General features: G+C 59.6%; 108 protein-coding genes, 2 tRNA genes and 1 pseudogene (2 of these 111 only partly in view). 76 read left to right on the forward strand and 35 right to left on the reverse strand.

Features of this window, described 5'->3' with window-relative positions:
• Together xth and erpA are read right to left on the reverse strand one after the other, a co-directional pair.
• A protein-coding gene (gene xth / locus RGCCGE502_RS08520; protein ID WP_016553749.1) for an exodeoxyribonuclease III crosses the window boundary here: on the reverse strand, positions 1-237 show its 5' end (the start). It extends 555 nt beyond the left edge of the window; 237 of the gene's 792 nt are visible here — the first part of the coding sequence; its start codon is at positions 235-237; its stop codon lies off the left edge, out of view.
• A gap of 123 nt (positions 238-360) precedes the next feature.
• Positions 361-693 (reverse strand): iron-sulfur cluster insertion protein ErpA, encoded by a 333-nt coding sequence (erpA, locus tag RGCCGE502_RS08525; protein ID WP_016553750.1) that lies wholly within the window; start codon positions 691-693, stop codon positions 361-363.
• Positions 694-909: 216 nt separating this feature from the next.
• On the opposite strand from erpA, the gene RGCCGE502_RS08530 reads away from it, so the two are divergent.
• From RGCCGE502_RS08530 to RGCCGE502_RS08590, 13 genes are all read left to right on the forward strand, one after another.
• Entirely contained in the window at positions 910-2127 is a 1218-nt protein-coding gene (locus RGCCGE502_RS08530) for a deoxyguanosinetriphosphate triphosphohydrolase (protein WP_016553751.1), read from the forward strand.
• Between the two features lie 65 nt (positions 2128-2192).
• A complete protein-coding gene (argS, locus tag RGCCGE502_RS08535) occupies positions 2193-3950 on the forward strand; it encodes an arginine--tRNA ligase (RefSeq protein ID WP_016553752.1) in 1758 nt (585 codons plus the stop codon).
• Between the two features lie 59 nt (positions 3951-4009).
• Positions 4010-7015 (forward strand): SPOR domain-containing protein, encoded by a 3006-nt coding sequence (locus RGCCGE502_RS08540; protein WP_016553753.1) that lies wholly within the window; start codon positions 4010-4012, stop codon positions 7013-7015.
• 57 nt (positions 7016-7072) lie between these two features.
• Complete coding sequence (gene nagZ / locus RGCCGE502_RS08545) at positions 7073-8137, forward strand: beta-N-acetylhexosaminidase (protein WP_019279791.1); 1065 nt, start codon at positions 7073-7075, stop codon at positions 8135-8137.
• 21 nt (positions 8138-8158) lie between these two features.
• Positions 8159-9019 carry a segregation and condensation protein A gene (locus tag RGCCGE502_RS08550; protein ID WP_016553755.1) on the forward strand — a complete coding sequence of 287 codons (861 nt, stop codon included), beginning with the start codon at positions 8159-8161 and terminating at the stop codon, positions 9017-9019.
• Between the two features lie 32 nt (positions 9020-9051).
• On the forward strand, positions 9052-9732 hold the full coding sequence (gene scpB, locus RGCCGE502_RS08555) for an SMC-Scp complex subunit ScpB (protein ID WP_051158671.1): 681 nt from the start codon (positions 9052-9054) through the stop codon (positions 9730-9732).
• A gap of 185 nt (positions 9733-9917) precedes the next feature.
• Positions 9918-10118, forward strand: a complete 201-nt coding sequence (locus RGCCGE502_RS08560) for a twin-arginine translocase TatA/TatE family subunit (RefSeq protein WP_016553757.1) — start codon at positions 9918-9920, stop codon at positions 10116-10118.
• 49 nt (positions 10119-10167) lie between these two features.
• Complete coding sequence (tatB, locus tag RGCCGE502_RS08565) at positions 10168-10770, forward strand: Sec-independent protein translocase protein TatB (RefSeq protein WP_016553758.1); 603 nt, start codon at positions 10168-10170, stop codon at positions 10768-10770.
• The gene (gene tatC / locus RGCCGE502_RS08570) at positions 10767-11594 is read left to right on the forward strand and encodes a twin-arginine translocase subunit TatC (protein WP_016553759.1); all 828 of its coding nucleotides are present in this window, start codon (positions 10767-10769) and stop codon (positions 11592-11594) included. The genes tatB and tatC overlap by 4 nt, the downstream gene beginning before the upstream one ends.
• A gap of 90 nt (positions 11595-11684) precedes the next feature.
• A complete protein-coding gene (gene serS, locus RGCCGE502_RS08575; RefSeq protein ID WP_016553760.1) occupies positions 11685-12968 on the forward strand; it encodes a serine--tRNA ligase in 1284 nt (427 codons plus the stop codon).
• Positions 12969-12972: 4 nt separating this feature from the next.
• Positions 12973-13740, forward strand: a complete 768-nt coding sequence (gene surE / locus RGCCGE502_RS08580) for a 5'/3'-nucleotidase SurE (RefSeq protein WP_016553761.1) — start codon at positions 12973-12975, stop codon at positions 13738-13740.
• A gap of 6 nt (positions 13741-13746) precedes the next feature.
• Complete coding sequence (locus tag RGCCGE502_RS08585) at positions 13747-14400, forward strand: protein-L-isoaspartate(D-aspartate) O-methyltransferase (protein WP_016553762.1); 654 nt, start codon at positions 13747-13749, stop codon at positions 14398-14400.
• Between the two features lie 137 nt (positions 14401-14537).
• On the forward strand, positions 14538-16106 hold the full coding sequence (locus RGCCGE502_RS08590) for a peptidoglycan DD-metalloendopeptidase family protein (RefSeq protein ID WP_040674242.1): 1569 nt from the start codon (positions 14538-14540) through the stop codon (positions 16104-16106).
• 50 nt (positions 16107-16156) lie between these two features.
• Here RGCCGE502_RS08590 and RGCCGE502_RS08595 read toward each other — a convergent pair whose 3' ends face one another.
• Positions 16157-17032 carry an ATP-binding protein gene (locus RGCCGE502_RS08595; RefSeq protein WP_016553764.1) on the reverse strand — a complete coding sequence of 292 codons (876 nt, stop codon included), beginning with the start codon at positions 17030-17032 and terminating at the stop codon, positions 16157-16159.
• Positions 17033-17241: 209 nt separating this feature from the next.
• On the opposite strand from RGCCGE502_RS08595, the gene yajC reads away from it, so the two are divergent.
• The 8 genes from yajC to RGCCGE502_RS39175 all read left to right on the forward strand — a co-directional run bounded on the left by yajC (position 17242) and on the right by RGCCGE502_RS39175 (position 24213).
• Positions 17242-17589, forward strand: coding sequence for a preprotein translocase subunit YajC (gene yajC, locus RGCCGE502_RS08600; protein WP_016553765.1), 348 nt, complete (start codon positions 17242-17244; stop codon positions 17587-17589).
• Between the two features lie 57 nt (positions 17590-17646).
• Positions 17647-20208 (forward strand): protein translocase subunit SecDF, encoded by a 2562-nt coding sequence (gene secDF / locus RGCCGE502_RS08605; protein WP_016553766.1) that lies wholly within the window; start codon positions 17647-17649, stop codon positions 20206-20208.
• A 4-nt stretch (positions 20209-20212) separates the two neighbouring features.
• Complete coding sequence (locus RGCCGE502_RS08610; protein WP_016553767.1) at positions 20213-20599, forward strand: Mth938-like domain-containing protein; 387 nt, start codon at positions 20213-20215, stop codon at positions 20597-20599.
• A 2-nt stretch (positions 20600-20601) separates the two neighbouring features.
• Positions 20602-21453: a phytoene/squalene synthase family protein gene (locus tag RGCCGE502_RS08615; RefSeq protein ID WP_016553768.1), complete on the forward strand. Its 852-nt coding sequence runs from the start codon at positions 20602-20604 to the stop codon at positions 21451-21453.
• Between the two features lie 69 nt (positions 21454-21522).
• Entirely contained in the window at positions 21523-21990 is a 468-nt protein-coding gene (locus RGCCGE502_RS08620; RefSeq protein ID WP_016553769.1) for a hypothetical protein, read from the forward strand.
• Positions 21991-22148: 158 nt separating this feature from the next.
• On the forward strand, positions 22149-22808 hold the full coding sequence (locus RGCCGE502_RS08625; RefSeq protein WP_016553770.1) for a peroxiredoxin: 660 nt from the start codon (positions 22149-22151) through the stop codon (positions 22806-22808).
• A 36-nt stretch (positions 22809-22844) separates the two neighbouring features.
• Positions 22845-23882 (forward strand): MBL fold metallo-hydrolase, encoded by a 1038-nt coding sequence (locus tag RGCCGE502_RS08630; RefSeq protein WP_016553771.1) that lies wholly within the window; start codon positions 22845-22847, stop codon positions 23880-23882.
• 22 nt (positions 23883-23904) lie between these two features.
• Positions 23905-24213 (forward strand): GDCCVxC domain-containing (seleno)protein, encoded by a 309-nt coding sequence (locus RGCCGE502_RS39175; protein ID WP_439332337.1) that lies wholly within the window; start codon positions 23905-23907, stop codon positions 24211-24213.
• Here RGCCGE502_RS39175 and RGCCGE502_RS08635 read toward each other — a convergent pair.
• From RGCCGE502_RS08635 to RGCCGE502_RS08650, 4 genes are all read right to left on the reverse strand, one after another.
• A complete protein-coding gene (locus RGCCGE502_RS08635) occupies positions 24109-24771 on the reverse strand; it encodes a class I SAM-dependent methyltransferase (RefSeq protein ID WP_016553772.1) in 663 nt (220 codons plus the stop codon). The two genes, RGCCGE502_RS39175 and RGCCGE502_RS08635, sit on opposite strands and share 105 nt — an antisense overlap.
• Positions 24772-24811: 40 nt before the next feature.
• Positions 24812-26245, reverse strand: a complete 1434-nt coding sequence (gene trmFO, locus RGCCGE502_RS08640) for a methylenetetrahydrofolate--tRNA-(uracil(54)-C(5))-methyltransferase (FADH(2)-oxidizing) TrmFO (protein ID WP_016553773.1) — start codon at positions 26243-26245, stop codon at positions 24812-24814.
• Between the two features lie 76 nt (positions 26246-26321).
• The gene (locus tag RGCCGE502_RS08645) at positions 26322-28388 is read right to left on the reverse strand and encodes a 2Fe-2S iron-sulfur cluster-binding protein (protein ID WP_016553774.1); all 2067 of its coding nucleotides are present in this window, start codon (positions 28386-28388) and stop codon (positions 26322-26324) included.
• A 29-nt stretch (positions 28389-28417) separates the two neighbouring features.
• Positions 28418-29035: a glutathione S-transferase family protein gene (locus tag RGCCGE502_RS08650; RefSeq protein WP_016553775.1), complete on the reverse strand. Its 618-nt coding sequence runs from the start codon at positions 29033-29035 to the stop codon at positions 28418-28420.
• Between the two features lie 127 nt (positions 29036-29162).
• On the opposite strand from RGCCGE502_RS08650, the gene RGCCGE502_RS08655 reads away from it, so the two are divergent.
• A complete protein-coding gene (locus RGCCGE502_RS08655; protein WP_141652306.1) occupies positions 29163-30032 on the forward strand; it encodes a LysR family transcriptional regulator in 870 nt (289 codons plus the stop codon).
• 58 nt (positions 30033-30090) lie between these two features.
• Here the strand turns inward: RGCCGE502_RS08655 and RGCCGE502_RS08660 are convergent, their stop codons facing one another.
• The 3 genes from RGCCGE502_RS08660 to RGCCGE502_RS34915 all read right to left on the reverse strand — a co-directional run bounded on the left by RGCCGE502_RS08660 (position 30091) and on the right by RGCCGE502_RS34915 (position 31078).
• Entirely contained in the window at positions 30091-30294 is a 204-nt protein-coding gene (locus RGCCGE502_RS08660; protein ID WP_016553777.1) for a hypothetical protein, read from the reverse strand.
• Positions 30295-30489: 195 nt separating this feature from the next.
• Entirely contained in the window at positions 30490-30633 is a 144-nt protein-coding gene (locus RGCCGE502_RS34910) for a DUF1127 domain-containing protein (RefSeq protein ID WP_016553778.1), read from the reverse strand.
• Between the two features lie 298 nt (positions 30634-30931).
• Positions 30932-31078, reverse strand: a complete 147-nt coding sequence (locus tag RGCCGE502_RS34915; RefSeq protein WP_016553779.1) for a DUF1127 domain-containing protein — start codon at positions 31076-31078, stop codon at positions 30932-30934.
• An 852-nt stretch (positions 31079-31930) separates the two neighbouring features.
• Between RGCCGE502_RS34915 and RGCCGE502_RS08670 the strand changes: the two genes are divergently transcribed.
• The 5 genes from RGCCGE502_RS08670 to RGCCGE502_RS08690 all read left to right on the forward strand — a co-directional run bounded on the left by RGCCGE502_RS08670 (position 31931) and on the right by RGCCGE502_RS08690 (position 36129).
• Positions 31931-33034 (forward strand): DUF2157 domain-containing protein, encoded by a 1104-nt coding sequence (locus tag RGCCGE502_RS08670; protein WP_040674248.1) that lies wholly within the window; start codon positions 31931-31933, stop codon positions 33032-33034.
• Positions 33031-33618, forward strand: coding sequence for a GDYXXLXY domain-containing protein (locus RGCCGE502_RS08675; RefSeq protein ID WP_016553781.1), 588 nt, complete (start codon positions 33031-33033; stop codon positions 33616-33618). Before RGCCGE502_RS08670 ends, RGCCGE502_RS08675 begins: the two co-directional genes overlap by 4 nt.
• A gap of 155 nt (positions 33619-33773) precedes the next feature.
• A tRNA-Leu gene (locus tag RGCCGE502_RS08680) sits at positions 33774-33858 on the forward strand.
• A 186-nt stretch (positions 33859-34044) separates the two neighbouring features.
• Positions 34045-35526, forward strand: coding sequence for a trigger factor (gene tig, locus RGCCGE502_RS08685; protein ID WP_016553782.1), 1482 nt, complete (start codon positions 34045-34047; stop codon positions 35524-35526).
• Between the two features lie 177 nt (positions 35527-35703).
• Positions 35704-36129 (forward strand): nuclear transport factor 2 family protein, encoded by a 426-nt coding sequence (locus tag RGCCGE502_RS08690; RefSeq protein ID WP_016553783.1) that lies wholly within the window; start codon positions 35704-35706, stop codon positions 36127-36129.
• A 39-nt stretch (positions 36130-36168) separates the two neighbouring features.
• Here the strand turns inward: RGCCGE502_RS08690 and RGCCGE502_RS08695 are convergent, their stop codons facing one another.
• The 6 genes from RGCCGE502_RS08695 to RGCCGE502_RS08725 all read right to left on the reverse strand — a co-directional run bounded on the left by RGCCGE502_RS08695 (position 36169) and on the right by RGCCGE502_RS08725 (position 43861).
• Positions 36169-37965, reverse strand: coding sequence for a B12-binding domain-containing radical SAM protein (locus RGCCGE502_RS08695; RefSeq protein ID WP_016553784.1), 1797 nt, complete (start codon positions 37963-37965; stop codon positions 36169-36171).
• 169 nt (positions 37966-38134) lie between these two features.
• On the reverse strand, positions 38135-39541 hold the full coding sequence (sthA, locus tag RGCCGE502_RS08700; protein ID WP_016553785.1) for a Si-specific NAD(P)(+) transhydrogenase: 1407 nt from the start codon (positions 39539-39541) through the stop codon (positions 38135-38137).
• Positions 39542-39643: 102 nt separating this feature from the next.
• A complete protein-coding gene (locus RGCCGE502_RS08705) occupies positions 39644-40258 on the reverse strand; it encodes a phosphatase domain-containing protein (RefSeq protein ID WP_016553786.1) in 615 nt (204 codons plus the stop codon).
• A gap of 48 nt (positions 40259-40306) precedes the next feature.
• Positions 40307-41128, reverse strand: a complete 822-nt coding sequence (gene radC / locus RGCCGE502_RS08710; RefSeq protein WP_016553787.1) for a RadC family protein — start codon at positions 41126-41128, stop codon at positions 40307-40309.
• A gap of 7 nt (positions 41129-41135) precedes the next feature.
• Positions 41136-41972 (reverse strand): type I methionyl aminopeptidase, encoded by an 837-nt coding sequence (map, locus tag RGCCGE502_RS08715; RefSeq protein ID WP_016553788.1) that lies wholly within the window; start codon positions 41970-41972, stop codon positions 41136-41138.
• Between the two features lie 572 nt (positions 41973-42544).
• A complete protein-coding gene (locus RGCCGE502_RS08725; protein WP_016553790.1) occupies positions 42545-43861 on the reverse strand; it encodes a tlde1 domain-containing protein in 1317 nt (438 codons plus the stop codon).
• Between the two features lie 310 nt (positions 43862-44171).
• Between RGCCGE502_RS08725 and RGCCGE502_RS08730 the strand changes: the two genes are divergently transcribed.
• Positions 44172-45191 (forward strand): class I SAM-dependent methyltransferase, encoded by a 1020-nt coding sequence (locus RGCCGE502_RS08730; protein ID WP_016553791.1) that lies wholly within the window; start codon positions 44172-44174, stop codon positions 45189-45191.
• Between the two features lie 18 nt (positions 45192-45209).
• Here the strand turns inward: RGCCGE502_RS08730 and phaC are convergent, their stop codons facing one another.
• Positions 45210-47048 (reverse strand): class I poly(R)-hydroxyalkanoic acid synthase, encoded by a 1839-nt coding sequence (gene phaC / locus RGCCGE502_RS08735; protein WP_016553792.1) that lies wholly within the window; start codon positions 47046-47048, stop codon positions 45210-45212.
• A gap of 156 nt (positions 47049-47204) precedes the next feature.
• Between phaC and RGCCGE502_RS08740 the strand changes: the two genes are divergently transcribed.
• The 4 genes from RGCCGE502_RS08740 to recJ all read left to right on the forward strand — a co-directional run bounded on the left by RGCCGE502_RS08740 (position 47205) and on the right by recJ (position 52426).
• Positions 47205-47621, forward strand: coding sequence for a hypothetical protein (locus RGCCGE502_RS08740; protein ID WP_016553793.1), 417 nt, complete (start codon positions 47205-47207; stop codon positions 47619-47621).
• Between the two features lie 224 nt (positions 47622-47845).
• Complete coding sequence (locus RGCCGE502_RS08745; RefSeq protein ID WP_016553794.1) at positions 47846-49063, forward strand: LL-diaminopimelate aminotransferase; 1218 nt, start codon at positions 47846-47848, stop codon at positions 49061-49063.
• Between the two features lie 64 nt (positions 49064-49127).
• The gene (locus RGCCGE502_RS08750; RefSeq protein WP_016553795.1) at positions 49128-50450 is read left to right on the forward strand and encodes a homoserine dehydrogenase; all 1323 of its coding nucleotides are present in this window, start codon (positions 49128-49130) and stop codon (positions 50448-50450) included.
• 173 nt (positions 50451-50623) lie between these two features.
• The gene (gene recJ / locus RGCCGE502_RS08755; protein WP_016553796.1) at positions 50624-52426 is read left to right on the forward strand and encodes a single-stranded-DNA-specific exonuclease RecJ; all 1803 of its coding nucleotides are present in this window, start codon (positions 50624-50626) and stop codon (positions 52424-52426) included.
• Positions 52427-52482: 56 nt separating this feature from the next.
• On the opposite strand, the gene RGCCGE502_RS08760 is transcribed toward recJ, so the two are convergent.
• Positions 52483-53727: a glycosyltransferase family 2 protein gene (locus tag RGCCGE502_RS08760; RefSeq protein ID WP_016553797.1), complete on the reverse strand. Its 1245-nt coding sequence runs from the start codon at positions 53725-53727 to the stop codon at positions 52483-52485.
• Positions 53728-53989: 262 nt separating this feature from the next.
• On the opposite strand from RGCCGE502_RS08760, the gene RGCCGE502_RS08765 reads away from it, so the two are divergent.
• On the forward strand, positions 53990-54253 hold the full coding sequence (locus tag RGCCGE502_RS08765; protein ID WP_016553798.1) for a hypothetical protein: 264 nt from the start codon (positions 53990-53992) through the stop codon (positions 54251-54253).
• 159 nt (positions 54254-54412) lie between these two features.
• On the opposite strand, the gene RGCCGE502_RS08770 is transcribed toward RGCCGE502_RS08765, so the two are convergent.
• From RGCCGE502_RS08770 to RGCCGE502_RS08780, 3 genes are all read right to left on the reverse strand, one after another.
• Positions 54413-55180 (reverse strand): phosphotransferase family protein, encoded by a 768-nt coding sequence (locus RGCCGE502_RS08770; RefSeq protein WP_016553799.1) that lies wholly within the window; start codon positions 55178-55180, stop codon positions 54413-54415.
• A 122-nt stretch (positions 55181-55302) separates the two neighbouring features.
• Positions 55303-55377 (reverse strand) — tRNA-Glu (locus RGCCGE502_RS08775).
• Positions 55378-55611: 234 nt separating this feature from the next.
• Positions 55612-56673, reverse strand: coding sequence for a class I SAM-dependent methyltransferase (locus RGCCGE502_RS08780; RefSeq protein WP_016553800.1), 1062 nt, complete (start codon positions 56671-56673; stop codon positions 55612-55614).
• A 230-nt stretch (positions 56674-56903) separates the two neighbouring features.
• Here RGCCGE502_RS08780 and RGCCGE502_RS08785 point away from each other — a divergent pair, with 230 nt between their 5' ends.
• Positions 56904-57338, forward strand: a complete 435-nt coding sequence (locus RGCCGE502_RS08785) for a hypothetical protein (RefSeq protein WP_016553801.1) — start codon at positions 56904-56906, stop codon at positions 57336-57338.
• Between the two features lie 107 nt (positions 57339-57445).
• On the opposite strand, the gene RGCCGE502_RS08790 is transcribed toward RGCCGE502_RS08785, so the two are convergent.
• The 4 genes from RGCCGE502_RS08790 to RGCCGE502_RS08805 all read right to left on the reverse strand — a co-directional run bounded on the left by RGCCGE502_RS08790 (position 57446) and on the right by RGCCGE502_RS08805 (position 61715).
• Positions 57446-58219, reverse strand: a complete 774-nt coding sequence (locus tag RGCCGE502_RS08790) for an amino acid ABC transporter ATP-binding protein (protein WP_016553802.1) — start codon at positions 58217-58219, stop codon at positions 57446-57448.
• Between the two features lie 20 nt (positions 58220-58239).
• Complete coding sequence (locus RGCCGE502_RS08795) at positions 58240-59394, reverse strand: amino acid ABC transporter permease (protein WP_016553803.1); 1155 nt, start codon at positions 59392-59394, stop codon at positions 58240-58242.
• 1 nt (position 59395) lies between these two features.
• Entirely contained in the window at positions 59396-60598 is a 1203-nt protein-coding gene (locus RGCCGE502_RS08800; RefSeq protein WP_016553804.1) for an amino acid ABC transporter permease, read from the reverse strand.
• 91 nt (positions 60599-60689) lie between these two features.
• Positions 60690-61715 (reverse strand): amino acid ABC transporter substrate-binding protein, encoded by a 1026-nt coding sequence (locus RGCCGE502_RS08805; protein WP_016553805.1) that lies wholly within the window; start codon positions 61713-61715, stop codon positions 60690-60692.
• Positions 61716-62085: 370 nt separating this feature from the next.
• Here RGCCGE502_RS08805 and RGCCGE502_RS08810 point away from each other — a divergent pair, with 370 nt between their 5' ends.
• On the forward strand, positions 62086-63276 hold the full coding sequence (locus RGCCGE502_RS08810) for a cystathionine beta-lyase (RefSeq protein WP_016553806.1): 1191 nt from the start codon (positions 62086-62088) through the stop codon (positions 63274-63276).
• Here the strand turns inward: RGCCGE502_RS08810 and RGCCGE502_RS08815 are convergent, their stop codons facing one another.
• On the reverse strand, positions 63277-64428 hold the full coding sequence (locus tag RGCCGE502_RS08815) for an FAD-dependent monooxygenase (protein ID WP_016553807.1): 1152 nt from the start codon (positions 64426-64428) through the stop codon (positions 63277-63279).
• A 27-nt stretch (positions 64429-64455) separates the two neighbouring features.
• Positions 64456-64701, reverse strand: a complete 246-nt coding sequence (locus RGCCGE502_RS08820; protein ID WP_016553808.1) for a zinc-finger domain-containing protein — start codon at positions 64699-64701, stop codon at positions 64456-64458.
• A gap of 156 nt (positions 64702-64857) precedes the next feature.
• Between RGCCGE502_RS08820 and RGCCGE502_RS08825 the strand changes: the two genes are divergently transcribed.
• The 7 genes from RGCCGE502_RS08825 (at position 64858) to clpA (ending at position 71269) form a co-directional block, all read left to right on the forward strand.
• Complete coding sequence (locus RGCCGE502_RS08825; RefSeq protein ID WP_016553809.1) at positions 64858-65640, forward strand: alpha/beta fold hydrolase; 783 nt, start codon at positions 64858-64860, stop codon at positions 65638-65640.
• A 115-nt stretch (positions 65641-65755) separates the two neighbouring features.
• Positions 65756-66589: a serine O-acetyltransferase gene (cysE, locus tag RGCCGE502_RS08830; protein ID WP_016553810.1), complete on the forward strand. Its 834-nt coding sequence runs from the start codon at positions 65756-65758 to the stop codon at positions 66587-66589.
• A gap of 126 nt (positions 66590-66715) precedes the next feature.
• Entirely contained in the window at positions 66716-66919 is a 204-nt protein-coding gene (locus RGCCGE502_RS08835) for a DUF3126 family protein (RefSeq protein ID WP_016553811.1), read from the forward strand.
• Positions 66920-67128: 209 nt separating this feature from the next.
• Positions 67129-67551 (forward strand): DUF3597 domain-containing protein, encoded by a 423-nt coding sequence (locus RGCCGE502_RS08840; RefSeq protein WP_016553812.1) that lies wholly within the window; start codon positions 67129-67131, stop codon positions 67549-67551.
• Between the two features lie 217 nt (positions 67552-67768).
• Positions 67769-68140 (forward strand): phasin family protein, encoded by a 372-nt coding sequence (locus RGCCGE502_RS08845; protein ID WP_040674331.1) that lies wholly within the window; start codon positions 67769-67771, stop codon positions 68138-68140.
• A gap of 263 nt (positions 68141-68403) precedes the next feature.
• Positions 68404-68757 carry an ATP-dependent Clp protease adapter ClpS gene (gene clpS, locus RGCCGE502_RS08850; RefSeq protein WP_016553814.1) on the forward strand — a complete coding sequence of 118 codons (354 nt, stop codon included), beginning with the start codon at positions 68404-68406 and terminating at the stop codon, positions 68755-68757.
• Between the two features lie 10 nt (positions 68758-68767).
• On the forward strand, positions 68768-71269 hold the full coding sequence (gene clpA, locus RGCCGE502_RS08855) for an ATP-dependent Clp protease ATP-binding subunit ClpA (protein ID WP_016553815.1): 2502 nt from the start codon (positions 68768-68770) through the stop codon (positions 71267-71269).
• A 79-nt stretch (positions 71270-71348) separates the two neighbouring features.
• Here the strand turns inward: clpA and RGCCGE502_RS08860 are convergent, their stop codons facing one another.
• From RGCCGE502_RS08860 to RGCCGE502_RS08875, 4 genes are all read right to left on the reverse strand, one after another.
• A complete protein-coding gene (locus RGCCGE502_RS08860; RefSeq protein WP_016553816.1) occupies positions 71349-71774 on the reverse strand; it encodes an HIT family protein in 426 nt (141 codons plus the stop codon).
• 53 nt (positions 71775-71827) lie between these two features.
• Complete coding sequence (locus tag RGCCGE502_RS08865; RefSeq protein ID WP_016553817.1) at positions 71828-73018, reverse strand: GNAT family N-acetyltransferase; 1191 nt, start codon at positions 73016-73018, stop codon at positions 71828-71830.
• Positions 73019-73096: 78 nt separating this feature from the next.
• Entirely contained in the window at positions 73097-73816 is a 720-nt protein-coding gene (locus tag RGCCGE502_RS08870; protein ID WP_016553818.1) for a glycerophosphodiester phosphodiesterase, read from the reverse strand.
• A complete protein-coding gene (locus RGCCGE502_RS08875) occupies positions 73816-74280 on the reverse strand; it encodes a RidA family protein (protein WP_016553819.1) in 465 nt (154 codons plus the stop codon). Before RGCCGE502_RS08875 ends, RGCCGE502_RS08870 begins: the two co-directional genes overlap by 1 nt.
• Positions 74281-74417: 137 nt before the next feature.
• Here RGCCGE502_RS08875 and RGCCGE502_RS08880 point away from each other — a divergent pair, with 137 nt between their 5' ends.
• The 15 genes from RGCCGE502_RS08880 to lpxB all read left to right on the forward strand — a co-directional run bounded on the left by RGCCGE502_RS08880 (position 74418) and on the right by lpxB (position 89440).
• On the forward strand, positions 74418-75254 hold the full coding sequence (locus RGCCGE502_RS08880) for a cell envelope integrity EipB family protein (RefSeq protein ID WP_016553820.1): 837 nt from the start codon (positions 74418-74420) through the stop codon (positions 75252-75254).
• A 178-nt stretch (positions 75255-75432) separates the two neighbouring features.
• A complete protein-coding gene (locus RGCCGE502_RS08885) occupies positions 75433-76083 on the forward strand; it encodes a pentapeptide repeat-containing protein (protein ID WP_244441683.1) in 651 nt (216 codons plus the stop codon).
• Positions 76084-76308: 225 nt separating this feature from the next.
• Positions 76309-77076 (forward strand): 30S ribosomal protein S2, encoded by a 768-nt coding sequence (rpsB, locus tag RGCCGE502_RS08890; RefSeq protein WP_016553822.1) that lies wholly within the window; start codon positions 76309-76311, stop codon positions 77074-77076.
• Between the two features lie 243 nt (positions 77077-77319).
• On the forward strand, positions 77320-78246 hold the full coding sequence (tsf, locus tag RGCCGE502_RS08895; RefSeq protein ID WP_016553823.1) for a translation elongation factor Ts: 927 nt from the start codon (positions 77320-77322) through the stop codon (positions 78244-78246).
• 93 nt (positions 78247-78339) lie between these two features.
• On the forward strand, positions 78340-79062 hold the full coding sequence (pyrH, locus tag RGCCGE502_RS08900) for a UMP kinase (RefSeq protein ID WP_016553824.1): 723 nt from the start codon (positions 78340-78342) through the stop codon (positions 79060-79062).
• A 51-nt stretch (positions 79063-79113) separates the two neighbouring features.
• Positions 79114-79674 carry a ribosome recycling factor gene (frr, locus tag RGCCGE502_RS08905; RefSeq protein ID WP_016553825.1) on the forward strand — a complete coding sequence of 187 codons (561 nt, stop codon included), beginning with the start codon at positions 79114-79116 and terminating at the stop codon, positions 79672-79674.
• A gap of 42 nt (positions 79675-79716) precedes the next feature.
• Positions 79717-80463, forward strand: a complete 747-nt coding sequence (locus RGCCGE502_RS08910; RefSeq protein ID WP_016553826.1) for an isoprenyl transferase — start codon at positions 79717-79719, stop codon at positions 80461-80463.
• Positions 80463-81296, forward strand: coding sequence for a phosphatidate cytidylyltransferase (locus tag RGCCGE502_RS08915; protein WP_016553827.1), 834 nt, complete (start codon positions 80463-80465; stop codon positions 81294-81296). Before RGCCGE502_RS08910 ends, RGCCGE502_RS08915 begins: the two co-directional genes overlap by 1 nt.
• Positions 81297-81324: 28 nt before the next feature.
• Positions 81325-82458, forward strand: a complete 1134-nt coding sequence (gene rseP, locus RGCCGE502_RS08920; protein WP_016553828.1) for an RIP metalloprotease RseP — start codon at positions 81325-81327, stop codon at positions 82456-82458.
• Positions 82459-82653: 195 nt separating this feature from the next.
• The gene (gene bamA, locus RGCCGE502_RS08925; RefSeq protein WP_016553829.1) at positions 82654-84990 is read left to right on the forward strand and encodes an outer membrane protein assembly factor BamA; all 2337 of its coding nucleotides are present in this window, start codon (positions 82654-82656) and stop codon (positions 84988-84990) included.
• Positions 84991-85040: 50 nt separating this feature from the next.
• On the forward strand, positions 85041-86102 hold the full coding sequence (lpxD, locus tag RGCCGE502_RS08930) for a UDP-3-O-(3-hydroxymyristoyl)glucosamine N-acyltransferase (protein ID WP_016553830.1): 1062 nt from the start codon (positions 85041-85043) through the stop codon (positions 86100-86102).
• Positions 86095-86562, forward strand: a complete 468-nt coding sequence (gene fabZ / locus RGCCGE502_RS08935) for a 3-hydroxyacyl-ACP dehydratase FabZ (protein WP_016553831.1) — start codon at positions 86095-86097, stop codon at positions 86560-86562. Before lpxD ends, fabZ begins: the two co-directional genes overlap by 8 nt.
• Positions 86559-87377 carry an acyl-ACP--UDP-N-acetylglucosamine O-acyltransferase gene (lpxA, locus tag RGCCGE502_RS08940; protein WP_016553832.1) on the forward strand — a complete coding sequence of 273 codons (819 nt, stop codon included), beginning with the start codon at positions 86559-86561 and terminating at the stop codon, positions 87375-87377. The genes fabZ and lpxA overlap by 4 nt, the downstream gene beginning before the upstream one ends.
• Positions 87378-87380: 3 nt before the next feature.
• Entirely contained in the window at positions 87381-88262 is an 882-nt protein-coding gene (locus RGCCGE502_RS08945) for an LpxI family protein (protein ID WP_016553833.1), read from the forward strand.
• Complete coding sequence (gene lpxB, locus RGCCGE502_RS08950; protein ID WP_016553834.1) at positions 88259-89440, forward strand: lipid-A-disaccharide synthase; 1182 nt, start codon at positions 88259-88261, stop codon at positions 89438-89440. The genes RGCCGE502_RS08945 and lpxB overlap by 4 nt, the downstream gene beginning before the upstream one ends.
• 30 nt (positions 89441-89470) lie before the next feature.
• On the opposite strand, the gene gltA is transcribed toward lpxB, so the two are convergent.
• Positions 89471-90760: a citrate synthase gene (gene gltA, locus RGCCGE502_RS08955; protein WP_016553835.1), complete on the reverse strand. Its 1290-nt coding sequence runs from the start codon at positions 90758-90760 to the stop codon at positions 89471-89473.
• Between the two features lie 230 nt (positions 90761-90990).
• Between gltA and RGCCGE502_RS08960 the strand changes: the two are divergent.
• Positions 90991-93506: pseudogene (locus tag RGCCGE502_RS08960) on the forward strand (ComEC/Rec2 family competence protein).
• On the opposite strand, the gene lexA reads toward RGCCGE502_RS08960, so the two are convergent.
• Entirely contained in the window at positions 93487-94203 is a 717-nt protein-coding gene (lexA, locus tag RGCCGE502_RS08965; RefSeq protein WP_016553836.1) for a transcriptional repressor LexA, read from the reverse strand. The pseudogene RGCCGE502_RS08960 and the gene lexA overlap by 20 nt on opposite strands.
• Positions 94204-94403: 200 nt before the next feature.
• Between lexA and RGCCGE502_RS08970 the strand changes: the two genes are divergently transcribed.
• From RGCCGE502_RS08970 to RGCCGE502_RS09040, 15 genes are all read left to right on the forward strand, one after another.
• The gene (locus tag RGCCGE502_RS08970; RefSeq protein WP_016553837.1) at positions 94404-95288 is read left to right on the forward strand and encodes a VOC family protein; all 885 of its coding nucleotides are present in this window, start codon (positions 94404-94406) and stop codon (positions 95286-95288) included.
• Entirely contained in the window at positions 95285-96127 is an 843-nt protein-coding gene (gene kdsA / locus RGCCGE502_RS08975; RefSeq protein ID WP_016553838.1) for a 3-deoxy-8-phosphooctulonate synthase, read from the forward strand. Before RGCCGE502_RS08970 ends, kdsA begins: the two co-directional genes overlap by 4 nt.
• 141 nt (positions 96128-96268) lie before the next feature.
• Entirely contained in the window at positions 96269-97543 is a 1275-nt protein-coding gene (gene eno, locus RGCCGE502_RS08980) for a phosphopyruvate hydratase (protein ID WP_016553839.1), read from the forward strand.
• A 141-nt stretch (positions 97544-97684) separates the two neighbouring features.
• Positions 97685-98005, forward strand: coding sequence for an FtsB family cell division protein (locus RGCCGE502_RS08985; protein ID WP_007532419.1), 321 nt, complete (start codon positions 97685-97687; stop codon positions 98003-98005).
• Between the two features lie 146 nt (positions 98006-98151).
• On the forward strand, positions 98152-99198 hold the full coding sequence (pdhA, locus tag RGCCGE502_RS08990) for a pyruvate dehydrogenase (acetyl-transferring) E1 component subunit alpha (RefSeq protein ID WP_016553840.1): 1047 nt from the start codon (positions 98152-98154) through the stop codon (positions 99196-99198).
• A 17-nt stretch (positions 99199-99215) separates the two neighbouring features.
• Entirely contained in the window at positions 99216-100598 is a 1383-nt protein-coding gene (locus RGCCGE502_RS08995) for a pyruvate dehydrogenase complex E1 component subunit beta (protein WP_016553841.1), read from the forward strand.
• An 18-nt stretch (positions 100599-100616) separates the two neighbouring features.
• Positions 100617-101957 (forward strand): pyruvate dehydrogenase complex dihydrolipoamide acetyltransferase, encoded by a 1341-nt coding sequence (locus RGCCGE502_RS09000; protein ID WP_016553842.1) that lies wholly within the window; start codon positions 100617-100619, stop codon positions 101955-101957.
• A gap of 19 nt (positions 101958-101976) precedes the next feature.
• On the forward strand, positions 101977-102618 hold the full coding sequence (locus RGCCGE502_RS09005) for an SGNH/GDSL hydrolase family protein (RefSeq protein ID WP_016553843.1): 642 nt from the start codon (positions 101977-101979) through the stop codon (positions 102616-102618).
• A gap of 2 nt (positions 102619-102620) precedes the next feature.
• Positions 102621-103202, forward strand: coding sequence for a GNAT family N-acetyltransferase (locus RGCCGE502_RS09010; RefSeq protein WP_016553844.1), 582 nt, complete (start codon positions 102621-102623; stop codon positions 103200-103202).
• A 15-nt stretch (positions 103203-103217) separates the two neighbouring features.
• Entirely contained in the window at positions 103218-104663 is a 1446-nt protein-coding gene (lpdA, locus tag RGCCGE502_RS09015; RefSeq protein ID WP_016553845.1) for a dihydrolipoyl dehydrogenase, read from the forward strand.
• Between the two features lie 76 nt (positions 104664-104739).
• On the forward strand, positions 104740-104994 hold the full coding sequence (locus RGCCGE502_RS09020) for a GlsB/YeaQ/YmgE family stress response membrane protein (RefSeq protein WP_016553846.1): 255 nt from the start codon (positions 104740-104742) through the stop codon (positions 104992-104994).
• Positions 104995-105008: 14 nt separating this feature from the next.
• Complete coding sequence (locus tag RGCCGE502_RS09025) at positions 105009-105257, forward strand: GlsB/YeaQ/YmgE family stress response membrane protein (protein ID WP_016553847.1); 249 nt, start codon at positions 105009-105011, stop codon at positions 105255-105257.
• Between the two features lie 40 nt (positions 105258-105297).
• Positions 105298-106272, forward strand: coding sequence for a lipoyl synthase (gene lipA / locus RGCCGE502_RS09030; protein WP_016553848.1), 975 nt, complete (start codon positions 105298-105300; stop codon positions 106270-106272).
• Between the two features lie 74 nt (positions 106273-106346).
• Positions 106347-106919, forward strand: a complete 573-nt coding sequence (locus RGCCGE502_RS09035) for a P-loop NTPase family protein (protein ID WP_016553849.1) — start codon at positions 106347-106349, stop codon at positions 106917-106919.
• Positions 106920-106928: 9 nt separating this feature from the next.
• Positions 106929-107372 carry a type II toxin-antitoxin system RatA family toxin gene (locus RGCCGE502_RS09040; protein WP_016553850.1) on the forward strand — a complete coding sequence of 148 codons (444 nt, stop codon included), beginning with the start codon at positions 106929-106931 and terminating at the stop codon, positions 107370-107372.
• Here RGCCGE502_RS09040 and RGCCGE502_RS09045 read toward each other — a convergent pair.
• Complete coding sequence (locus RGCCGE502_RS09045; RefSeq protein ID WP_016553851.1) at positions 107363-107863, reverse strand: CinA family protein; 501 nt, start codon at positions 107861-107863, stop codon at positions 107363-107365. The genes RGCCGE502_RS09040 and RGCCGE502_RS09045 overlap by 10 nt on opposite strands.
• 1 nt (position 107864) lies before the next feature.
• Positions 107865-109076, reverse strand: a complete 1212-nt coding sequence (locus tag RGCCGE502_RS09050; RefSeq protein WP_019279802.1) for a bifunctional 2-C-methyl-D-erythritol 4-phosphate cytidylyltransferase/2-C-methyl-D-erythritol 2,4-cyclodiphosphate synthase — start codon at positions 109074-109076, stop codon at positions 107865-107867.
• Between the two features lie 236 nt (positions 109077-109312).
• Between RGCCGE502_RS09050 and dusB the strand changes: the two genes are divergently transcribed.
• The 3 genes in view from dusB to ntrC are tightly spaced (each overlapping or abutting the next) and all read left to right on the forward strand, a layout consistent with a single transcriptional unit that may run on beyond the window.
• Positions 109313-110239, forward strand: coding sequence for a tRNA dihydrouridine synthase DusB (gene dusB / locus RGCCGE502_RS09055; RefSeq protein ID WP_016553853.1), 927 nt, complete (start codon positions 109313-109315; stop codon positions 110237-110239).
• A complete protein-coding gene (locus tag RGCCGE502_RS09060; protein ID WP_016553854.1) occupies positions 110236-111390 on the forward strand; it encodes a two-component system sensor histidine kinase NtrB in 1155 nt (384 codons plus the stop codon). Before dusB ends, RGCCGE502_RS09060 begins: the two co-directional genes overlap by 4 nt.
• Positions 111387-112387, forward strand: partial view of a nitrogen regulation protein NR(I) gene (ntrC, locus tag RGCCGE502_RS09065; RefSeq protein ID WP_016553855.1) — the 5' portion only. 451 nt of this gene lie beyond the right edge of the window; only the first 1001 of its 1452 coding nucleotides appear in the window; its start codon is at positions 111387-111389; the stop codon falls past the right edge of the window. The genes RGCCGE502_RS09060 and ntrC overlap by 4 nt, the downstream gene beginning before the upstream one ends.

Genomic DNA, 112387 nt, shown 5'->3' on the forward strand with positions numbered 1-112387 from the left:
GCCGCGACTTACTTCATCGGGCTTGGTCTTGGAGAGGATCGCGACGCCATTGAAGCCCTTTTGGCCGTGTGTCTCGACATGATAGCCCATGGCCTCGATCTCGAGCCTGGGAAAACCTTCATCGATCGTCTTGATCTCCTGCAGGCAGACGATATCGGGATCGGAGTCCTTCAGCCACTGAGTCAGGTTGTCGATGCGCGCCTTGACGCCGTTGATGTTCCAAGTCGCGATCTTCATGGAATGTCCTGTTCCGCTTCGTCCGCTCCCTTGTATCGCGCTCTTTCGATTGCGGACAAGACGAGAAACCGGTCGAAAGGGATTCTTTCGGCCGGTTCGATGTGGATACGCGGAGATACAGTACTAGATCGAGAAGCTTGTACCGCAGCCGCAGCTGGCAACCGCGTTCGGATTCTTGATCTGGAAGGACTGGCCGAGCAGGTTATCGACGAAGTCGATCTCGGATCCCGCCATGTAGACCAGTGACAGGCTGTCGATCAGCACCTTCGCGTCATTCCTTTCGACCACCACATCGTCGTCGTGGGCGCCGTCCGCGAGGTCGAACTTGTAGGAAAAGCCTGAACAGCCGCCACCTTCCACGGAGACGCGCAAGGCGCTTTTGCCGGGTTCGGTACCGACGATTGCCGCGATTCGTTTTGCCGCGGCTTCGGAAAGGGTTACACTCACGTCCGTCATGTTTGCTCCTGCCGGGGTCAAGATCCGGAGAGAATAGTTCTTAGCCGCAGGTTTCAAGCGACTGTTTTCAAAGCTACTTACGATTCATACCACAGAAGCGCAAGTTTGGCTAAAGCGGCTGAGAAGGCATCGCTTTGCCGTTTATGTGCTCTATAGGTATGAAGAGCGCAAGGCAGCGTCAATGGGCGAGCTGCTGCATATCGATAACGGTGACGAATGACGATCGACAGGCATGCATTGGGTTACGGCAACGGTGACAGGGCGGCGTATGCGGCTGATCCCTGGACGACACGCGGCAGGCTCTACCCCGAAGACCTAAGCCCAACCCGTTCGGATTTTCAGCGCGACCGCGACCGCATCGTTCATACGACGGCATTTCGTCGGCTGAAGCACAAGACCCAGGTCTTCATCGCTCAGGACGGTGACCACTACCGTACACGGCTGACGCACACGATTGAGGTCGCGCAGGTGGCCCGCGCTCTTGCCAGGGCCCTGAAGCTGGATGAGGACCTCGCCGAGGGAGTGGCACTCGTGCATGATTTCGGCCACACGCCGTTCGGCCATACCGGCGAGGACGCGCTGCATGAGGCGCTGTTGCCCTACGGTGGCTTCGATCACAACGCCCAGTCGCTGCGTATCGTCACCAAGCTGGAGCGCCGCTATGCCGATTTCGATGGCATCAACCTCACCTGGGAAAGCCTGGAAGGTCTCGTCAAGCACAATGGCCCGCTTCTGACAAAGGACGGCGCCGGCACGCGTGGGCCGGTTCCGCAGCCGATCCTGGATTACTGCGAGATCCACGACCTGGAACTGGACACCTATGCGAGCCTCGAAGCGCAGGTGGCCGCAATCGCCGACGATATCGCCTACAACACGCACGACATCGACGACGGGCTTCGCTCCGGCTATCTGACCTTCGAGATGCTGGAGGAGATCCCGTTTTTGGCCGCCCTGATGGCCGAGGTGCGGGAACGCTATCCGAACCTCGAGCCTAGCCGCTTTACCCACGAGATCATGCGTCGCCAGATCACGCGCATGGTCGAGGATGTCATTTCCGTTGCCCAACAGGGCCTTGCGGAGATCAAGCCGAAGAGCGCAACGGATATTCGCCAGGCAGGTCGCGTCATTGCAACCTTCTCCGAAGAAATGTCCGAGACCGATCGGCAGATCAAGGCGATGCTTTTCAAGCGCATCTACCGACATCCCGAGATCATGCGTATTCGCGCCGGCGCAGCGCAGATCGTCACCGATCTCTTCGGAGCCTATATGGCCAACCCGAAGGAGATGCAGAGCCACTATTGGGTGGATCATATCGCCGGGCTTGCCGAAGCAGCGAGGGCGCGCCATGTCGGCGACTATCTGGCGGGGATGACCGACACTTACGCGATCAGTGCCCACAGGCGATTGTTTGACCACACTCCGGATTTGCGATAGGCAGCGGTCGCCCGGCTGGGACCGGACAAATGCCTTGTGGCAAAGCCTATGCATGGAAGAGTGCGATGAACCTTTTTACCGATTTCGACGCCCGGATTAAAACCGCCCTTGAACAGATCGATCTGGTCAAGGAGAAGCGATCCGAGGTGGATTTCGGCCGCATCGCGATCGAACCTCCGCGCGACCCAAGTCACGGTGACGTTGCGACCAACGCTGCCATGGTACTGGCAAAGCCGCTTGGAACCAATCCGCGCGCCCTGGCCGAGATCATCACGGAGAAGTTGAAGGAAGACGCCGATGTCGCTGATGTCTCGGTCGCGGGCCCAGGCTTCATCAACATCAGGCTTTCCGTTGGCTACTGGCAGCGCCTGCTCGCCTCGATGATTGAGGCCGGTACCGACTACGGCCGCTCGGCGATTGGCGCCGGCAAACGCGTCAACGTCGAATACGTCTCGGCCAATCCGACCGGGCCCATGCATGTCGGCCACTGCCGCGGCGCCGTTGTCGGCGACGCACTGGCCAACTTGCTTTCCTTCGCAGGCTTCGACGTCGTCAAGGAATACTACATCAATGATGCCGGCTCGCAGATCGACGTCTTGGCGCGCTCTGTATTCCTGCGTTACCGCGAAGCGCTCGGCGAGAAGATTGGAGAGATTCCTCCTGGACTTTATCCGGGTGACTATCTCATCCCGGTCGGTCAGTCCCTAGCTCGTGACTACGGCGTGAAACTGCACAACATGCCGGAAGACCAGTGGATGCCGCTCGTCAAGGATCGCACCATCGATGCGATGATGGCGATGATCCGCGAGGATCTCGATGCATTGAACGTGCATCACGACGCGTTCTTCTCGGAGCGCACACTGCATGCGAACGGTGCGGCTGCGATCCGCACGGCGATCAACGACCTGACCTTCAAGGGACATGTCTATAAGGGTACGCTGCCGCCGCCGAAGGGCCAGTTGCCCGAGGATTGGGAAGACCGCGAGCAGACACTGTTCCGCTCCACTGAAGTCGGCGACGATATGGATCGGCCTCTGATCAAGTCGGACGGTTCCTACACCTATTTTGCAGCCGACGTTGCCTACTTCAAGAACAAATTCGACCGTGGTTTCAACGAGATGATCTATGTTCTCGGCGCCGACCATGGCGGCTACGTCAAGCGCCTGGAAGCGGTTGCTCGCGGCGTTTCCGAAGGTAAGGCGAAGCTGACGGTTCTTCTTTGCCAGCTTGTAAAGCTGTTCCGCAATGGTGAGCCGGTGAAGATGTCGAAGCGCTCGGGCGACTTCGTGACGCTGCGCGAAGTTGTCGAGGAAGTCGGCCGCGATTCGGTGCGCTTCATGATGCTTTATCGCAAGAGTTCGGAGCCGTTGGACTTCGATTTCGCGAAGGTAACGGAGCAGTCGAAGGACAATCCGGTGTTCTACGTGCAGTATGCGCATGCGCGCTGCATGTCTGTTTTTCGGCAGGCAAAGGAGGCGTTTCCTGACCTCGACGTCAGCCCCGCCGACCTTGCGAAAGCGGTTGCAGGAATCTCGGATCCCGCTGAATTGCAGCTGGTTGCGAAGGCTGCCGAGTTTCCACGCTTGGTCGAGTCTGCGGCCCAGTCTCAGGAGCCTCACCGCGTCGTATTTTACCTCTACGATCTGGCAAGTTCTTTCCATGCGCACTGGAATAAAGGTAAGGATCAAGTAGACTTACGATTTATTAACGATAAGAACCGAGAATCGAGTATAGCCAGATTAGGGCTGGTGTACGCCGTTGCGTCGGTTTTGAAGTCGGGACTTGCCATTGCGGGTACCGCTGCGCCGGATGAGATGCGGTAGCGTCACCATTTACCCACAATGCTCTGGCATAAACCTTAGCAAGTGCGAGTGGGATGAGTATGGCAGACAAACAGCGGGCGTATGACACGCGTAAGAATACGGACCTCTTTGCTGACGATGATCCTTTGGCGGAACTTGCCCGCATCGTTGGTTTCGAACCACGGGTAGCGGCGAATACTGTCGAGGATGCGCCCCGACAGGAGCCAGCTTTCAATCTCGAAGATGAGTTGCTGCGCGAGTTTGATCGCTACGAGGAGCCTCAATCTGCTGCTTCGTTTGATCGTTTGCCTGAGCCCGTATTTGAGCGACCGGCTGCCCATGAAGCCCCAGTTGGCGAAGCTGAAGTCGCGCCGGCTGCCGAGGCTGAGCCCGACTTTGTCGTCGAGCCTGAAGTTGCCATTGAGCCGGTGGTTTCTCAACAGCAGGAAGTGGCGTCCAACCTTACGCCTGCCGCTTGGGTGTCGAACGCCGTCCGTGACGGTGAGCCGGTATCTGGTGGTGCCCGTGATCTGATCGAAGAACTCGAGATGTCGATCGGTACTGCGCCCGTCCCACCGACGGCGCCTGCCAAGGCTCCCCAGTGGTCTGCCGCCAGCATCCGGCTTCCGATCGCCAATTTCCATCCGGCGCGCCGCAACGAGTTCTCAGTTCCGGCGGTTGCTGCGCCGGTGGTCCAGCGGGACGTTTCCGTGCCTGAGTCGACTGCCGCTGCTTCCGAACACGCCGCCGCCTTTGAGGCGCCCGTTGCCGCAGGCTTCCCCGCTGAAATCGATCGGCATGAAGAGCCTGATGTTCTTCACGAAGAACTTGAGGTGTTTCAAGATTCGCCGGTGGTCGATCCTCTCATCGACCACAGCGCGTTCGATCTGGCCGCTGCCGCGAAGGATGGTGACGTTCAGGCCGATGCGGCGCTGACGGAAGCCCTGCCAGCGGAGATCGACGATATCAGTTTCGATATCGACGATCTCCTTGCCGATGTTTCGCACTACCCCGTTCCGGAGCGTCAGACCGCGCCTGCAGCCGATGCTGCGGAGCTATCGCGCGCTGCAGAACCGGTTCGCGTCGCCGCGCCTATCGCTGCCCCGATGACGAAGCCGGTCGAGCAGCCGGTGGCCGTTCCCTCTGCCAAAGCCGAACCGGAGGGAGATGATCCTTTCGCTGGCCACGACTTCGAACTCGATCTTGAAGGCATCGAGCTTGAGTTGGCGGACTTTGACTTTGCCGAGCCTGCAAAGGCGCAACCGCAGCCACAGGCGATTGAACCGGTGAGAGTGCAGACGCCAGAGCTAGCCACAGTGCAGACGCCGTATGTGGAGGCAGCTACACCGGTCGCGCCAATGCCCGTCTTCCAAGCGGCGCAGCCCGCTCCGGCCGTCGCTGCTCCGATTCGTCAGGCACCGGTGGAGATGGCGCCCGCGACCAACACGACCGCTACGCCCGCGTTCTCAGCAGATGCCGGAGACGACCTTCCATTCGATCCGTCGATGATTTCGGATGCCGAATATCATCCGGAAGCGGTCGAAGAAATGCATGTGCCGGTGTTGCCGCCGGTTGAGCAGCCGGAACCTGTCGTAACGACCTCCGACTTCGATTTCGACGTCGACGCCGAAATCGCTAACTTGCTTGCGCCTGCAAAGCCAGCGGAAACGCCCGCGAAGCCAGTCGTAGAGGAGTGGCGGACTCGAGCGCCGATCTCCGTTCAGCCAAGCGCGGCATCAGCCGCGCCTGTCGCCAAACAAGCTCCGTTGCAAAACTTGGACGAGTTCGAACGTGCTCTGGAAGAGGATTTCCGTCGCAGCGTCAACGAGCCGGTACAGCGCCGCGAAAATGTTTCTCAGGTTCAGATCCAGTCGGCAAGCGAAGCCGAGGACATGAGCCGGGCACGCTCCATGAAGCGGATGTTGGCTGCCGCTGCAGCGATTGTCGTCTTCGGCGGCGTTGCCTATGCAGGCTACACCTTCCTGGCCGGCAACGGCCGGCTCGGTATCGCCTCCGGCGAACCGCGCGTAATTACCGCTGACAAGGACCCCGTGAAGGTTGTTCCCGAAAATCCGGGTGGCAAGACCGTGCCGAACCAGGACAAGGCTGTTTACGACAGCGTTGGCGGCGCGGCTGCAGAAGAGCCGAAGCAGAAGGCCTTGGTATCAAGCAACGAGCAGCCGGTAGACGTTGTCCAGCGCACGTTGACGCCAGAAACGCTGCCGGAGGACAATGACAGCGACGTCGCGACACCGCCCATGGCGACACCGGTTGGTGACACTCAGGATCCGCGCCTGCTGCCGAGCCAGGATACGGCCGTTGCCGACGAGGCTGACAGCGCGAACCAGGCGCCGTCTGTTTCCGCCCGTAAGGTCCGCACGATGATCGTCCGTCCGGACGGTACTCTGGTGGCCCGCGACGAGCCGGCAGCCCAAGCTGCACCGACGCTGCCCAAGGCAACGCCGGTTCAGACGCAGAAGATCACGGCTGGCGCCAAGCCTGCCGGTGGCACAGCTGCGAATTTCCCGGCATCCGCACAGGTCGCTTCCGCTGATATACGCTCCACCCCGGTTGAAGAAACCAAGCCGACGCCGGCTCAGGCTCCTCCGGAAAGTGCTTTGGCCAAGGCCGCCGCGGCCACTCCCGCGAACGTTGAGCCGCCGGTCCGGGCGGTGAAGAGTGCTCCAGTCGACGCCGCTACCGCTCCCGCAGCGCGTCCGGTCGCGACCGAACAACCGAAGGCTGCGACCGTGGAGGCGCCTACTGCGCCGGCAGCACCTAAGCCGAAGGAAGTTGCCGCTGTTTCGCCTGCTGCGACGCAAGCCCAGCCGACTGCGGCGGCTGGCGGTTACGGGGTTCAGATCGCATCGCTTCCTTCCGAAGAAGAGGCGAAGAAATCCTACGCGAGCCTTTCGAAGAAGTTTGCGGGCGTGCTCAGCGGCCGCAGCTACGAGATCCGCAAGGCGGAGATCGCAGGCAAGGGAACTTTCTACCGCGTTCGTATTCCGGCCGGCTCGAAGGATGAAGCCGCGGCGATTTGCGAAAAGTACCGTGCTGCAGGCGGCAGCTGCCTCATCTCGAAGTAAGCTTTTCGCATGCATTCAATCGAAGCGGCGGGCCGTTGGTCCGCCGTATTTTTGTGAATGCCGGTTGACGCCGCTCGTATTTCCGCATGGCGCCTCTATGATTCGGATATGACCGAATCAAAAGCGATGATCCTCGGCTGTAGCGGCCACTCACTCACTCCCGAAGAAAAGGCGTTCTTCAGCGCCGAGCGTCCTTGGGGCTTCATTCTCTTTGGGCGCAATATATCGGAGCCGCAGCAGATCAGCGACCTCGTCGCGGAGATGCGGGAAGCGGTCGGATGGCATGCTCCGGTTCTGATTGACCAGGAAGGCGGGCGCGTTCAGCGTATCCGTCCGCCGATCTTCCAGCATTACCCCTCGGGGCAGCAGCTTGGCGATCTCTACCGCCAGGACAGGGAGAAGGGCGTCCGCGCCGCGTGGCTGATGTCGCGGTTGCACGCCTTCGATCTTTCGGGCCTCGGGATCAATGTTGATTGCCTGCCGGTTCTGGACGTTCCGGTGGAAGGCAGCAGCAACGTCATCGGAAACCGCGCATATGGCGGTGATCCGGCAACCGTCACGGCCATGGGGTGGGCCGCTGCAGAGGGTCTGAAGGCGGGCGGCCTTATGCCTGTGATGAAGCACATGCCGGGCCATGGTCGCGGCTTCGCTGATTCCCATCACGAGCTGCCGGTCGTCACGGCTTCGCGCGCCGAACTCGAGGCGCACGACTTCCCGCCGTTCGTTGCCATGAAGGACGAATTGATGGCTATGACGTGCCATGTTGTTTTTGCGGCCATCGATTCTGAGCGTCCGGCGACTACCTCCCGTGAGGTTATCGACGGCATCATCCGCGACCATATTGGCTTCAAAGGACTGTTGCTTTCCGATGATACGTCGATGAACGCGCTTGCAGGTACGATCGGAGAGCGTGCCGCCAACATCATATCAGGCGGATGTGATATCGTGCTGCATTGCAATGGCCACATGGACGAGATGCAACAGGTTGTCGAAAACGTGCCCGTCTTGCAGCACCAGTCGCTCTTGCGCGCAAAAGCGGTGCTGAACGGTTTCCCGACGGCGGATAACGCCGAGGAGGCAGCGGTCCGCGCCGAATTCGACGAGATGTTTGCGACTGTCTGATCGCGGAAGGAGCTGGGCTGGGTGAACACGATAAAGGGCACAGAACGGCTACAGGCGGTGGCAACGCCGATGGACAAGCTGTGGCAGGAGAACGACGCGGAGCGCGCGACCTCCGATCCCGCGCTACTGATCGACGTTGCCGGTTTCGAAGGGCCGCTCGACCTTTTGCTCTACCTTGCCCGCAATCAGAAGGTCGATCTCTCCCGCATCTCCGTGCTGGCGCTGGCGGAGCAATATCTGCAATTCATCGAAAGCGCACGGCGTATCCGGATCGAGCTTGCGGCCGACTATCTCGTCATGGCGGCGTGGCTCGCCTATCTGAAATCGCGCCTGCTGATCCCGCAACAGGCCAAGGATGACGGCCCCTCAGGGGAGGAAATGGCGGCAACGCTTGCCTTCCGTCTGAAGCGTCTCGAGGCGATGCGCGAGGCTGCAAGCGGTCTCGTCAACCGCAACCGTCTGGGCCGCGATATCTTTGCTCGCGGTGCGCCCGAGCATATTCCGGACAGGCAGCAGTCAGCATACACCGCCAGTCTCTACGATCTCTTGACGGCTTATGCGTCTCTCAGGCAGCGTCAGGCGGTGACACAGGTGACGATTGCACGAAGGAGTGTTTGGTCGCTGACGGATGCCCGCGAGCTTCTGACCCGCATCATCGGCGAGATTGGCGATTGGACGGCACTGGAAGCCTATCTCCTGCGCTATATGGCGTCGCCGGAAGACAGAGTGACAGCAATTGCCAGTGCGTTCGCGGCTTCCCTCGAGCTCGTTCGCGAAGGTAAGCTTGAAATCCGGCAGGACGGGGCCTTCCAGCCGCTCTATATGCGGCGTGGCCCTAAGCACGGGACGCTGCAGGTGGTCGAACAGGAGCGACCGGCGTGACCGATCTGGAAGACGAACATATCGACAATACGATGGCGGACGATTCAGAGGACGATCTCCGTGCGGAGGCAGAGGCGGAGCGCATTGCCGAAGCACTGGTCTTCGCATCCGCGCAGCCCGTCTCCGAAGGCTTCATCGCGGACCGCTTGCCGCGTGCGCTGAATGTCCGCGCGATCATGCTGCGCCTGAAGGAGCAGTATGCCCATCGCGGTGTGAACCTTGTCCAAGTGGATGACGCTTGGGCCTTTCGCACGGCCGCAGATCTCTCCTTCGTCATCAGGCGCGACGAGAACGAGGCAAAGAAGCTGTCACGAGCGGCATTGGAAGTGCTGGCGATCATTGCGTATCACCAGCCGGTGACGCGCGCCGAGATCGAAGATATCAGAGGGGTGCAGACCTCCCGTGGCACGCTTGATGTGTTGATGGAGGCCGGCTGGGTTCGCTTTCGCGGTCGCAGGCGCACGCCCGGTCGCCCCGTCACCTTAGGTACGACGCGCGATTTCCTTGACCATTTCGGCCTGGAGGAGCTGCGCGATCTGCCTGGCCTTGAAGAATTGAAGGGCGCGGGACTGCTCTCCGGTCGCATACCGGCCAATTTCAATGTACCATCGCCTACTATGAACGACGAGTTGACCGAGGACGAAGATCCAATAACGCAACTCGATCTTGAAGAACTCGGTCTGCTTGCGCCTGGTGGCGCCTCCGAAGACTAGGCGGATTGACCTTTGTTCCGTTACGCATTTCGAAAACAATGCCGATCACGGTTTTTCGAATGTGTAATCTCTTGTCACAGACGGCGATACCGTGACATTAAGCGACAATCTACCGGGAACTTTGATGTTGGAATTGGTGTGGGAAACTCTTACATCAAGAAACATCGCAACAGGGAGTTAGCGTAATGGGTTCTTTTAGCATGTGGCACTGGCTGATCGTTTTGGCCATCGTGCTGTTGTTGTTCGGTCGCGGCAAGATTCCGGAACTGATGGGCGATGTTGCCAAGGGCATCAAGAGCTTCAAGAAGGGCATGAACGACGAAGACAGCACGCCCGAGACCACGGCTGGCAAGACCGTCGATCACAAGGCCGACGAAACCAAGTAATCACCTCCGGGCAAACGTAGCCCCCACGTTTCCCGTCCAGGAGCCTTGAATGTTCGATATTGGCTGGACCGAGCTGCTTGTCATCGCGGTCGTACTGATCGTGGTGGTTGGTCCGAAGGACTTGCCGCCGATGCTGCGTGCGTTCGGCAAGATGACCCAGCGTGCGCGCAAGGTCGCAGGCGAGTTTCGCGCGCAGTTCGATGAGGCGCTCCGTGAAGCCGATCTGGACGATGTGCGCCAGACGCTCGCTGATGCGCAGAAGTTGAACCCCGTCAACAGTTTGCGAGATGCGATGAACCCGCTTCGGCAAATGGGCAACGACATCAAGGCGGACCTGCAGAAGGCGACGACTGTCGACAACAAGAGCGAGGTTCCGGCTGCTGCCGTTTCCGTGCCGGAGCCGTCGATGAGCCTGCCGGAAACGCCGCCGGTCGTAACACCGGTGCCGGCGACAGGTTCGGAGCCGGTCGCGGCGGTAGTCCCGGAAAAGCCGAAGGCAGTTCGCAAGCCACGCGCAAAGGCAGAGCCAGCGACGACCGAGAGGCCTAAGCGCGCTTCGACGAAGACGACCACCGTCAGCAAGCCAGCGGCAGTCGCCGCTACAGCCGCTCCGAAGAAGACGGCAGCAAAGAAGAAGAAGGATGATGCATGAGCGGTGAGATCGAAGATAAGCCGCAGCCATTGATCGAACATCTGATGGAACTGCGTACACGGCTGATCTGGTCGATCGGTGCGTTTTTCGTCGCGTTCATCGCCTGCTTCATATTCGCCAAGCATCTCTTCAATGTCCTGGTCTACCCCTACAAATGGGCGGTGACCTGGGCGAAGCTCGATGTGTCCAAGGCGCAGCTCATTTACACCGCGCCGCAGGAATTCTTCTTCACGCAGGTGAAGGTCGCCATGTTCGGCGGTCTGGTGATCGCGTTTCCGATCATCGCCGCGCAGATCTACAAGTTCGTGGCGCCCGGACTCTACAAGAACGAGCGCGCGGCTTTCCTTCCGTTTTTGATCGCGTCGCCGATCCTATTCCTGATGGGTGCTTCGCTCGTCTACTTCTTCTTCACGCCGATGGTCATGTGGTTCTTCCTGACTATGCAGCAGGCGCCGGGTGAGGGCGATGTCGCGATCTCTTTGCTTCCTAAGGTCTCTGAATATCTCAGCCTGATCATGACGCTGGTGTTCTCGTTTGGCCTGGTTTTCCAGCTCCCCGTGATCACCACGCTGCTCGCCCGCGTCGGCCTGTTGACGTCTCAATGGCTTGCCGAGAAACGCAAGTTTGCGATCGTGCTTGCCTTTATCGTTGCAGCGGTGCTGACGCCGCCCGATCCGATGTCCCAGATCGGCCTTGCGCTGCCGACCATCCTTCTCTACGAGATTTCCATCTACGCGGCGCGACTCGTGGAGCGCCAGCGTGCCCGCGAGGCGGTCGAAGAGGCTGAAGGAACCACGGACGTTGCCAAGACGGACAACGTCTGACGACTCCCTCAATGAGCGCTTCCAAGCATCCGGTCGAGGCCCAGCCGGGCTTTGGCCGGCTTATCTTTTTTGCAACGACCTGGAACGACGATGCTTGATATCAAATGGATCCGTGAGAATCCCGAAGCGCTCGATGCGGCACTTGCCAAGCGTGGTGCCGAGCCTTTGTCTGAAAGCCTGATCGCGGTCGATGAAAAGCGCCGCTCGTCCATTCAGAAGGTCCAGGACATGCTGTCCCGCCGCAATGCCGCCTCCAAGGAGATCGGCGCTGCGATGGCGCAGAAGAACAGCGAGCTAGCCGAAAAGCTGAAGTCCGAAGTGGCTGACCTGAAGGTACTGCTTCCGAGCGCCGAAGAGGACGAGCGGCAGGCGACAGACGAACTGAACGACGCACTGTCACGCATTCCGAACGTCCCGCACGACGACGTGCCGGTCGGCAAGGACGAGCACGATAATGTCGTTGCCCGCGTCGTCGGCGAAAAGCCGCGCTGGAATCATACCCCGAAGGAACACTTCGAGATCGGCGAAGCGCTTGGCTACATGGACTTTGAGCGGGCTGCCAAGCTATCGGGGTCGCGCTTTACCGTGCTGACCGGCCCGCTCGCTCGGCTGGAACGCGCACTCGGTCAATTCATGATCGACCTGCATACAAGCGAGCACGGCTACACGGAGGTCAGCTCGCCGCTGATGGTCCGTGACGATGCCATGTTCGGTACCGGTCAGCTGCCGAAGTTTGCAGACGATCTCTTCAAGACGACGGATGGCCGCTGGTTGATCCCGACCGCCGAGGTGACGCTCACCAATCTTGTCTCTGGCGAGATCCTCGATCAGGAGAAGCTGCCGCTTCGGTTCACCGCGTTGACCCCGTCCTTCCGTTCGGAAGCAGGCTCGGCCGGCCGCGATACGCGCGGCATGCTGCGCCAGCATCAGTTCTGGAAGTGCGAACTCGTCTCGATTACCGATGCTGAAAGCTCGCTTGCTGAACACGAACGGATGACGGCCTGCGCCGAAGAGGTGTTGAAGCGCCTCGGCCTGCATTTCCGGACGATGACGCTCTGCACCGGCGATATGGGCTTTGGTGCCCGCAAGACCTACGACCTCGAGGTCTGGCTGCCCGGACAGAACACCTATCGCGAAATCTCGTCCTGCTCGGTCTGTGGTGATTTCCAGGCGCGGCGTATGAATGCGCGTTATCGCGGCAAGGAAGACAAGGCGACGAAGTTCGTTCACACGCTGAACGGTTCCGGAACTGCCGTCGGCCGCTGCTTGATTGCGGTTCTGGAGAACTATCTGAACGAGGATGGTTCCGTGACGATTCCAGATGCGCTGCTGCCATACATGGGTGGCTTGAAGAAGATCGAAAAGGCGGCCTGAGCCGATGCGCATTCTGCTCACCAACGACGACGGCATTCACGCAGAAGGCCTCGCGGCGCTGGAGCGGATTGCGCGGACACTCTCCGATGACGTCTGGATTGTCGCGCCGGAGACGGACCAAAGCGGCCTCGCGCATTCGCTGAGCCTTTCCGAGCCGTTGCGGCTTCGCAAGATTTCCGACAGGCATTTCGCTCTGCGCGGAACGCCTACCGATTGCGTCATCATGGGCATCAAGCAGGTCATGGACATTAAGCCGGATCTGGTGCTTTCAGGCGTCAATTCTGGTTCGAACGTCGCCGACGATGTCACCTATTCGGGCACCGTCGCCGGCGCCATTGAAGGCACGCTGCAGGGTGTTCGCTCTGTTGCATTGAGCCAGGCCTACCTGCACCAAGACGGCGCAAGGACAGTCCCCTGGGAGGTCTGTGAGGCGCACGCCCCGGCGCTTCTCGATAAACTGATGGCGCTCGAATTGCCTGTCGGGACGTTCCTGAACCTGAACTTTCCGAATTGCAGGCCCGAGGAAGTCGAGGGTGTCGAAGTGACGGCACAAGGCAAGCTCGCCTTCAATTTACAGGTCGATGAACGGGCAGATGGACGGGGCTTTCCATACTACTGGCTCAGGTTCGGCGAGCGTGCCGGTGCCTTCACCGCAGGTACGGATATTCACGCTCTGAAGCATCGCAAGATTTCGGTAACTCCTTTGAAACTGGATCTGACTGATTATTCCGTACAGGACCGCGTGGCGCGGGCGCTTTCGGGTACGGAGTAAATCGTTTTGACTGCACGGTTGGTGGAGAAGGAAGGCTTTGCGGCGCTCGTGTTGAGGCTGCGAGCCGAGGGTGTATCCGATCTGGATCTGCTGACGGCCGTTGAGCAGACGCCACGGTCATTGTTCGTGCCGCCCCAGTTTGCCGAGGAAGCCTATTCCAGCCGCACGATACCGATCGAATGCGGCTCCTTCATTGAGGGCGTGGATTTCGCGGTCAGGGTTTTGCATCACTTGAAGATCAAGCCGGGGCAACGTGTCCTCGAGGTCGGCACGGGCAGCGGCTTCATGTCCGCCGTCATGGCGCGCATGGCCGAACGCGTGCTGACGATCGACCGCTACAAGACGCTGACGACAAACGCGCAGCGCCGTCTCGATTCGCTTGGGCTCAGGAATGTCATTATTCGCCAGGCCGATGGCAGCGCCGGCCTGCAAGGTGAGGGGACGTTCGACCGGATTCTGGTCACCGCTGCGTTCAGCTCGATGCCGCGGTTCTACACCGACCAGCTTGTTTCAGGCGGTTCGATGATCGCCCCTTTGATGATTTCCGAGAATGAGTGTCGCCTGGTGCGGCTTACGAAAACGGGCAGCCGCTTCGAGCGCGAGGAACTGTTCGACACGCCTTATCTCCCGATCGTGCCGCGGCTTGCTTCGCAACTTTGAGGCGATCCGCCTGTAGGTGTTGCTATGGTTAGCAATCTCTCAAAAAAATCTCGCGAATTTCGGCACCTTAACCGCGTGGTAATACTAACGCGCTTTAATAAACCCACAAATGGTTGCGTTCATCAGTGGGTCGAGTCATGCGTTTCAGTCTTTCGCCAAGAGTAGGCAAGTCTGCCGGTAATGTCCTGATAGCGGCTTTGCTGGCGAGTACAGTAGCGGGTTGCAGTTCCGATGTGACACGTTTCGGTGGTCTTTTCTCGTCGTCCGGTCAGGATCAGATAACGACCAATTCCATTCCGCGCAGAAACATGAATGGCCTACAAGCCGATCCAGTTCCACAGGCGGATCTGGCCCAGGGTGGCTATGCTGCGAACAACCAAGCGATGAACCAGCCTTATCCGGCCCAGCCAGCTTACGGCGCCTCCAGCGCCCGGATGGCCTCTGCACCTGTCTCTGTTCAGCGTTCCGAGCTTGCCGCGCCCTCCGCAGTAGCGCCGGCCGCGCCGTCCAGGGAAAAGCAGGTCGCACTCGCTCAACCGTTCCCCGCTGCCGCGGCTCCGAAGAAGTCGGCGCCAATTCTCGTTCCGCCAAAGGCGGCAACCGACTCGATCGTTACCGGCACGACACCCAAGGTTTCCGGCTGGTCAGCAAACAACGCGCCGTCCGTGACCCTTCGCCCGGGTGAAAGCATTACGACGCTCGCCAATCGCTATGGTGTGCCGGAAAAGGAAATCCTCAGGGTCAACGGCTTCAAGACTGCCGCTGCCGCCAAGCCCGGTCAGATCATCCTGATCCCGACCCTCAACGGTGGCAATGCCGCCAAGGCATCTGCCCAGACGGCAGATCTCTCCAAGGGTGGCCACCTGCCGCAGCCTGGTAAACAGCAAGAACAGAACGTTGCGGTCGTTCCGGGCGCGAACTCCGCCCGCGACAAGTCGGTCGCAAATGCGGATCCGTCCGGCAAGCTTTCGGCCGGTGCAGGCAAAGGGCCGAAGGGTGCCGGCGGCACTTACGTCGTCAAGCCGGGCGACTCGCTTGCCAAGATCGCCAAGGCGACTGGCACCAGCATCGACGATCTGAAGGCTGCCAATAATCTGTCGGCCGGTTCGATCCGCATCGGTCAGGAGCTCAACCTGCCGGGCGCTTCGCGGGATGGCATGAAGACGGCCTCCATTCCGGTGAAGGCAGAGCCGAAGCCGGTCGCACAGCCTGCCTCCGCAACGTCGACTGCTTCTGCGCAGCCGGCAACCTACAAGGCTCCTGTTGCCACCGAGACGGTGGATGAGGCGGCCAAGAAGGAAGTGGCCTCCGCAGCACCTGAGGCAACCGGCATCGGCAAATATCGCTGGCCGGTCCGTGGAGCCGTCATTGCGGCCTACGGCGCCAACGTCAACGGCAGCCGCAACGATGGTATCGACATTTCGGTGCCGCAGGGTACGCCGATCAAGGCCGCCGAAAACGGCGTGGTGATCTATGCAGGCAACGGCCTGAAGGAACTCGGCAACACGGTTCTCGTCCGCCACGACGACGGGACGGTCACTGTCTACGGCAATGCCGATACCCTGAGCGTCACCCGCGGCCAGAAGATCCAGCGCGGCCAGACGGTTGCCGTCTCCGGGATGAGCGGCAGCGTCAAGCAGCCGCAGGTCCACTTCGAAGTCCGCAAGGATGCGACTCCCGTCAACCCGATTACTTTCCTCGAATAGGTATTGCGTCCGAGGATGCTCAAAAGCCCGGCCTCAAAGCCGGGCTTTTGTCATTGGGCGCGGTCGAGCGCGATACGCATCCGGCCGGCGAGATCCTGAATGTACTGCCAGGCGACGCGGCCGGAACGCGCGCCACGGGTCGTCGCCCATTCCAGCGCCTCCGCATGCATTTTCTCGCGATCGACCGGCAGCTTGAAATGGTCAGCGTAGCCGTCAATCATCGTCAGATAGTCGTCCTGGCTGCATTTGTGGAAACCAAGCCAAAGGCCGAACCGGTCGGAAAGCGAAACCTTCTCTTCGACCGCTTCCGAAGGGTTGATCGCGGTCGACTGCTCGTTCTCCATCATGTGACGCGGGAGCAGGTGGCGGCGGTTCGAGGTCGCATAGAAGAGGACGTTGTCCGGTCGACCTTCCACGCCGCCGTCAAGGGCTGCCTTGAGCGATTTGTATGCCGTATCATCGTGATCGAACGAGAGATCGTCGCAGAAGACGATGACACGATGCGGCGTGTCCTTAAGAAGATCGAGCAGTGTGGGGAGGCTAGCAATGTCTTCGCGATGCACTTCCACCAGCTTCAGCGATACTCCACTCTCGCGCCGCACGTCCTCGTGAACAGCCTTGACGAGCGAGGACTTTCCCATGCCGCGCGCACCCCAAAGGAGAACATTGTTTGCCGCATAGCCTTCGGCAAAGCGCACCGTATTCTCGTGCAGGATGTCCCGCACGCGGTCGACGCCGCGGATCAGCTTCAGGGCCACGCGATTCGGGCGAGCAACGGGCTGGAGATGCTGGCGGGCAGGGGACCAGACAAAGCAGTCGGCCGCGTTCCAGTCGTTGATCGCCGGCGCCGGACCAGCCAACCGGTCGATGGCGTCCGTCAGCCGGCGCAGCTCTGCCAGAATGGCGTTGTTGACGTCTTCGGCCATGGGCCTTCCTCCTGAATTCTGGTTGCGACCAGCGTGCTGTGTCTTTTGCCTGCGGCGTAGCATGGCCTTTTGCGAGCGGAAAGGTTATGAGGCAGCGGAATCGGTACGGTTTCCGGCTGTTTCTGTTGCATTCGCAAAGACCATAATTATAGTCCGGCCACCCGAGAAAAGGCGGAGTTCCGCCACCGGAAAGTTTTGAGGAGTTTAGCATGTTCATCACCCCGGCATTTGCCCAGGCTGCCACCGACACCGCGGCGTCGCCGTTCGGCTCTGGCCTTGAAATGATCATCCTTTTCGTGCCGCTGATGGTCGTCTGGTACTTCCTGCTGATCCGTCCGCAGCGCGCGCAGGCCAAGAAGCGCGAAGAAACGCTGAAGGCGATCCGTCGCGGCGATCAGGTTGTCACCGCTGGCGGTCTCGTCGGCAAGGTCACCAAGGTTGTTGACGACAAGGAGCTCGAAGTGGAAATTGCAGACGGCGTTCGCGTTCGCGTCGTCCGCACCGGCATCACGGAAGTTCGCGTAAAGGGCGAGCCGGTCAAGGCGGACGCTGCATAATATTGCAAATCTAGCTGTGGAACCGGATTGGGCCGGGTCGGAAATAGTCGAGAGAAAATGCATCGTTTTTCCCGCCTGAAGGCCGTTCTGATCCTGGTTCTGGTAGTGGTGGCCGCGGTAATCGCGGCCCCAAATCTGTTATCGAATGCCCAACGCTCTATGCTCCCTGCATGGCTGGCCGGCAGCCGGGTTGTACTCGGCCCTGATGTCCAGGGCGGTTCCCATTTGCTTCTCCAGATTGAACGCGCCGATATCGTGAAGGACCGGCTGGAACGCACGGTCGCAGATGTTCGCGGCAAGTTGCGTGAAGCCAACATTCGCTACACGGGTCTGACTGGCACTGATCAGGACATCACCGTCAAGATAACTGACCCCAGCCAAGTGGATGCTGCCGTCAAAGCCTTGAGTGCGCTGACTGCAGCCACGAAGAACGGATGGTTCGGAGGCTCTGTCCAGAATGTATCCCTGCAGACGGGCAACGACGGACAACTTTCGTTGCGAATTTCAAACAACAACATCGACGAGGGCACCGTAGCCGCTCAGGCGCAGTCCCTGGCGGTCGTAGAGCGGCGCATCGCCGGCCTTGGGATAACGGATTTTTCCGTTCGTGCCGATGGTGATGACCGTATCGACGTCAAGGCCCTCGGGTCCATCGACGTGGAACGGCTGAAGAATATTCTGAATGAGCCTGCACAGCTTTCGGTTCGGATGATCGATGAAAGCATGTCCGGGCAGCAGGCTCTTGCCGGTCGCTGGCCGGCGACAGCGGAGGTGCTCTACTCGCTCGACGATCCGCCCGTTCCTTACCTCGTCGATCGAACGGATTTCGTCACCGGCAAGAATCTGGTGGATGTCCAGGCCGTCGCCGATGCGCAACCGGATACGGTCGCGATCACCTACAAGCTGGATGCTGAGGGGACCGAGCAGCTCGCGCAGAAGACGCGCCAGAACATTGGCCGGCACCTTGCCATACTCTTCGATGATCAGGTCATGGCGGCGCCGCTGATCAATGCACCAATCCTGGATGGCACCGGACGAGTGCCTGTCAGTTTCAGCGAGGATGGAGCTCACGATCTTGCGCTGATGTTGCGAAGTGGCGCCCTGCCGGCGACATTGACGACCGTGGAAGAGCGCACGGTCAGCCCCGCCCTCGGCGCGGAATCGAAGCGCGCTGGTCTGGTGGCTGGCTTCGTCGCCGCGATCCTTGTTACCGGTTTGATGTTTGCCTTCTATCGCAAGCTGGGCATCATCGCCGGTATTTCGCTGGTCCTGAACCTCCTCCTGATTCTCGCCGTGTTAAGCGTGATCGGTGCAACGCTGACGCTGCCAGGCCTCGCAGGCATTGTCTTGATCATAGGCATGGCCGTCGATGCCAACGTGCTCGTCTATGAGCGCATCCGGGAAGAGGCGAAAGCAGGCCATTCCTTCGCGGACGCGATCGATAACGGGTTTTCGCGTGCATTCCTGACGATCCTTGACGCCAATGTCACGATCGTCATTGCGGCAGTCATTCTCTACTACCTCGGCAGCGATACCGTTCGCGGTTTTGCGGTGACGCTCGCGGCGGGGATTCTGACGACTGTCTTTACCACATTCACGTTGACGCGCTGGATCGTCGTCACCTGGCTTCACCGCAAGCATCCGAGGCACCTGCCCAGGGATGTGCAGACGGGTATCTTCGATCATGCCAACATCCGCTTCATGGGCATACGGCGCTACACCTTCACCGTTTCAGCAGCGCTTTCGATCTTGGCCATGATCGGTTTTGCAACGCTTGGCGCAAATCTTGGCGTCGATTTTGCTGGCGGGTCGCTGGTGGAGGTTAAGGCGAAGCGAGGAAATGCCGATCCGGATGATATTCGCGCCCGTCTCGGTGACCTGAACATTGGGGACATCGAGGCACGCCGCCTATCCGACGCATCGACAGCGCTGGTTCGTATTCAGTCGCAGGGCGGTGGCGAGAATGCCGAACAGTCGGCGATGACGTTGCTGCGCGATGAGTTGGCGGACGACTACGAAATCCGTCGCGTCGAGGTCGTCGGCCCTGCCGTGTCCGGAGAGCTGACCAGGGCCGCGACATTCGGCCTCCTTGGTTCGCTTGCGGTCATTTTGTTTTACATCTGGCTCCGCTTCGAATGGCAGTTCGCGGTCGGTGCGATCATCGCGACGCTCCACGATATCATCCTGACGCTTGGCCTCTTCGTGTTGACCGGCATGGAATTCAATCTGACAAGCGTTGCGGCCATCCTGACGATCGTTGGCTATTCGCTCAACGATACGGTCGTGGTCTACGACCGAATGCGCGAGAACCTGAAACGCTATCGCAAGATGCCCATGCCGATCCTGATTGACGCTTCCATCAATCAGACCCTGTCGCGCACGGTTCTGACGGCGGCGACCACATTGCTCGCGCTGCTAGCGCTCTGCCTTTTCGGCGGTGAGGTGATCCGCCCCTTCGCGTTTGTAATGCTGTTCGGCGTTGCCATCGGCACCTTTTCCTCCATTTACATAGCCGCGCCCGTGCTGATCGCGTTCAAGCTCCGCCCGGACGCGATCGATAGCGACCAACATGAGAAAGTGGCCGAGCCGGGGACAAATCCCGGCAATTCGGCAGTGTGAGAATATGGCAAGAGGCATAGAAATCCGCGAGGCGCATTTTCCAGGACGTGCGCCCATCGATACTTACGGCAATGGCGGCTTCCGTTTCGCCGATATGTCCCACCGCGGGTCCATCCTGTGCCTGCCATCCGGCATTTATGGCTGGGACATGAATGTGTCGAAGCCACTGTCGATCGAGAATTTTCAAAAGGTGATCGACGAGGCTGCCGAGATCGAGGTCCTGCTGATCGGCACCGGAGATGATATGCGCCCGATTCCGGCCGATCTGAAGGCGGCCTTGAAGGCCGCGGGTATTTCATCGGATCCCATGAATACCGGTGCTGCAGTTCGGACCTTCAACATCATGCTGATGGAATCCCGCGCGGTTGCCGCGGCATTGATAGCGGTCTGACAATGGCCGATCAGTCTTTGACGAACCAGGATATTTGCCTGGCGACGCTCCGCGACAATGACCGCGACCGCTACCTTGCCTGCCTGCTGTCGCCGCAGGAGAAGCGCGGCGATCTGGCAGCGCTCTACGCCTTCAATGCCGAGCTTGCGCGTATTCGCGATCTGGTTCACGAGCCGCTTCCCGGTGAAGTGCGCATGCAGTACTGGCGAGACCTATTGGAAGGCAACGCCCACGGCTCCACCCAGGCAAATCCGATTGCCTCAGCCCTATTGACTGCCGTGGACGCCCACCGCCTGCCGAAACAGACGCTCGTGAACATGGTCGATGCGCGTGTCTTCGATCTCTACGACGATCCGATGGAGACGCGCGTTTCGCTCGAGGGATATGCCGGCGAAACGGCATCCGCTCTCGTTCAACTGGCTAGTCTGGTACTTGCGCCCACCGAGGCGGCGGCTTCCGCAGAAGCCGCTGGCCACGCAGGCGTTGCCCAAGCAATCGCCGGTCTTCTGCTTCTGATGCCGTTGCATCGCCACCGCGGGCAACTCTACATTCCGCTTGAAATCCTGTCAGCGACCGGGCTTGACCGCGAAACATTTCTCGCCGGTGAAGATAGGGCCCGGATCTCCGCAGCGATCGAAGCCTTTGCGGGGCTTGGCCGCGACCATCTCGCGAAGGCGAGAAGCGTCGCAATAGCTCCAAACGTGTTTCCGGCCTTCCTGCCAGCTGCTCTGGCGGAGCCGGTTCTCGTCAGCGCTCAGAAGGCCGGCGCAGGACTGTTCGAAAGTCAGCTTCAACGGTCGCAGTTGCGGCGCCAGACACGCATGCTGCTTGCGATGATGCGCAAGAAAATCTGATCCTGTTTAAACTCGCGCAAGGCTCGTGCGTTATAACGACGCCGTTGCCGTTTTTGATCGGAGAGGGATGTGAGCATAATCGTCTGGGGCGTTATTTTCGCGATCGTCATCTTCATCGCCTTCATCTCGACGCGGATGGCTGCGCAGAACAAGGAAGACGGTCTCCACGATACCGGGCTAGCCATCATCGAGTTCAACCGCGCTTTCCCGAATGAAGCAATCCGCCAACTGCAGGCGACTGCCAACGGGCAGGCAGTGTTCGTGCGCCTGCATGACAACAAGGCCGGCTACATGCGCAACATGCAGAGACACTATTCGTGCCACGTCATCGAACCGGGCAGGGTGCGGGTTCTGAGCTCGGAAACGGGCAGAGGTCTCAGCATCGAGTTCCTTGACGCGCCGCATCAGAGCGGCACGTTCGAATTCGCGTCCGCCAGGGAAGCGTCGGAGGTCTCTCTCTGGCTCCTTGGCAACTATGTGGCAGAGCCGGACAAGGCCCTGCCGCCCCACAATTCCACAATCGCAAACCGCCATTAAGGAAGCTTGGGACTGCTATTTCCGTGGCCGATGCGGCACCTCGCGTGAGGCGTTGCTACGGCCGTTTTGCCGTTGCCTACGGCCTGAAATAGGCGCAAGATTTAGGCCCATCCGGTAAAGTTTGAGTTTGTATTCAAAAGCGCTATGGGAGGTGCGTGATGCTTGCAATCAATGATACCGCTCCGGATTTCGAAGCCCAGACAACCGAAGGCAAGATCAGTTTTCACGAATGGATGGGTAATTCCTGGGCGGTGCTGTTTTCGCATCCGAAGGACTTTACGCCCGTATGCACGACCGAGCTCGGCTATATGGCCCGGATCAAACCTGAATTCGACCGGCGCGGCGTGAAGATCATCGGCCTTTCCGTCGATCCGCTTGAGCGCCATACCAGTTGGATGAAGGATATCGAGGAAACGCAGGGTTATCGTCCCAACTATCCGATGATCGCCGACGTCGATTACACGGTGTCGAAGCGCTACAACATGCTGCCTGCGCTGGTATCCGGTGATCCAACAGAGCGCACGCCGGCCGATAACCAGACCGTACGCAATATTTTCGTCATCGGCCCTGACAAGAAGATCAAGCTCGTTATGGTCTATCCCATGACAACCGGTCGCAATTTTGATGAGGTGCTGCGGGTCATCGATTCCTTGCAACTCACTGCAAAGCACAAGGTCGCCACGCCGGTGAACTGGAAGAACGGGGAGGACGTGATCATTGCCGGTTCTGTTTCCGACGAGGACGCGAAGAAGCAGTATCCGCAGGGTTGGCGGGCACCAAAACCCTATATCAGGATCGTGCCGCAGCCGCACGGATAGTCGCTCGCAAACCATGTCGCCACGAAGGAGGTGGGGATGATCTTCCGGCAGCTGTTCGATCCGGTATCGAGCACCTATTCCTATTTGCTGGCAAGTCGGAAGGGGGGCGAGGCACTGATCATCGATCCAGTGCTGGAAAGGGTCGAGCGCTACCTCCAGCTCATCCACGAGCTTGATCTAAAGCTGGTCAAGGCCGTGGATACCCATCTCCATGCCGACCACATCACCGGTCTTGGCGCGCTGCGCGACAAGACCCATTGCATCACCGTGATGGGAGAGCAGACGAAGGCTGATGTCGTGTCGATGCGTCTCTCCGATAACGATACGCTGACGATCGAAGGGCTCTCTCTCGACGTGATCTATACGCCGGGCCATACGGACGATTCCTACAGTTTCGTTCTGCCTGACCGCGTATTCACTGGCGACACGCTGCTGATCCGCGGTACCGGCAGGACTGATTTCCAGAATGGCGATCCCAAAGCGCAGTACGAGTCTATCTTCGGGCGGCTTCTGAAGCTTCCGGAATCGACCTTGGTTTTCCCGGCGCACGACTACAAGGGCGATACAGTTTCCACCATCGGCGAGGAGAGGGCTTTCAACCCTCGCCTGCAGGTGAAGTCAGCCGATGAATATGCTGAGCTGATGAACAATCTGAAGTTGGCGAACCCGAAGATGATGGATGTCGCTGTCCCAGCCAACATCAGGGTCGGAATGAACCAGGACAACGTCATGCGTCACGGCTGGGCGCTGACCGCACAACAAGCGCTGGGCGTCGTCGGTCTCGGCGACGTCGCGCTGATTGATCTGCGCGAGAATGCCGAGCGACAGCGAAACGGCACGATTCCCGGGTCGCTGCATGTCCCGTATCCCTCGCTCGAGGAGAGCATAGGCGCCGGTGGTACGCTGCATGAGCTGGCAACTTCAACCCGCAAAAGGTTGCTCTTCTACTGTGCGTTTGGTGAACGATCGGCAATGGCCGTGCAGGCCGCGCATGATGCCGGCCTTCCACTGGCCTTCCATATTCAAGGCGGCATCGACGCCTGGAAGAAGGCGGACGGACCGATGGCGCATTGAGGGCTGCGTGAAGAGGGATACGATGGAACAGCGGCGGTCAATTCTGACATGTCCCATCTGGGGCCACCGGGCGGTGGAGACGATGCCGGTTGACGCTTGCGTCTGTCGTTACGAGTGTCGAAGCTGCGGAACAACGCTCACACCGAAGAAAGGCGATTGCTGCGTCTTTTGCTCGTATGGATCGGTTCCGTGTCCACCGGTTCAGGTCAGCAGGACCGCTCGGTTATCACGCTGGCTGGAAGATGGCCGCGTAGTGGTATGGTGGGAGATCGACGATCTCCCGCATGCGAAAGTCTGCGGCCTCGACGACCGCACGGACAGACTCCGGTGACATGCGCATCTCGGTTCGCGGTCCGCGCGGGTTGCCGAGGACAACTGTTTCCTCCCGCGGCATCGAATGCCAGTTGACGATGCAGAATAACCCGTTTGGGCGCAGAACTGCCCTAACGGAATGTGCAAGGCCAGTTTGGTCAGGAACGCCGTGGAACGTATTGGCCATCAAGACAAAGTCGACCGGCTCGTCCAGACATTCCGTTAGGGACGCCGCGTCAGCGCAAATCCACTGGCGAACGGACGCGCCCCTTCGTTCAACCTCGGTCTTCGCCAGTGAGATCATGTCTGGATCGAGATCGAGCGCCGCAAGCCGTCCGTCGACCAACTCGGCAAGCGGGGCGGTGAAGTAGCCGTCGCCGCAACAAAGGTCGAGCACGCTCATGCCTGGCTGGACGCCGATCTGTTGAAGCAGTCCCTTGGGATCGGGCCAGAGCGCGGACCACCAATCCCGATCTGGCATCGATGTACCTTGAAACAATGCCGCCATCAGCAGGCTCTCTTCGATACTGCTACGCTGCGCAGCATCCGCGATTTCGCAGACGATCGCCGCGGCCATTTTCGGCAATCATGGCTTCGCAAATGCTGCCCAGTCGCGATCACGCACTCTCCGCGAGTTTGACGTCGAGGCCCAACCAGCTCGCACAATCGCCAAGCGCGCGCCTGGCGATCAGCTGCCGCTTCATGATCGTCTTGTCCTTGCCGCGGAACCGCTTCACGCCTTCGGGTTTGACAATCGAGCCGGGTTCCAGCTCGGGAAACAGGCCGAAATTGATGTTCATCGGCTGAAACGACCGCTTTCCCGGCTCCTCGTCATTGACGATGTGGCCGCCGGTGATATGGCCGAGCAACGAGCCGAGTGCGGTTGTTGCCGGCGGCAGGGATACGGCTTCTCCTTTGCGCTCGGCTGCGGCGAACCGACCGGCCATCAACCCGACGCTTGCACTTTCGACATAGCCTTCGCATCCGGTGATCTGACCGGCAAAGCGCAGGCCGGGGCGCGACTTGAGTGTGAGCGACGGGTCGAGCAGTGTCGGCGAATTGATGTAGGTATTGCGATGGAGGCCGCCAAGCCGGGCAAATTCGGCGTTCTGCAGCCCCGGGATCATCCGAAAGATCTCAGCCTGGGCGCCGTATTTCAGCTTCGTCTGGAAGCCGACCATGTTGTAGAGCGTACCGAGCGCATTGTCCTGCCGCAACTGGACGACCGCATAGGCCTTGACGGTCGGGTTGTGCGCATTGGTCAGGCCCATCGGCTTCATGGGGCCGTGGCGAAGCGTCTCGCGGCCGCGCTCTGCCATCACTTCGATCGGAAGACAGCCGTCGAAGTAGGGCGTTCCTTCCCATTCCTTGAAACCAACGGTGTCACCAGCGATCAGAGCGTCCACGAAAGCCTTGTACTGCTCTTCGGTCATCGGGCAGTTGATATAGTCCTTGCCTGTGCCCCCAGGGCCGACTTTGTCGTAGCGCGACTGGTACCAACAGATATCCATATCGATGCTGTCACGATGAACGATCGGCGCGATCGCATCGAAGAAGGCCAGCGCGTCGGCACCCGTCTCGGACTGGATGGCGCTTGCAAGGGAAGGGGCCGTCAGAGGGCCGGTCGCAACGATTGCAAGATCCCATTCCTTGGGCGGCAAGCCGGTCACTTCTTCACGGACGACGCTGATCAGAGGGTGCTCGTGAATCGCCTTGGTCACAGCATCGGAAAATCCATCGCGGTCGACGGCCAATGCGCCGCCGGCCGGGACCTGGTGCTTGTCGGCGCACGCCATGATCAGCGATCCCGCCATGCGCATCTCGGCATGAATGACGCCGACCGCATTGCTGGTCGCGTCGTCCGAGCGGAAGGAGTTAGAGCAGACGAGCTCGGCCAGACCGTCGGTCTTGTGAGCATCGGTGCTGCGCACGCCGCGCATCTCGTGCAGGATGACAGGCACGCCGGCACTTGCGATCTGCCAGGCCGCCTCTGAGCCGGCGAGCCCGCCGCCGACCACATGGATGGGAGAATGGGAAGAGGTCTTGTTCATGCGCGGCTGATTACCACGCTGGGCCGGCGCAGGAAACCGAAGAATTGGCGAGGGCTCGATGCCCGCGCCGATGCCCTCATATATCCAACTCCAGCCTAGGCCCTGTCTCGCTCGCTGCGGGCACGGCGCAGCAGATCAGCGCCTCGTCATCAGCGACATCAGCGGTCGGCTCCTTGGTATAGGCGACGGCGCCTGACAGGATTTTCGTCTTGCAGCTTCCGCAATTGCCGAGGCGACAACTGAACTCAGGCGCCAGGCCGTGCACTTCGGCAAGCTCCAGTAACGTGCCCGATCCCAGCTCCCAGCGCGCTTCCTTTCCGGAGCGCATGAAATAGACCGGCTGCGGTTTCTCGGCGGCGCGTGCGGACCACCGCGTAACCTCATTCCCTGACCGCTGGAGAGATGCGGGGCCAAACGCTTCCGCATGGATTCGCCCATCGGCAACATTCAATCCGCGCAGGCCATCATAGACCGACTGCATGAAGCCACTTGGACCGCACAGATAGAAGTCATAGTCGTTGAACGGCAACACGCTGCTCAGCAGCGTCATGTCAACGCGCCCCTGCTGTTCGTAGTCTTCGCCTCCGACTGTATCACTCAGATCACTGAGCAGCCGGACCAGCTTGACGACGCCACCGGACACTGTGGCGAGGGTCTGAAGCTCGGCATCAAACGCGCGGTCCTGTTTGTTGTGAGCCGAATAGATCAGCCAGGTCGGCCGTATCCGCCGCGTACGCAACCCCTCATACACGATATGCCGAAGCATCGCGAGCAGTGGTGTGATGCCAATGCCAGCCGCCAGTAGGACGGCAGGGCGTCTCTCGGCGGCATCGATCGTGAACGCGCCAGCTGGCGCGCGGACATCGATAATGTCGCCTTCTCGGACAACGTGGTGGAGATGCGTCGAAACTAGCCCCTCTCGCTTGACGCTGATGCGGTACACGCTGTCGGAGGGGGCAGAGGATATCGTGTAGGTACGAACCAGCGGCGAGTCAGCTCCCGCTATGTTGACGCGAATGGGCAAATGCTGCCCGGCGATATGGGGAACGGTCCCGCCCGCATCTGTGGGCTCCAGATAGAATGAGCGCACGTTTGCGCTTTCCTGGATGACGCGTGCAACGCGGAACGGCCGCCAGCCCTTTGCAAGGGCCGTCGCGCGAAGTCGGGCGGCGGCCTCATCCCAGCTTCCGGTCATCAGGGAGTTGGGCGACTGGCCATCAGAACGCGAACGCCAGCGGAGCGGCAGCGCGTCCGCCCTGTAGACGATCTGGCTGGGACGAAAGCACCATAGCCGTTCGGCTCCCTGGAAAGCCGCGATTTCGGGCGATTCCAGGATGACCCAGGCCTCGCCCGAGAGTTGGAGCAGATCGCCATTCTCGAAATCCGCGAAGACGAGCCCAGCCCGCGGATTGGCAACGATGTTGCCGAGCGTGTTGAAAAAGAGGTTGCCGGCAAAGTCAGGGATTGTCAGAACGCCGTCCTCGCCGATCCGCACGAACCCCGGCCTGCCGCCGCGATGCGAGACATCGATCTGCCGCCCGCCATCGTCGCGGTCGACAAAGGACGCAACAAAGAATGCATCCGCTTTCGCGATCATCTCTGCTGGACGCCCGCCGAGACTGTTGAAACGGACGGGAGCCGGCCCGCCCGACTGTACTGGGTCTCGCACGAACTCGAAGTCGCGCAACTGTATATATTGCGGGCAGTTCCCGTAGGACTGTCCGACGCGCACATCGAAGCCGTCGGAGCCGGTTCTGTGGATCGTTCCATTCAGCCGGTTTCGGCGGCGGGTATGGAGTTCGATGCCGAGCATGGCGACAGCGTTGCCGTTCTCCATCCCCTCATCGGCTGGATCGAGGTGTTCGCGCGGAAGATGGACAGTCAGGGAATGGATATCGGGGCTGTGCAGGAATCCCGGCCGATTGGCGCGCAACGTCGCCCAAGGGTTGCCTTTCGTGTCCACGCTTCCGAGGGCGATGAAGGGTAGCTGCGGATAGAATTCGCGATGCTGATCGATCAGGTGATCCCGCAGGACGCGACGGCCCACTTCATCCATTCGCTTGGCGACGCCGACCTTTTCCTGAAGCGCGACCTCCCCGGCATGCCAGGGAGAGGGCTTGGCGCCGTGTGTTTCGGCTGACATAGCTGCCTCCTTTCTCGGCAGGGTGTGCCTCAAGCCGCATCGACAATGCCGACGGGCGATTTTTGGAAGGGCTCAAAGCCGGGCAGGCTCTCGATCCGTTCGAGCCAGCCCGTCACGTTGCGATAGGCCGATCGGTCGACATTTCCTTCCGGCGCCCGGGCGATATAGCTGTAAAGGGCGACATCGGCGATGGTTGCTCGGCTCGCGGCAATCCACTCACGATCCGCCAGACGGTCGTCGATCAACTGCAGAATTCGATGAGCGCGTGCGATCACTTCAGCGCTGTCGAATGTCGCGCCGAACAACGTCACCAGCCTTGCCGCACATGGCCCGTAGGCAATCTCGCCGGCCGCAACCGAAAGCCACCGCTGGATCGCTGCCGCGGCTGCGGGCTCCTCCGGAAGCCAACCTTCAGGCGCGTACTTCTTGGCGAGGTAGACGAGGATGGCATTGGAGTCGCTGATAACGACATCGCCATCTTCGAGCACCGGCAACTGGCCGAACGGATTGAGCGCAAGGAACTTGGCGCTCTTGTGTTCCCTGGCAGCAAGGTCGATTTCCACGACCTCGGCGTCGATGCCAATCAGCGACAGGAAGAGGTGAGCGCGATGGGAATGGCCGGATAGGGGATGGGAATAGAGCTTCATCAGTTTGGTCTCCACGTTAAGGGTAGACAGACGATAATTGTTCCTAGCCGCGTATTGAATTACGATAATTGGAAAGAAACTATTTCATGTTGTGGAATAACGGTGCGTGATGGATCGACTTCAATGCATGAGAGTTTTCGTCAAGGTCGCCGAAACCGCGAGCTTTGCGCAGGCTGCGCGCCAACTCCATATGAGTGCGCCGGCGGTCACGCGCGCGGTCGCCTCTCTCGAAGAGGCCACCGGGGCGCGGCTCTTCGTGCGCTCAACACGCTCGGTGAAGCTGACGCCATCAGGCAACCGATATGCGGACGACTGCCGAAGGATACTCAGCGATATCGACGAGGCGGAAGCTTCGGCCGGTGGGGCCCACTCAAGCGCGTCCGGGATCCTCAGCATCACTGCGCCGGTATTGTTCGGTCAAATCCATGTCGTCCCGATCTTGACCGAGTTTCTCAGCATGCACCCGGCCGTCACCGGGCGCGTCCTGTTCTTCGATCGGATGGTCAACCTCGTGGAGGAGGGCATCGACGTCGCCATTCGTATAGGCCACCTGCAGGACTCGGACCAGCAGGCGACCAAAGTGGGCAGCGTGCGCCGCGTCGTCTGCGGCGCGCCGGGCTATTTCGCGCGCCATGGCGAGCCGATAACGCCGGCGGATCTCACCCGGCACGTGACCATCGTCAATACGGGATCATCGGCGCCGTTGGACTGGCACTTCGCGCCCAACCATACGCCCGTCAAGCTTCACCCGCGCATGTACTGCAACACCGTCGATGCATCGATCTCCGCGGCGCTGACGGGGTGGGGCCTGACGCGGACCTTGTCCTACCAGGTGGCGGAGCACCTTGCTGCCGGTCGGTTGAGGACGGTGCTCGACCAGTACGAGGAAGAGCCGTTGCCGATCCACGTGGTCCACGTGGAGGGGAGGCATGTCTCGGCGAAGACGCGTGCATTCGTGGATTTTGTGGCTCAGAAGATAAAAGCACTCGGCCTTTGAACCGGGAGCGGAATGCTGACGTCGGGTGGGACGCCACCGATGATGCACATCCGGACGTTCAAGCCGTTGCTCTGGTCGATGTTTCGTACCTTTTGGACATGAAGCTTATTCGGTCGAGATTGTTCAGCAGATCGACCATGTCGCATGCTTCGCGCCAGGTCATCCTGGCCATCGGAACGCCGTTCAGTTCAGCCGGGCGCTGTGTCGTGGCGTCGACGACTGTCCAAAGGCCGTCCTCCATCCGAAGATTATATCGGCACATTTACGCATGTCTCCGTTATGCAACGGCCGGATACTTTCACAATGGTTAATATTAGTCCACCCTAAAGGACGACCGATATCGCTGGTATCAACAGGCTGGCAAAGACTGTGCATTCCTTGGCTGTATTGGGCAATAAGGGCCTAGAATCAAAAACGGCGCCGTAGCGCCGTCTTGGAAGCTCAGCGCTCGCCGCTATTAGCGGAACGAGCGGGAAGCGATGGTACGGATGTCGTAACGGCTAACGCCAATGTCGGCGAGCGTCTGGTTGGAAAGGCTGCCAAGTTCGCTGAGCGTGCGGCGGTAGCTAATCCAGCTCTTTGCAATGCGGATCGGGTTCATGTTCATCTTCCTCAAAGTGACCGTCGAGAGCGGCGCCATCGCCGCCTGATCGTTGATCGCTCATATAGATGTTCTCTGTCATATTGTGCAGTGCAAAGAAAAGGCATCTGCTATGCAATTGTGCATGCGATGCTCATTTCGGATGCAGGGGCTACTATCTGGGCGCCGCCGCTTGAGAACCCGCTGCGGCCACAACCATTGCGGAAGCCAGTAGCCAGACAAAAGAAAACGCCCGTTGCCATTGGCAGCGGGCGTCTTGGGTAAGCGATCTGCTTGGGAGGATAGCGGATCGCTTGTCTTAGCGGGCAGAAGCCTCGCGAGCAACGCGCTGGATGTCAGAGCGGTCGATGCCGAGATCGTGCAACTCCCGGTTGGTCATGCGGCCGAGTTCGGTAACAGTCTGACGGTACTTGCGCCAGTTGTTGAAAGAGCGTGTGAAGTTCATTTTAGTCCCCTTTCCGTAGGGCTTGCGATTTGCCAGCTGCCGCCGATCGGCGCTGACCTCTATTTGATGAACTGGAATATATGTTGCACTGCGAAGTCTCGCCAGAGACAAGATTACAGGGCACCTATGCATCAAATGCAGATCTCGTGCCGTTAATTGCGTGATTTGGCCATCATCTGGTCAATCAATAGGCAGAATGCCCTGCTGCGGATCAGTTCGGGAGTGGTTTCCGGCGGCTGTGTGCAGGGCATAACGGGTTTCCGACAGAGTTCGCCCGGTTCGCTCGTCGCGAGCGACGATTGTTCCGATTGCTTGCGAGGGCGCGCCTGGTGGTCATATCGGTCGTGCGCCAGGTTCCGCCTGAGCGATTGTCATGGTCCTGCCGCAGATCGCTGGAAACGTTGGGGCTTAGGCGGCTGTGCTCTGAAAAACCAAACGCCCACCGGGGGAGGATCCGGTGGGCGTCATTAGGGTGACTGACAACTGGGAGGAGGAGTGTTGCCAGTCTATCGGAGGGCGCTGGGAGGAGGAGTGCGCTGCTCCGAATCTCGTTATGAAGATCATTTTCGCAGGCTTCCGGAAACCCGGGCGGGGGCGCCATTCCCTGTCTTATGACCAACCATATAGGAAGGTCGATCTCGATTTTGCAGTGCAATATTCTCATACTGCCTATGCATCAAGTGCATGGCTGCGAGTATGGGTATATATTAGCGATTTGACGTTATCGATAGGTTAAGGCGCGCGCCTAATTTTGCACAATGAGGAATTCATATGGGAATATTTCCCTCCTGCTCAATCAACGGCTATAAAGTAACGAGAAAGCGCGTCTTTGCGTGTTTGGCGGAGTAGGGCATGTACCGCGGTAGACTGGAGCGAGATCTTTCAGTTTGGGTGGAAAAAGGGCTTTTGCCGGAAGCGACCGCAGGAGCGCTGTTGGGGGAATATGATGCCCGTCCGGCGAGCTTCAGCCTCGGCAAGGTGTTGATGATCCTTGCCGCAATCCTGCTCGGCGCGGCGATCCTGCTTGTCGTGGCTTCGAACTGGGAGGCCATTCCGCGCCTCGTCCGCCTGGCAGTCATTCTTGCGGTTATCTGGACTGTGCATCTCGGCGCAGCCGCCATGCTGAGGCGTGGTGCGATCGCGGCGGCAAGCGGGCTGCTGGTGATTGGCACCTTATCCTTCGGCGGGGCGATTTCGCTGGTCGGGCAGATGTACCATCTGTCCGGCGACGAGTTGACGGTGATGTATCTCTGGTTCGCCATTGCCGTCGTTTCGGCGATTCTGTTCCGCTCGGGCGTCGTCGCTGCGGTGGCTGGCTTTTTGTCTTGGGGCAGCTTTGCAGCCTATCTCGATACCTACGATACCCGCTGGGTCGGTCTTGATCCTTGGGTCGTGCCGTTGATGGCGGTGGTTGTCATTGGCCTTGTGCGCTTCACCGGCGCAGGTCGCGTGCGGCATCTGGCATACCTGCTGGTCGTCGGCTGGCTGACCTGGATCTATGCGGTCAACGAGAATTTCTGGCTTGCCCTTGTCTATTTTGTTGCCGGCATGCTGACTTTCGTGGCCGTCAGCCTGCCGCTGCCGCGTCTCTCTGCACTCGTCAGAAGCGCCGGCTCCGCGCCCGCGTTCTACGCGTTCCTCGTCGCAGTGATTGGCTTGTTCTTCCTGCACGTCGAACTCGAGCATGGCTGGCAGTTCGTAACATTGGCGGTGGTGACGCTCGGCGCTGCGATTCTGGCGATCGCGCTCCAAGGCCGCAACAATGGCGCGGTGCGCTATCTGGGTTACACGGTGTTTGCGGTGGAGATGCTCTATCTTGCGTCGGTGACGGTCGGATCGATTCTCGGTACATCCAGCCTCTTCTTGTTCTCGGGGCTCTTCGTTGCTGCCGTGGCATGGATCGTCATTCGGCTTGAGCGGCGATTTGCAGCCAGAACGCAGGGGGCAAGCGTATGAGCGTGTTTTCAATGCAAGGCTCAGGGTGCCGCTACTTTGTCGCCGCAGTCATTGTTGCCGCTCTGCAGACGGCGGTGCTGGGGTACGTCATTGAGAGTCGTGCTTCGATTTTGCGCAGTGGCGCCGATATTCTTCTAAAGACTGCGCCGGTGGATCCGCGCGACTTTTTGCGCGGCGACTACGTGGTACTGAACTACGACATATCCTCGGTTCCGGTCGCCTCGATCATTGGCGGCGTCCCTCAGGATCAGGGCAGCAAGAGCCTCTGGGTGCGCTTGAAGCCTGGTGATGGGGGCTTCTGGGGCATTGTCGAATCATCGTTCGCGCCTTTGCCGGAGCAGGCGGGGGCTGTCTTTTTGCACACCAGACCTTTCTACAGCTACGGACCCAGTTCCGCCGATCATCTTCGCGTCGAGTACGGGATCGAACGTTACTACGTTCCCGAAGGACAGGGGACGGCTCTCGAGCGGGCTCGCCAAGATGGTGATGTATCCATTGCCGTTCGTGTGGCGTCCGACGGAACGCCGCAGATCCGCAGCCTGCTCGTCGACGGCAAGCCCGCTTACGACGAGCCTCTTTATTGAATAGAGGCCAAATGGGTGTGGAAGCCTGCGAGTGCGGGCGAAATCACTGTCATTTGCCCTTCATTTTTCCTTTGCCTCTCCCAAATCGGGTGATATAGAGACGCCGCGCTCCGGAAGGCCTCATGTGCAGGCATATGCATGCGGTTTTTGAGAACGCGGGTATGGTGAAATTGGTAGACACGCCAGATTTAGGTTCTGGTGCCGCAAGGCGTGGGAGTTCAAGTCTCTCTACCCGCACCAAAAGCTGGCTTGCAGGCGGGGGGACCGGAACCGGTATCCCTCGATTACCCGGAAGCAAGCGCCGTTCCGCCTTGGGTGGAATGAATAAGAATTGAGAACAAGCCACGCTCGGCAACTTTCCGGCGTCGTGCTCATCGAAACGAACGGCGTCTGGGCACGGCCGCCACGAAATGAAGGTAGGAAGACATGCAGGTTATCGAAACGCTCGCTGAAGGGCTGAAGCGCGAAATCAAGGTCGTAATCCCGGCCAAGGACATGGAAGTCAAGATGAACGAGCGTCTTGCCGACGTGAAGGACAAGGTCCGCATCAACGGCTTCCGTCCGGGCAAGGTTCCGGCCGCTCACCTCAAGAAGGTTTACGGCAAGTCGATCATGGCCGACCTCGTCAACGAGATCGTTCGCGAACAGCCGACTGCCATCTTGGCGGAGCGCGGCGAAAAGTCTGCTACGCAGCCTGAAATCGCGATGACGGAAGACAAGGACGAAGCAGAACTGATCCTGGCTGCTCAGAAGGATTTCGAGTTCACGCTTTCCTATGAAGTTCTGCCGCCGATCGAGCTGAAGTCCGTCAAGGGCGTCAAGATCACCCGCGAAGTCGTTGATATCTCCGACGAGGAAGTCAACGAGCAGGTTCTCAAGGTTGCCGAAAGCGCCCGTTCTTATGAAACCAAGAAGGGCAAGGCTGCCGACGGCGACCGCATCACCATGGACTACCTCGGCAAGGTCGACGGCGTTGCCTTCGAGGGCGGCACCGATCAGGGCGCCGAACTCGTTCTCGGTTCGGGCCGCTTCATCCCGGGCTTCGAAGACCAGCTGGTCGGCACGAAGGCTGGCGACGAGAAGACCATCACCGTCACGTTCCCGGCTGACTACCCGGCCAAGAACCTGGCTGGCCAGGAAGCAACCTTCGATGTCACGGTCAAGGATGTTGCAGCTCCGGCCGACGTTGAAATCAACGACGAACTGGCAAAGAAGCTCGGCCTTGAATCGGCTGACCGCCTGAAGGAGATCGTCCGCGGCCAGATCGAATCGCAGTACGGCTCGATGACCCGCCAGAAGGTCAAGCGTCAGATCCTCGACCAGCTCGACGAAATGTACAAGTTCGAGACGCCTGCCTCGCTCGTCGAAGCAGAATACAACGGCATCTGGAACCAGGTCGCCAACGATCTCGCTCAGTCCGGCAAGACCTTCGAAGACGAAGACACGACGGAAGAGAAGGCTCGCGAGGAGTACAAGAAGCTTGCTGAGCGTCGCGTTCGCCTCGGCCTCGTTCTCTCCGAAATCGGCGAAAAGGCCGGCGTTGAAGTGAGCGAAGACGAAATGCAGCGCGCCATCTACGAGCAGCTGCGTCAGTATCCGGGCCAGGAAAAGCAGATCCTCGACTTCTTCCGTAGCCAGCCGGGTGCAGCCGCCTCGATCCGCGCACCGATCTTCGAAGAAAAGGTCATCGACCACCTGCTGACCGAGATCGACGTTACGGACAAGAAGGTCACCAAGGAAGAGCTTCTCGCCGACGAAGAAGGCGAAGGCTCGGAGAAGGAAACCAAGAAGGCTGCTCCGAAGAAGAAGGCAGCTGCCAAGGCTGAGGCTTCCGAAGGCGAAGAAGCCGCCGCTCCGAAGAAGAAGGCCGCTCCGAAGAAGAAGGCTTCCGAGGAAGGCGCCGAGTAATCTTCGGCCAATTGATCTTACAGAAAGCCCCGCCTTGTGCGGGGCTTTTTTATTCTCCAGGCCGCGTGCGGCTTGCATGCCGCCGCTTATCCAGTTTGCGCTTGAGACGCACCATCTGGTTGCATTTTAGAATATTCGGATGCAAGCTGTGTGTTGCTGGCAGGGGAGGGATTGACGATGACTTCCGACGCAGACTTGAAAGACCTGACAAGGCAGATTTTCGAGGCGCGACATCAGGGGCACCTTGATGTCCTTATGTCATTTCTCGGTGACAACTGCATTTTCCGCGCGGCCGGAAGTCGATATTTAGCGCCGCTCACCGACCCGGTTGTCGGCAGTGCTGCACTTCGCGCGACGATGCGGCATTTCATCGACACTTGGGATATGACGGCGCTTGAGATCCTCGACATCCGTGTCGACGGAAATGTCGCGCTGGTTCATCGCGTTGGCCATATGCGCCATGGTACCACCAAGTTCGACACAGAGATCATGGACAAGATGACCTTCGAGAACGGCAAGGTTGTTGAGTGCGTCGAATTTCTCGACACCCTTCAAGCTGCGTCGCTACTTAATCTAGCGACGATCTCCGCGGCACAGATATAACAATCGGTTCGTTTGCATCGCCGGCGGTGGCGCGCGGTCTCAGACCGCGGGTCGCACCTTGTGGGCGTGGGTCAACTCCGCGACCTTGTGAATGTGGGAGACCGCAGCTCGCCCGCCCGCTGTCTTCGTGAAGAGTTCAAGCGTCTCATCCTCATGGTCACCGACCGGTGTCAGTGCCTGGTCCATATAGGTCTTTGACTTTTTGTCTCGTGCGATGAAGAAGGCGCTGACTGCAAGCTTGGCAATGGTTGCACCTAGCGACAGGTGCTTGGCGACCGTTTCCCAGACGAAGCGCGGCCAAAAGATCACGGCGCTTTCGCGCGGCAGGTCGGGCCGGCGTTCGGAGGGATGCTTGAGCCGTAGCAGGCCGCTCTGCAATGGATGCACGTTTTCCAATGGTACAGTCGTGGCGAACGACACAAGGACTTTCACGAGGCTCGCGAGCGGCACACCTGTGGCAACCGCGCGGCGCAGCAGCGTTTTCATGTGCTCTGGCGAATAGTAGAGCGACCAGGCTTCCTGGTAGATGCTTTCCCATTCCTGCTTGGTCATCTTCGGATGTGCCGTGCAGACGTGCTCGACGTCATAAATATTGAGGTCGGCGTCCATCTCGACGCCCTTCTTCCATAGAGTCTGGTGGTCTTCGGAGCCCGGCAGTGGCGTCAGCACGAAGAATTCGATGACATCGAGCGGCAGTTCGTGCTGGATGATCGCGATGTCGCGTCGAATCGTCTCTGGCGTGTCTGCCGGGAAGCCAAGAATGTACCCGGCTAATGTCATGATGCCTTGCGCCTTCCAGGCGAGCAACATTTTCCGGTACTCAGTGATTTTGTTCTGGTTCTTCTTGGCGGCGGTCAGGTTATCAGGGTTTACATTTTCAAGCCCGATGAAGACGCGCGTAACGCCGGCTCGCTTGGATTTTTCGATGAAGTTGGGGATCTTGTGGCAGAGGGTGTCGACCTGGATCATCAATCCAAGTGGAATGCCGTCCTTCTCCCGGAGTTCGATCAAGCGGTCGAAGATTGCTTCCCAATCCCTGTTGCGGGCGAAATTGTCGTCGGTGATGAAGAACTTGTGGATGCCTTGCGCCCAGTTCATCCGCACCAGTTTTTCGACATCGTCGGCCGAGCGGAAGCGTGATTTGCGGCCCTGCACATTGATGATGGTGCAGAAAGAGCATTGATAGGGGCAGCCGCGTCCGGCGTCGAAGCTGGTGCTGAGGCCGAGCGTCTGCGCCACATTGGTCTTCGGCAGGAATGGGACGGCCGCGCCTTCGATGCTCGGCAGGTCGTTCATGAAATTGTAGAGTGGCTCAAGCTGGCCGCTGGCCGCATCCTGGAGGACGCGGTCCAGCCGGCCCTCGGCCTCCCCGGCAAACATCGAGATGCCCATCTCGCGACAGGCGTCGAGACCAACCGCCTTGCCGTCGAGCATGGCGAGGCACCCCGACACGTGAAAGCCGCCCATCGAAACCGGAACTCCGGCCTTGCGGAAAGGGCGCGCGATGTCCAGTGCCCGTGGATACTGGTTCGACTGAACGCCAACCAGCGCAACCATCCCGAAATTGTCGTGTTGTGCGAGTCGTTTCAGCAGCGCCGGAGTGTCGACCCGCGTGTTGGTCTCGTCGATGACCGTGATCTCGATCTTGACCCCTGGCCCCAGCACCTCGCGTTCTGCGCAGTCGGAGGCGATTCCGTAAATCGCGGCCAGGGAATTGGAGGGGATCATCGCCCGCCACCACCGGATCACATAGCCGTCGTCGTCGTAGTGCGACGGCTTGATCAGGATGAGCTGGAAATTCCGTTCGGCAGTCTTTGGCAGATCTTGCACGGTCACTCGCTGGTAAGAGAAATCCCCGAAAATGGACGCTACCAGACGCGGTGGATTATACAAGGGCAGGTTTTACGGGGACTATCTGACACAAATAAGTCAGGCCGAACGGATTTTTCACAGATATTAACAGTCTGTTTTTGTTCGATAAAATGTCAATGATGCTCAATGGGGCTCAAAGTTCAGACTTGATATCGCCCATCCGGTTCCAGGCATCAAGGCCCGCAATCTTGTAGGCTTCGGCGAGAGTCGGATAGTTGAACGTGTTTTCCACGAAATACTCGACCGTGCCCTTGAGGTTCAGCACAGCCTGGCCGATATGAACCAGCTCGGTCGCTCCTTCGCCGACGATATGCACGCCAAGCAGCCGGCGCGTCTTCAGCGAAAAGATGAGCTTCAGAAGCCCCGTATCGAGGCCCATGATATGACCGCGCGACGTCTCGCGGAAGCGCGCAATGCCGCATTCATAGGGAATGCCGCGCTCCTTCATCTCTTCCTCGGTCAAGCCGCAGGTGGAAATCTCAGGCACGGCGTAGATGCCGTAAGGGAAGTATTTTGGCGGCTCCTTGGCGACTGCGCCGATCGCAACACGCGCGGCAATGCGACCCTGTTCCATCGATGTAGACGCAAGGCTCGGGAATCCGACGACATCGCCGGCGGCGTAGATGTTCGGTACCGAGGTCTGGAAGGTTTCCGGATTGACCTTAAGACGACCGCGGCTGTCGGCTTCCAGCCCGGCAGCCGGTAAATTGAGTGTGTCGGTCGCCCCCAGACGTCCGGCAGCAAACAGAACCATGTCAGTCACCAGGTGGCGACCATTGTCGAGCTTTAGTTCTACCTTGCCGTTGTCCAGGCGCGTTACCTTGTCGGCTTTGGTGCCGAGCAGGATCTTCATGTTGCGATCGCGCAGCTGATAGGTGAAGTCTTCGACGATTTCTCGGTCGATGAAGTCGAGCATCGTCGTTTTGGGATCGATGACTGTGACCGCGGTATCCAGGGCGCTGAAGATCGTGGCATACTCAATGCCGATGACGCCGGCGCCGATGACAGCCATCGATCGCGGCAGCTCTCCGATATCGAGCAGTTCGTCGCTGTCGAGTACCGTCTTGTTGTCGAACGGGATGTAGTCCGGGCGGAACGGTTTCGTGCCGACCGCAAGCAGGACACTCGCCCCGGTGACCTTGACGACCTCGCCGTCGTCCTTGACGACTTCGAGCGTCGACGCGTCGACGAAGCTTGCTTTGCCCCTGATATGCTGCACGCGGTTTCGGGCGAACTGGTGCTCCAACACCTCGACTTCGTGATCAAGAGTGATCAGCAGGCGCCGCCGAAGGTCATCGGCGCTGATTTCCTCCTTCACCCGGTAGGATCTGCCGTAGAAACCGCGCTCGCGCCAACCCGAGAGATTGAGGGCCGTTTCGCGCAGCGTCTTCGAGGGGATGGTGCCCGTGTGCACCGAAACGCCGCCAACCCGCTTGCCCTGCTCGATGACCAGTACCTTCTTGCCGAGCTTGGCGGCTTGGATAGCGCCGCGGCGGCCTGCCGGACCGCTACCAACAACAACAAGATCGTACTGGAACATTCACCTGGCCCCGATTGCTAAGCTGGAATCATTTTTGCGACGCAGTATGTCGCGCGTCCACGGGTAGCAGGTCAATGTTGCAGAATATTTTATGGGCGAATATCAGGATTCACTGAAGCCAAGTAGGGGTTCTAGCTTCTCGAAGGTGCGATCCATCGCGAAAGCGCGGCTGATCGACAGCGGAATATGGCCATAGAGAATCGACATCTGTCCTTCCGCCACGTGTTCGTTCGTCTTGCTGATTGCCGCAAGGTACAGGGCTGCTGCAAGCCCGGTGCGATCGGAACCAGACAGGCAATGGATCAACAAGGGTTTCGGAGCGTCCTTCATGACCTGGATCAATTCCTTCGCCTGCTCCGGAGTGAGCTCCCTGTAGGCGGACATCGGAAAATCGATGTGCTCGATGCCGAGCGACTTCGCTTGCGCGACTTCGGCTTGCCACACTGGGGTATTGACGCCGCCACGCAGGCTGATGATGGTCTTGATCCCGTAGCGCTTCTCGAACTCCGCGATTGCCTGCGGGGAGGGCTGCGAAGAGCGGTAGACCTCGCCGGCGACTACGCTATGAAAATTGTCGGTAGCGAACAGGTAGACGGCGTAGCCGCCGATCACGAGCGTGAGGAGGGCAAGACATTGTACTGCAAGTCTCCAGGAGCGTGGAAATTGGCGGGGGGCGATCGTCGTCATGAAGGTCTCGAAGCAGGACGGTTGCAGCATCCTCGCTTTGCCACCGAAACCTGACGGACACCTGAAGCGGCCCGGCCGCTATATCAGACGCAACCCCTTGAGGCTCGCGTGGCCATCCTTGCCGATGATGATGTGATCGTGGACCGTGATGCCGAGCGGCTTTGCCGTGTCGACTATCATTTTCGTCATGTCGATGTCGGCACGCGACGGCGTCGGATCCCCGGAAGGATGGTTGTGGACCAGGATCAAGGCGGTGGCGGAAAGCTCGAGCGCCCGCCGCACGACTTCGCGTGGATAAACCGGCGTATGATCGACGGTCCCGCGTCCCTGGACCTCGTCCGCGATCAATGCATTGCGCTTGTCGAGAAACAGGATGCGGAACTGCTCGCGTGTTTCATGTGCCATCGCCGCATGGCAGTACTGGATCACCGACGACCAGGACGAGAGCACCTGCTTGCCTCGAAGTTCGCTCTTCAGAGTTCGCTGCGCGACAGTCGACATCAGTTTCAGATCGAGTGCCACCGCTTCGCCGATACCCTTTACCTCCTGCAGCAGGGGCAGAGGCGCACCGAAAACCGCTGCGAGCGAACCAAAGCGCTCGAGCAACGCCTTGGCGATCGGTTTGGTGTCGCGCCGCGGGATCAATCTGAACAGCAGCAATTCGAGCAGCTCGTAGTCGGCAAGCGCGGTATCGCCATGCTGGCGAAAGCGGTCACGCAATCGCTCCCGGTGGCCGTGGTAGTGCTCTTCCTTGCCGATCGGCGCAGGGAGATTGGCCTGTTTTGCCAGCGAAGCCGGTTTGGCGGCCTGTTCCGCGAAGAAAGAGCGTTCATCGCTTCCGTCGCTGGTGGCGAAGGGCAGTTCGGCGTCGTTGGAGTGCGAAACAGGACCCTTCGTCATCAAGTGCTCATCGGTTCAAGGGCGGAAGGCCGGGGCGGTCGAGGCCGCCGGGAGAAAGAGTGAAGATCTCGCAGCCATCGGCGGTGACGCCGACCGTGTGTTCGTATTGCGCGGAAAGCGAGCGGTCGCGCGTGACGGCGGTCCAGCCGTCAGCCAGCACTTTCACATGCGGGCGACCGAGGTTGATCATCGGCTCGATGGTGAAGATCATGCCTTCACGCAGTTCCGGTCCCTCACTGGCGCGCCCGTAGTGCAGAATGTTCGGGGAGTCGTGGAAGAGCGCGCCTACGCCATGGCCACAGAAGTCGCGCACTACGGAACAGCGCTCGGCCTCGGCGTACATTTGAATGGCTTCCCCGATCGCACCGGTGCGAGCACCCGGGCGAACGGCTGCGATGCCGCGCAGCAGGGATTCGTAGGTCACCTCGAGAAGCCGCTCTGCGGCGCGCTTGATGGTACCGACCGGATACATCCGGCTGGAATCACCGTGCCACCCGTCAACCACATAGGTGACGTCGATGTTGACAATATCGCCCTCGCGCAGCGGCTTGGCATCCGGAATACCGTGGCAGACGACATGGTTGATCGAGGTGCAGGTCGATTTCGTGTAGCCGCGATAGTTGAGGGTCGCCGGAATCGCACCGTTGTCCATGCCGAACTCGAAGACGAAACGATCAATTGCATCGGTAGGCAGACCGGGCTTTACGACAGCGGCCAACTCATCAAGGCAGCGCGCCGTGAGGCGGCAAGCCTTGCGCATTCCCTCGAAAGCTTCGGAACCGTAGAGCCTGATTGCGCCCGTATTCTTCGACGGTGCGGAAGAGGCTTCGATATAATTCACCATTGCAGGCCCTTAGCGATTGTCATTCTGGTACATAATGCAGCTATGCCGGGTTCGTCCATCGCGATCAATGGGTGGAACATTATTTCTGACTGCGCGGTTGCTTTGAACCTGCGCTCCGGCCTTTCAACCGATCGCAGCACGAACCTACACGCGATCCTTTCGGCCCGTGGCTTGATCCTGCCCTTCACTCGGACGGGGCGCTGGAAATTGCCTCGCTGGAGTAAAAACAATATGGCGCTTCCCAGCGCCCCGCTCGGCGGTTTGTGCCCGCAACTCCGGTCCCTCTGCAGCCTTGCCGGAGGATGCTTACGCTTCTTCAGGGGGCCATGTGTGCCACACAGGCACGTCCGAGGCTCAACTTGACGCCGCATTCGCGCGGGCGCCGCCGTCCCCGGAGGGAGACCATTTTCTGCGGACCCCTGATGCGGAAGCTCACGTCCTTCTTCCACACCCGGCGCCGGTCCGGCCTCGCCGCAACGCCTTGCGGTGTATCCGCGACGGGACGAGGGGATGATGGCATAGCCGCTCAATACGGGGAAAATCGAGTATGTCGTTTATTGATAACGACCTACTCAGGAGCGCGACGAAAACAGCGAGGCGAAGGTGGAGGTCGGCTTGTTCGGCATGCTGGTGACCACAACCAGCTGACGTATCTGACCGCGCTTGAAGGCGGCGAGGAAGCGCTTGTAATCACTGAAGGATACACAACCGTTGGAGTCGCCGCGGGCGCCGAGCATATAGGTGTGCGCGAGCAGACCGACACGGTTATAGACGTAGCCTGCGCCACCGACAGGATTGAGGCGGATCGCTTCGACACCGTGGAAGAGGCTTTCACGCATCGTCAGATTGTAGGTGTGCGGTGGGGTTGGTCCGCGGTTCTTGGCATGCACGAAACGCGGGTTGTCACGCATCTTGCCGAGGCCGGAATGGGCTTCCAGGCGTTCGCCGTTCGGAAGGTAGACCACGTTGGCGGAAATGTCGTAGACCGCGACGCCGCTGCGCGCGACCGGGGCAGACAGTCCCTTCTTTACGGTCGGCATCGCGTCTTCGTCATCATCCGAGGCGCCCGCATCCGGCCGGGCATAGGCGAGTACCGGTTCTGCTGGAGCGCTGCGATCGCTAGGCGTCGCGCGCCTGCTCAGGCCGTCGGGCCGAGCCATCGGCAAAGGGATCGACGTGTCGCTGCCGCTCAACACGAGATCGAACGGCTGGCTTGTGGCCGGAGCCTGTTGCTCGTTCGGCGCGGCCGGCGCAAGGCTTGCAACCTCGACCGGGCCAGGCTTGGGGGCGGCGGGCGGGACCTGCCCCTTGATGACGGCCTCGGGTTGGGCGGCGAGCGCCAGTAGGACAGGGCCTTCGGCAGCCGCGACCTCTGCCTTCGAGGGAATGATGATCCGATCAGCCGAGGCAACGGCGACAGGCGTCGTCGTAACAGCGTCATCCTTTTCCCGTTCCGGCTGGGCAGGTGCTGTTGCTGCCGCAATCATGGCCGGCTTGTTCGGCGAGCCTTCAGAAACGGTAAGAGGCTCCGACTGCCCGACGAATGCGGCTGCGAGCGCTGCGGACGGGGTCGCCACGCGAACGCCCCTTGCCAGCGCCAGTTCACTCTCGGTGCTCATGCGCAGCCTCGAGAATTTCTTGACGTGAACGAGGCGTTGCGTCGGCTCGGCCTTGGTGACGGCTAGGGGTGCAAGCGCGGCGTTGGCAAGCGGACCCGCGCTCGGGGCGACCATATGCATGGTCGCAACGGTGGCGACGACCCAAGCTGAAGCGGCAAACCCGGCACCGACAAGAGCTGCACCTGAAAGGAAGCGGAAAGGGGAAACGAAACGAGAAATGGGGGTACCTACGGGCCTGCTACTGCTAAACACATCGACCGCCAACGCCATAACACTCGTCTTTCACAACTCGTTACTGGGCCGGCAGTACAAACTGATACTTCTTCGCCGGGGCCGGTATAGGAGCATCAGGGCTAAATTGCGGCTCGCTAATATGTCCGGTTGCCTGGTAGGATGACGAATTATGGTAACCAATTCCTTTACGGGAGCGCCCAAGCCGTTCGAAATTGAAACGGGGGCCCGTTGCGCATCGCCGCGGCCTTATTTTGCGCAATCCTCCCTCTTCTCATGACGTGCCGAGAAGTGCGGATTCTGCTATATGTTCTTCCCGTCGTAGCTCCACGCTGGGAGGGAAAAGCCGATGTCTTCGACGCAAGTGGTTCATGAAGAGGTTTCGCCGGCCTTGCTGGTCGAGGCGATGTTCGCATTTCGGAAAACGGCCGCGATGAAGGCGGCCATCGAATTCGATGTTTTCACGAGACTTGCCGGGGACCGTAAAACCGCGGCGATGCTCGCGTCGGAGTTGGGTTGCGCCGAGCGCGGAGTGCGCATTCTCTGCGACTTTCTGGCGGTTTCCGGCTTCCTGACGAAGGGCGGCGACAATTACGCACTGACGCCGTCGAGCCAGGTCTTTCTCGATCGGCGCTCGCCAGCCTATATGGGGGCTGCCATCGATTTCCTCGGCTCGCCACAAATGGTGTCGTTGCTGCTCGACGACCCGGCTGCCTATGTCCGCAATGGGGGTTCCGTCGGGCTGGCGAACGTTGCCCCTGACAATCCGGTGTGGGTCAAGTTTGCGCGGGCCATGGGCGCGTTCACCGGAGTAAGCGCAAAGGCCCTGGCATCTGATGTGGCGACATGGTCAACGCCGCCGAGCAAGGTGCTCGATATTGCCGCCGGCCCCGGGTTCTTCGGGATCGAAATCGCCAAGGTGGCGCCGTCGGCACGCGTGGTTGCACTCGATTGGAAACCGGTTCTTGCTGTAACCCAAGAGAACGCGACGAAGGCGGGGGTGGCGGACCGGTTCACCTTCCAGGCGGGAAGTGCGTTCGAAGTCGATTGGGGCGGCGGCTATGACCTCATACTACTCCCGAACTTCCTTCATCACTTCGATGTTGACGGCTGCATCGCGCTTTTGAAGAAGGCGCGAGCGAACCTGGTTCCTGGAGGGCGGGTCGGGATCGTTGAGTTCGTTCCAAACGAGGATCGCGTCTCGCCGGAGTTCCCGGCTGCTTTTGCCATGGTCATGCTGGCCACGACGCCGAGAGGCGACGCTTATACGCAACGGGAGCTTGCCGACATGGCCGAATCGGCCGGGTTCCGCGTTGTCGCTTTCAAGCCGCTGCCACCATCGCCGGCCAGCCTGATCTTCCTGGAGTGATGGGCTGAGGTCTCGACCCTAGGCTCGCTCCATCACATAGCTTCCCGGCGCCTCTTCGATGGCGTTGAGCGCGGCACCGCCCGGCTTCCGGGCGGGCACGCGCTTGCCATCCTTGGCCTCGATCCAGGCCTGCCAGTGTGGCCACCACGAGCCGGCATTTTCGGCGGCTTCGGTGAGCCACGCATCGTAATCGCCCTTTGCCGCGCCACCGGTCCAGTATTGGTATTTCTTCTTGTCCGGCGGATTGACGACGCCGGCGATATGGCCGGAGCCCGCGAGCACGAAATCCACCTTGCCACCGAAGAACTGGCTGCCGAGAAACACCGATTTTGCCGGCGCGATATGATCCTCGCGGGTTGCTAGGTTGTAGATCGGGATCTTGACGTCCTTGAGCGACAGCTTGTGGCCGTCGAGGATCATCTCGTTCGCGGTCAACGCGTTCCTGAGGTAGCAATTGCGCAGGTAGAAAGCGTGGTTGGCTGCCGCCATGCGGGTGGAATCGGCATTCCAGAAGAGCAGGTCGAAGGGCATGGGATCCTGGCCCTTCAGGTAATTGTTGACGAAGTAGGGCCAGATCAGCTCCGAGGCCCGCAGCATGTTGAAGGCGGTTGCCATCTTCGAACCGTCGAGGTAGCCGATCTCGTCCATATGGGCTTCAAGCCGTCCCAACTGTTCCTCGTCGACGAAGACCTTGAGATCGCCGGCATAGGTGAAATCCACCTGCGTCGTGAAGAGAGTTGCCGTCTTGATCCGCTTGTTCTTTTCCTTGGCATGCAGCGCCAGCGTCGCGGCAAGCAGTGTGCCGCCGACACAGTAGCCAACGGCGTTCGCCTCCTTCTCGCCCGTCGCCTTCTCGATTGTATCGAGGGCAAAGTCGATGCCCTCGCGCGCATAGGCGGCCCAGTCTTTTTGCGCATGGCGGGCGTCGGGATTGACCCAGGAAATCACGAAGACGGTCTGTCCCTGGTCGACGCACCATTTGATGAACGATTTCTGTGGGTTGAGATCGAGGATGTAAAACTTGTTGATCCACGGCGGGCAGATGAGGAGCGGGCGTTTCAGCACCGTCTCGGTCGTCGGCTCATACTGGATGATCTGGCAGATCTCGTTCTGCGCGATCACCTTGCCTGCGGTGAGCGCCATATCGCGGCCGACTGCGAACTTGGTCATGTCGGTCTGGCGAAGCCTCAGGTCGCCTTGGCCGGCGACGATATCCTCGGCGAGCATCTTCATGCCGCGCACCAGGTTTTCGCCGCTGGTGGCAATCGTTTCGCGATAAAGCTGCGGATTGGTGGCGACGAAGTTGGTCGGCGAAAGCGCGGCCGTGATCTGTTTCACATAGAAGCCGGCCTTGTGCTTCGTGTGTTCGTCGAGGCCTTCGGTTTCGGCGACGATCTTCTCGGCCCAATCGGCGGTGATCAGGTAAACCTGCTTCAGAAATTCGAAGAACGGGTTCTTTTGCCAGTCCTCATCGGCAAAGCGTTTGTCCTTGCTGACCGATTCTTCCGCCGGCGTCTCGCCCTGCATGCGCTGCATCGAACGCATCCAGATTCCGAAGTAGCTGCTCATCAGCTGCGTCTGCGCCTCGAAGGTGCGGCGCGGATCGGCGATCCAGTACTCGGTGACCTTGGAGAGCGTCTTGACCATATCGGTCACCGGCTCTGCCGCATTCTCAGCGATCTCGCCGCGCTCGCGCGGCGCCAGCCAGGCAGTGGCCGCCTTGCCGAGATTTTCGAGCGCACGGGCGAAGTTGACCGCCATGGCCTCGGGATCTTTCAACAGGTAGGGATCTAGGTCCTTTGCATTGAAGCCCGGGTTCTTTGCCTTGTTGCCGTTTTCCTGCTTGCTGTCGGTCACGCGTTTCCTCCGGCGGCAGCATGTTCCTGCAAATTGAGTTGTACATCTGGAAAGATCGATAAAACAAGTTCCGCTGACGCTCGCTCGTGCTATTGCTTTGTGGCGGCGACGAATTTAACAGTCGAAGCACCCTCAGGATTTGGGAACCTCTGGCACATGACGAAAAACGGCATCCGCATCATCGCAAACGTGACCCGCATCGCGCTCATTAGCGCCGCCGCGGCCATGACGCTTGCCGGATGCCTGCAGACGCCCGAGGAAAAGGCCGCTTTCAAAGCCAGTCAGGCAGCGCCGACCCCCGTCGTCATGAATGCGACAAAGGGCGAGGCGCCGACGGTGAGCGGTCTGTCGCATTACAAGGACGGCTATCCCGGGTTTGGAGCGCCGCTGACAGCCGCAAACGTCCAGATGAGCGACCAGGAGGCCGGCGGCCTTCAGTCGAAGCTGACGGCACTTGCTGCCCAGCGCAAGGCCGGCACGATCTCGGAAGCCGAGTATCAGCGTCGGGTCGCGGAATTTCGCAAGCTAGCAGCCGAGCACGGCGCCGACACGCTCTCGGAAATCGCCAATTAGGCCTTGCCTTCGCTGCGATTTGGAAGCAAAGCCTTCCATCAGTGGCGGAAGATGAATTTTTCCCGATAATGCAAGGCCTGCACGGCTCTCCGTCAAAGAAATGCCGTGCGACGCAAGTCTGATGAATACGGCGTTGGCGATTCTGAAGTTCGTATCGCGAACAGCCGGGAATTAGGACGAACTTCGAGCGCGGCCGCGGTGGCCGCATTTCCGTGGGGAAAGAAATGGAAGAGTTTCACAAAGTCCGGCGTTTGCCGCCTTACGTTTTCGAACAGGTCAACCGTTTGAAAGCGAGCGCGCGAGCGGGCGGGGCCGATATCATCGATCTCGGCATGGGAAACCCTGACCTTCCGACCCCGAAGGCGATCGTCGACAAGCTCTGCGAAGTCGTCCAGGATCCGCGCACACACCGCTATTCGTCGTCCAAGGGCATTCCCGGCCTTCGCCGGGCGCAAGCCGCCTACTACGCGCGCCGCTTTGGCGTGAAGCTCAATCCGGACACGCAGGTCGTCGCAACGTTGGGCTCCAAGGAAGGCTTCGCCAACATGGCGCAGGCAATCACGGCGCCCGGCGATGTGATTCTTTGCCCGAACCCGACGTACCCGATTCACGCCTTCGGCTTTCTGATGGCCGGCGGCGTCATTCGCTCGATGTCGGTCGAGCCGGACGAGAGCTTCTTTCCGCCGCTGGAGCGCGCGGTCCGTCATTCGATTCCGAAGCCGCTTGCGCTGATCCTCAACTATCCGTCCAACCCGACGGCTTTTGTAGCGACACTGGACTTCTACAAGGACGTCGTCGCCTTCGCCAAGAAGCACGACATCATCGTCTTGTCCGACCTTGCCTACTCCGAGATCTACTTCGAGGGCGAGCCGCCTCCGTCGGTTCTGGAGGTTCCGGGCGCGATGGATGTGACCGTCGAGTTCACCTCGATGTCGAAGACCTTCTCGATGCCGGGCTGGCGTATGGGCTTTGCGGTCGGCAACGAACGCCTGATCGCGGCACTGACGCGCGTCAAATCCTACCTCGATTACGGCGCGTTTACGCCGATCCAGGTGGCGGCAACGCATGCGCTGAACGGTGACGGCTCCGACATTGCGGAAGTTCGCAATGTCTATAAGCGTCGCCGCGATGTCATGGTGGATACCTTCGGCAAGGCTGGCTTCGAGGTGCCGCCGCCGGCAGCAACGATGTTTGCCTGGGCCAAGATCCCGGAAAAGTTCCGCCACCTCGGTTCGCTGGAATTTTCCAAGCTGCTCGTTGAAAAGGCCGACGTGGCGGTCGCGCCGGGCATCGGCTTTGGCGAGATGGGCGATGACTACGTACGCCTGGCGCTCGTCGAGAACGAGCACCGTATCCGTCAGGCAGCCCGCAATATCAAGAAGTTCATGTCGACGGCAGACGAGACGATGCATAACGTCATCTCGCTCAACGCACATCGCTGATATAATCCCCTCAACGGCAGCCGCTCCGGCGGCTGCCTTTCATGACACATTTCAGGATCGATTCATGGCAGATGCCCTCAAAATCGGCATTGCGGGCTTGGGTACCGTTGGTGCTTCGCTTGTCCGTATCATTCAGCAGCGCAGCAACGAGCTGGCCGCAACGTGCGGACGCCCGATCCTGATTACGGGTGTTTCCGCCCGCGACAAGACCAAGGACCGCGGAATCGATGTTGGCGGCATCGAATGGTTCGATCGGCCGGAAGATCTGGCGGAGAAGGGCGACATCGACGTCTTCGTCGAACTCATGGGTGGAGTCGACGGTTCCGCCAACAGCTCTGTGCGCGCAGCTCTGCAGCGTGGTCTCCATGTGGTGACGGCGAACAAGGCGCTGCTTGCCTATCACGGCGTCGAGCTGGCGACGATCGCGGAAGAGAAGGGCGCGTTGCTGAACTTCGAAGCAGCCGTTGCCGGCGGTATCCCTGTCATCAAGGCGCTGCGCGAGTCACTGACCGGTAACACGATCTCCCGCATCTACGGGATCATGAACGGTACCTGCAATTACATCCTGACAAAGATGGAGAAGGAAGGCCTGTCCTTCGCCGACTGCCTGAAGGAGGCGCAGCGCCTCGGCTATGCAGAAGCTGACCCCGCCTTCGACATCGAAGGCAATGACACTGCCCACAAGCTCTCCATCCTTACGACGCTCGCCTTCGGAAACCAGATCGCCGCCGACGACATCTATCTCGAAGGCATCACCAATATCTCGATCGAGGATATTCACGCTGCAGCCGATCTCGGCTACCGCATCAAGCTGCTCGGCGTTGCGCAGCGCACGGATACCGGCATCGAGCAGCGCGTGCATCCAACGATGGTGCCAGTCGATTCCGTGATTGCACAGGTCGATGGCGTGACAAACGCGGTTGCGATCGAGTCGGACGTTCTCGGCGAGTTGCTGATGGTAGGCCCAGGCGCCGGCGGCAACGCCACGGCTTCGTCGGTGCTCGGTGACATCGCGGACATAGCCAAGAGCCGACCCGGCGCGCAGCGCGTTCCCGTTCTCGGCCATCCCGCCAAATCGCTGGAGCCCTATCGCAAGGCGCAGATGCAAAGCCACGAAGGCGGATATTTCATTCGCTTGACGGTACTCGACCGTACCGGCGTGTTCGCGAGTGTGGCCACCCACATGGCGGAAAACCAGATCTCGCTGGAATCGATCGTACAGCGTTCGAAGCAGCATCTGGCGCCGTCGCACCACCAGACGATCATCATGGTGACGCACGCGACAACCGAAGATTCCGTCCGCAAGGCGGTCGCCGCAATCAAGGGCGAGGGTTACCATGTCGGAGAGCCGCAGGTGATCCGCATCGAGCGGCCGAAGGAAGACTGAGACTTCTACGGTGTTTTAGCCGATGCCGGATGCGGCGGCAGATCAGCCGCGCATCCACAGCTAACGTCGACTCTCTCGTCCAAAACCGTTGTGCGGCTGATCCAAGCCGCATAAAGCTGCCAATATCGCGCCCTGTCTCGGGGCGGTGACAAGCGTTAAGGGCAGCAGACGAGATGGAGATTCCGGCCGATCCGGTACAGCGCGCGTTTCTAGGCGTCGAGAAATCCGTGTTAGACAACCGCTGGATTTCGCGACTGGATCAGGCTGGCCAAAACCGGGCGCTCGCCATGTCTCAGATGCACGGGCTGCCTGAACTCATTGCGCGTGTTCTCGCCGGACGCGGCGTCACGGTCGACGAGGCGCTGGAGTTTCTTGACCCGACCCTTCGTGGCTTGATGCCCGATCCTTATACGCTGACGGATTGTGAGAAGGCTGCCAGCCGGCTTGTCGAGGCAATTCGAAGCCAGCAGCAGGTTGCAATTTTCGGTGACTACGACGTTGACGGCGCATCGTCGTCGGCGCTGATGTTCCGCTTTCTCAAGCACTTCGGCGTCAAGGCTGAGATCTATATTCCAGATCGCGTTTTTGAAGGTTATGGACCCAACGCCGCGGCAATCGGCAGTCTGATCGACAACGGTGCGCGGCTGATCGTCACCGTCGATTGCGGATCGACCAGCCATGACGCTCTCGCCGAAGCTGCCCGGCGCAATATCGACGTCGTTGTCATTGATCACCACCAGGTGACACATGATTTGCCGCGCTGCCACGCGCTGGTCAATCCGAACCGCGAGGACGATCTCTCCGGGCAGGGACATCTTTGCGCCGCTGGCGTCGTGTTCCTGGTTCTCGTCGCGACGCTGCGGTTGTTGCGAGAGGCTGGCGATCCCCGCGCCAGGTCGATCGATCTGCTGCAATGGCTCGATATCGTTGCGCTTGCGACTGTCTGCGACGTCGTCCCGCTGAAGGGCCTGAACCGTGCTTACGTGGTCAAAGGGCTGATCGCCGCACGACATCAGGGCAATGCCGGCCTGTCTGCGTTGTTCCGCAAGGCCGGTCTCGCCGGGCCTGTAACGCCCTACCATTTCGGATTCCTGATCGGCCCGCGCATCAATGCCGGCGGACGCATCGCCGACGCTGCGCTCGGGAGCCGCCTGCTCACTCTCGACGACACGGGGGAGGCCGAGGCGATCGCCCAGCGATTGGACGAGCTCAACCGCGACCGGCAGGCGATGGAAGCGGCAATGCTCCAGGAAGCCGAGGCGGAGGCGCTGGCGGAATACGGGGATGGCACAGGCGCCTCGGTGATCGTCACCGCACATGACAAATGGCACCCTGGGATCGTCGGCCTGATTGCCGCCCGTCTCAAGGAAAAGTTCAAGCGCCCGGCCTTTGCCATTGCTTTCGACCCGTCCGGCAAAGGCACCGGCTCGGGCCGCTCGATCAACGGCTTCGACATGGGCAAGATGGTGCGCGCAGCGGTGGACGAGGGCCTGCTGATCAAAGGCGGCGGCCACGCCATGGCTGCCGGCCTCACAGTTGAGCGCGACAAGCTCGGCGGTCTACGCAGCTTTTTTTATGAACGTGCCGAAAAGACAGTAGCGGCGCTCGTCGCCAACGAGACGTTGAAGATCGACGGAGCGATAGCCGCCAGCGGCGCTACCCTCGACCTGATCGATCGGCTCGAGACAGCCGGCCCCTATGGTTCTGGCCACGCGCAGCCTCTCTTTGCGATTCCGGCTCACCGTCTTCGCGACTCCCGCCTGGTGGGCGAGAAGCACGTGAAAGTGACGCTCGAGGCCATGGACGGCACCCGGCTGGACGGGATCGCATTTCGAGCTGCCGATACGCAACTGGGCAACCTGTTGCTGAATTCCAGGGGCGGCAGCCTGCACGTTGCAGGCTCTCTCGGCGCGGACCACTATCAAGGCTCACGACGCATTCAGCTGCGCGTCCAGGACGCCGCGCCGGCGCGGTGATATCGGCAGACGCAGATGGCACAGCCGTTTCTGAACGACGGTGCCACAGATCGGCGTTAGATGAGAATGTGCTGCGTCAAGTCGCTCTCGATGAAGATCATGTTGGGCTTGTAGCCGCGCTCGAGGAATGTCTCGCGGCGGGCCATATCGGCTGCGAAGATCATTGTATTCTCGATCCCGATCGGATCATTGTCGTCGAGGTCGGCGGTGACATCGATTTCCGGCGGTAGACCCACATCGCGAAGCAGTTCGGTGATCAATGCCGGATCGGCCATGCCGCTGAGAATGAGCCGATCGACGCCTGCGGTTGCGCTCACTTGGTAAGCGAGGGTCTGCATGGCGACCAGCATCGGAAAGGATTCGCGTAGCGCCGCGACTTCGGGATGATCGCCCATGCCTCCGAGCGCCATGCGTGTATAAAGTTCGTAAGCCTTGATGAAATCCTTGCGAACCGCCCAGAAGCGGACTGCGACGGCCATGCGGTTGAGAGTGAAGACCTTGCACATTTCCTCGTAGATCGCACGTGCCTCGGGCGTCGTGCTGAGCTTTCCGCGCTTGGCGGCCATGTAGAGGAAGTATTCGAGCCCGCCGCGATACTTGTCCCAGGCGACCATAACCTCCTCGTTGCCCGTCTGCGAGCGGTCGGGGGCCACCTTCGAGGCGACGACGGAGCGATAGAAAGGCTGCTTGAGGAAGGCCACGCCGCTTTGGTCGAGCACATGTGCGAGATAGGGAAAGAAGCAGAAGCAGAAATCCCGCGGAACCCACACGGAGCGCAGTGCCGACGATCGATAAATCGCTATTTCCGGGAAGATGTGTCGTTCGAACAGGAACTGAAACACTTCGACAAAGTCATGCCGGCCGAACTTGATATCCTCATCGACCTTGTAGAACGTGGTGAGGTCGCGATCGTTGATTTCGTCGTAGAGATACCAGGGCGCGTGGCAGGCGGACACGTCGGAATTCGCATCGAGGTAGGCGACCGCCGCCTTCACGCCCTCGGGAATGAGAAAGTCGTCGTCGGCGAGATAGATCGAATACTCACCGACCGCGTGGTGGAACGAACTCGCGATGTTCTTGTAAGGCCCACCGTTGACTGCGCGGCGGTAAAGGCGAATGGGAAGGCCCCTGGCGATGAACTCTTCGACGACTTCAGCCGTATTGTCGGTTGAGGCATTGTCGGAAATTACGATCTCGTAGGGGAAGTCGAAGTCGTAGGTTTCGCAATGCTCGAGTGCGTTGCGTAGATACGCTTCCCGATTGTAGGTTGGGATGCAGATGCTGAGTTTGATGCCGCTCAATTGAATGCTCTCCGGGGCAGGGCGTCGCCTTCATGGCGTTGGTCGAAGGGCGCGGGCGCCCGAAATTCTGCGGATCATGATTTCAAGGCGAGACGCTGCGATCACGGGCGGACCAAAGGGCCGCTCTTTCCACGAGGAGACGCTCCCCTGTGAGCATAGCAACTTCCATCAAGATCGCCTCCGCGATGGCGATCTATGCGCGGCCGCTTGCCGGCAAAGATCTTAATGTGACTATCTATGGGGTCGAGTTGGAGCGAGGCTGGTGTTCGCGGTCGTGCAGGAAGCCGCAGCGACCGATACAAAAGACAATCGGAGAGATGAAGTCACGTTTTGCGGCGAGGGCGTCGCTCAGGCGGCGAAGTTGTGCGTCCATGCCTTGATTCAAATTAGGAACGCCTTAGCCGGTATTGCGACCTCAAAGGACTTGAAATTCAGCGACAGCTCGTTCGAGCCTATAGTTTTTCTGCTCGCAACGAAGCGAAGCACTGTTTTCGCACAGGCTCACGCGGCGTGCTATCAGGATTGAGCGCGCATGGCCCCAAAGTTCCTGCAGGAGCAACAAATTGACCGTGGAAGAAGTAGCGACGATTACTCTCACCATTCTCAAGAGGGCAGCTAGCCTTCGCGCCACCGGACCAGCAAGTGGGGCGGCTCAATGAACTTGCTCGAAAGTGGAAAGGATCTGTCAGAAAGAGCCACTTTCAGTGACTCCCGCAAGCTGGAGCAAATCCATCTGCTCCAATGGAACGTCTTCCGCCAACCGTGCTGCAGCAACCGGTGGCAGCCAGGCGAATACTTGATCAGCCTCTATCGAACCCGTGGAAACATATGCCTCAACGTAATCGGTCGCTAGTGCGAGATCGATTTGACGCAGCAGAATGTATGTGCGGCACACATCCGCTGCTGGGTGACCCGAACAAGCATCGAGCCAGTCCACGACGACGCTTCCGTGAACGTTCCAAGGGTGAAAGTCTCCATGACAAAGCGTATCGCCGTCAGGCAGAGTTTGCAGATATTGCAGCAACCGCTTCCTGTCTCCTTCGGGCAAGGCGCATGCCTGTCGAATATTGACGGCAAGCCTCGCCTTCAGCGGCGCAAGACCAGTGCCGGGACGTGTATGAATTTCTTGATGTATTAGGACCATCTTCTGTAAAATCGGCGCACGCGCCGACGAGATCAGACCTTCACCTAAACTTTCATTTGGCGCGAGGTCCATAACGACAGCCCAACGGCCCTCGTACTCCTTGACAGCGTGAACCCTCGGCGCAGGCAGTCCGTTTCTCTCTACGAATGCGAGATGCGCGGCTTCTCTGAAAGCGGAAGTCTTCGGCACCCCGGATTTATAGAGTTTGAGTGCCAGGTCTCCAAATTCATAAACCTCCGCTTGCTTGCCCAAACCGAGGGTGCGACCAATTTTGCTCATCGTATCATCTGCCAGTTTCGTGGGAAGCATTGCAACGATACGCCACAAGTCCTCCAGCGTCCATTTCGGCCCGAAAGGCGACGTCCTAACCGCAGCCGATTTTGGGTGAATTTCGGGACGCAAGTCTGAAAATGTAATTAAATCAATACGAATGGCACGCCCTAGGGGAGTCGAACCCCTCTTCCCAGAATGAAAATCTGATGTCCTAACCGATAGACGAAGGGCGCTTCCTTCGTGGTGGCGCCCTTATAGTCAGGCACTTCGAATCCCGCAAGCGGCAAAACAAGAAAAAATCACAATGGCGCGATTTTTTCCCCGCTTCCAGCATCACGCTCCCACTGAGTCCCATTTATCGCTTTGATATTGTTACGTATTATCAATTCGCGGGCCGCCTGCGAAGATGTGGAAAGGTTTGGCGATGCAGCCGATCGTAGCCGGCAGCATCGCCAATGAGCAGTTTCTCAGGCGCGCACCTCGAAAACCATGTTGAACGGTGTTTCGGTGGCGCGGCGGAAATGCTTGAAGCCGGCGTCGAGCGCGACTTTCCTGAGCTTGGTCTCGCCGGCCTGCGCGCCGAGGGCGAGCCCCACCTCTTGAGAGAGCGATGCCGGTGTGCAGATCATCGTCGATGCGCCGTAGTAGACGCGGCCGACCGGGTTGAGATTGTCCTTCAGGCAATCATGAGCGAAGGGCTCGACGATTAGCCAGGTGCCATCCGCAGAGAGCGATTTCTTGACATGTTTGCCGGCGCCGACCGGATCTCCCATATCGTGCAGGCAGTCGAACATGGCAATGAGGTCGTAACTCCCTTCAGGGAATCCGGCCGCCGGAGACTGTTCGAAGGTGACGCGCTCGGAAACACCGGCCTCCTTTGCCGCGGCCTTCGCCCGCTCAATCGACGGCGCGTGATAGTCGAAGCCGTAGAATGTTGACGCCGGGTAAGCTTGAGCCATTAGGATCGTTGAGGCGCCATGGCCGCAGCCGACATCCGCGACCTTCGCGCCCGCTTTCAGGCGAGCTTCGACCCCCTGCAAAGCCGGTATCCAGTCTGCGACCAGATTGTTGTTATAGCCGGTCCTGAAGAACCGCTCGGTTCCGCGGAACAAGCAGGCGCTGTGTTCATGCCACCCTACACCCGTGCCGGTGCGGAAGGCGTCGGCCACCTTGGGCTCGTCCATCCACATGGATTGCACGACCTGAAAAGCGCCTGCGAAGAAGGCAGGACTGTCTTCCACTGCAAAGACCATTGCCTGCTCAGGCGTGAGGTGAAAGCGATCGGTCTTCTCGTCGTAGCTGAGGTAATCGGCTGCCGCCAAGGCAGACAGCCACTCTCTGAGATAGCGCTCCTTTATGCCGGTTTCCTTCGCTATCTCAGCTGAGTTGCGTGGTTTGCCGTCGGCCATGGCCTTGAACAGGCCGAGGTCATCGCCCAGTACCACCAGCGCTCCGGATACGGCCGCGCCCACGTCGCCGATCAACCGGCCGACGAGTGCGTCTACTTTCTGCATGTCGGGTTCGCGCATGTCTTCCTCCCTCGGAAAACGCAGGAAAAGCCAGCCCACCCGGCACTATAGCACCGTCGTCGTTCGCCGCTAAAACAACACTGAGGCATCGTGGGTGCGAGTTTCATTTTTAGAATGAAAGGGCGATGTGCAAACGAAACTAAACGTGCTGGTTGCGCCAATTGCCGCGTTGACAAGAAAATTGGCCAGATTGATAGTTCGATTGCCCCTAGAGGCTTGGAGGAAAGATCATGATCAAGCAGTTGACTATTCTTGCATCCGTTTCCCTGCTCGGGGCGCTGGCATTTGCAACGCCATCCTCGGCGCTGACCATGAAAGAGTGCAGCGCGAAGTACAAGTCAGCCCAGGCGGATGGCTCCGCAAAGGACATGAAGTGGAACGACTTCCGCAAGGCGCAGTGTGGTCCAGACGCGACGGCAGAGCCGGATGTCACACTGAATAGTGGCGAGGAACCGGAAAAGCCGACGATGACGGCGCCCAAGGGCGTTTCGTTCCCGACAGCCGTTGCACCAAAATATGCGAAGGAAACGCCCGGCAAGGGCAGGATGCACACCTGCGTCGACGCCTACCACCAGAACAAGGACGCCAATACGCTCAATGGCCTGAAGTGGATCCAGAAGGGCGGCGGCTTCTACAGCCTTTGCAACGCCAAGCTAAAGAGCTGACATCTTCGTCGCCGTTTGGTGATCGAAGTAGAACATTGCGAGGTTCCGAAATGAAAAGGCCGCCGTAAAAAATCCGGCGGCCTTTGAACTGATTGGAGGCGATTCGCCTAGTGCAGGATCTGGCTGAGGAACAGCTTGGTGCGTTCGTGTTGCGGATTGTCGAAGAACTCGGCCGGCGAGTTCTGTTCGACGATCTGGCCTTGGTCCATGAAGATGACCCGGTTGGCGACCTGACGCGCAAAGCCCATTTCGTGTGTCACGCAGAGCATGGTCATGCCTTCTTCGGCGAGCCCGACCATCGTCTCCAGCACTTCCTTGATCATCTCAGGGTCGAGCGCCGATGTCGGCTCGTCGAACAGCATGATCTTCGGGTTCATGCAGAGCGAACGGGCGATCGCCACGCGCTGCTGCTGACCGCCGGAGAGCTGGCCTGGATACTTGTTGGCCTGCTCCGGGATCTTGACGCGCTTCAGGAAGTGCATGGCGACTTCCTCCGCCTGCTTCTTCGGCATCTTGCGCACCCAGATTGGGGCCAGCGTGCAGTTTTCCAGGATGGTCAGATGCGGGAACAGGTTGAAGTGCTGGAAGACCATACCGACTTCGCGGCGGACTTCATCGATCTTCTTGAGGTCGTTGGTGAGTTCGACGCCGTCGACGACGATCTGCCCCTTCTGGTGTTCTTCCAGGCGGTTGATGCAGCGGATCATGGTCGACTTGCCGGATCCCGACGGGCCGGCAATGACGATGCGCTCGCCACGCATCACTTTCAGATTGATGTCACGCAGCACGTGAAAATCGCCGTACCACTTGTTCATCCCAATGATGTCGACGGCAACATCGGTTGCCGAAACGGTCATCTTTTTTTGCTGAGCTTCAGCCATGTGTTCGTTCCCTTGATCTTTTATCGTTTGTGGCCGGTATCGAGATAGCGTTCCATGAAGTTTGAATAGCGCGACATGCCGAAGCAGAACAGCCAAAAAACGAAGCCTGCGAAAATCAGGCCCGTCAATGGCGTCACAGCGCTTGCCCAGTTGGCGTCCGTAAAGTTGAACCGGACGATGCCGAGCAGATCGAACATACCGATGATCGATACGAGCGACGTATCCTTGAACATGCCGATGAAGGTGTTGACGATACCCGGGATGACCAGCTTGATCGCCTGCGGCAAGATGATCAGCCGCATCTTCTGCCAGTAGCCGAGGCCGAGCGAATCTGCGCCCTCGGACTGGCCTTTCGGGATCGCCTGCAAGCCACCGCGAATGACTTCGGCCATGTAGGCTGAGGCAAAGATCGCCACACCGATCAACGCGCGCAACAGCTTGTCGATCGTATAGCCTGCCGGCAGGAACAGCGGCAGCATCACGCTCGCCATGAACAGCACCGTGATCAGCGGGATGCCGCGGATGATCTCGATGAAGCCGACGCAGACCATCTTGATGACAGGCATCTTCGAGCGGCGACCGAGCGCCAGGATGATGCCGAACGGCAGAGACACGGCGATGCCCACGAATGAAAGCACCAGCGTCACCATCAGCCCGCCCCAGAGCGGTGTGTCGACGATCTCCAGGCCGAAACCGCCGTAGAGCAGCCAGAAGGCAAGGAGCGGCAGGGCGATGAAGAGCAGGACTGCGTTGGTGCCCTTGAACGGTGCCTTTGGTATCAGCATCGGTACCAAGAGCAGCACGAACAAAATCCCGACGATGGTCGGGCGCCAGCGTTCGTCGAGCGGGTATCGACCATACACGAACTGGTCGACCTTCGCATTCACGAATGCCCAGCAAGCACCGCTCCAGCCGTCGGGCTGAATGCCGCCCTGAACCGCTGTTGCACAGAAGGTGCGATCCGTTCCGGTCCAGACGGCCTGGATGAACAGCCAGTTGATCACGTGCGGCAACGCCCAGCCAAGGAAGGCAATGGCCAAGACCGTCAGCACGATATCCTTGGGTGTCGCCATCAGATTCTTACGAACCCAGGCCAGCGGGCCGCTTTCGCTGCGCGGCGCCGGCTCGGCATCGAGAAAGTTGGTTCTGACGAAGGATTGGTTGGATGTCGGCATCTTATCTCTCCACCAGAGCCATCTTGGCATTGAACCAGTTCATCAACAGCGAGGTGAGGATGCTGAGGGTGAGATAGACGACCGCCCAGATAAAGACGATTTCGATCGCTTGGCCCGTCTGGTTAAGGATCGTTCCACCGACCGCAACGAGATCCGCGAAGCCGATGGCAATGGCCAGCGACGAGTTCTTCGTCAAGTTGAGGTACTGGCTGGTAAGTGGTGGAATGATGATGCGCAAAGCCTGCGGGACTACGACGAGGCGCGTAACACTTGCAGGATACAGACCAAGCGCACCGGCTGCCTCGGATTGACCCTTCGGTACACCGCGAATACCCGCGCGGACGATTTCAGCAATGAAGGCCGCCGTATAGAAGGACAACGCCAAGAACAGCGACATGAATTCCGGCCCGACGACCGCGCCACCGGTGAGATTGAATTTTCCGGCCACGGGTACGTCAAACGACAGCGGCAGGCCGGACAGCAGGAACGCCAGGAGCGGCAGGCCAACGACGAGCGCAGTCGATACCCAGATTGTATGGAATTGCTTTCCAGTTGCGGCTTGGCGCTTGTGCGCCCAACGCGCGACGAATGCGGATGCCACGATCCCAACGAGGAAGGCCAGGCCGACCACCCACATGCCTTCGCCGAAGATCGGCTTGGGAAATGCGAGGCCGCGATTGTTGAGGAATACGTTCAGCGGCAGATGCAGCGACTCGCGCGCCCCTGGCAGGACGGCAAGAACGCCCTGATACCAAAAGAAGATGACGAGCAGGGGCGGGATGTTGCGGAAGACCTCGACATACACCGTGCAAAGCTTGGCGATCAGCCAGTTATGCGACAGGCGGCCGATGCCGACGACAAAGCCGATGATCGTTGCCGTGATAATGCCGGTAACCGCTACCAGAACGGTGTTGAGGAGGCCGACCACCAGCGCGCGGCGATAGGTGGCGTCGCTGGAATAGCCGATCAGCGACTGGCCGATGTCGAAGCCCGCGCGCCCGTTCAGAAAGCCGAAGCCGGAAGCGGTGCCGGAGCGTGCCAAATTCTGGGCCGTATTGTGGGCGATCCACCATACGAAGCCAACAATGACGACGATGGTGAGAACCTGGAAGAAAATACCCCGATACCTCGGGTCGTAGAGCGCTGACTGGAAGCTCCAGCCAGTGCTTTGCACATGCGACGTGTGCACAGCCTCTTGCGTCATGCCGAGCCTAATCCCCTATGAGCCCGTTTTCGGGCTTTTCTCTTTGTGGTGGGAAGGCGGAAAACCGCCTCCCCACAGTTTCGTCAGTCGATCAACGTACCGGCGGTGCGTACTGGAGGCCGCCCTTGTTCCACAACGCGTTCAGACCACGCTCGATCTTGAGCGGGCTGCCCTGACCGACGTTGCGTTCGAAGACTTCGCCATAGTTGCCGACGCCCTTGATGATGTTGTAGGCCCATTCGTTGGTGAGCCCCATGTCGGTGCCGATTTTCGTATCGGTTTCCGTGCCGAGGAAGCGCTTGATGTCAGGGTTCGCGGAGTTCTTCATCTCATCGACGTTGGCCTGGGTGATGCCGAACTCTTCTGCGGTGACGAGCGCATAAGCCGTCCACGAAACGATGTCGAACCACTGGTCGTCACCCTGGCGAACGGCCGGGCCGAGCGGTTCCTTGGAAATGATTTCCGGAAGGACCATGTGCTCGTCGGGGTTCTTCAGCGTCAGACGCAATGAGTAGAGGCCAGACTGGTCGGTCGTGTAGACGTCGCAACGGCCGGCGTCGTAGGCGGCGTTTACTTCCTCAAGCTTTTCGAAAACGACCGGATTGTACTGGAGGTTGTTCGACTTGAAATAGTCTGCGAGGTTCAGTTCGGTCGTTGTGCCGGACTGGACGCAGACGGCCGCGCCGGAAAGTTCGAGCGCCGACTTCACGTTGAGGCTCTTGCGAACCATGAAGCCCTGGCCGTCATAATAGGTAACCGGGCGGAAGTTGAAGCCCTGTGCCGTATCGCGGTTGATTGACCACGTCGTGTTACGCGACAGGACGTCGATTTCGCCCGACTTCAGAGCCGGGAAGCGGTCTTTGGCCGACAGCGGCGTGTATTTTACCTTGGTCGGGTCGCCGAAAACGGCCGAAGCGATTGCCTTGCAGAAGTCGACGTCGAAGCCAGCCCAATTGCCGGAAGCGTCAGGCTGCGCGAAACCGAGAAGGCCGGTGTTGACGCCGCACTGAATAAAACCCTTTGCCTTGACGTCTTCGAGCGTGGTGGCAGAAGCTGCCGAAGCGCCAAGTCCGAAGACTGCTGCGCCGATGGCGGCCGACAGAAGCTTAATCTTCATTTTTCCCAACCTTTTCCTTTGTCTTATCTTTTTGTGGGAGCGTCGCCGAAGCAAGCAAAACCTCCCATATGGCTCGACACCCTCCCGGCGCGAGCAGTGCTATCTCAGTCGCAAATGTCACCACGGTCAAGTGTCGCAGTGAAAGATTGCGTGATATTTCGGCAATTCCCTAATTGAGGCGCGCAAAATAAGCAGATGGCTAACGAAATGGCGGCGTTTTGCCGAAAAAAATCGCGCAAAATCACTGATATATCTGCAGAATCCTCAGATAGGCGGACATTTTACCCAATCCTCCTTCGGGGTTGACCGATCGTTTTGACCGGTTCAAAAAGTTTGCCGACTGCATCCCACCGCCAAAGGCATTTCCGACATGACAGATAAAGACGGCCCGCTTCAAAACGCAGGCATCAACACGCGCCTTTCCCACCTCGGCAACGATCCGGCCGAATACCACGGTTTCGTCAATCCGCCGGTTGTTCATGCCTCGACGGTACTCTTTCCCAATGCGAGGGCGATGGAAACCCGCGCGCAGAAGTACACCTACGGAACACGCGGTACCCCGACAACGGACGCCCTTTGCGAGGCGATCGATGCGCTCGAAGGCTCTGCTGGGACAATCCTTGTGCCGTCGGGCCTAGCGGCGGTTACCGTCCCGTTCCTGGCTTTCCTGTCTGCCGGTGATCATGCGCTGATCGTCGATTCGGTCTATGGGCCGACGCGGCATTTCTGTGACACCATGCTGAAGCGCCTGGGCGTTGAGGTCGACTATTACGACCCCATGGTCGGGGCGGGCATCGAGGCGTTGATCAAGCCGAACACCAAGCTCGTTCACACAGAAGCTCCAGGGTCGAATACCTTCGAAATGCAGGATATCCCGACAATTTCCGCGATTGCGCACAAGCACGGCGCAATTGTAACGATGGACAACACCTGGGCGACGCCGGTCTATTTCAAGCCGCTCGATTTCGGCGCCGACATCTCCATTCACGCAGCCACCAAGTACCCGTCCGGCCACTCGGATATCCTGATGGGAACAGTTTCGGCGAACGCCAAATACTGGCCGCAGTTGCACGAAGCAAACATTACGCTTGGCATTTGCGGCGCGCCCGACGACGCCTATCAGATCCTGCGCGGGCTGCGCACCATGGGTGTTCGCCTGGAGCGCCACTATGAAAGTGCGCTCACCATCGCCAGGTGGCTCGAGGGCAGGGAGGACGTCGCCACGGTGCTCCATCCGGCGCTTCCGAGCTTCCCGGGGCACGAGCTGTGGAAGCGCGATTTCAAGGGCGCGAGTGGCATCTTCTCCTTCGTTCTGGCTGTTGATGCTCCGGAGAAGTTCAAGGCCAAGGCGCATGCCTTCCTTGACGCGCTGCAGATCTTCGGCCTCGGTTGGTCGTGGGGAGGCTTCGAAAGCCTTGCAGTCCATGTCAACTTGAACGATCGCCGCATTCGAAAGGCGCCGACCGAAGGACCGGTCATCCGCCTGCAGATCGGGCTCGAGGATGTCATCGACATCAAGGCCGATATCGAGCGCGGTTTTGCCGCGGCGAAAGCCGTCTGATCAGGTGCCGGCTCGGTAGCCGTAGATCCAGTCGAGATCCGCCGCAAGGCTTTGCGGCGGCCGTAATCCCAGGACGATGTCACGGCCTACGCGGATTGGCCCGCGCGCGTGATAGGCAAACTGGTTGAATGCACCACGCTTGCGCAGCCGCGCGATCCGCGGAGTGCGATGCGTCTCGAACGACTGCAGGGCCTCAGCGACGGGCCGTGCGGCTACGAACATAGCTAGCTCATATGCATCCTCGATCGCCATTGCGGCACCCTGGGCCGCAAACGGCATCATGGCGTGTGCGGCGTCGCCGACAAGAACGCGGTCACGGCCATTTTGCCAGCGTCCCTCCGTCGTTTCGTAGAGGGGCCAGAAGGTCATGCCGCGTGCGTCGGCAAAAAGCTTGGCCATGGCGGGGTGCCATCGGGAAAATCTTGAAAGCAACTGTTGGTGCTGCGTTTCCGTTGGTCGCGTTGTCCAGTCGTGCGATACGGCGTTGCCGCCGGTGATTGCCACCATATTGAAACCGTTGGTTTCGCTCAGCGGATAGCAGACGAGATGTGCTGATGGACCAAGAAAAGCAGAGACGCTTGTCGGTTCAAGAAACGCGGGTGCGTTTGCCGCATCGATCGTGAAACGGTAGGCAATGTTGCCTGAGAAGCGAGGCGAGGGCGCGCCATCGAGGCTCTCTCTTACCTGCGACCAGACGCCGTCGGCGCCAATCAGAAGATCCGCAGGGCCGGAAACGTCCGAGAGTGTCCCGCTCCCGATCTGCGCTCCGAGATGCAGTTTGCAGAGTGGCTCCTTGGCGACGGCATCAAGCAGTGCCCGCTGCAGTGAGGCGCGATGCAGGACGCCATAAGGGGCTCCCCATCGGGCGCGCGCAAATCCGCCGGCCGGAACGGCTGCCAGTTGACGCAAGGTGGTTCCGGATACGAGCCGAATGGAGTCTGGCTCCAGCCAGATGTCAGTGAGACGCTCGAGTATGCCGAGCTCCGCCAGAATACGAGAGGCATTCGGCGAAATCTGCAGACCGGCGCCGACCTCTGTCAGTTCAGGGGCTTGCTCGAAAATCTCGGAATTAATGCCGCGCCGTGCCAGTGCAAGCGCAGCCGTAAGGCCCGCGACGCCCGCGCCGACGATGGCGGCATGTTCAGCCGGCATGGGCTGTCCGATCCCGAGTTGGCGCTCCTAGGCAGCCTTGACGTGGAAGACGCAGCCGGCCGGATTGGTCTGGTTTGCCTTCAGCGCGCCATTCAAGCGGTAAAGGGTTGAGCAGTACGAGCAGACCTTCTCGTTCTCGTCGCCCATGTCGATGAAGATGTGCGGATGATCGAACGGAACGGAGGCGCCGGTGCACATGAACTCCTTCACGCCGACTTCGATAACGCGGTGTCCGCCGTCGTTCTGGAAGTGGGGAATGTTGTGGCCGGCCATGCTCGTCTCCGAATGCTTCGTAAATATGCGCGGACCTTATAGTCGTTCATCGCAAATGTGTAGAGCCAAAGAGCGGCAGGACGCACAGTTTTTGCAACTGCGAGGGTTTCAGTTCGGCGGCCTATAAAATATGGTCCGGCAAAAAAGGACAGTCCGATGAACTTGAATACGCCCGTCTTTTCCAGCTTCACGCATGACGGTCTGAAGCTTGCCTTCTTCGACGAAGGTGATCCGTCGGGCGTGCCGGTGCTGCTGATCCACGGATTTGCGTCAAGCGCCAACGTGAACTGGGTTTATCCGGGCTGGCTGAAGACATTGGGCGATGCGGGCTACCGGGTCATTGCCATCGACAACCGGGGACATGGCGCAAGCGACAAGCCACGCGAGGCCGAGGCCTACCGCCCCTGGCATATGGCGAGCGACGCCGTCGCGCTCCTCGATCACCTCGGGATTCCCGAAGCCAACCTGATGGGCTACTCGATGGGAGCCCGCATTTCTGTGTTCGCGGCGCTCGCCCATCCCGACCGCGTGCGTTCGCTGGTCCTCGGCGGCCTCGGGATCGGGATGACGGACGGAGTCGGCGACTGGGATCCGATTGCGGATGCCTTGTTGGCGGCTTCCCTCGATGATGTCACCCATGACCGCGGGCGAATGTTCCGGGCTTTTGCCGACCAAACAAAAAGCGACCGTGATGCGCTCGCCGCCTGTATCAAGGGATCTCGCGATCTCGTTGCGCGGTCCGACATGGCGAAGATCCATGCCCCGACCTTGATCGGCGTTGGAACCAAGGACGACATCGCGGGTTCAGCCGAGGAGCTGGCTGCGCTGATGCCCGACGCCAGGGCGCTCGATATCCCCGGCCGCGATCACATGCTGGCCGTCGGCGATCGGGTCTTCAAGAAGGCGGTGCTGGAGTTTTACGCCGAAGTCGCCGGATAGTGACGTGGCTTCTGTTGCGGCAGGTGGGAACGACGCAAGATTGCCGAACGACCCATTTATGTTAACAGGTTTTTGCCCTATATAGAGCCGATCTACGCATACGAGGAGACCTTTCATGGTCGCAAAGACAGACATTCGCTCCCTTGATACGGGCAGCCCCCTCAAGGTGATGGATCCGATCTGGGACAGCCTGCGCGAGGAAGCGCGTGCCGCCGCGGAAAGTGATCCGGTGCTGGCCGCGTTTCTTTACTCGACGGTACTCAATTACCGGTCGCTGGAAGAGTGCGTGATCTATCGAATCTGCGAACGTCTCGACCATCCCGACATGCAGGCAATTCTGCTGCGCCAGACCTTCGATCAGATGTTGGAGGATTGGCCGGAGTGGAGCGCGATCCTGCGCGTCGACATCCAAGCGATTTATGATCGTGATCCCGCATGCCTGCGCTTCATGGAAGCCGTTCTCTACTTCAAGGGGTTCCATGCGCTGCAGACGCACCGCCTGGCGCATTGGCTGCTGAACCGCGGTCGGCGCGATCTGGCGCTGTATCTGCAAAGCAGATCATCAAGCGTGTTCCAGACCGATATCAATCCGGCCGCGCGCATCGGCAGAGGCATCTTCCTCGATCACGCCACCGGGCTGGTCGTTGGTGAGACCGCCGTGATCGGCGACAATGTATCGATCCTGCATGGCGTCACCCTTGGCGGCACCGGCAAGGAAGGCTCGGATCGGCATCCGAAGATCGGCAGTGGTGTGCTGATCGGTGCCGGCGCCAAGATCCTCGGCAACATCGAGATCGGCTATTGCTCGCGCATTGCCGCCGGCTCAGTCGTACTGAAGGCGGTGCCGCCCAAGACCACCGTGGCAGGCGTGCCGGCCAAGGTGGTCGGAGAAGCAGGGTGTTCGGAGCCGTCGCGAATAATGGATCAGGTGATCGGCGCGGATATCTGAGCCGCGCGTTGCCTTGACAGTTGGCATATCGGCGGGGATAGCGTTCATGCGTCTGTCCCCGTGCCTTTACAGCGCCGTCTTTCCCATGCAAGAAGCGGCCAACCGAGACCGCTCAGGAGATGCAGTGTGAAGCCCGAAGAAATCAAGAAACTTGACGCCTATTTCAAGCGCACGTTCAACCCGGAGGTCATCGTCAAGGCACGCCCGCGAAAGAACGATTCCGCTGAAGTCTATCTCGGCGAAGAATTTCTGGGTGTCGTCTATATCGATGACGAGGACGGCGACCGCTCCTATAATTTCTCGATGGCGATCCTCGACGTCGATCTCTGACATCAGATCGATGGGCGGTCTGTTGGCCGCCCGTCAATCCAAGCGACGTTCGCCCGACACCGCCCCCGGCCGCGAACGCTAACCTTCGATTGTTTCTTGCCGCAGAGCAATTTCTAGCGGAAAATTGGGCAACCTTCTCTGGACCCATCCGTCGAATGCTCCATCTCCTCCGCTGAGCATGTGCTCTAGCCCAAGGAGGGATGTTGAGAATGGGTATTTTCGACAAGATCAAAAACGCGATTTTTGGGGAAGCCGTCGCCGCTCCGGTTACCCCGTCAGCCACGCCGGCGCCATCGCCGACTGCGGCTGCGCCAAGCGCCGCGCCCACAGCCACACCCCATCCGGCACCGACGACCGCGTCACCTGCCGCGGCGGCGATTGACATCGTGCCACTGCTGGATGCGGCGGTGAAGAAGAGCGGACAGAAGCTGGATTGGCGCCACTCCATCGTCGATCTGATGAAGGCGGTCGGGATGGACGCGAGCCTTGCGGAGCGCAGGGAACTTGCCGCAGAGCTGGGCTTTACGGGCGATGCGCATGACACCGCCACCATGAACATGTTCCTGCATAAGGCGTTGATGAAACGCCTTGCCGAAAATGGCGGAAAAGTTCCGGCGGACCTTCTCGACTGAGCTGACGGTTCGATTGGCATCGCGAAGATATTTTAATAAAATCTCTGGTTGCGGTGCTTTGATATATTTTAGGAAAATCAAATGCAGAGCATTGGTCAATTGCGAGAGGCCGATTCGATGCTCGCATAAGATGTTGTGCGATGCACAACGATGCTTGACTATTTGTGCGTTGCAGCTAGGCTTCATCAAGCCACACATGCCAAGGAGGATGATGGTCATGTTGAACTTCGACGACGTTAATCGGAAGAACAAGGAAGCCATGGACACGGTCCTGAAGAGCTATTCGGAGACTGCCAAGGGTTTCCAGGCCATTGCCGCCGAAGCCGTGGACTATTCCAAGAAGTCGTTCCAGGACACGGTCACGCATTTTGAAAGCCTGTCGGGAGCGCGTAGCTTTGAAGCTGCGTTCGAGCTGCAGACCAACTATGTGAAAACCGCATACGAGAACTTCGTGAGCGAAGCCACCAAGCTCGGCGAAATGTATTCCGATCTCGCCAAAAGCGCTTACAAACCATACGAGGCGCCTGTTGCTGCAGCGGCCGCGAAGGCGATGAAGACGGCCCCAGTTGTTGCGCCCGCGGCGGCGTAACCATAACCGGCAATTGCCGTACAGCTCTTGAAAATCGAAGACCGGCTACGCATCTGCGGCCGGTCTTTTCTTTTTTCGCAATGCCCGTCGCATGCCCACCACCCGGTTTCTGTGTCTTTGCATCAAGACTGGCCGAATTGTGATTGCAGTGTGAAACGAGGGGCTTAAAATCGCTCCAGGATGGACTAAGTTAGTATTTCGAATATTCGGCGGGAAACCACTCCTCCCAGCTTCTTGCCGGACTGATCGAGGAATGAAAGAAAATGATCGCAGAGCCGATCCGGATGCAAAACGACAGCGAAAGGAACGGGGACAACGGAAATCGCGGAACCTCGGTCATTACACGTACAAAGCCGAAGACCAAGAAGCCTAATCTCTACCGTGTGCTACTCCTGAATGACGACTACACTCCCATGGAATTTGTCATTCATATCCTCGAGCGGTTTTTTCAGAAGGATCGTGAAAGTGCCACCCGCATCATGCTCCACGTCCACAACCACGGCGTCGGTGAGTGCGGAATATTTACATACGAGGTAGCGGAAACAAAGGTGAGCCAGGTGATGGACTTCGCCCGACAGCACCAGCATCCGCTGCAATGCGTCATGGAAAAGAAGTGAGGATCTGAACGTGCCAACATTTTCGCCTAGTCTTGAGAAGGCGCTCCATCAGGCACTGACCTTTGCCAACGAGCGGCATCATGAATATGCCACGCTCGAGCATCTGCTGCTCGCCCTGATCGACGATGCCGATGCGGCCGCGGTTATGGGAGCCTGCAATGTCGACCTCGACGCGCTGCGCAAAACGCTTGTTGAATATGTCGATAACGAACTCTCCAATTTGGTCACTGGCTATGACGAAGACTCCAAGCCCACTTCCGGCTTTCAGCGCGTCATTCAGCGAGCGGTGATTCATGTGCAGTCGTCCGGGCGTGAGGAAGTGACAGGCGCTAACGTCCTCGTCGCGATCTTCGCCGAGCGCGAGAGCCACGCCGCATACTTCCTGCAAGAGCAGGAGATGACCCGATACGATGCCGTCAACTATATCTCTCACGGGATCGGCAAGCGCCCCGGCGCATCCGAGGCTCGTCCGCCGCGTGGCGCCGATGACGGCGAATCTGAGAGCAAGCCAGCTTCGCGCAGTAGCGGCGACCAGGAGGAAGGCGGCTCCAAAAAGCAGCAGGACGCCCTGAAGGCCTACTGCGTAAACCTCAACGAGAAGGCCAAGAGCGGCAAGATCGATCCGCTGATCGGCCGGCAGTCCGAGGTCAACCGCACGATTCAGGTTTTGTGCCGCCGATCGAAGAACAACCCGCTCTATGTTGGTGATCCCGGTGTCGGCAAGACGGCGATCGCCGAGGGCCTGGCCAAGCGCATCGTTGAAGGCAAGGTGCCGGAAGCCCTGGCCGATGCCACGATCTTCTCGCTGGATATGGGCACGCTGCTCGCCGGTACGCGCTATCGCGGTGATTTCGAAGAACGCCTGAAGCAGGTCGTCAAGGAGCTCGAAGAATATCCGGGCGCCGTGCTCTTCATCGACGAGATCCATACCGTCATCGGTGCGGGTGCGACGTCAGGCGGCGCGATGGATGCCTCGAACCTTTTGAAGCCGGCTTTGTCCTCAGGCGCGATCCGTTGCATCGGTTCGACGACGTACAAGGAGTATCGCCAGTTCTTCGAGAAGGATCGCGCTCTGGTTCGTCGTTTCCAGAAGATCGATGTCAATGAACCCTCGATCGATGATGCGATCGAGATCATGAAGGGCCTGAAGCCGTACTTCGAAGAGTATCATCACCTGCGCTACTCGAATGAGGCGATCAAGACGGCTGTCGAGTTGTCGGCCCGCTACATCTCGGATCGCAAGCTGCCCGACAAGGCGATCGATGTCATCGATGAGACCGGTGCCGCACAGATGTTGCTGCCGCCGTCGAAGCGCCGCAAGCTGATCACCGAGAAGGAGATCGAGGCGACGGTAGCGACGATGGCACGCATACCGCCGAAGACGGTGTCTAAGGACGACGAAGCTGTTCTTGCCAATCTCGAGCAGGAACTGCGCTCCGTGGTCTACGGCCAGGACAAGGCGATCGAAGCGCTGTCGACCTCGATCAAGCTGGCCCGCGCGGGCCTGCGCGAACCGAACAAGCCGATTGGCTCCTATGTCTTTTCCGGCCCGACCGGTGTCGGCAAGACCGAGGTCGCGAAGCAGCTGGCGTCGTCGCTGGGCGTCGAACTCCTGCGCTTCGACATGTCGGAATACATGGAGCGGCATACGGTATCGCGGCTGCTCGGTGCACCTCCCGGTTATGTCGGCTTCGACCAGGGCGGTCTCCTGACCGATGGCGTCGACCAGCATCCGCACTGCGTCGTGCTGCTTGACGAGATCGAGAAGGCGCATCCCGACATCTACAACATCCTCTTGCAGGTGATGGATCACGGCGCGCTGACCGACCACAACGGCAAGAAGATCGACTTCCGCAATGTCATCCTGATTATGACGACAAACGCAGGCGCATCGGAGATGGCCAAGGCTGCAATCGGTTTCGGCTCGTCGAAGCGGACGGGCGAAGATGAGGAGGCATTGACTCGCCTGTTCACGCCGGAATTCCGCAACCGTCTCGACGCGATCATCCCGTTTGCGGCGTTGCCAACTGAAGTCATCCACAAGGTCGTGCAGAAGTTCATCATGCAGCTGGAGGCGCAGCTTTCCGAACGCAACGTCACCTTCAACCTGCAAGAAGACGCAATCTCCTGGCTGGCTGAAAAGGGATACGACGACAAGATGGGCGCCCGCCCGCTTGCCCGCGTGATCCAAGACGTTATCAAGAAGCCGCTGGCGAACGAAATCCTCTTCGGCAAGTTGCGGAAGGGCGGCGTCGTCAACGTTACGGTCGGTCCGAAGGAAGATGGCAAGCCCGGTATTGTCCTCGAAGCCGTATCGGACAGCGCGCCGATCAAGCCGAAGCCGGAAGCCGAAGTTGCCCATCCCGAGGCTGACGATGTGGATGACGGCGAACTGAAGACGAAGGCCCGCCCGAAGAAGACGACGGCCAAGAAGGCAAAGGCCGCCGCCGATCCCGAGGTGAAGAGCTTGCCCAAGAAGGGTAGTGCGGTTCCGCGGGTTCCAAAGAAATGAATGAACAAAAGGCGGCTCGAGTGGCCGCCTTTTTCTTTGCTGCTATCTTCGCCAACGCTAGGTCGATACTCGGCGTTGATTAGAGTTCAGCCTTGATCTTTTCGGCATTGGCGGCAAGCACCGCATTGTCTTCCATCTGACCCGAATGGGGACGCAGGGCCGTACCTTCATAACGCGGGATCACGTGGAAGTGCAGGTGGAAAACCGTCTGGCCGGCGGCGGGTTCGTTGAACTGGCAGACGAAGACACCATCGGCGTCGAAAGCTTCCTTGACTGCGTTGGCGATCTTCTGGACGACGGGGATCGTCTTGGCGAGGACGGCAGGGTCGGCGTCGAGCAGGTTGCGTGACGACGCCTTCGGAAGGACGAGCACATGGCCAGGCGCCTGCGGCATCACGTCCATGAAGGCAAGCGTGTCGCTGTCCTCGTAAATGCGGTGCGAGGGAATTTCGCCGCGCAGGATCTTGGCGAAAATATTGTTGCTGTCGTAGGCGGCGCTGGTCATACGAACTCTCCTCATTACTGCTGTGATCGCGTAGCGCGACAGGGGCGAAAGCGTCAATCCTCCTGCTGGCGTTCGCCCTTTCGAAACGGGCTGTGCTCGGTCAGGATCTCGTTCATGTGTTCGATGTCGTCACGCTCGCGTTCGAGATAGTCAGAGATTGCCCGGCGCAGTCCGGAATGAGCAACGTAATGCGCGGAATGGGTTGTCACCGGCAGGTAGCCGCGTGCCAGCTTATGCTCGCCCTGGGCTCCAGCTTCGACGCGCTTAAGACCCTTTGCCAGGGCAAAGTCGATCGCCTGGTGGTAGCAGACTTCGAAGTGTAGAAATGGGTGATCCTCGACGCAGCCCCAATGACGACCATAAAGCGTATCGCCGCCGATAAAGTTGATCGCACCGGCAATATAGCGACCGTCACGCTTTGCCATCACCAGCAGGATGTCGTCGGGCATGCGCTCGCCAATCAGCGAGTAGAACTTGCGGGTGAGATACGGTCGGCCCCATTTTCTGCCGCCTGTATCCATGTAGAATTCAAAGAACTGGTCCCAGATCCGCTCGGTCAGGTCGCTGCCCGTCAGCCAATCGATGCTGATGCCGTGGTCAAGCGCGGTGCGGCGTTCCTTGCGAAGCGCCTTGCGCTTGCGTGACGCGAGCGTTTCCAGAAACTCCTCGTGATTGGCATAGCCCTCATTGATGAAGTGGAACTGCTGGTCCGTCCTGTGCAGGTAATCCTCGCCCTCAAAGATACCAATCTCGTCCTCGGGTACGAAGGTGATGTGTGCGGAAGAGACGCCAAGCTGGCGTACGACCTCCTTGAGGCTCTCGGCTATGGCGTGCTGGATCGGCAGGCGTTGCAGACCTTCGGCGACAAGCAGCCGTGGGCCGGTCGCAGGGGTAAAAGGAATGGAGCATTGGAGCTTCGGATAGTACCGTCCGCCGGCGCGCTCGAAGGCATCTGCCCAGCCGTGGTCGAAAACATATTCGCCCTGGCTATGGTTCTTGAGATAGCCGGGCAGGGCACCGATAAGCTCGCCTTTGTCCGTTTCCAGGAGAAGATGGTGGCCCATCCAGCCGGATTGCGCCGTCGCCGATCCGGATTCTTCCAATGAAGAAAGAAAGGCATGCGACACGAAAGGATTGTAGGCGAGCGCGGTGCCCTTTGGGGAGGTCCCGGAAAGCCGCGACCAGCTCTCCGGGGAAATCGGGGTGAAAGACCGCTCGATGCGGATTGAAAGTTCGTCTGTCATGGAGCGAATGCGAGACCGTTTGGGAGGAGAATAGGGCTCACCAACAGTCTGCGCATGATCTTGTCCAAAAAGCGAGCATCAAACCGAAAGGCGCGGATCGAATCCCTCGAATGTCATCTGGTCGGCATTCTCGAAGGTGTGCTTTCGCCCCTTTTCGTCACGGACAGTCCAGGTGATGACAACGATGCCCTTTTCCCGCTGCGCCGTGATGAACGGGTTTGGAAGATCCGCGAAGAAATAAGAAATGAAGTCAAGGCCGAGTTCCATGGCCTTCTCGTGGACTTCGAACTCTTCCGGTTTGTTGCCGCCAGCCGTCAGCCCGAGCGGATAGGGGGCACTCAACCCCTTCAAGTCACGAAGCAGCCAATGGTCGAAGCTCATCAGGGCAACCTTGCCTTCGTACCCCTCAAGCACTTCGAGAACGGCTTCGGCAAAGCCCTCGTCGTCGGCCTCACGGCCCTTCAGTTCGATAACCAAGGGCACCTGCCCCTTTACGAGATCGAGCAACTGCCGCAGCGTCGGAATCTTGTCGGCGGTCCCGCCAACGGAGATGAGGCCGAGTTCTCGAGACGTGCGCTCGCGCACGTCTCCCTTCAGATTGCACAGCCGCTCCAGGTCCTCGTCGTGGAAGACAACAGGTACGCCATCAGAGGCGTAGTGAAGGTCGCATTCGATGGCGAAGCCCGCTTCGACTGCGCGCGAAAATGCCGAGAGCGTGTTCTCCCACACCGCCTTGTTGAGATCATGGTAGCCGCGATGAGCGACCGGCTGTTCTTTGAGCCATTCAGCAGAAGTCATCAGGCAATTTCCATGATCGCGTCGATTTCAACGGCTGCATTCAGCGGCAGCGCGGCCATGCCGACCGCGGCGCGCGCATGCTTTCCGGCCTCACCGAGTACGGCGCCGATCAGGTTGGAGGCGCCATTGATGACGAGATGCTGTTCAACAAAGTCGGGTGTCGAGGCCACGAAGCCATTGAGTTTGACGACGCGCTTGATGCGGCCGAGGTCGCCGCCGAGGGCGGCGCGCGCCTGAGCGAGAATGTTGACGGCGCAGAGTTCGGCGGCACGCTGGCCGGTTGCGAGGTCGACATCCTTGCCGAGATGACCGGTAGTAATCTTGCCGTTTTCGGCCGGCAATTGCCCTGAGATGTATAGGAGGTTGCCGCTGATGACGTAGGAAACATAGTTTGCGGCCGGTGCGGCAGCTTCAGGCAGGGATATCCCCATTTCTTTCAGGCGCGCAGCGATTTGATCGGACATTTTCCTCTCCGCTTTTATTGTCAATAGTTCTAAAATTATGCATCAAGGCTTGGAATCTAGATTGTGACATTTTCGAGCCTCGATTTGGCCGAAAGCGTTCTTATAACATTGCAGGCGAGTCCAACAGGAGATTGTCAATGTTCCGATCGAGTCTTGCCGCAGTTCTTTTGGCGAGCGTTTCGACGACCGCCTATGCGGCGGCGCCTGCAACGAGTGCCGCGATTGCGACCGGTCTCGTCGCCCACAGGGCTGTCTACGATCTGGAATTGAAGGATGCCTCTGAGCGCTCCGGTATTTCGGGCATGTCCGGCCGCATGGTGTATGAGTTCGACGGCAACTATTGCACGGGCTTTACCACCAACTTCCGCTTCGTGACACAGATCGACACGGGTGATGCCGTCCGCGTCAGCGACCAGCAGACAAAGACCTTCGAGAACCTCAAGGATCGCAGGTTCACCTTTGACACCAAATCCTTCACCGATGATCAGCTCGACAAGGAGGTCAACGGGGCCGCCCAGGATCTGGCCGAAGGTGTGAAGGTTGCCCTGACGCAACCGGCCAGCAAGGAACTGCAACTTGGCGCAAGCCGTTTCCCGACCGAGCACATGCTTGATGTGATCGAGAATGCCAAGGCAGGCAAGCGCCTGTTCGAGGCACGCGTCTTTGACGGCTCGGATGACGGTGACAAGGCGCTGGTGACGACGACTGTTGTCGGCAAGCAGGTGGCGCCGGCGACCGATGAGGCCGATGCGGGCAATGCCGGCGCCTTCTCGAAGGCCGCCTTCTGGCCCGTCACGATCTCGTATTTTAACGAGAATACGAAGACGGATACGTTGCCCGTGTATCGCATGTCGTTCAAACTCTACGAAAACGGCATCACCCGCGATCTGACCATGGACTACGGCGACTTTGTTTTGACCGGCAGGCTTGCCAAGCTCGAGCTGCTCGACAGCAAGTCGGCTGCCTGCAAATAATCGTTGCGGCTGGCCGCCATCGCGATTGTCGCTATGTCTAAGTAAACCCTCTCTATGCTACTAATTCAAATGGCGCGCTGATTTCAGCGCAAGGGTCGGATTTGGAGTGAGAATCTTGGCGATACGGCATGGTGTATTGGGTGGTGGGCTCTTCGGTATCTCAACTGCGGTCGCGCTAATGTGGTTCACCGGCGCCCCACCACTGGCGTCGGATTGCAGCAGCATGCCGGTGGCTGGAATCGACTGGAGGGAGTGCACCAAGAAAAATCTCATGTTGCAGGGGAGCGACTTTCAGGGCGCCAACCTTGCTGACGCCGATCTCAGCCTGACCAATCTCAGCGGGACCAATTTGTCCTCCGCGAATTTCGAGAAAGCAACGCTGGTGCGGGCTTGGTTCACAGGGGCACAAGCCGGCAAGGCGAACTTCTCGAAGATCGAGGCCTATCGCTCCGGCTTCGAAAATGTCTCTGCAGAAGGGGCGTCGTTCGCGGGGGCAGAACTGCAACGCTCGAATTTCGGTGGTGCCAAGCTCAGCGGTGCAAATTTCGAGAAGGCCGAACTTAGCCGCGCCAGCTTCGCCAAGGCCGTTCTCACCGGTACCAACTTTTCTCTCGCTAACCTGTCGCGCGCCGATCTGAGTGGGGCAACTCTTGAAGGACCGGCAGCGTTCGATCGCGCCTTTATGTTTCTGACGCGAATCGAAGGACTTGATTTGTCTGCCGCGACCGGTCTCGAGCAGGCTCAAATCGATCTTGCCTGCGGCGATGCGAAGACGAAGTTGCCTGCCGGACTTTCCGCTCCGGCGAGTTGGCCCTGCGAATCCGATTGATTGTGCAGGTGTAGCGCAGCTAGTTGTGCGTCACATCCTTGGCTTCTATTGTCGCTTTTTTCACCGAGAGCCTTGATTTTCCGCGGAAGGGGGGGTAAGGGCACCCGCATTCCACACGTAAGGCATGGGATTGTCCGGGAGAAATCCGGATGGTTCCGCCGGTGGCGTCCTCGAAGAGGGTGCTGTTAGCCTTGCGGAGGTTCAACCGGAAAAGGATAACAAGGCATGGCATTGCCCGATTTTTCTATGCGCCAGCTCCTCGAAGCAGGCGTCCACTTCGGCCACCAGACGCACCGCTGGAACCCGAAGATGAAGCCGTACATTTTCGGCGATCGCAACAACATCCACATCATCGATCTGGCTCAGACCGTTCCGATGCTGTCTCGCGCCCTGCAGGTTGTCTCCGACACCGTTGCTCGTGGCGGCCGCGTTCTCTTCGTCGGTACCAAGCGCCAGGCTTCCGAGCTCATCGCTGACTCGGCCAAGCGCTCCGCTCAGTACTACGTCAACTCGCGTTGGCTCGGCGGCATGATGACCAACTGGAAGACGATCTCCAACTCGATCCAGCGCCTGCGCAAGCTCGACGAGATCCTGTCTTCGGAACAGTCCGGCTACAACAAGAAAGAGCGCCTGAACCTCGAGCGCGAGCGCGAAAAGCTTGACAAGGCTCTCGGTGGTATCAAGGACATGGGCGGCACGCCGGACCTGATGTTCATCATTGACACCAACAAGGAAAAGATCGCGATCGACGAAGCCAAGCGCCTCGGCATCCCGGTTGTCGCAATCATCGACTCGAACTGCGACCCGGATCTGATCGACTATCCGATCCCCGGCAACGACGACGCTTCGCGCGCCATCGCCCTCTACTGCGACCTGATCGCTCGTGCCGCTATCGACGGTATCGCTCGCCAGCAGAGCTCGTCGGGCCGCGACCTCGGCGCATCGATCGAAGCTCCGGTTGAGCCGGCGCTCGAAGGCGAAGCCGAAGCCTGATAAAAGAAGCAGGCGGATCGAGAGGTTCGCCATGCTTTCCAGAGATTGGGAAAGGCCGCTCGCGACTCTCAGAAGTTCGGCGGCCTTGACCGTTTCAGGCGAGGGAAGTCAGTCCTTCGCCATACAAGTTTCGTTATGACGCGTCATTCATCACGCTGTCATACATACAGGTACATTTCGTGCCTCAATCCGGTGCCGCACCGCCTTTCGCGGGCCACCGTTTGAACCGACAAGAGGAAGCTTATGACCGAGATTACGGCTGCACTGGTGAAGGAACTGCGCGAGAAGTCCGGCGCAGGCATGATGGACTGCAAGAAGGCGCTGCTGGAAAACAACGGCGACATCGAAGCATCGATCGACTGGCTCCGCGCAAAGGGCATCTCTAAGGCCGACAAGAAGGCTGGTCGCGCTGCTGCTGAAGGCCTGATCGCCATCGCTGGCGCCGGCCACAAGGCTGTTGTCGTCGAGCTTAATTCGGAAACCGACTTCGTTGCCCGTAACGACGCCTTCCAGGATCTGGTTCGCGGCATCGCCAACGTTGCCCTGTCCACCGACGGCACGGTTGAAGCCATTGCTGCTGCGACCTACCCGGCATCCGGCAAGCCGGTCGCCGACACCATCAAGGACGCGATCGCAACCATCGGCGAAAACATGACGCTCCGTCGCGCTGCCAAGCTCGAAGTCGAGCACGGCGTTGTCGCGACCTACATCCACAACGCTGCTGGCGACGGCATCGGCAAGCTCGGCGTTCTGGTTGCGCTGAAGTCGGAAGGCGACAAGGCCGTCCTGACCTCGATCGGCCGCCAGGTTGCCATGCACATCGCTGCGACCAACCCGCTGGCGATCCGCGCTGAAGAAGTAGACGCTGCTGTTGCCGAGCGCGAACGCAACGTCTTCATCGAGCAGGCTCGCGAATCCGGCAAGCCGGAAGCCATCATCGAAAAGATGGTCGACGGCCGCATGCGCAAGTTCTTCGAAGAAGTTGCTCTGCTCTCGCAGGCTTTCGTCATCAACCCCGACCTGACGGTTGGTGCTGCTGTTGAAGCAGCTGCCAAGGAAGCCGGCGCCAAGATCGAAGTCGTCGGCATGGCCCGTCTTCTGCTCGGCGAAGGCGTCGAGAAGGAAGAGAGCGATTTCGCCGCTGAAGTGGCTGCTGTCGCCAAGGGCTGATCGTCCTATATATGTGAAAACCGAAGGGCATCGCGTGACAACGCGGTGCCCTTCGTGTATCCGGCACACAGCGGTAAAATACGAGGAGCCACGATGTCGTCAGAGCCTGTCTACAAACGCGTTCTACTCAAGGCTTCCGGCGAAGCCCTCATGGGCAGCCAGGGATTTGGAATTGATGTAGCGGTCGCAGACCGCATCGCGGCTGACATAGCCGAAGCGCGGCAGATGGGTGTGGAAGTCGGCGTCGTCGTCGGCGGCGGTAACATCTTCCGCGGTGTCGCAGTTGCCTCCAAGGGAGGCGATCGCGTTACCGGCGACCACATGGGGATGCTCGCGACCGTCATCAACGCACTGGCGCTGGCAACGTCGCTGCGCAAACTGAACATCGATACCGTGGTGCTCTCAGCCATTGCCATGCCCGAAATCTGCGAGAGCTTCTCGCAGCGTGCAACCCTTTATCATTTGTCGCTCGGTCGCGTCGTGATCTTCGCTGGCGGCACGGGCAACCCGTTCTTCACGACGGACTCGGCAGCAGCACTGCGCGCCGCCGAAATGGGCGCGGAAGCGATCTTCAAGGGGACACAGGTCGATGGTATCTATTCGGCTGACCCGAAAAAGGATCCTGAGGCGACACGTTTCAACCATCTGACGCACAAGGAAGTCCTCGACAAGGGACTTGCGGTCATGGACGTTGCAGCCGTCGCTCTGGCGCGCGAGAATTCAATTCCAATCATCGTTTTCTCGATCCACGAGAAGGGTGGTTTTGCTGAAATCCTCAAGGGCGGTGGCCTCAAGACCGTCGTCTCTGATAACTGATTGGGTGGGCGGCTCGTTTGCCGCAGCTTCTACCAAGACGGGAGCAATGAAATGAGTGAAGGCATCGACATCAAGGAACTCAAGCGCCGCATGGATGGTGCGATTTCCGCGTTCAAGCACGATATCGCATCGCTGCGCACCGGCCGCGCCTCGGCCAACATTCTCGACCCCGTCATGGTCGAGGCCTATGGTTCGCGCGTACCGCTGAATCAGGTGGCAAACGTGACCGTTCCAGAGCCGCGTATGCTTGGCATCTCCGTCTGGGACAAGTCGATGGTCAACGCCGTCGATCGCGCGATCCGCGAGGCCAACCTCGGCCTCAATCCGATTATCGACGGCCAGAACCTGCGCATCCCGCTGCCGGAACTGAACGAGGAGCGCCGCAAGTCGCTGGTGAAGGTCGCCCACGACTATGCCGAGAAAAGCAAGGTTGCGATTCGCCACGTCCGTCGCGATGGCATGGACGGCCTTAAGAAAGCCGAAAAGGACGGTGTGATTGGCCAGGATGAAAGCCGGGCGCAGTCGGATCGTGTGCAGAAGATGACCGACGAGACGATTTCTGAGGTCGACCGCTTGCTTGGCGACAAGGAAAAGGAAATCATGCAGGTTTGAGGCGCGCTGCGGTTGCGCCTTGCTGCAAGAACCGGACGGGAAATGTCGGAACGAACATTTTTGACTGTGCCAGAACACGTTGCCATCATCATGGACGGCAACGGCCGATGGGCAAAGCAGCGCGGACTTCCGCGAACGATGGGGCATCGAAAGGGCGTGGACGCCGTGCGCGAGACGGTTCGTGCAGCTGGCGACGTGGGGATCAAATACCTCACGCTCTTCGCTTTCTCCTCGGAGAATTGGCGCCGCCCGGAAACGGAAGTGTCCGATCTGCTCGGCCTGCTGAAGGCCTTCATTCGCCGCGACCTTGCGGAGCTTCATCGCCAGAACGTGCGCGTGAAGGTGATCGGCGACCGATATAGCCTGAAGAGCGATATTCTCAATCTTCTCGTGGACGCTGAAGAGACGACGAAGTCGAACACCGCGCTCACCCTCGTTATCGCATTCAACTATGGGTCGCGCGACGAGATTGCGCGTGCGATGGTTAGCCTTGCGCATGACGTCGAGGCGGGGCGGCTGAGAGCGCAGGACATATCTCCGGCGTTGATCAACGCGCGGCTCGACACGGCAGGCATCCCGGATCCAGACCTGATCATTCGCACGAGCGGCGAAGAGCGCCTTTCCAACTTCCTCCTTTGGCAGGCCGCTTATTCGGAGTTCATTTTCGTTCCGGAATATTGGCCCGACTTCAGCCGGGATATCTTCTATTCAGCACTGGAGACCTTCGCGTCGCGCGACCGTCGGTTTGGCGGACTGGTGGCGCAGACTGCTGCGGCAGTGGGCACCTGATGCAGCAGGAGCTGAAGCTACGCATCGTCTCCGGCGTGATACTTGCCGTTCTCGTGCTGCTCGCCACCTGGTACGGTGGCGTCGCTTTTAGCTTGCTGTCGGCGTTGATCGGACTGCTCATCTATTATGAATGGTCGACGATCACGAGGCTCGCGACGGAGCAGCCGATTGCCAACGCCATCGGTTGGTTAGGGCAGGCGGCGATCGCGGTGGCCGTCGTCGCGGGTACACTCGGATACTCTCTAATTTTCCTTGCGCTGTTTTTTTTGATTGCTGTCGGCTTCGTGTTTGTGTCCGGCGTATCGCGCTGGTTTCCTACGGGCATCGTGTATGCCGGCCTTACGGGAATTGCACTCTCGAGCATCCGCGGTGCCGATAGTGTCGGGCTTTTCGCGATGCTCTTCGTATTCGCAGTGGTGTGGTCGACCGACATTCTTGCCTATTTCGTCGGGCGCGCCATCGGTGGTCCGAAGCTGGCACCGAAGATATCCCCCGGAAAGACATGGTCCGGCGCCATCGGCGGCGCCGTCTCCGCTGTGATCGCCGGCAGCCTGGTTGCCTATTTTGCCTTTCCGCAAAGCGTCGTCCTCGCAGCGTCGATCGCCTTCATACTGTCGGTCTGCAGCCAGAGTGGCGATCTCTTCGAATCCTTCATCAAGCGCCGCTTCGGCGTCAAGGATTCGAGCCATCTGATCCCTGGGCACGGCGGCGTCATGGATCGCGTCGACGGGCTCATTTTCGCCTGCTTTGCGGCGTTCTTGCTAGCTGGGCTTTTTTCGCTGATAAAGGGCGGCGAAATGACGTCGCTCGGTGCAGCCCTGTTCGGCGTATAATGTCTGCAAAGGCTGGCGGAAAAATCAGATGCTTGGCTTGACCGGTATACTCGCGTTCCTAACGGGCTACATCGTGCCCTTCGTCCTCGTATTGTCGTTGCTCGTCTTCGTGCACGAGATGGGACATTATCTTGTCGGGCGCTGGAGCGGCATCCGGATATTGGCGTTCTCCATTGGCTTCGGCCCGGAATTGATCGGCTTCACCGACAGGCATGGAACGCGCTGGAAGCTCTCACTGATACCGCTCGGCGGCTACGTGCGGTTCTTCGGCGATGAGGACGTGTCGAGCAAGCCCGATGACGACAAGCTGGCGGGAATGTCGGAAGAAGACAGAGCGCGGTCTTTCGCCGGCGCCAAGTTGTGGAAGCGGGCAGCGACGGTTGCCGCCGGCCCGATTGCGAACTTCATCCTGGCGATTGCGATTTTCGCGGTTCTTTTTTCGATCTACGGCCGGTCGGTTGCCGATCCGGTCGTTGCAGAGGTTAAGGCCGGCAGTGCCGCTGCCGAAGCCGGTGTGGTGCCAGGTGACCTGCTGATCGCTATCGATGGCGCGAAGGTCGAAACCTTTGATGATGTTCGGCGCTACGTCAGCATTCGACCCGAGCAGCGGATCGTCGTGACGATCGAGCGCAACGGCGAGAAGCTGGATGTGCCGATGGTGCCGGCCCGGACCGACATGACCGATCAATTCGGCAATAAGATCGAGATCGGCCTGATTGGTATCGTCACCAACCAGGAGGTCGGCCACTTCCGGGTGCAGACCTACTCGCCGCTGGAGGCCGTCAAGGAGGGCACGATCCAGACCTGGCACATCGTAACCGGCACCTTCAAGTATATCGGCAATCTCATTTCGGGATACATGAAGCCTGACCAACTCGGCGGACCCATCCGTGTCGCCCAGGCTTCCGGCCAGATGGCGACCTTGGGCGTTGCAGCTTTGCTGCAGCTCGCCGCTGTCTTGTCGGTTTCCATCGGATTACTGAACTTGATGCCGGTTCCGGTACTTGATGGTGGTCATTTGATGTTCTATGCGATTGAAGCGGTGAGGGGAAAACCGTTGGGTTCGTCTGCCCAGGACATTGCGTTCCGCATTGGCTTGGCGATGGTTTTGAGCTTGATGGTTTTTGCCACCTGGAACGATATAAGCGCTTTGATTGGTTGATTGCCGGACGAGGGAAAATTACCGTTTATTTACGATGTTTCAAAGGTGTAGTGGCGAATGCGTCACGCTTTGAAATGAAGTAAACAGAAATTAACTTGCTCCCTTGCTTGTATGACAAAAGCGGGTAAAACGACACACGTGGCCGGAATCGGGGGACGCCTGACGCCGGGGACGAGAAAAAAGGTAATGGGTGAAATGAAGGCTGGTTCAAGATTTTTGAACGCAGTATCGGCGGTTGCGCTGTCTGCAGGTATTGTTGCTTCGGGGGCAGGTGCAACGGTTTTCGTCTCGGCAACGACGGCAGAAGCTGCAGTTATTCAGCGTGTGGATGTACGCGGCGCCAGCCGTGTCGGTGCTGAGGCCGTTCGCTCAAACCTCACCATCCAGCCTGGCAAGAGCTTCTCTAATACCGATATCGATGACTCGGTGAAGCAACTCTACGACACCGGCTATTTCTCCGACGTCAAGATTTCCGTCTCGGGTAGCACGCTTGTCGTTACCGTCGAGGAAGCTCAGCTCGTCAATCAAGTCGTCTTCAACGGCAACCGCAAGATCAAGGACGACAAGCTCGCGGCTGTCGTAAAGACGCATGCCGCTGGCCCTTACAATGAGGCGCAGATCCAGTCGGATATTCAGGCGATCAAGGACGCGTACGCCGCGACGGGTCGCAGTGAAGTTCAGGTAACCACGCAGGTCGTTCCCCTCGGCGAAGGACGCGTGAACTTGGCTTTCGTCGTCGACGAAGGTGACCGCACCAAGATTGCTGCCATTAATTTCGTAGGCAACAACGCCTATAGCTCCGGCCGTCTCTCCTCAGTCATCGCGACGAAGCGCTCGAACTTTCTGTCTTTCCTGACCCGCAAGGACGTTTACAGCGAAGACAAGCTTCATGCGGACGAAGAGGCGCTGCGCCAGTTCTACTACAACCGCGGCTACGCTGACTTCCGTATCATATCTTCCGACGCGGCTTTCGACGAGGCAACGAACAAGTACACGCTGACCTTCAATATTGAAGAAGGCCCTCGGTATGATTTCGGTGCCGTATCCGTGCAGTCGACGGTCCCGGGTATCGATTCCAACCAGCTTCAGGGGCTCGTCCGGACACACGAAGGTCAGGTCTACAGCGCCAAGGAAGTGCAGAAGTCCATGGAGGCAATCTCCGATCAGGTCGCTTCCGCCGGATATCCATTTGCCCGCGTCACACCGCGCGGCAATCGTGATCTGGGCAACAACACGATCGGTGTCGAATACCTGGTTGACCAGGGTGAACGCGCCTATGTCGAGCGCATCGAAATCCGCGGCAACAGCCGCACACGTGACTTCGTCATCCGTCGCGAGTTCGACATGAGCGAAGGCGATGCCTTCAATCAGCAGATGATCACCAGGGCCAAGCGCCGTCTCGAAGCTCTCGGCTATTTCTCGTCGGTCAACATCTCGACGCAGCCGGGCAGTTCGCCGGATCGCGTTGTCGTCGTCGTTGACGTCCAGGACCAGGCGACCGGCTCGTTCGGCATCGGCGCAGGTTACGCTGCCGGCGGTGATGGCCTTCTTCTCGAAGCCTCGGTTGAGGAAAAGAACTTCCTCGGTCGTGGTCAGTACATCAAGGTTAGTGCCGGTGGTGGCCAGGAAGGTTCGCAGACTTACGGCTTGAACTTCACTGAGCCGTACTTCCTGGGCTATCGTTTGGCGGTTGGTTTCGACCTCAACCACAGCGAGACGTCGAGCAACGATAACTATGACTACGAGGAAAACAGCGGTGTTCTCCGTGCTACGGCGCCGATCACCGAAGACCTCGCGACGACGTTCCGCTATAACTACAAGCAGATGAAGTACGATCCGTCGGGTTCGCTGAGCAATTTGTCTGCGCCGTATCAGAACCTCGTCGAAAATAGCCCGTGGGTGAAGTCGTCCGTTTCCCAGACGCTGACCTACAATACGCTTGATGACATGACGCTGCCTCGCGAAGGCATCTATGCAAGCGTTACACAGGAAATTGCCGGCCTCGGCGGCGACTCGCAGTTCTACAAGATCTACGGCAAGGCACGCTATTTCCACCTGCTCGCTGACGATGCCGACATCATCGGGTCGCTTACCGGCTCGGCGGGCTATGTTGTCGGCTTTGACAAGAACCTCAACGTCTTTGACCAGTTCACGCTGACCAACGGCGATATCAGAGGCTTTGAAAACAAGGGTATCGGCCCGCGCATTGCCGGCTCCAACGACGATCCGCTCGGCGGCACGACCTACTTTACCGTGTCGGCTGAAGCGACGTTCCCGCTGCCGTTGGTCCCGCGTGACTTCGGCTTGCGTGGCGCCTTGTTTGCCGATGCCGGTACACTGTTCGGCAATGATGTCGACCCGCTTGGTGATACCGTCAACGGCGAAGATGCATCGCTGCGCGCGTCCGTTGGCGTTGGTCTCATGTGGGCGTCGCCATTTGGTACGCTGCGCGTCGACTACGCTATTCCGGTCGCCAAGGAAGACTTTGACAAGACGCAGCACTTCAAGTTTGGCATAAACAATCAATTCTGATATCGGCAGTCCGGAACCGTAAAACCGAATTCCGTTCTGGAGATTTGCCGATGGAGCAAAATGGCTTTTTTCTGCCCCATGATGGCGTGAAACTCTCGGAGTTGGCGCAGTATCTTGGGGCAGAGCTTGCTGACCCCAAGGACGCAGATGTTGTGATACGCTCCGTTTCGCCCGTAAGCCGGGCGAAGGCGGGTGACATCTGTTATATCATGTCGAAGAGGAGCAAGGACGAGCTCGCGACGTGCGCGGCATCTGCTGTGCTTTGCACCGCCGGCTTGCGGTCGTTGGTGCCCGATCATCTGCCTGTCTTGATTTCGAAGAATGCCCATGCCGCCTTTGCAATGGCGGGTGGCTATCTCTACCCGAAGGCACTTCGGCCGGAGGCGCTGTTGTCCGAAGGCTCCGGCATCTCGGATCGTGCAGTTGTCGACAAGACGGCGCGTCTGGAAGGCCAGGTTTCGATCGAGCCATTCGCGGTCATCGGCGCACATGCCGAAATCGGAGAGGGCACGCATATCGGAGCCGGCGTGATCATCGGGCCAAACGTTAAGATCGGCCGTAATTGCACGATCGCCGCCGGCGCAAGCGTGCTTTGCGCGCTCGTGGGCAACGGCGTGATCATTCACAATGGCGCGCGCATTGGCCAGGATGGCTTCGGCTATGCTCCGGGCCCACGCGGAATGATCAAGATCGTTCAGGTCGGCCGGGTCATCATTCAGGATCATGTGGAGATCGGCGCCAATACGACGATTGATCGCGGTGCCATGGATGATACCGTCATCGGCGAAGGCACAAAGATCGACAATCAGGTCCAGATTGGTCACAACTGCCGAATTGGGCGTCATTGCGCCATCGTTTCGCAGGTCGGCATCGCTGGTAGCACGGTTCTCGGCGATGGCGTACAGATCGGCGGACAGGCTGGACTGAACGGGCATATCAAGATCGGTGACGGAGTGCAGATCGCCGCGAAGAGCGGCGTGGTCGGCGACATACCTGCCGGCGAGCGTTACGGTGGTGTGCCGGCGCGTCCCATCAACGATTTTCTGCGAGAGACCGCAGCGATTTTGGCCCGGTCGACCGGCAGCAAGAAAACGGGAGAAAAGAATGACTGAAGAAGCAAAGACTTCGCTCTCTTCGGCAGACATCATGGAGATCATGAAGCTGCTGCCGCATCGTTATCCGTTCCTGCTGGTGGATCGGATCATCAATATCGACAGTGACGAGTCCGCGATCGGCATCAAGAACGTGACCGCAAACGAACCGCATTTTACCGGTCACTTTCCGGAGTCTCCGATCATGCCGGGTGTCCTGCTCATCGAGGGTATGGCACAGACAGCCGGTGCGATCTGCGCCAAGAAGCAGGGGGAGACCGGGAACCTGGTCTACTTCATGACGATTGACAACGCGCGCTTCCGCAAGCCGGTCGTTCCCGGCGACCGCGTCGAATATCACGTGAAGAAACAGAAGCAGCGCGGTAATATCTGGAAGTTCCACTGCGATGCGAAGGTTGATGGAGCGCTCGTCGCCGAAGCCGACATTGGGGCGATGATCGTTCACAAGGATCAGGCATGAGCAGGATAGCAGCCAGCGCCAAGATTCACGCCATGGCGGTCGTCGAAGACGGCGCTGTGATCGGCGAGAACGTCAAGATCGGTCCCTTTTGCTACGTTGGACCGAATGTCACGCTGGGTGATAACGTAGAGTTGCTTGCGCATTCTGTCGTATCGGGCCGCACGACGCTCGGAAGCGGGTGCCGCATTTTCCCAATGGCCGTGATCGGCGGGGATCCTCAGAGCGTTCACCACGGTGGCGAAGAAACGACCCTGACCGTCGGCGACAACTGCACCTTCCGCGAAGGTGTCACGGTCAATACGGGTACTGCTGATTTCGGTAGCCAGACGATTGTGGGCAACAACAACCTCTTCCTGGCGAATTCGCATATCGCCCATGATTGCCGGGTTGGAAACAACGTCATTATGTCCAACAACGTCATGCTCGCCGGCCACGTAACGATCGAAGATCGCGTCATTCTCGGTGGCGGCTGCGCCGTGCACCAGTTCACGCGCGTCGGTCGACAGGCATTTGTGGGTGGGCTTTCCGCGGTTAGCTACGACGTCATCCCGTATGGGATGTTGAATGGCAATCCGGGCCTTTTGAGCGGCTTGAATGTCGTCGGTATGACCCGCGCCGGCATTGACCGCGCGACGATTCACACAGTGCGCCGCGCCTACAAGGCGATCTTCGAAGGCGATAATTCGATCCGGGACAATGCCGCCGCAATCCGCGACGAGTATGCTGGTTGCGAGCAGGTCGTTCAAATTCTTGACTTCATCGCTGCCGAAAGCGACCGCGCTCTTTCCTCTCCGACCAGGGGACAGAAGGGGTGATGCTTGGCTCTCGCGGGTGACATGGCAAAAGGCCGCCTTGCAATCATCGCAGGCAGCGGTCTTCTGCCGTCCTATGTTGCTACGGCCGCGCGCCAGGCAGGTGAAGATCCCTTCATTATCGCCCTGAAAGATGAAGCGGACCGCTCCTGGGATGGCTTTGATCACGCGGTGATCGGCGTCGGTGATTTCGCTGCTCTTAGTCGGATATTCGCGAGCAACGGCGTAGATCGAGTCGTCATGTCGGGAGGCGTGCGCCGGCGTCCGGAGTGGCGTGAGGTCCGCCCGACGCTGAAAACGATCGTGAAATTGCCGTCGACGATCCGCACGCTGCTCGCCGGTGGCGACGATGCCGTATTGCGCATGGTCATTACCTTGATCGAGGGGAACGGACGCCGCGTCGTCGGCGCGCATGAGATCGCACCACACCTCCTTGCAACCGTCGGTCCGTTGGGCGCAGTGCGACCGGGACCTGATGATCGAAGAGATATCGCGCGCGCCGCGGAAGCGGCCGATGCGCTTGGCAGGCTGGATGTCGGGCAAGGGGCGGTTTCAGTTGGCGGCCGCATCGTTGCGCTCGAGGGCGTCGAAGGCACGGACAGCATGCTGGACCGTGTCGCTGACCTGCGATCGGCCGGGCGTATTTCTGCGCGCCGCCGCGGCGTATTGGTTAAACTCTGCAAACCTCAGCAAGATATCCGCGCGGATCTGCCATCGATTGGCATTTCGACGATCGAGAACCTGAAAAAGGCGGGCCTGGCGGGCGTTGCTGTCGAGGCGGGTCGCTCGCTCATCCTGGAGCGTGACGCTGTCATCAAGGCTGCTGATGATGCCGGTATTTTCGTGTGCGGACTGGATAGAGGCTTGCCATCCTGGGGGTTAGCGTGAGCGATGCGTCGCTGAAAGTTGCCATCGTTGTTGGAGAGGTCTCGGGTGACCTTCTGGCCGCGGACCTGATCGCCGCCCTGAAACGACAGTTTCCGGGCGGTGTGGATCTCGTCGGCGTTGGCGGCGAGGGGCTCGAGACGCAGGGTCTGCGCTCGCTTTTCGATTTCTCCGAACTGCAAGTGATGGGCATCACCCAGGTGCTCTCGACGTTGCCAAGGCTCGTTCGGCGTATTGGCGAGACGGCGTCGGCAATCATCGCCGCAAAACCCGATGTGCTCGTTATCGTCGACAGTCCCGATTTCACGCATAGGGTTGCAAAGCGGGTGCGCACGGCGCTGCCCGGCTTGCCTGTTGTCAATTATGTTTGCCCGAGTGTTTGGGCATGGAAGGAATATCGCGCACAGCGCATGCTCGCTTATGTCGATCATGTGCTCGCTGTCTTGCCGTTCGAGCCTGAGGTGATGCGCAAACTGGGCGGGCCGCCGACGACCTATGTTGGCCACCGCCTGACGGCCGACCCAAACCTGTTGGACGCCCGACGCCGGCGTGCGCAGACAAAGCCGCGGACACGGACCGACCGCAAGACAGTGATGTTGCTGCCAGGCTCGCGCTCAAGCGAGATTACCAAGCTGCTGCCCCACTTTGGCGACGCCGTCACCGAGTTGGTGGCGCGCAACGGTGAGATGCGTTTCGTCTTGCCGACGATGCCGCGCCGCGAGGCCATGATCCGTGAATTCGTCAAGGACTGGACGACGAAGCCGGAGATCGTGACCGGCGCCGAGGCGAAGTGGCAGGCGTTCACCGAAGCGGATGCCGCCATGGCGGCGTCTGGGACCGTCGTGCTTGAGCTGGCGCTGACCGGCGTTCCATGTGTTTCGGCGTATAAGACGGACTGGATCATCAAGCTCATGACCAGCAAGATCAAAACCTGGAGCGCGGCCCTTCCGAACCTGATCGCCGATTACGCCGTTGTGCCCGAGTATATCAACGACGTGGTGCGAGGCGGCAGCTTTGCGCGCTGGATGGAGAAGCTGTCGGTGGACACCTTGCCACGGCAGGCGATGATGGAAGGGTTTGACGTTCTCTGGCAAAGAATGCAGACCGAAAAGCCGCCGGGGGAACATGCAGCCGAAATCGTCCTCAATGTCCTTCAAAAGAAAAAGCCCGGCCATTCCTGACCGGGCTTCTTTGCTATCTGTGATCGCTGATTAGCGCTTGGAAACAGGCACGTAATCGCGTTGCGGCTCACCGACATAGAGCTGACGCGGGCGACCGATGCGCTGTTCCGGATCTTCGATCATTTCGTTCCACTGGGCAATCCAGCCGACCGTACGGGCGAGGGCAAACAGCACGGTGAACATGGTCGTGGGGAAGCCCAGAGCCTTCAGCGTGATGCCGGAGTAGAAGTCGATGTTCGGATAGAGCTTCTTCTCGATGAAGTACTCGTCAGTCAGTGCAATGCGCTCGAGCTCCATCGCCACTTCGAGCAGCGGATCGTCCTTAACGCCCAGCTCGCCGAGAACTTCATGCGTCGTCTTCTGCATGATCTTGGCGCGCGGATCGTAGTTCTTGTAGACGCGGTGACCGAAGCCCATCAGGCGGAACGGATCGTTCTTGTCCTTGGCGCGGGCGATGTATTCCGGAATGCGGTCAACGGTGCCGATTTCAGTCAGCATGTTCAGCGCTGCTTCGTTGGCGCCGCCGTGAGCCGGGCCCCAGAGGCATGCAATGCCGGCTGCGATGCAGGCAAACGGGTTCGCGCCCGACGAGCCGGCAAGGCGGACGGTCGAGGTCGAGGCGTTCTGCTCGTGGTCGGCGTGCAGGATGAAGATGCGATCCATGGCGCGCGACAGCACCGGATTGACCACATACTCCTCGCACGGAACGGCAAAGCACATGCGCAGGAAGTTCGAGGCGTAGTCGAGATCGTTCTTCGGGTAAACGAAGGGCTGGCCGATGTGATACTTGTAGGCCATGGCGGCGAGTGTCGGCATCTTCGCGATCATGCGCAGGCTTGCCACCATGCGCTGATGCGGATCCGTGATGTCGGTCGAGTCATGGTAGAAGGCGGACAGCGCGCCGACACAGCCGCACATGACAGCCATCGGATGCGCATCGCGGCGGAAGCCCGTAAAGAAGCGGCTCATCTGTTCGTGCACCATCGTGTGATGCGTGACGCGATAGTCGAAATCCTTCTTCTGGGCAGCGGTCGGCAGTTCGCCGTAGAGAAGCAGATAGCAGACCTCGAGGAAGTCGCCGTGCTCGGCAAGCTGCTCGATCGGATAGCCGCGATGCAATAGCACACCGGCGTCGCCGTCGATGTAGGTGATTTTCGATTCACAGGATGCGGTCGAGGTGAAACCAGGATCGTAAGTGAAGGAAGCCGTGTTCTTGTAGAGGGCGCCGATATCGATGACATCAGGACCGATCGTGCCGCTCTTGACGGCGAGATCGACTGATTTGTCACCGATTTTCAGTGTTGCGCTTTGTTCCGTCATTCTGATCCTCCAAACTGGCGGGTGGCGCCATAAAAGCGCCATAGGGTTAAGCGTCGTCGATGATTGCTATATGATCGCGCGCCTAATGCCAAGTTACCGTGATGCCATTTTGTGCATCGCAGTATCAACTTTTGGGCACTGCTGCGATGAGCCCTGCGCATAGCAGAAGCCGATGATAATCCTTGGCTTTTCAGCGTTCAGATTTTCCTTCAGATTTCAATCGATTATTATTGCCTGACGCCTCGATAGCTTGCATTGTGGTTGCAAGGGCGGCTGTTTTTGGGCGCAAATGCATGCCGGGGTTGAAGCCATTTGAAGTAACGAAGGCCGTGCCTGCCGCGGATGCTTCCGCGCGTACAGCGGAGCCGTCTCTCCTGCTGAATCGATCGACCGCCGAGCGATTGCCTAATCTGCGCACGCAGTCCTCCATCGCGTGGCCGACACGGATCAAAGCTGCAACACGGGACTGGGCTTCATGGCTCCAAAGTTCCGCGACAGCGGAGATGGAACATGGACGGTTGTTTCTGTTCTCGCCGGTCTTCCTCGGAGCCGGCGCCGTCCTCTGGTTCGAACTGGCAAGTGACCCTCCCACGATGCGCTTGATGGCATGGATTGTTGCGCTGGCACTTGTTGCAACGGCGGCGGGCCAAGGGCGTCCGTTTGTCCGGAATTCAGCGCTGGCCGGCTTGCTTTGCATCGCGGGAATGCTTTCGGCCCAATACGAAACGCGGGGCAAGGCGACCGTCATACTGGATACGCCCGTCACCACAACGATCACGGGTCGTGTCGAGCGTCGGGAGGGGGATGGCGCGGGTCGTTGGCGCTATATCCTCTCCATTTCCGGCACTCAGTCGCCTCAGATTAGGCGGCCGCCAGACCGGGTTTCAGTCGTCGCACGTGGGCAGAAAGAACCGTTCGAAATCGGGGAGTGGTTGACCGGGCGGGCACGATTGACCCCGCCTGCGGGACCGGCGCTGCCTGGGCTCAACGACTTCGCCTTCAGCGCCTATTTCGACGAGATTGGCGCGAACGGTTTCTTTTATGGTTTGCCAAGCGTTTCAATGCCGTCAGCGGTCGGCACACCATCGATGTCGGAGCGCGCAGCCAACTGGCTGGATGCTCTTCGAAGCGGTATCGGAGACCGCATCCGTGGAATCCTGCCGGGTGACACCGGCGCCTTTGCGGCGTCGCTTGTCACCGACGAGCGACGCCGATCTCGCGGGAAACCACCGACGCGCTGCGACAGGCGGGGCTGGCGCATATCGTGGCAATCTCCGGTCTCAACATGGCGCTCTCCGCGGGTATCTTCTTTGTCGGCCTACGCCAACTGCTGAGCCTGTTTCCATCCGTTACGCAGGCGTACCCGACCAAGAAGATTGCAGCTGCTGGCGCGCTCGTCGCCCTGACAGCCTATTACATGATCTCGGGCTTTGCGGTCTCCGCAGAGCGAGCCTTCATCATGATGGCGATCATGCTGGCCGCTGTATTCTTCGACAGGCCGTCAATCAGTCTGCGCAACATCGCCCTGTCGGCCTGGGTGATTTTGCTCTTGTCTCCATCCGAGGCACTAGGCCCGAGCTTCCAGATGTCATTTGCGGCGACTCTTGCGCTGGTTGCCGGTTATGCGATGTGGTCGAAGCGAGCCTCGCGCGAGCATCCCTTGCTGCAAGTCAGGGCAGTGAAGCCCGCCGTTTTTGTCGCACGCTTCTTTGCTGGCATCCTCCTTTCCTCAATGATCGGAGGCTTCTCGACCGCGCTCTTCGCAGTCGAACATTTCCATCGGCTCAGCGCTTATGGATTGCCCGCAAATCTCATGGCCATGCCGGTAATCTCCTTCGTGGTGATGCCTATGGGCATGTTCGCGATGCTGCTGACGCCGTTTGGCCTCGATGTCGTTCCCTGGAAAATCGCTGGCTTCGGGCTCGACATTGTGATCGCCATTGCAAAGATGGTCTCGGGATGGGGCGGCAACGTCGATATCGGCCGATTGCCGGTCTGGTATTTTCCTGTCGCCGTCGCAGGCTTCCTCGTACTTGCGCTTCTGCGAACCAGACTGCGGTACCTCGGCGCTGTTGCGATCGCGTTGGCAACTCTGCTCGTTGTGCTAGCGCCGTCCAGACCGGCGCCAGATTTCATCATTGCCGAGGATGGCGGTCTCGTCGCGATTGTCGACAATCAGGTTATTGCTTCCAACCGGACGCGCCCACCCGACTTCATTTTCGACCAATGGCGAAGGGCTCTGGCCGCGGAGCAAGCCCGGCCGCCGCTCCTGATAGAGGGTGTCAAACCAGTCCGCCGGCGCGACGGCGACGGCAAGCCTCAGAGGCTCTCGGCCGACGAATTGCATAACGCTCGCAACGCGTTGCAGCAGGCCGTTGCGAGAGGCGTTGAGAACCGTTTCGTCTGCCTGAAAGGCGCTTGGTGTACAGCGGCACACGACAGTGGCTACGTTCTGACAATCGTCGAGGACCCCGCCTATGTCGGCGCTGCCTGCGACACCGCCGACATCGTCGTTGCGCACGCTCGTCTGCGCGTAAGCGAATGCCGGTCAGGTGCATTGTTGTTCACGGGCGAAACCTTGCGCCGCTCGGGCGCGGCAGAGATACGAATAGACGAACAGGGAACGCCTGTCGTGACGACGACCTATAAGACACTTGACCGGCCTTGGATGCGGCATCGGGCATACAATTGGCGAAGCGGCACCTTCGACGGAGAGCCGCCTGTCTTTAGTGATAGCGGCGAATGAGGCCGACCAGCTTGCCCTGAACCTTGACGCGATCGGGTCCGAAAATACGCGTTTCATAAGCCGGGTTCGCGGCTTCAAGCGCGATCGAAGCGCCCTTGCGGCGGAAGCGCTTGAGGGTTGCTTCCTCGTCATCGACAAGTGCGACAACAATGTCGCCGGCGTTGGCGGTGCTGCCGTTGCGGATAATCACCGTATCGCCGTCGAAGATGCCGGCCTCGATCATCGAGTCACCCTTCACCTCGAGCGCATAGTGCTCGCCTGGGCCAAGCATGTCGGCCGGAACCGTGATGTCGTGCGTATTGTTCTGGATTGCAGAAATTGGCACGCCGGCAGCGATCCGCCCCATAACAGGTACAGAGGCCGAATTGCCATTGTCCGCATGCGCGGCCGGCTTTGGCGGCGCGACCGGTTGAGGTTTGCCAAGGCTGCCCTCGATCACGCTCGGCGAAAAACCGCGGCGCGGCTGGAGACTGGGATTATATGCCTCTGGCAGCTTGATGACCTCCAGAGCGCGGGCCCGATTCGGCAGTCGACGAATGAAGCCGCGTTCCTCCAGCGCCGTAATCAGGCGGTGGATGCCCGACTTCGACGCGAGATCGAGAGCGTCCTTCATTTCGTCGAAAGATGGGGGGACACCGGACTCCTTCATTCGTTCATGAATGAAGAGAAGAAGCTCCTGTTGCTTGCGCGTCAGCATCGAAGTTGAACCCCAGAGTTGTGAAACAAAGCCAGAACAGACACTATATGTTCCATATGTGTTCCGCAAGTACCTAAATTTTCGTAAAACTTGCCTGCAACTTGTTCAGTTTTTGCGTCGCTTTTGAGTGAATGCGGAGAAGGGGGTTGCATTGTTCTCTTGCCCGGCGCACATCTTCGCAAATCCCCGGGGAGTTTGCCATGAGCGAAGCACATCCGCTGGACCACATTGTGCTGCCGGTGTCCAACATCAGGCTTGCGCGCGAGCGCCTCGGAATGTTGGGCTTCACCGTCGCGCCTGATGCGCGGCACCCGTTCGGAACAGAGAACGCCTGTATATTTTTCGCCGACGAAACTTATCTGGAGCCGCTGGGCGTCGCCAGCCTCGAACTGCACGAGGCATCGGCGAGGAAAGGCAACGTCTTCACCGCGCGTGACCGCGCCTTTCGGTTTCGATGCGGCGAGGATGGACTGTCCGCAGTGGTCTTCGCGACGGGGGACGCCGACCGCGACCACGCTAGATTCCTTGCCGAGAAGATCAACGGCGGTGAGATGCTGCAGTTCGAGCGGCCGATGAAGATGCCCGACGGCTCGGAAGCCACTGCTGCATTCAAACTCGCGTTCGCAGTTGACCTGCGCGCACCTGACTTCTTTTTTTTCACCTGCCAGCGGGTCAATCCGCTGCCAGCCGATCGAAGGGCACTGCAAGTGCACCCAAATGGCGTGGGCGGGATCGCGGAGATCGTTCTTGGCGCGCCGGACCCAAAGGCGTTTGCACCATTTGTGCGCGCCGCGGCGCACGGCCTGACGGTGATCAACGAGGCCTTTGGTGTGAGTATTGCAACGCCCAACGCGAGAATCATCGTTCTGTCCCCCGATGGACTGGATGCCTACTTCGATATTTCTGCACCCTCAGGCGATCGCGGCCTGCGCGGCGTCGCCGTTGTTTTCAAGGTCGGTGATCTCGCCGTGACAGAAGCGCATTTGGCTGCTAACGGGATGACCTACACGCGCAAGAACAATCGAATTCTGGTGAAGGCAGCGCCCGGGCAGGGCGCGCTCTTCGCCTTCGAGGAGAAACGATGAGCCAGACAAATTCCGAAGTCGCGGTTGGCGAAGGCGCCGGCCGCGTCACCTTTTCGAATACCGGCAAGCTGTCGCTGATTGCCGGACCTTGTCAGATGGAGAGCCGCGAGCATGCGTTCATGGTCGCCGGTGTATTGAAGGAGCTTTGCGACAAGCTTGGTCTCGGCCTTGTCTACAAGTCCTCCTTTGACAAGGCGAACCGGACATCGCTCTCCGCTCAGCGCGGCATCGGCCTCGATAAGGCGCTGGAGGTTTTTTCCGACCTCAAGAAGGAATACGGTTTTCCTGTCCTGACCGACATCCATACCGAGGAGCAGTGCGCCGAGGTGGCGCCGGTCGTCGACGTCCTGCAGATCCCGGCCTTTCTCAGCCGCCAGACAGACCTGCTGGTCGCAGCCGCCAAGACCGGTCGCACCATCAACGTCAAGAAGGGCCAGTTCCTTGCCCCTTGGGACATGAAGAATGTCCTGAACAAGCTCAATTCCACCGGCAATCCGAACGTTCTGCTTTGCGAGCGCGGCGCTTCCTTCGGCTACAACACGCTGGTCTCGGATATGCGCTCGCTGCCGATCATGGCGGCGATGGGCGCCCCTGTTGTTTTCGACGCCACGCATTCGGTGCAGCAGCCGGGCGGGCAGGGCGGCTCCAGCGGCGGCCAGCGCGAGTTCGTCGAGACGTTGGCGCGCGCGGCCGTTGCTGTCGGTGTCGCCGGTGTGTTCATCGAGACGCACGAAGATCCGGACAACGCTCCGTCCGACGGTCCGAACATGGTCTACCTCAAGGACATGCCGAGGCTTCTCGAAAAGCTCCTGGCCTTCGACGCGATCGCAAAGGGCTGACGTTCAAAAGACTGACATGTTCGTGTAATAGGCCACGCACGAACATCGCTGCGAAGCATGCGCAAAGCGCCATTGTAATTTGCGCATCTTCGACTAAGACGGATTTCAAACGATTTATCCACCCTCAAGCAGGAAAAGCCGATGACCGCAATTACCGACATTATCGCCCGCGAGATTCTCGACAGCCGTGGCAACCCCACCGTCGAAGTCGATGTCTATCTGGAAGATGGCAGCATGGGCCGCGCGGCGGTTCCGTCGGGCGCGTCGACGGGCGCGCATGAAGCCGTCGAAGTTCGCGATGGTGGCAAGCGCTACCTCGGTAAGGGTGTGGAAAAGGCTGTCGAAGCCGCCAACACGGAAATCTTCGACGCCATCGGCGGCATCGATGCCGAAAACCAAATCCAGATCGACAACATCATGATCGAGCTGGACGGCACGCCGAACAAGTCGCGCCTCGGCGCCAACGCCATCCTCGGCGTATCGCTTGCTGTTGCCAAGGCTGCTGCCCAGGCTGCCGGACTGCCGCTCTACCGCTACGTCGGTGGCGCCAGCGCTCACTTGTTGCCGGTTCCGATGATGAACATCATCAACGGCGGCGCGCATGCCGACAACCCGATCGACTTCCAGGAATTCATGATCCTGCCGGTTGGCGCTGATTCCATCCGCGAAGCCGTTCGCATGGGCTCGGAAGTTTTCCACGTCCTCAAGAAGGAACTGTCGGCTCAGGGTCACAACACCAACGTCGGCGACGAAGGCGGCTTCGCACCGGGCCTGAAGAGCGCCCCTGAAGCCCTCGACTTCATCATGAAGTCGATCGAGAAAGCCGGCTACAAGCCTGGCGACGATATCTGCCTTGGCCTCGATTGCGCCTCGACGGAATTCTTCAAGGATGGCAAGTACGTTCTCGAAGGCGAAGGTCGCACGCTGGAGCCGGGCGCCATGGCGGAATACCTCGCGCAGCTCGCGGGCCAGTATCCGATCATCTCGATCGAAGACGGCATGGCCGAGGACGACTGGGATGGCTGGAAGGCTCTGACGGATCTGGCAGGCAAGAGGGTTCAGCTGGTCGGCGACGATCTCTTCGTCACCAACTCGGCTCGCCTGCGCGACGGTATCAAGATGGGCGTTGCCAACTCGATCCTCATCAAGGTCAACCAGATCGGCTCGCTGACGGAAACGCTCGATGCCGTCAACACCGCGCACAAGGCAGCCTACACCGCCGTCATGTCGCACCGTTCGGGCGAAACCGAAGATTCGACGATCGCTGACCTCGCCGTTGCCACCAACTGCGGTCAGATCAAGACCGGCTCGCTGTCGCGCTCGGATCGCCTCGCCAAGTACAACCAGTTGATCCGCATCGAAGAAGGTCTTGGCCCGCAGGCCCGCTATGCCGGTCGCTCGATCATCCGCGGCTAATTGCGCCTGATTTCAACCACTTCGACCCGCGCCTTCGAAAGGCGCGGGTTTTTTCTTGTCTGATTTTTCATAGTCAACGGACAGTTAATCTCTGCCCGGTAGTCTTGAGCGCATCGAGGTAATGCGTTCGAGCGTGCGTTTATGTGGACAAAGCATCACAAGAAGAAAAAGATCGGTCGTTTCGTGGTTCCAGCCATGACGGTCGCGTTTCTTTCCTACTTCGGCTATCATTGCATTCATGGTGATTACGGTCTGCGGGCAACCGAAGGGTTCGAGCGCCAGCGGATAGCGCGTGAGAGGGAGTTGGCGGTTCTGAAAGGCAAGCGCGAGCATCTCGAAAAGCAGGTCGCGCTGCTGAGTGACGGTTCGATGGACAAGGATATGCTGGACGAGAAAGCGCGTCTTCAGCTTAATGTTTCTCGTGCCGATGAGATCGTCATATTCAATCATTATTCCAATTAACCGGAATTCAGTTAATTGCAATAAAGCGTTATTTATCAGCGGCTTGCTGGTGAATACGAGCCATGCATTTATGGCATTGCTGTGGCGAAATTTCTTCCCTATGGTACGCCCAACCAAAGAACCGACAAACCCATAGGGAGGGTTGAATGGCGCCGCGAAAAACCGCGACCGTTTCCAGCCGTAAAACTAGCGCAAAGCCGGCAAACAAGGCCACCAATGGTGGTCCCGTTGCCGATTTCACGCGTGACGAAGAGCTTAGCGCTTATCGCGATATGTTGCTGATCCGCCGCTTCGAAGAGAAGGCCGGCCAGCTTTACGGCATGGGCTTCATTGGCGGTTTCTGTCACCTCTACATCGGTCAAGAAGCTGTCGTCGTTGGCATGCAGATGGCGCAGAAGGAAGGCGATCAGGTCATCACGGCCTACCGTGATCACGGCCACATGCTGGCAACCGGCATGAGCGCGCGTGGCGTCATGGCCGAGCTGACCGGCCGCCGCAGCGGCTATTCGCACGGTAAGGGCGGCTCGATGCACATGTTCTCGAAAGAGAAGCATTTCTACGGCGGTCACGGCATCGTCGGTGCTCAGGTCTCGCTCGGAACAGGTCTTGCCTTTGCAAACCGGTATCGCGGCAACGACAGCGTTTCCGTCGCTTACTTCGGTGACGGCGCTGCGAACCAGGGCCAGGTCTACGAGAGCTTCAACATGGCTGCTCTCTGGAAGCTTCCGATCATCTACATCGTCGAAAACAACCGTTACGCCATGGGCACCTCGACCGCGCGCGCAACCGCGCAGTCGAACTACTCGCTCCGCGGTTCCGGCTTCGGCATCCCAGGCATTCAGGTTGACGGCATGGACGTCCGCGCGGTCAAGGCTGCCGCCGACGAAGCTCTCGAGCATTGCCGCTCCGGCAAGGGACCGATCATCCTGGAGATGCTGACCTACCGTTATCGTGGTCACTCCATGTCGGACCCGGCGAAGTATCGCACCAAGGAAGAAGTGCAGAAGATGCGCTCGGAGCAGGATCCGATCGAACAGGTGCGTGCGCGCCTGCTGGAGAAGGGGTGGGCCTCGGAAGACGATCTCAAGGCGATCGACAAGGACGTCCGCGATATCGTTGCCGATAGCGCAGACTTCGCCCAGTCCGATCCCGAGCCGGATGCATCCGAGCTCTACACTGACATTCTGCTCTAATCGGGGAGGGACGACCCATGCCAATCGATATTCTCATGCCCGCCCTCTCTCCGACGATGGAAGAAGGCACGCTTTCCAAGTGGCTCAAGCAGGAAGGCGACACCGTCAAGTCTGGTGACGTGATCGCCGAAATCGAAACCGACAAGGCGACGATGGAGGTAGAAGCCGTTGACGAAGGCGTCATCGGTAAGCTGCTGGTTCCGGCCGGCACTGAAAACGTGAAGGTCAATGCCAAGATCGCGGTCCTGCTTCAGGACGGCGAATCGGCATCCGACATCTCGGCAGCACCTGCTGCCGCAGCCCCGGCTCCGGCTGCTGTGCCCCAGGCCGCTGAAACGCCTGCCGCCGCTCAGGCGCCGGTTCCGGCTGAGCCCAAGGCCCAGGTTCCGAACGATCCGGAAATCCCGGCCGGCACCGAAATGGTCTCCATGACCGTTCGCGAAGCGCTCCGCGACGCCATGGCCGAGGAAATGCGCGCCGACGATAACGTCTTCGTCATGGGCGAGGAAGTTGCCGAATACCAGGGCGCCTACAAGGTTACCCAGGGTCTTCTGCAGGAATTCGGCGCCCGCCGTGTCATCGACACCCCGATCACCGAGCACGGCTTTGCCGGCGTCGGTGTCGGTGCTGCCATGTCCGGTCTGAAGCCGATCGTCGAGTTCATGACCTTCAACTTCGCCATGCAGGCAATCGACCAGATCATCAACTCTGCCGCCAAGACGCTCTACATGTCCGGCGGCCAGATGGGTGCGCCGATCGTGTTTCGTGGCCCGAACGGTGCGGCTGCCCGCGTCGGCGCCCAGCACAGCCAGGACTACTCGGCTTGGTACAGCCAGATCCCCGGCCTCAAGGTCGTCATGCCCTACACGGCATCCGACGCCAAGGGCCTGCTCAAGGCTGCGATCCGCGATCCGAATCCGGTCGTCTTCCTCGAAAACGAAATCCTCTACGGTCAGCACTTCGATGTGCCGAAGCTCGATAATTTCGTTCTTCCGATCGGCAAGGCCCGCATCCACCGTCCGGGCAAGGACGTCACGATCGTGTCCTTCGGTATCGGTATGACCTATGCCACCAAGGCGGTCGCCGAACTTGAGAAGATCGGCATCGACGCCGAGCTGATCGACCTGCGTACGTTACGCCCGATGGATCTTCCGACTGTCATCGAGTCGGTCAAGAAGACCGGCCGTCTGGTTACCGTCGAGGAAGGCTATCCGCAGAACTCGGTCGGAACCGAAATCGCCACCCGCGTCATGCAGCAGGCCTTCGACTATCTCGATGCGCCGGTTCTCACGATCGCCGGCAAGGACGTTCCGATGCCTTACGCCGCAAACCTCGAAAAACTTGCGCTTCCGAGCGTTGCCGAAGTCGTCGATGCCGTGAAGGCTGTTTGCTACAAGTAACAAGGGGAGGGTATCTCGATGCCGATCAATATCACGATGCCTGCCCTTTCTCCGACGATGGAAGAAGGCAATCTGGCCAAGTGGCTCGTCAAGGAAGGCGACACGGTCAAGTCAGGCGACATCATTGCGGAAATCGAAACCGACAAGGCGACGATGGAAGTCGAAGCCGTCGATGAGGGCACGGTTGCCAAGATCGTCGTTCCTGCCGGCACGGAAGGCGTCAAGGTCAATGCCTTGATCGCCGTTCTTGCTGCCGATGGTGAAGACGTATCCGCTGCAGCAAGCGGCGCAGGCTCGGCTGCCCCGGCGCCGAAGGCTGCTGAAGCTCCGAAAGCGGAAGCAGCACCGGCTGCCCCAGTTCCGGCTGCTGCCGCACCGGCTCCGGCCGCAGCACCTGCTGCCGTTTCGGCTGGTGGCAATCGCACGTTCTCCTCACCGCTCGCTCGTCGTCTGGCGAAGGATGCGGGGATCGACCTGTCCGCGATTGCGGGCTCCGGCCCGCATGGCCGCGTCGTCAAGAGCGACGTTGAAGCTGCCGTTGCAGGTGGTGGCGCCAAGGCGGCCCCGGCTGCAGCTGCGCCGCAGGCCGCAGCACAGGCTCCAGCCGCTGCGCCGAAGGGTGCTTCCGACGAGTCCGTCCTCAAGCTGTTCGAACCGGGCTCCTACGAACTCGTGCCGCATGACGGCATGCGCAAGGTCATCGCCAAGCGCCTCGTGGAGTCCAAGCAGACCGTGCCGCACTTCTACGTCAGCGTGGATTGCGAGCTTGATGCGCTGATGTCTCTGCGTGCCCAGCTCAACGACGCCGCACCCCGCAAGGATGGTGCGCCGTCCTACAAGCTGTCGGTCAACGACATGGTCATCAAGGCCATGGCGCTGGCGCTGCGCGATGTTCCCGATGCCAACGTCTCCTGGACCGAAACCAACATGGTCAAGCACAAGCACGCCGATGTCGGTGTTGCTGTCTCGATCCCTGGCGGCCTGATCACCCCGATCATCCGCAAGGCCGAGGAAAAGACCCTGTCGGCCATCTCCAACGAGATGCGCGATCTCGGCAAGCGGGCCAAGGACCGCAAGCTGAAGCCCGAGGAATACCAGGGCGGCACCAGCTCGGTCTCCAACATGGGCATGATGGGCGTGAAGCAGTTCGCAGCCGTCATCAACCCGCCGCATGCAACGATCCTCGCGGTCGGCGCAGGCGAGCAGCGCCCGGTGGTCAAGAACGGCCAGCTGGCAGTCGCTACCGTGATGACAGTCACGCTGTCGACCGACCATCGCTGCGTCGACGGCGCGCTCGGCGCCGAGCTGCTGCAGGCGTTCAAGGGCTACATCGAAAATCCGATGGGTATGCTGGTCTGACACCGGAGCGGAGGCGGAAATGACGAAGACCGTTCTTTGCTATGGTGACTCGCTGACCTGGGGCTATGACGCTGACACGATCGGACGTCATGCCTACAAGGATCGTTGGCCAAGTGCGCTTCAGGCGGCACTCGGCAACGAAGTGCGGATCATTGCCGAAGGATTGAACGGGCGGACCACCGCGTTCGATGACCATCTCGCCGACTGCGACCGGAACGGCGCACGCATTCTGCCAACGATACTGCAGAGCCATGCGCCGCTTGATCTCGTCATCCTGCTGCTCGGCACCAACGACATGAAGCCCGTCGTGGCGGGGTCGGCCTTTGCCGCCTGCCAGGGCATCGCCCGGCTGGTGCGGTTGATCCGCAACCACGCCTGGCCCTTCGAATTCGATGGACCGGACATCCTGATCGTGGCACCGCCGAAAATCCGCGAGACGGCGAATGTGCCCTTTGCGGCGTCGTTCGTCGGCGGCATCGAGGAGTCGGCAATGCTGCCGACCCTCTATCGCGACCTCGCGGATGAGCTCGGATGCGGCTTCTTTGACGGCAATTCGGTAGCGAAGACGACGCCGGTCGATGGCATTCACCTCGATGCGGACAATACCCGCGCTCTCGGGCGCGGCATGGAATCGACTGTGCGGATGATGCTGGGGCTTTGAGCATGGGATCCTTCGTCTCGCTTCGTCCGGCGGCGCGGGAAGATGCGACGGAGTTGGCTTTACTCACGGATATCGCATCGCACGGTTTTGCTTCCTGGCTGTGGCTCTCTGAGCTCGGAAACGGCGGCTGCGATACGCCGATGGAGCGAGGACGGCAGAAGCTGCGCGGAGACCAGGGGCAGGGCAACTGGAGCGACGCGGTGATTGCCGAAGCCTATGGCGAGATCGCGGGAGCCGCGATCGGCTTCGGCCTCGACGAAGGCATACGGAATATCCAGGCGGACCGCCCGGCGCTGAAGCCGGTCATCGATCTGCAGAAAATGGTGTTGGGAAGCTGGTTTATCGCAACGCTCGGTGTCTACAGCCATTTGCGCGGCATCGGGATTGGTAGGCGGCTTCTGGAGGATCAGATTGAGCGTGCGGAAGATGCGCCGGTCAGCCTGATTACCGCGGATTACAACGAAGCGGCTCTGTCGCTTTACAAGAAGAATGAATTTTCGGAGGCGGCGCGCGCGGATGCCGTGGCCTTTTTCGAAAACGGCAGGAAACACGAGTGGGTGCTTCTCACCCGCGACGCCCGATAACAAAGGCAGGAAAACATGGCTGAGAATTACGACGTCATCATCATCGGCTCCGGTCCCGGCGGCTATGTGGCCGCTGTGCGCGCCAGCCAGCTCGGTCTCAAGACCGCGATCGTCGAGCGCGAGCACCTGGGCGGCATCTGCCTGAACTGGGGCTGCATCCCGACCAAGGCGCTGCTACGTTCGGCCGAGATCCTCGACCACGCCAACCACGCCAAGGACTACGGTCTCGTGCTCGAAGGCAAGATGAGCGCCGATGTGAAAGCCGTTGTCGCCCGCTCGCGTGGCGTTTCTGCCCGCCTCAACGGCGGCGTCGGCTTCCTGATGAAGAAGAACAAGGTCGATGTGATCTGGGGCGAAGCCAAGATCACCAAGCCGGGCGAAATCGTCGTCGGCAAGTCCTCCAAGCCCGTCGTCGAGCCACAGAACCCGGTTCCGAAGAACATCAAGGGCGAGGGCACCTACACCGCCAAGCACATCATCATTGCGACCGGCGCCCGTCCACGCGCGCTGCCCGGCATCGAGCCCGATGGCAAGCTGATTTGGACCTATTTCGAAGCGATGAAGCCGGCAGCGCTGCCGAAGTCGCTGATCGTCATGGGCTCTGGCGCCATCGGCATCGAATTCGCAAGCTTCTATCGCTCGATGGGCGTTGACGTTACCGTCGTGGAAGTCATGCCGACGATCATGCCGGTCGAAGATGTCGAAGTCACCGCGATCGCGCGCAAGCAGCTTGAGAAGCGCGGGATGAAGATCCTCACCAGCGCCAAGGTCACGAAGGTCGAAAAGGCAGCCGACAGCCTCACCGCGCATGTCGAGACCGCCGACGGCAAGGTCCAGCAGATCACCGCCGACCGCATGATTTCGGCCGTGGGCGTCCAGGGCAACATCGAGAACCTCGGCCTCGAAGCCGTCGGCGTGAAGACCGACCGCGGCTGCGTCGTCATCGACGGCTACGGCAAGACCAATGTGTCAGGCATCTATGCCATCGGCGACGTCGCCGGCCCGCCGATGCTGGCCCACAAGGCCGAGCACGAAGGCGTGGTCTGCGTCGAAAAGATCGCCGGCCTGCCGAACGTTCACGCCACCGACAAAGGCAAGGTCCCGGGCTGCACCTACTGCAACCCGCAGGTCGCCTCCGTCGGCCTGACCGAAGCCAAGGCAAAGGAAGCGGGCCGCGACATCCGCGTTGGTCGCTTCTCCTTTGCCGCCAACGGCAAGGCGATCGCGCTTGGCGAGGACCAGGGTCTTTGCAAGGTGATCTTCGACAAGAAGACCGGCGAGCTGCTCGGCGCCCATATGGTCGGCGCAGAAGTCACCGAACTCATCCAGGGCTTCGTCGTCGCCATGAACCTTGAGACGACCGAAGAAGAACTGATGCACACCATCTTCCCGCATCCGACGGTTTCCGAAACCATGAAGGAAGCGGTGCTCGATGCTTACGGTCGTGTCCTGAACGCTTGATAGTTTCCTTTTTCGCTCTCTATGACGGATTGGATCACATCCAAGCCCGGACTGGAAAAAGCGAAAGGAAATCATCATGTCTATGGGTACGCAGGCACTGCTAGTTTTTCTCCTGATCGGCCTGGTGGCGGGGTTCCTCGCGAGCCTGGTCGTCGGAGGGGGCGGATTGATACGGTGCCTGCTGAGCGGCATTATCGGCGCGTTTGTCGGAGGCTTTCTCTTCAACGCGCTCGGCATATCGCTCGGTATCGACAATGCGTTGGTGGTTCAGATCATTCACGCGACGGTCGGCGCCATCATCGTGGTGTTGATCGCAAGGGCGATAGCTTGAGGGGATAGGACAGCATGGAAGGTGTGGGCTGGATTACGGCGATCATCGTCGGCGGCTTGGCGGGCTGGCTCGCGGGCATTTTGATGGGCATACGCTTCGGCGTTCTGATGAACATCGTCATAGGCATCGTGGGTGCCGTCATCGCCAGCGCGATCTTCACCCGCGCCGGGATCTATGTCGCCAGCGGTTGGCTGGGTTACCTTGTGACGGGTTTCATCGGCTCTTGTATCTTGCTATTTCTGGCAAAACTCGTCAGACGCTGACGAAAGAGGCCGCTTCCGGCGGTTTGAAGGCAGGTTATTGATGGTAACTATTCTCGACAGGATGAATCCAGACGCTGAAAAGCGCGTGCGACACCCGGAAAAGGCGCATCGGCCCGATCAGGAAGTCATGCGCAAGCCGGATTGGATCCGCGTCAAGGCACCGACTTCCAAGGGCTACGCGGAAACGCGCTCGATCGTGAAGGAGCACAAGCTCGTCACCGTCTGCGAGGAAGCTGGCTGCCCCAATATCGGCGAGTGCTGGGACAAGAAGCACGCGACCTTCATGATCATGGGCGAGATCTGTACGCGCGCCTGCGCCTTCTGCAATGTCTCGACAGGCAAGCCGAATGCACTCGACATGGCAGAGCCCGAGAACGTCGCCAAGGCCGTCAAGCAGATGGGCCTGAGCCACGTCGTCATTACGTCTGTCGATCGCGACGACCTGGAAGACGGTGGTGCCGAGCATTTCGAGAAGGTGATCTGGGCGATCCGGGCAGCGTCGCCGATGACGACCATCGAGATCCTGACGCCCGACTTCCTGAAGAAGCCGGGTGCCCTTGAACGCGTCGTTGCCGCCAAGCCAGACGTCTTCAATCACAACATGGAGACGGTCGCCGGCAACTACCTGACCGTTCGCCCAGGCGCCCGCTATTTTCACTCCATCCGCCTGCTGCAGCGCGTCAAGGAACTGGACCCCACCATGTTCACCAAATCGGGCATCATGGTCGGCCTCGGAGAAGAGCGAAATGAAGTGCTGCAGCTGATGGACGACCTGCGGACCGCTGATGTCGACTTCCTGACGATCGGCCAGTACCTGCAGCCGTCCCGCAAGCATCACAAGGTCATGAGCTTTGTCACACCCGACGAGTTCAAGTCCTACGAGACGGTTGCTTACACCAAAGGCTTCCTGATGGTGGCTTCGAGCCCGCTGACCCGTTCGTCGCATCATGCCGGCGATGATTTCGCACGTCTCAAGGCCGCACGCGAGAAAAAGCTGCTGATCGCAGCGGAATAATCAACGAGCGCTTGCATTTTTCGAAAGCCGCGGCGATTTTCCCCGCGGCTTTTTGTTTGCGGAGGCGACGAGAAATGCCAGCTTACATCGACGATACTCGGAAAGCCGCCGGTGTACTCCGGCAGTCCGCGCGTATCATGATCATCGGCTGCTCCGGGGGCGGCAAAAGTACCTTGTCACGGAAGATCAGCCGCAGGCTGGATCTTCCCTATTTCTCCATGGACAAGGAGTTCTTCTGGCTGCCGGGATGGGTCAAGCGCTCGAAGGACGAAGAGCGTCGCCTGATCACCGATGTTGTCGCCGGCGAACGGTGGCTGATGGACGGAACCGGCCCATCGACTTTCGATCTTCGCGTCCCGCGCGTAGAGTTCGTTGTCTGGGTGCGAATGCCGCGCTGGCTTTGCCTGTGGGGAATCTGCAAGCGCGCATTCTTCCATTTCGGCAGAACGCGACCGGACATGGCACCCGGATGCCTGGAGCGCCTGCCGGACCGGGAATTTCTGACGTACATCTGGACGTTCGAGAAGCGGTTCGCACCTCTTGTGATCGCCGGATTAGACAAGCACGGGCCAGATGTCCCGGTTTTTCAGCTGAAAAGCCGGCGGGAGGTGAACCATCTTCTTGATCTTCTCGGCGCTCCCACTTAACTGCCGGTCATGCCTCAGTTCGAAACGCATCGCCCCGTCCCGCATTCCGCCGATCAGATGTTTGACCTCGTCGCCGACGTCGAGCACTATCCGCAATTCCTTCCGCTATGCGAGGCGCTGAGCATTCGCAGCCGCAAGGAGCGTGACGGCAAGGTTCTGTTAATTGCCGATATGACCGTCGGCTACAAGGCGATCCGTGAGACCTTCACAACGCAGGTGCTGTTGAACCGGGCGGAACGCATCATCGAGGTCAAGTATATCGACGGACCGTTTCGCTATCTCGACAATCGCTGGCGCTTCGAGGATACGGCGACAGGCAGCAACGTCCACTTCTTCATCGACTACGAATTCAAGAGCCGCATCCTGGGGGCGGTCATGGGCTCCATGTTCGATCGCGCCTTCCGCATGTTCTCGGAAGCCTTCGAAACGCGGGCGACGAAAATCTACGGCTGAGCCAGTTCCCGGATCATGCCAAGCGCTGTTCTGATCGTCGCAAGCCGTACTTCAGCGCGACCGATATCGCCATAGAGCATCTTCCGATGAACAAGGCCGCCCGCGCGCGACTTCGCGGCGAGGTGGACGAGGCCGACCGGCTTTTCCGCCGATCCACCGCCAGGCCCCGCAATGCCGGTGACAGCGACCGCGATGGCGGCATGGGAGCGGAAGAGGGCGCCGTGCACCATCTGCCGCGCTGTCTCTTCCGAGACTGCGCCGAGCCGGATCAGCGTTTCCTCCTGCACGCCAAGCATCTCCATCTTGGCGGTATTCGTGTAGGTGACGAAACCTCTGTCCACGACAGCAGACGATCCTGAAATCTCAGTCAAGGCGCCCGCAATAAGCCCGCCGGTACAGGATTCCGCTGTCGAGACCATCAGGCCTGCGGTAGTGAAATCGCGAATGATTGCCTCTGCCTGCGCGATGATATCGTCAGGGAAGATGCTCATTTCAGATGCTCCGGTAGACGACCGTTGCGGTGGCGATCGCCGCGATACCTTCGCGGCGACCGACGAAGCCGATCGTCTCGTTCGTCGTTGCCTTCACCGAGCATCGGTCGATGGTGATACCGAGAAATTCGGACAGCTTGGAGCGCATCTCGTCGCGATGCGGCCCGACCTTCGGCGCCTCGGCGATCAGCGACACGTCAGCGTTCATGATCGTACCGCCGCGTTCACGCACGATCTTGGCCGCGTGCTCGATGAAGATGCGGGACGGTGCACCCTTCCATTGCGGATCAGACGGCGGAAAGTGATCGCCGATATCACCGGCGCCGCATGTCGCAAGCAGGGCGTCCGTGAGGGCATGCAGCGCCACGTCCGCATCGGAGTGGCCCTTGAGCTTTTGGTCGTGCGGAATGAACACGCCGCAGAGCGTTACGCCATCGCCGGCTTCGAGCTGATGGACGTCATAGCCGTTGCCGGTGCGTACATCAGGGAGCGTCTGTCCAGAGAGTCTGCTGTCTGCCATTGCGATGTCCCGTTTGACCGTCAATTTTGCGTTGTCCGCCAGCCCCTCGACGATACGCACCGGGATGCCTGCCCATTCGGCGATGGCGGCATCGTCGGTGAAATCGGCCAGATTTGCCGCTGCCGCCTTTTCGTGGGCGGCGAGGATCGGTTCGAAGGCGAAGGATTGCGGTGTCTGCGCCGCGTAGAGGTGGGATCGGGAAACGGTATCGAGCACCGTTCCGTCGAGATCGGCGCGCTTCAGCGTATCAGCGACCGGCATCGCCGGGAGAACCGCAGGCACGCCCGCCAGGAGGGCGCCAGCGATGCGATCAAGAAGCGCATGGTCGAAGAAGGGCCGCACAGCGTCGTGGATCAGAACATGCGAGAGGTCATTACCGCGCAAATGGCGCAGTCCCACCAAGACGGATTGCTGTCGCGTCGCGCCGCCATGAACGGCATCGATCGGCACTCCCGATTGGACTAGGCCGGCGACCTTGGCAAACAGGGCTTCGTCGTCCGGGTGAATGACCACGACGATGTGGCAGGCAAGCTCCCAGCTGGCGAATTTCTCCAATGTATGAACGATGACCGGCCTACCGCCGATCGTCCGATACTGCTTCGGGCCGTCCTTGGAAGCGCCCGCGCGTTCGCCGCGCCCGGCCGCCACGACGACGATACCCATTGCTGGTTGCTTTTGATGCATTTGCGGCATAAATCCTCAAGGCGCGATTTTGCCCCCGGTGCTTAGCGGGTTGGCGCATCGAATTCCAGCATTTGCCCGAAAAATGTCAATTCGCGTACTGCCCTCTTGGCAAGCCACTCAAACCTGTTTAAAAAAAGTGCACGCATTCTGCGTGCCTGAAAGATAATCAATTGCTGGATTTTGACCTCGCTTCACCTTTGCGGATCGGATCTGTGGAAGTCAGGAACCGTGTTGTCCTGGCCCCTATGTCCGGCGTGACGGACATGCCGTTCCGGCAACTGGCGTGGCGTCATGGCGCCGGACTTGTGGTCACCGAAATGGTTGCGAGCCGCGAACTCGTCAACAGCACCGCCGAATCATGGGCGCGCCTTGAGAGCGCTGGTTTTGAGCCGCACATGGTGCAGCTTGCTGGCCGTGAAGCGCATTGGATGGCCGAGGCCGCAAAGATCGCTGCCGACCATGGCGCCGATATCATCGACATCAATATGGGATGCCCGGCAAAGAAGGTAATTGGCGGTTACTCCGGCTCCGCTTTGATGCGCGATCCTGATCACGCCCTCAGCCTCATCGAGGCTACGGTTAAGGCGGTCAGCATTCCTGTGACCTTGAAAATGCGGCTCGGCTGGGACGAGAATTCGATCAACGCGCCCGAAATCGCGCGTCGGGCGGAGGCGGCTGGGATCCAGCTGATCACGATCCACGGCCGCACGCGTATGCAGTTTTACGAAGGCCGGGCGGACTGGGATGCAATCCGGGCAGTTCGCGATGCAATTGCCATTCCGCTGGTTGCAAACGGCGACGTTGAAACCGTTGAAGATACGCAAGAAATTTTGCGTCGCTCGGGAGCAGATGCCGTCATGGTCGGCAGAGGCTGTCAGGGCAGACCGTGGCATGCAGGCGTATTGGCTGGGCAGACGGCGCCGGAAGCGTGGGAAATCCCGGACATTGCCGCTGAGCATTACAAAATGATGCTCGAATTTTATGGTGAGGCAGTCGCCGTTCGCCATGCAAGGAAGCACCTTGGCTGGTATCTCGAACGCTTCGCGCCTGGACTTGCTGCGCAGGAGAAGGCCGCGATCATGACAGCGCGGGAGCCCGATGACGTGGCTGCAAGGTTTTATGATGCATTGATGGCTGCGGCATCGAACACGCAGACCCGGGAGGCTGCATGACGAATGACGTGCCATCGTCGATCGACAACGGCGGTAGCGCAGTTGCGATCGCTGTACTCAATGCGATCCAAAACCCGGTCGTGATGGTGAACGAGGCCGGTCTCGTCGCTTTCGCGAATTGGGAGGCGGAGGCCTTCTTTGGCGCAAGTGCCGCCCACCTTGCCCGCTACAAGATCTCGACCTTCATTCCATTCGGCAGTCCGCTGCTGGCCTTGATCGATCAGGTTCGCGAACGGCGGGCGCCGATCAACGAGTATCGTGTCGACCTGAGCTCTCCGCGCCTCGGACAGGACAAGCTCGTCGATCTGTACGTTGCGCCTGTGGTCAGCGATCCGGGTTCCGTCGTGATCGTCTTCCAGGAGCGATCGATGGCGGACAAGATCGATCGGCAGCTGACGCATCGCGCGGCGGCTCGCTCCGTCACCGGGCTTGCATCGATGCTGGCGCACGAGATCAAGAATCCGCTTTCTGGCATTCGCGGTGCGGCACAGCTGTTGGAGCAATCGGTCGTCGATGACGATCGCGCTTTGACGCGGCTAATCTGCGACGAAACCGACCGCATCGTCTCGCTCGTGGACCGCATGGAGGTGTTCTCCGACGAGCGGCCGGTTGATCGGATGCCAGTCAATATTCACTCCGTTCTTGATCATGTGAAGGCCGTGGCGAAGGCGGGATTTGCGCGGCACCTCCGGATTACCGAGAACTACGACCCGTCGCTGCCGTCGGTTTACGCAAACCGTGATCAGCTTGTGCAGGTGTTCCTCAATCTCGTAAAGAATGCCGCCGAGGCTGTGGGCGATCGCCCGGATGGCGAGATCGTTTTAACGACGGCTTATCGCTCCGGCATTCGTCTGTCGGTCGCCGGGACCCGCGAAAAGATCTCGTTGCCGCTGGAGTTTTGTGTTCAGGACAACGGTCCCGGCGTGCCGGCTGACCTCCTGCCGCATCTGTTTGATCCATTCATTACGACGAAGACGAACGGCAGTGGCCTTGGCCTCGCGCTCGTCGCGAAGATTATCGGTGATCATGGCGGCATCATTGAATGCGACAGCCAGAACCACCGCACGACATTCCGCGTCTTGATGCCGGCCTCCAAGGACGCATCGATGGACGACGCAACGACCATAACTCCCACAGGACCTACTCGATGACAGCAACGATCCTCGTCGCGGATGATGATGCGGCAATTCGTACCGTGCTTAATCAGGCTCTGAGCCGCGCCGGCTATGATGTGCGAATTACCTCCAATGCCGCCACGCTCTGGCGTTGGGTGTCGGCGGGTGAAGGCGATCTTGTCGTAACCGATGTCGTAATGCCGGACGAGAATGCTTTTGACCTGCTGCCGCGGATCAAGAAGGCGCGTCCCGATCTTCCGGTCCTCGTCATGAGCGCCCAGAACACCTTCATGACAGCGATCAAGGCTTCCGAGAAGGGCGCCTACGATTATCTGCCGAAGCCGTTCGATCTGACCGAACTGATTGGCATCATCGGTCGTGCACTAGCCGAGCCGAAGCGTAAACCTGCCAAACTCGACGAGGACATGCAGGACGGTATGCCGCTTGTCGGTCGTTCGGCCGCGATGCAAGAAATCTACCGCGTCCTTGCGCGCCTGATGCAGACCGATCTGACGCTGATGATCACCGGCGAATCCGGTACCGGCAAGGAACTTGTGGCGAGGGCGCTGCATGACTATGGCAAGCGCCGCAACGGACCGTTCGTCGCGATCAACATGGCGGCGATCCCGCGTGACCTGATCGAGTCAGAGCTCTTCGGCCACGAGAAGGGCGCGTTCACCGGCGCCCAGACACGTTCTACCGGTCGCTTCGAACAGGCCGAAGGCGGCACGCTTTTCCTCGATGAAATCGGCGATATGCCGATGGACGCTCAGACGCGCCTCCTGCGCGTCCTGCAGCAGGGCGAATACACCACGGTCGGTGGTCGCACGCCGATCCGTACCGACGTTCGGATCGTCGCGGCGACCAACAAGGACTTGAAGCAGGCGATCAATCAGGGGCTTTTTCGCGAGGACCTGTACTACCGCCTGAATGTCGTTCCGCTGCGTCTGCCGCCGCTGCGTGATCGTGCCGAGGATATACCGGATCTGGTGCGCCACTTCGTCCAGCAGGCGGAAAAGGAGGGACTCGGCTC

Source organism: Rhizobium grahamii CCGE 502 (genome assembly GCF_000298315.2).
GTDB lineage: Bacteria > Pseudomonadota > Alphaproteobacteria > Rhizobiales > Rhizobiaceae > Rhizobium > Rhizobium grahamii.

Bases quoted from the DNA above. Each gene is read 5' to 3' on its own strand.
- erpA (WP_016553750.1), bottom strand. From the start codon at position 693: ATGACGGACGTGAGTGTAACCCTTTCCGAAGCCGCGGCAAAACGAATC.
- RGCCGE502_RS08530 (WP_016553751.1), top strand. From the start codon at position 910: ATGACGATCGACAGGCATGCATTGGGTTACGGCAACGGTGACAGGGCG.
- argS (WP_016553752.1), top strand. From the start codon at position 2,193: ATGAACCTTTTTACCGATTTCGACGCCCGGATTAAAACCGCCCTTGAA.
- RGCCGE502_RS08540 (WP_016553753.1), top strand. From the start codon at position 4,010: ATGGCAGACAAACAGCGGGCGTATGACACGCGTAAGAATACGGACCTC.
- nagZ (WP_019279791.1), top strand. From the start codon at position 7,073: ATGCCGGTTGACGCCGCTCGTATTTCCGCATGGCGCCTCTATGATTCG.
- scpB (WP_051158671.1), top strand. From the start codon at position 9,052: ATGGCGGACGATTCAGAGGACGATCTCCGTGCGGAGGCAGAGGCGGAG.
- RGCCGE502_RS08560 (WP_016553757.1), top strand. From the start codon at position 9,918: ATGGGTTCTTTTAGCATGTGGCACTGGCTGATCGTTTTGGCCATCGTG.
- tatB (WP_016553758.1), top strand. From the start codon at position 10,168: ATGTTCGATATTGGCTGGACCGAGCTGCTTGTCATCGCGGTCGTACTG.
- tatC (WP_016553759.1), top strand. From the start codon at position 10,767: ATGAGCGGTGAGATCGAAGATAAGCCGCAGCCATTGATCGAACATCTG.
- serS (WP_016553760.1), top strand. From the start codon at position 11,685: ATGCTTGATATCAAATGGATCCGTGAGAATCCCGAAGCGCTCGATGCG.
- surE (WP_016553761.1), top strand. From the start codon at position 12,973: ATGCGCATTCTGCTCACCAACGACGACGGCATTCACGCAGAAGGCCTC.
- RGCCGE502_RS08590 (WP_040674242.1), top strand. From the start codon at position 14,538: ATGCGTTTCAGTCTTTCGCCAAGAGTAGGCAAGTCTGCCGGTAATGTC.
- RGCCGE502_RS08595 (WP_016553764.1), bottom strand. From the start codon at position 17,032: ATGGCCGAAGACGTCAACAACGCCATTCTGGCAGAGCTGCGCCGGCTG.
- yajC (WP_016553765.1), top strand. From the start codon at position 17,242: ATGTTCATCACCCCGGCATTTGCCCAGGCTGCCACCGACACCGCGGCG.
- secDF (WP_016553766.1), top strand. From the start codon at position 17,647: ATGCATCGTTTTTCCCGCCTGAAGGCCGTTCTGATCCTGGTTCTGGTA.
- RGCCGE502_RS08610 (WP_016553767.1), top strand. From the start codon at position 20,213: ATGGCAAGAGGCATAGAAATCCGCGAGGCGCATTTTCCAGGACGTGCG.
- RGCCGE502_RS08615 (WP_016553768.1), top strand. From the start codon at position 20,602: ATGGCCGATCAGTCTTTGACGAACCAGGATATTTGCCTGGCGACGCTC.
- RGCCGE502_RS08625 (WP_016553770.1), top strand. From the start codon at position 22,149: ATGCTTGCAATCAATGATACCGCTCCGGATTTCGAAGCCCAGACAACC.
- RGCCGE502_RS08630 (WP_016553771.1), top strand. From the start codon at position 22,845: ATGATCTTCCGGCAGCTGTTCGATCCGGTATCGAGCACCTATTCCTAT.
- RGCCGE502_RS39175 (WP_439332337.1), top strand. From the start codon at position 23,905: ATGGAACAGCGGCGGTCAATTCTGACATGTCCCATCTGGGGCCACCGG.
- RGCCGE502_RS08635 (WP_016553772.1), bottom strand. From the start codon at position 24,771: ATGGCCGCGGCGATCGTCTGCGAAATCGCGGATGCTGCGCAGCGTAGC.
- trmFO (WP_016553773.1), bottom strand. From the start codon at position 26,245: ATGAACAAGACCTCTTCCCATTCTCCCATCCATGTGGTCGGCGGCGGG.
- RGCCGE502_RS08645 (WP_016553774.1), bottom strand. From the start codon at position 28,388: ATGTCAGCCGAAACACACGGCGCCAAGCCCTCTCCCTGGCATGCCGGG.
- RGCCGE502_RS08650 (WP_016553775.1), bottom strand. From the start codon at position 29,035: ATGAAGCTCTATTCCCATCCCCTATCCGGCCATTCCCATCGCGCTCAC.
- RGCCGE502_RS08655 (WP_141652306.1), top strand. From the start codon at position 29,163: ATGAGAGTTTTCGTCAAGGTCGCCGAAACCGCGAGCTTTGCGCAGGCT.
- RGCCGE502_RS08660 (WP_016553777.1), bottom strand. From the start codon at position 30,294: ATGTGCCGATATAATCTTCGGATGGAGGACGGCCTTTGGACAGTCGTC.
- RGCCGE502_RS34910 (WP_016553778.1), bottom strand. From the start codon at position 30,633: ATGAACCCGATCCGCATTGCAAAGAGCTGGATTAGCTACCGCCGCACG.
- RGCCGE502_RS34915 (WP_016553779.1), bottom strand. From the start codon at position 31,078: ATGAACTTCACACGCTCTTTCAACAACTGGCGCAAGTACCGTCAGACT.
- RGCCGE502_RS08670 (WP_040674248.1), top strand. From the start codon at position 31,931: ATGTACCGCGGTAGACTGGAGCGAGATCTTTCAGTTTGGGTGGAAAAA.
- RGCCGE502_RS08675 (WP_016553781.1), top strand. From the start codon at position 33,031: ATGAGCGTGTTTTCAATGCAAGGCTCAGGGTGCCGCTACTTTGTCGCC.
- tig (WP_016553782.1), top strand. From the start codon at position 34,045: ATGCAGGTTATCGAAACGCTCGCTGAAGGGCTGAAGCGCGAAATCAAG.
- RGCCGE502_RS08690 (WP_016553783.1), top strand. From the start codon at position 35,704: ATGACTTCCGACGCAGACTTGAAAGACCTGACAAGGCAGATTTTCGAG.
- sthA (WP_016553785.1), bottom strand. From the start codon at position 39,541: ATGTTCCAGTACGATCTTGTTGTTGTTGGTAGCGGTCCGGCAGGCCGC.
- RGCCGE502_RS08705 (WP_016553786.1), bottom strand. From the start codon at position 40,258: ATGCTGCAACCGTCCTGCTTCGAGACCTTCATGACGACGATCGCCCCC.
- radC (WP_016553787.1), bottom strand. From the start codon at position 41,128: ATGACGAAGGGTCCTGTTTCGCACTCCAACGACGCCGAACTGCCCTTC.
- map (WP_016553788.1), bottom strand. From the start codon at position 41,972: ATGGTGAATTATATCGAAGCCTCTTCCGCACCGTCGAAGAATACGGGC.
- RGCCGE502_RS08725 (WP_016553790.1), bottom strand. From the start codon at position 43,861: ATGGCGTTGGCGGTCGATGTGTTTAGCAGTAGCAGGCCCGTAGGTACC.
- RGCCGE502_RS08730 (WP_016553791.1), top strand. From the start codon at position 44,172: ATGTCTTCGACGCAAGTGGTTCATGAAGAGGTTTCGCCGGCCTTGCTG.
- RGCCGE502_RS08740 (WP_016553793.1), top strand. From the start codon at position 47,205: ATGACGAAAAACGGCATCCGCATCATCGCAAACGTGACCCGCATCGCG.
- RGCCGE502_RS08745 (WP_016553794.1), top strand. From the start codon at position 47,846: ATGGAAGAGTTTCACAAAGTCCGGCGTTTGCCGCCTTACGTTTTCGAA.
- RGCCGE502_RS08750 (WP_016553795.1), top strand. From the start codon at position 49,128: ATGGCAGATGCCCTCAAAATCGGCATTGCGGGCTTGGGTACCGTTGGT.
- recJ (WP_016553796.1), top strand. From the start codon at position 50,624: ATGGAGATTCCGGCCGATCCGGTACAGCGCGCGTTTCTAGGCGTCGAG.
- RGCCGE502_RS08770 (WP_016553799.1), bottom strand. From the start codon at position 55,180: ATGCTTCCCACGAAACTGGCAGATGATACGATGAGCAAAATTGGTCGC.
- RGCCGE502_RS08780 (WP_016553800.1), bottom strand. From the start codon at position 56,673: ATGCGCGAACCCGACATGCAGAAAGTAGACGCACTCGTCGGCCGGTTG.
- RGCCGE502_RS08785 (WP_016553801.1), top strand. From the start codon at position 56,904: ATGATCAAGCAGTTGACTATTCTTGCATCCGTTTCCCTGCTCGGGGCG.
- RGCCGE502_RS08790 (WP_016553802.1), bottom strand. From the start codon at position 58,219: ATGGCTGAAGCTCAGCAAAAAAAGATGACCGTTTCGGCAACCGATGTT.
- RGCCGE502_RS08795 (WP_016553803.1), bottom strand. From the start codon at position 59,394: ATGCCGACATCCAACCAATCCTTCGTCAGAACCAACTTTCTCGATGCC.
- RGCCGE502_RS08800 (WP_016553804.1), bottom strand. From the start codon at position 60,598: ATGACGCAAGAGGCTGTGCACACGTCGCATGTGCAAAGCACTGGCTGG.
- RGCCGE502_RS08805 (WP_016553805.1), bottom strand. From the start codon at position 61,715: ATGAAGATTAAGCTTCTGTCGGCCGCCATCGGCGCAGCAGTCTTCGGA.
- RGCCGE502_RS08810 (WP_016553806.1), top strand. From the start codon at position 62,086: ATGACAGATAAAGACGGCCCGCTTCAAAACGCAGGCATCAACACGCGC.
- RGCCGE502_RS08815 (WP_016553807.1), bottom strand. From the start codon at position 64,428: ATGCCGGCTGAACATGCCGCCATCGTCGGCGCGGGCGTCGCGGGCCTT.
- RGCCGE502_RS08820 (WP_016553808.1), bottom strand. From the start codon at position 64,701: ATGGCCGGCCACAACATTCCCCACTTCCAGAACGACGGCGGACACCGC.
- RGCCGE502_RS08825 (WP_016553809.1), top strand. From the start codon at position 64,858: ATGAACTTGAATACGCCCGTCTTTTCCAGCTTCACGCATGACGGTCTG.
- cysE (WP_016553810.1), top strand. From the start codon at position 65,756: ATGGTCGCAAAGACAGACATTCGCTCCCTTGATACGGGCAGCCCCCTC.
- RGCCGE502_RS08840 (WP_016553812.1), top strand. From the start codon at position 67,129: ATGGGTATTTTCGACAAGATCAAAAACGCGATTTTTGGGGAAGCCGTC.
- RGCCGE502_RS08845 (WP_040674331.1), top strand. From the start codon at position 67,769: ATGTTGAACTTCGACGACGTTAATCGGAAGAACAAGGAAGCCATGGAC.
- clpS (WP_016553814.1), top strand. From the start codon at position 68,404: ATGATCGCAGAGCCGATCCGGATGCAAAACGACAGCGAAAGGAACGGG.
- RGCCGE502_RS08860 (WP_016553816.1), bottom strand. From the start codon at position 71,774: ATGACCAGCGCCGCCTACGACAGCAACAATATTTTCGCCAAGATCCTG.
- RGCCGE502_RS08865 (WP_016553817.1), bottom strand. From the start codon at position 73,018: ATGACAGACGAACTTTCAATCCGCATCGAGCGGTCTTTCACCCCGATT.
- RGCCGE502_RS08870 (WP_016553818.1), bottom strand. From the start codon at position 73,816: ATGACTTCTGCTGAATGGCTCAAAGAACAGCCGGTCGCTCATCGCGGC.
- RGCCGE502_RS08875 (WP_016553819.1), bottom strand. From the start codon at position 74,280: ATGTCCGATCAAATCGCTGCGCGCCTGAAAGAAATGGGGATATCCCTG.
- RGCCGE502_RS08880 (WP_016553820.1), top strand. From the start codon at position 74,418: ATGTTCCGATCGAGTCTTGCCGCAGTTCTTTTGGCGAGCGTTTCGACG.
- RGCCGE502_RS08885 (WP_244441683.1), top strand. From the start codon at position 75,433: ATGTGGTTCACCGGCGCCCCACCACTGGCGTCGGATTGCAGCAGCATG.
- rpsB (WP_016553822.1), top strand. From the start codon at position 76,309: ATGGCATTGCCCGATTTTTCTATGCGCCAGCTCCTCGAAGCAGGCGTC.
- tsf (WP_016553823.1), top strand. From the start codon at position 77,320: ATGACCGAGATTACGGCTGCACTGGTGAAGGAACTGCGCGAGAAGTCC.
- pyrH (WP_016553824.1), top strand. From the start codon at position 78,340: ATGTCGTCAGAGCCTGTCTACAAACGCGTTCTACTCAAGGCTTCCGGC.
- frr (WP_016553825.1), top strand. From the start codon at position 79,114: ATGAGTGAAGGCATCGACATCAAGGAACTCAAGCGCCGCATGGATGGT.
- RGCCGE502_RS08910 (WP_016553826.1), top strand. From the start codon at position 79,717: ATGTCGGAACGAACATTTTTGACTGTGCCAGAACACGTTGCCATCATC.
- RGCCGE502_RS08915 (WP_016553827.1), top strand. From the start codon at position 80,463: ATGCAGCAGGAGCTGAAGCTACGCATCGTCTCCGGCGTGATACTTGCC.
- rseP (WP_016553828.1), top strand. From the start codon at position 81,325: ATGCTTGGCTTGACCGGTATACTCGCGTTCCTAACGGGCTACATCGTG.
- bamA (WP_016553829.1), top strand. From the start codon at position 82,654: ATGAAGGCTGGTTCAAGATTTTTGAACGCAGTATCGGCGGTTGCGCTG.
- lpxD (WP_016553830.1), top strand. From the start codon at position 85,041: ATGGAGCAAAATGGCTTTTTTCTGCCCCATGATGGCGTGAAACTCTCG.
- fabZ (WP_016553831.1), top strand. From the start codon at position 86,095: ATGACTGAAGAAGCAAAGACTTCGCTCTCTTCGGCAGACATCATGGAG.
- lpxA (WP_016553832.1), top strand. From the start codon at position 86,559: ATGAGCAGGATAGCAGCCAGCGCCAAGATTCACGCCATGGCGGTCGTC.
- gltA (WP_016553835.1), bottom strand. From the start codon at position 90,760: ATGACGGAACAAAGCGCAACACTGAAAATCGGTGACAAATCAGTCGAT.
- lexA (WP_016553836.1), bottom strand. From the start codon at position 94,203: ATGCTGACGCGCAAGCAACAGGAGCTTCTTCTCTTCATTCATGAACGA.
- RGCCGE502_RS08970 (WP_016553837.1), top strand. From the start codon at position 94,404: ATGAGCGAAGCACATCCGCTGGACCACATTGTGCTGCCGGTGTCCAAC.
- kdsA (WP_016553838.1), top strand. From the start codon at position 95,285: ATGAGCCAGACAAATTCCGAAGTCGCGGTTGGCGAAGGCGCCGGCCGC.
- eno (WP_016553839.1), top strand. From the start codon at position 96,269: ATGACCGCAATTACCGACATTATCGCCCGCGAGATTCTCGACAGCCGT.
- RGCCGE502_RS08985 (WP_007532419.1), top strand. From the start codon at position 97,685: ATGTGGACAAAGCATCACAAGAAGAAAAAGATCGGTCGTTTCGTGGTT.
- pdhA (WP_016553840.1), top strand. From the start codon at position 98,152: ATGGCGCCGCGAAAAACCGCGACCGTTTCCAGCCGTAAAACTAGCGCA.
- RGCCGE502_RS08995 (WP_016553841.1), top strand. From the start codon at position 99,216: ATGCCAATCGATATTCTCATGCCCGCCCTCTCTCCGACGATGGAAGAA.
- RGCCGE502_RS09000 (WP_016553842.1), top strand. From the start codon at position 100,617: ATGCCGATCAATATCACGATGCCTGCCCTTTCTCCGACGATGGAAGAA.
- RGCCGE502_RS09005 (WP_016553843.1), top strand. From the start codon at position 101,977: ATGACGAAGACCGTTCTTTGCTATGGTGACTCGCTGACCTGGGGCTAT.
- RGCCGE502_RS09010 (WP_016553844.1), top strand. From the start codon at position 102,621: ATGGGATCCTTCGTCTCGCTTCGTCCGGCGGCGCGGGAAGATGCGACG.
- lpdA (WP_016553845.1), top strand. From the start codon at position 103,218: ATGGCTGAGAATTACGACGTCATCATCATCGGCTCCGGTCCCGGCGGC.
- RGCCGE502_RS09020 (WP_016553846.1), top strand. From the start codon at position 104,740: ATGTCTATGGGTACGCAGGCACTGCTAGTTTTTCTCCTGATCGGCCTG.
- RGCCGE502_RS09025 (WP_016553847.1), top strand. From the start codon at position 105,009: ATGGAAGGTGTGGGCTGGATTACGGCGATCATCGTCGGCGGCTTGGCG.
- lipA (WP_016553848.1), top strand. From the start codon at position 105,298: ATGGTAACTATTCTCGACAGGATGAATCCAGACGCTGAAAAGCGCGTG.
- RGCCGE502_RS09035 (WP_016553849.1), top strand. From the start codon at position 106,347: ATGCCAGCTTACATCGACGATACTCGGAAAGCCGCCGGTGTACTCCGG.
- RGCCGE502_RS09040 (WP_016553850.1), top strand. From the start codon at position 106,929: ATGCCTCAGTTCGAAACGCATCGCCCCGTCCCGCATTCCGCCGATCAG.
- RGCCGE502_RS09045 (WP_016553851.1), bottom strand. From the start codon at position 107,863: ATGAGCATCTTCCCTGACGATATCATCGCGCAGGCAGAGGCAATCATT.
- RGCCGE502_RS09050 (WP_019279802.1), bottom strand. From the start codon at position 109,076: ATGCCGCAAATGCATCAAAAGCAACCAGCAATGGGTATCGTCGTCGTG.
- dusB (WP_016553853.1), top strand. From the start codon at position 109,313: ATGTCCGGCGTGACGGACATGCCGTTCCGGCAACTGGCGTGGCGTCAT.
- RGCCGE502_RS09060 (WP_016553854.1), top strand. From the start codon at position 110,236: ATGACGAATGACGTGCCATCGTCGATCGACAACGGCGGTAGCGCAGTT.